We start from the raw sequence: 115,343 nt of genomic DNA, 5'->3' as shown, positions 1-115,343 counted from the left end.
AATGAATCTGGCCGGTCAAGAAGGCAATGACTGCAGTCAGCGCCATGCCGATGAACAGAGCGCCGTTTACATTCAGCACCATCAGTACAATACTGATGATAAGCCCGATAAGCGTTAAAATGACGGCGGGCGAATGAAGATCGCCGAGTGCGACTAAATTAGATTTATCAGCTGTGATAATTCCGGATTGGCGTAAGCCGATAAAAGCGATAAATAAGCCGATGCCGGTCGTAATTCCGTATTTTAAATTGCCCGGAATTGCTTCTATTAGTTGTTTTCTTAAAGGCGTTAACGATAAAATAATAAAGATGACTCCCGCGATAAATACGGCGCTGAAAGCTGTCTGATACGTAATTCCGCTGCCTGCGCCGACGACATGAAAGGCGAGATACGCGTTTAAGCCCATGCCGGGGGCAATGGCGATCGGAAAATTCGCAGCGAGAGCCATCCATAAAGTTCCGACAATGGAAGCGATAATCGTCGCGGTGAACACCTGGTCAAACGGAATTCCCGCATTTGAAAGGATCACCGGATTGACGACAATGATATACACCATTGTAAAGAAGGTGGTCAATCCCGCGGTAATTTCTCTTTTTATTGTCGTTTGATGCTTGTCGAGATGAAACATAAGTACCTCCAATGACGAACATTTTTTCAAAACATCATCTATATTATTCGTTTTATCAACATTTTGCAAGTCTTTATCAAGAAAGGGGATTTGTGATGAACTGGGAAGTTGAAGTGATCAGAAACAAAGAAGATCTGATTCGTGACACGCAGAAGTTTCTGCAAATCAACAGCGTAATGGACGAATCAACAGCCGGTCCCGGAAGGCCGTTTGGAGAAGGCGTCAATGACTGCCTGACTTCACTGTTGGAATTCGGTGAAAAAGAAGGCTTCACCGTAAAAAATCTTGACGGCTATGCGGGCCATATTGAGTGGGGGACGGGTGACGAAATCGTCGGTGTTCTGTGCCACGTCGACGTCGTTCCGCCCGGAGACGGCTGGACGAGCGATCCGTTTTCAGCCGACATCAGGGATGGCCGGATATATGCCAGAGGCGCCATTGATGATAAAGGGCCGACAATGGCGGCGTTTTACGCGCTGAAAATCGTCAAAGACATGCAGCTGCCTTTATCCAAACGCGTGAGAATCATCATCGGAACGGATGAAGAGAGTGATTGGAGATGTGTGGACCACTACTTCAAACACGAAAAAATGCCTGATGTCGGATTTGCCCCTGACGCAGATTTTCCGATCATTAACGCAGAAAAAGGAATTATAGACGCATCACTGCGCATTGCAAAAAGCGCTTCTGACAAAGAAGACGCAAAAAACGGGCTTCTGTCATTCCGTTCAGGACTGCGCTTGAACATGGTGCCGGATGCCGCTGAAGCGGTCATTGAAGGGGACGGTCTTGATGCCGTACACGCCTATTTCAGCAACTGGCTGGAGCAATCAAAAACACAAGGTGAAGCGGTTTCGGAAAATGGAAAACTGACGCTTCGGGTGTACGGGAAATCATGCCACGCAATGGAACCGGATAATGGCGTAAATGCTGGCTTAAAGCTTGCTGAATGCCTTGAGCGAGCGGAACTGGATGAGGCCGGAAAGCACTTTGTCAAAACTGTCAGTGACTATTTTTCTAATGATACACGAGGCAAAAAGCTGAAAATTGATTGCAGGGATGACATCAGCGGAGAGCTTACATTGAATGTCGGCACCTTTACATACAATAAGGGTGAGGAAGGAGAACTCGGCATCAACATTCGTTACCCTGTCACTTCAGACAGCAAAGTCATCCGTGATGCCTTTATGTCTGCTGAAGAATTCCGGCTTGAAGAATTTAAAGACAGCAAACCACACCACGTATCTGCCGATCATCCGCTCGTAAAGACGCTTCAGAACGTATACGAAGGGCAGACGGGAAAGAAAGCGGATCTGATTTCAATCGGCGGAGGAACGTATGCGAGATCCCTTTCGGCTGGCGTCGCATTCGGGCCGCTGTTTCCCGGCAGGCCTGACAGCGCGCATCAAAAGGATGAGTACATTGAGATTGATGACCTTCTCCGGTCAACCGCCTTATACGCTCAAGCCATTTATGAGCTTGCCAAGTGATAACAAAAGGGACGCCGAAAGCGGCATCCCTTTTTATCATTCAAATGACCATAAATCCGTTGATAAATAACGTTCTCCCGTATCGGCCGTCATACAGATGACGATCTGCTCGGAAGGGAGGCGTTTTGCGGTTTCAATGGCAGCGAAGCAGGCGGCGCCTGAAGACGGTCCGACGAGTATTCCTTCTTCTCTGGCAAGACGCCGGGTTGTCGTATACGCATCTTCATCAGAAATTTTCATGATTTCATCGTAAACGTCCTGATTCAATATGTCTGGAATAAACCCGGGGCTTGTCCCGACAAGCTTATGGGCGCCGGGTTTTCCGCCTGATAATACGGGGGAACCCGCCGGCTCGGCGACATGGACGGTCAAATCCGGGAAAAGCTCTTTCAGCGTTTCTCCGGTTCCGGTAATGGTTCCGCCCGTCCCCGCCGTTGCCACAAAAGCACCGAGCGGTTTGTTGAGCTGCAAAACGGCCTGATAGATTTCAATGGCGGTCGTTTTTCGGTGGGCATCGGGGTTTGCGCTGTTATCGAATTGCATCGGGATAAAACTTCCGGGGATCTGTTCGGCAAGTTCTTTCGCTTTTTTAATGCTGCCGGGCATTCTTTCCGCCCCCGGTGTTAACACAACCTCCGCACCGTACGCTTTCAGCAGGTTGATGCGTTCTTTCGTCATCGTGTCAGGCATGACGAGGATTGCCCTGTAGCCGCGCGCCGCCGCGTTCATCGCCAGGCCGATGCCTGTATTGCCGCTTGTCGGTTCAATGATGACAGAGCCGGGTTTTAGATGTCCGCTTTTTTCCGCTTCAATGATCATATTGTAAGCCGCTCTGTCTTTGACACTGCCGCTTGGGTTAAAAGATTCTAATTTTAAATAGACCTGTGCTGCATTTTCTGGCTGAAGGCGATTGAGTTTTACGATCGGTGTGCTGCCGATCAGTTCCGCCGTGCTGTTTACTATTTTCAAGGCCGGCTCATCCTTTCTGTATAAAACGTTCGGTACATAATATCCTATCATAATAAGCGGACAGGGTTCTCCTCTCCGCTTATCCGTTTTATAATAACACCATAACCAAAGAGGGGGAGATCCTCGCATGAAAGTTTCATTGCCGCATTATTTTATCGGCATTCCGCTTCCGGCTGACATTGCTGAACCGATTTGGGAAGCAGCCAGAAAGGAGCCGGCATTAACATTCAAAAAATGGGTGCATCCGCATGACTATCATATTACACTCATTTTTCTCGGAGCCGCGGATGAAGACCGGCTTGCAAAACTATCGGCTCTGCTCGCAGATGCTGCGTCGGCAGTGCAGCCGTTTACCGTACAGTTTCAGCATCTGGACGTTTTCGGCGACCGCAGACAGCCAAGAGTGCTTCACCTTGAGCCAGAACACAATGAACTGCTCTTTGATTTGCGGGAAAAAACAAAACAGGCTGCTTTGAAAGCCGGTTTTCAAGTGGAAAAACGGCCGTATCATCCTCACATGACGATGGCGCGGAAGTGGGCGGGAGACCGGCCGTTTCCGGAAGATGTGCCGTTTGAAAGCGGCAGGGTGCAAAGTGCCGTCAGCCGGTTTTCCTTGTTTCAGACCCACCTTGACAGATCGCCTAAATACGAAGAAATCGCACAGTTTCAATTGACATAAACAAATATTCGGAGTGGGGAAATCACATGGCACAAATCATCAAAATTCATGACTGCATATCAAGATATGAGCTTGATCCATATCACTATATGAACCAGTATATCCGGCTGAAGAAGGAACGCTGGGAGACCCTTCTTGAAGAGTTTGACCGGAAAAAAGAAGAAAAAGCAACAGAAACGGCTGCCGGCGGTGAAACCGATCAAGCGCCGGCCCGAAAAAAATTTTTCTTAAAAAAGAGAAAAGAAGAAAATCCGGCCGATATAAATGAAAAGAGGCACCAATGGTTTGATGAGCCGGAGGAAGATGAGGCGCTGTTCGGGAATCTTCCGTCTCAAAAGTCTGAGCTCGCATCTTTTTTCAAAGCCCAGCTGTATGACTTTCAATTAAAATGGGCGAGCTCCACGCTTTCTCAAAAGTCTGAGCTTTCGCAGGAAGTCAAGCGGGACGGGATGTTAAGAATGCTGGCTCAAAAGCTGCCCGATTCCTATTTTGTGATGTATCATCCGGTTCTTCAAATTCAGCAGGCGTCCGTCGAATTGAGCATCGTCATCATCTCCCCGCTGGAGATTTTCTGCGCTGCTTTTATGGAAGCTGAAGAAGACAGTGTATATATCGGATCAAAACATCGTTTCTGGGAAGAAAGGGGTTCCGGCAGCACCCGCCAAGTATTAAATCCGTCTCTCAGCCTGAATCGGACGGGTTCGGTCGTTTCGCAAATCATGAAAGAAAAGCAGGCCGACATTCCCGTCAGGAAGCTTTTGTTCAGCAGAACGTCTTATATTGATTATCCGGAGCCGCCGTACGGGCTGGATATAGCTGATAAACGGACTGCCGCAGAGTGGCTGGAAAAGCAGCAGAAAAATACGGCGCCGATCAAGCACCACCAGCTGAGGGCGGCGAAGGCTCTTTTGTCTTACGGCTTGAGTCAATCAAGCAGGAGACAGGAATGGCTTGATTAAAACGGACGTTTGCCAGATGTCTCTTCATCTATGAAGCAGGTGAAAACAAACGATGAGTCAATGGTTTTTTATCATTAATCCGGTCTCAGGAGGCGGGCGGGGCCGGCGTGTCTGGAAATCGGTTCAAAAAGAGCTGACCAGGCGCGGGATTAGCCACCGCTCCTTTTTGACCGGGCATCCAGGACATGCGGAAGTGCTGGCGAGACAGATTTCAACGATGCAGGATCATAAGCTGAAGCGGCTGTTTGTTATCGGCGGGGACGGCACGATGCATGAAGTCATTAACGGGCTGAAAGGAATGGATCAGATTGAGCTGACCTTTGTGCCTGCCGGTTCGTACAATGACTTTTCCAAAGGCCTCGGCATTAAGAAGTCGGCGCTCCTCCATGAAATCAAAGGCCTGCACCGCCCGCTCACACGGAAATTTTTTGCGGGAAACATCAACTTTTTTCATGACAAAGCCCAATCTCTTTATTTTATTAACCATCTGTCTGTCGGCTTCGATGCCTCGGTCTTGAAGACTGCCGCGGAGTTTCCGTTTTCGCGCGTTCTTCGGTTTCTGCGTCTCGGTTTTGTGATTTACCCGCTTGCGCATATACGTACGGCCTCGGGGTTTCAGCCGTTCAGATTTGCTTGCACCGCAGACGGCCAAAAGCATGAATTCCGCAATGTCTGGTTTGTCATTGCGGCTAATCATCCTTATTACGGAGGCGGTATGAAAGCGGCGCCTTCTGCAAATCCCCGCGAAAACCATTTTGATATTGTCATTGCAGAAAACCTGTCCTTTTTTCCGCTGTACCGTTTTCTATGGGCGATGAGCTTTGGCCGGCATACCAAAATGGACGGAGTGACGATTTTAAAGGGGAAGGAATTCATTTTTGAAACGGATGGGAAAATTCCGATTCACGCTGACGGCGAGCTTGTCGGAACGACGCCGTTTCGGCTTATGCCAGGCGGAGCGCCGTTAAAAATAAAAACATAATAAACAAATAAAACCCGTCAAATCTATCTCGGCAAAGAGCGGTTCACGACATAAATCTTCAGAATTCACAGGTGTTCTTGCTAGTTTTGCTTGACGAAGTTTGTGCTGTAGCGCTAAAATTTATAAGACGGCTATTGATTAGCATATGAGACTCTCAATAGCTGTCTTTTTTATTCTCAAGAAATTGTTTATGACAGGCTGCTCCGCCGAAAAGAGAAAGGCTGGAGGCCTATTCTAAAATATTTTAAGAAATGATGGGTTGAACATTGATATGAACTGGTTGGGACAATTACTAGGTAGCGATTGGGAGATCTTCCCCGCCGGAGGAGCTACAGGAGATGCATATTATGCGAAACATAACGGCCAACAGCTTTTTTTAAAACGTAATAGCTCACCCTTTTTAGCCGTGTTATCCGCCGAAGGCATTGTTCCGAAGCTGGTTTGGACGAAACGGATGGAAAACGGAGACGTTATTACGGCTCAGCATTGGATGGCGGGCAGAGAGCTGAAGCCGAAGGATATGAGCGGACGCCCGGTGGCTGAGCTGCTTCGCAAAATCCACACATCCAAAGCCTTGCTCGACATGCTGAAAAGATTGGGAAAAGAACCGCTCGATCCGGGCGCCCTTTTGTCGCAGCTGAAGCAGGCCGTCTTTGCCGTGCGGCAATTTTCGCCTCTTATCCAGGAAGGCCTTGCTTATTTGGAAGCGCATGTGGATCAGGTTCAATTCGGTGAAAAAGTCGTCTGCCATTGTGATGTGAATCATAATAACTGGCTTCTGTCTGAAGACAACCAGCTGTATTTAATAGATTGGGACGGCGCCATGATAGCCGATCCGGCCATGGATCTCGGCCCTTTATTGTATCATTACGTCGAAGAGCCAGCGTGGGACAGCTGGCTTGGAATGTACGGCATGAAGCTCACGGAAGGGCTGCGGCTGCGGATGGCATGGTACATGTTATCAGAGACCCTCACCTTCATTGCCTGGCACAAATCAAAAGGAAACGACAAAGCGTATCATGATGCCATGGAAGAGCTTCATGCCCTGATGAAGCGGATTGTCAAGTAGTCAGGAGTACGAATTCATCTGCTCCACCCATTGGGACAAATGGTTTTGGTGCTCCTGAATATGCGTGTCGATGGAATCGGCCGTGATGCCGGACTGGCTGTAGCGGTATACATCCTCGAGCACGTTTTTTATATTTGAATCAAGCCCGGTGTTGGCCATCAGTGATTTGATGACGCGCTCGAGCTGTTCATATTCGGCAACGGTCCCGCAGCAATCCAATTGATGGTCGGCCAATATGTCCTTTAATAACCGGACCTGATGTTCGTGCGGTTTTATGCATCACATGAGTGTTCCGGACCGGGGAGCCTCTTTTTTTATGCAGCCGGGGTCTTTAAAAGGCGCTTGCGGCTCTTTTTGTTTCATGGTATGTTGTTACTCGAAATTATAGATAGAGGTGTCAATCATATGAGAATGCGCCATAAACCTTGGGCGAATGATTTTCTGGCAGAAAACGCTGACATCGCCATCAGTGATCCGGCTCAGTATAAAGGGCGGTGGAACACGGTCTTTGGCAATGACAACCCGATCCATATTGAAGTCGGTACGGGAAAAGGGCAGTTCATTTCAGGAATGGCCAAGCAGAATCCGGATATCAACTATATCGGTATCGAACTGTTTAAAAGCGTCATCGTCACTGCCGTCCAAAAAGTAAAGGACAGCGGAGCTCACAATGTCCGCTTGTTAAATATAGACGCGGAAACACTGAATGATGTATTTGAACGGGGAGAAATCAAACGCGTATATTTAAACTTTTCTGACCCTTGGCCGAAAAACCGTCATGAAAAACGCCGTTTAACGTTTAAAACGTTCTTGAAAAAATACGAAGAAGTAATGGGCGAAACAGGTGAGATTCATTTCAAAACCGATAACCGCGGTCTATTTGAATACTCCCTGAAGAGCTTTTCCGAATACGGCCTGCTCCTGACGGATGTCAGTCTCGATCTGCACAACAGCGATCCGAAGGGCAATATTATGACAGAATACGAAGAAAAATTCTCCGCGCTCGGCCAGCCGATTTACCGGGCGGAAGCCAAATGGAGAACAAAAGACAGACTCTGATGCGGGAGTCTGTTTTTTTATGCCGCCATTTGCTACCATTACATCAGGAGGGATGAAGATGGAGACATTGAATATTGGGAATATTTCATTAACGTGGCTGGACGGCGGTGTGACGCATATGGACGGGGGAGCGATGTTCGGCGTTGTCCCGAAGCCTTTATGGTCGAGAAAATACCCCGTAAATGACAAGAACCAGATTGAATTAAGAACAGATCCGATTCTCATCAGAAAAAACGGCCTGAATATATTGGTTGACGCGGGTATCGGCAGTGGGAAATTCTCCGATAAGCAGAAAAGAAATTACGGCGTAACACAGGAATCCAATCTGAAAAAATCTCTCAGTGAGCTGGGGCTTTCCTGTGAGGATATTCATATTGCGGCGATGACCCATCTTCATTTTGACCATGCATGCGGTCTGACGGAATACAGCGGAGATGAGCTTGTCTCTGTTTTTCCGAATGCCCGTATTATCACTTCTGCGACAGAGTGGCACGAAATGAGAAACCCTAATATCAGATCGAAAAATACATATTGGAGAGAAAATTGGGAGGCGGTACAAGATCAGGTCGAAACCTTTGATAACGGGTATCAGCTGACAGAAGGCATTACGATGCACCACACCGGCGGCCACAGTAACGGACACAGCGTAATTGTCTTAGAAGACGGAGGGGAAACGGCTGTGCATTTTGCCGACCTGATGCCGACAAACGCTCATAAAAATCCGTTATGGGTGCTGGCGTATGATGATTATCCGATGACCTCGATTCCGCAAAAGCAGAAATGGCAGACGTTCGCAGCGGAGAAAGACGCCTGGCTGATTTTCTATCACGACGCGATTTACAGAGCGGTAAAATGGGGCGAAGACGGTGAAGTGGCTGCGTCTGTCAAGCGGGAGAAAAAATAAGCGGGCCAAATGATTTACCTGTATGAATTTCGGGAATAAAAGCAAACCTAAGACAAATTGCTTTGAAAGGAAGAGACAGGTGAATCAATTTCAAGTGACGAAAGATGGAGAAATCAAAACAACCCTGCGCGGCTTAGAATTGCTTTCTACGCCCTTTTTAAATAAAGGGGTGGCCTTTACACAGGAGGAAAGAAAAGAACTCGGACTCGAGGGATTTCTGCCGCCGAAAATATTGACAATCGAAGAGCAGGCGAGACGGGCTTACGAACAGTTCAGTTCGCAGCCTGATGAGCTGAGCAAAAATGTGTACTTGACCGCTCTCCATGACCGGAATGAAACGTTATTTTACAGGCTGCTAAATGATCATTTAGGCGAAATGCTGCCGATTGTATATACGCCGACCGTCGGCACAGCGATCCAGCGTTACAGCCATGAGTACAGAAAACCCCGCGGTCTGTATTTATCAATAGATGATCCTGAGGGAATGCGCACTGCATTTCAGCAGTTCGGAAAAAATGAAAATATTGATTTAATCGTTGCGACGGATGCCGAGGGCATTTTGGGAATCGGTGACTGGGGTGTCGGCGGCATCGCCATTTCTGTCGGAAAACTCGCTGTGTATACGGCAGCGGCGGGAATTGACCCGTCAAGAGTGCTTGCGGTCGTATTAGATGCCGGGACAAATCAAGAAAGTCTTTTAAATGACCCGCTGTATGTCGGAAACCAGCATTCAAGAGTCCGCGGCGAGAAATATGACCGTTTTATTGATGAATATGTCTCGCTTGCGCGGGAAACGTTCCCGAATGCGCTGCTTCATTGGGAGGATTTCGGTACGGCTAACGCCCGCGGCATATTAAAACGGTATAAAGATAAAGTCTGTACGTTTAACGATGACATTCAAGGAACGGGCGCGGTGTCGCTTGCAGCAGTGTTAGCCTGCGCAAAAGCATCAAAAGTGCCTTTAAAAGAACATAAAGTCGTTGTCTTCGGCGCGGGAACGGCCGGCATCGGAATTGCTGAGCAGCTCCGTGAAGCAATGGTGCATGACGGATTAAGCCAAGAAGAATCATACAGCCATTTTTGGTGTATCGACAGAAACGGACTGTTAACGGATGACATGAAGGATTTGCGTGATTTTCAGGTTCCGTACGCCCGGCCTGCTGATGAAGTGAAAGAGTACAGCCGCAGCGGTGAAGGCGGATCAATTGATCTGGCGGAGACGGTGCGCCAGGCGAAGCCGACGATTCTGATCGGCACGTCCACTGTATCAGGCGCATTTACGGAAGAAATCGTCAAAGAAATGGCCTCTCATGTCAAGCGGCCCGCTATTTTGCCGATGTCAAATCCGACCACTTTATCAGAAGCAAAACCAGAAGATTTAATAAAATGGACAGAAGGCCGTGCGCTTGTCACAACGGGGAGTCCGTTCCCTCCTGTTGCGTATAACGGCGTTACCTACCATATCGGACAGGCGAACAACGCGCTCGTATTCCCGGGACTCGGGCTCGGCACGATTGTGACGAAAGCAAGGCTGATTACGGACAATATGTTCGTTGCCTGCGCGAATGCCATTGCCGGTATGGTCGACGTCGGCAAGCCGGGGGCGCCGATGCTCCCGAAAGTGGAGGATCTCAGGACGGTATCAGCAACAGTAGCGGTAGCCGTAGCGAAAGCGGCCATTCAGGACGGTGTAGCGGAAACGGAACCCGAGGATCTGATCCAAACGGTGCAAGACGCGATGTGGCACCCTGTATACAAACGGATTCGGCCGATGTAACCGAATAAAGCCCAAAACGCTGATGGTTTTGGGCTTTATTTTTTGCTTGTCCGAATTATGAGGCGACAGAATCAATGACATCGACAATCTGGCCTGTTTTTGCATTGACCATAACTTCATATTGCTCCAGCTCGCCAAATGCCGAACGTGTCACGCCAGTTTTGTATACCTGGATGGTTTCTCCGTTTACCTGGTAAGGCTCGGGCTCTGTGTATATCCATGATCCATCTATCGGCCCGCGCTGTTTAAAAGCCGCTTTCACGATGCGCAGCGCTTTTTCTGAAGAGATATAAGGTTTCATTGCATACTTTTTCACTGCGATGGCAGCGCATAATCCGACTCCCGCACCTAAGAGAAAATGACGTAATTTCAATATGAAGCACCTCCAATTATGTCGTAGTTTTTATTATACAGAAGATGCCAGACGGTGTTAAGTAAAGCGGCGGTTTTACAGCCCATTCAATTTGAGAACTTGGAAAACGGTTGTTTTTCTAATAAAATAAAAGCACTACATAGAAATGAGGGGAAAATATGAATGAGGAAACGAAAACGCTTTTCCGGACGCTGACGCAGCTTCCCGGCGCACCGGGAAATGAACACCAGGTCCGCTCCTTTATGAAACGGGAGCTTGCGAAATATGCGGATGACATCGTGCAGGACAGACTCGGAAGTGTTTTCGGCGTAAGGCGGGGCGCTGAAGATGCGCCCACCGTTATGGTAGCCGGCCATATGGATGAAGTCGGATTTATGGTGACGCAGATTACGGATAACGGCATGCTGAGATTTCAGACGCTCGGCGGCTGGTGGAGTCAGGTGCTTCTTGCCCAGCGCGTCGAGGTGCAGACGGATAACGGACCTGTCATCGGCGTCATTTCTAGCATCCCGCCCCACATTTTAACGGATGCCCAGCGCGCCAAGCCGATGGAGATCAAAAATATGATGATTGATATCGGTACCGATGATAAAGAGGACGCGGTCAGAATGGGGATCAGACCGGGTCAGCAGGTCGTGCCGGTATGCCCGTTTACTCCTATGGCCAATGAGAAGAAAATATTGTCCAAAGCGTGGGATAACCGCTACGGCTGCGGATTAAGCATTGAATTATTAAAAGAGCTGCACGGAAAAGAGCTGCCGAACAACCTGTACGCCGGAGCCACCGTTCAGGAGGAAGTCGGCTTGAGAGGGGCGCAGACAGCAGCCAACATGATTCAGCCTGATCTCTTCTTCGCACTTGATGCCAGCCCGGCAAATGATATGAGCGGCGATAAGGAGCTGTTTGGCCGTCTCGGCGAGGGAGTGCTGCTCCGCATTCTCGACAGAACGACGGTCATGCACCGCGGGATGAGAGAGTTCGTCCTTGATATGGCGGAAACGCATAATATCCCTTATCAATACTTCGCTTCAGGCGGGGGAACGGATGCCGGAAGGGTCCACATTTCAAACAGCGGGGTTCCGTCTGCCGTCATCGGCATTTGTTCAAGATACATCCATACAAATGCCGCCATCATCCATGTCGACGATTATGCCGCGGCGAAAGAAATGCTCATTAAGCTGGTCATGGCGAGTGACAAACAGACGGTCGAAACGATCAGAGAAAATGTGTAAAAAAATAAGCAGGCCCTCATAAAGGCGGCCTGCTTATTCTGCTTCAAATAAATAAGAGAGTGCTTTCATCGCTTGATTTACGGTTTCCACCGTTATATTCGCTTTTCCGGAAAGCTCTTTCAGAGGATGATGCAGCTCTTTCGGGCGGATAAGAATGAGCGGCTTTCCTTTTGCGATGGCATAAGAAGCATCCATCGCGGTATTCCACTGTTTATATTTCTCGCCAAACAGGGCGATCACAAAATCGGCTTTTTCCATCAGCACCTCTGTACGGAAATTGTTGATATCAGAAGCTCTGGCGTCTTTTAAAACAGAATCAGGCTGCTCGCCCATAATCTCTTCTCCGATATTGTCTGAGCGCTCGTGGTTTTCCATCGGGCCAACAAATGTAATCGGCAGGTGCAGCGCTTTTGCTTTGTTCTTGATCTCGTCCCGCCAATTGCTGTGGATTTCACCGGCTAAGTACACGACAAACTGCATCTTTTGCTCCTCCTTTTATACATATTCAGATTTTCGTACGGCTATAAACAAAATGGTAAACGAAACTTACTTGATAATGCAAATGAAATATGATAATGATATTGCATATAGTTGGTCTTGCTGTAAGCAGTCTGGTATGATCCAATTGGACTCAGCATACAAAAAACTCAAAATCCAAATGGAGGAATCACAATGAAAAAAATTGAAAGCACGGAAGAATTGCAAAAAGCGGTACAGGACGATTGGGCGGTATTTATGTTTTCAGCGGATTGGTGCCCGGACTGCCGCTTTGTGGAGCCGTTTCTCCCTGAGCTGGAAGCGGACTATCCTGAATTCACGTATTACTACGTAGACCGCGATCAGTTTATTGATACATGCGCGGAATGGGAAATCTACGGCATTCCGAGCTTTGTGGTGTTTAACGGAGGAAAAGAAGTGAACCGCTTCGTCAGCAAAGACCGCAAAACGAAAGAGGAAATTGAGCAATTTTTAACCGATTCCCTCGCTAAAGCGTAAAGGAGGCCACAGGCTTTGAAAATGACGTCAAGGAAGCTGTCGGATCTATTAAAACAGCGCCTGCAGCACGAGAACCGATCCTTCTTTTTTGACAGAGAAAAAGACACCCTCCGTGTTGAGGATCAAACGACTAAAAAAGGCATTACATTGGAGCTCCCGCCGATCATCGCCAAGTGGGAGACAAAAAAAGAAGAAGCGATCGACGAGATCGTCTACTATGTGTCAGAAGCGATGGAGGCGATGGGCGGCAGCGGACAGGAGATGACCGGAAAGGAAGCCGGAATCTATCCGGTGATCCGCTCCACATCATTTCCCGATCAAACGGGCGACGGCATTCCGCTCGTGTATGATGACCATACGGCCGAAACCAGAATCTACTACGCGCTTGACCTCGGCAAAACGTACCGCTTAATTGACAGCCGGATGCTTGAGAAAGAAAACTGGACAAAAGAACGGATCAGGGAGACGGCGTCATTCAATCTCCGCTCTCTCCCTTCCGTCGTCAAAAAGGATACGGTTGCGGGCAATTATTTTTATTTTTTCAGGGCGAATGACGGCTATGACGCCAGCCGGATTCTCAATGATTCGATTCTTCATGAATACAAGCAGGCCGCTGAAGGTGAATTAGCGATTTCTGTCCCGCATCAGGATGTATTAATACTTGCTGACATTCGAAATGAATCGGGTTATGATATTTTAGGGCAAATGTCCATGAGCTTCTTTGCAAGCGGCACGGTGCCGATTACGGCCCTTTCATTTCTGTACAATGAAGGCAGACTGGAACCTGTGTTTATCATGGCGAAAAGCCGGCCGAAAAAGGATTAGAAAGGATTTTTCTTATGAACGCTTTTTACAATAAAGAAGGTGTGGGAGATACGCTTCTGATCTCTCTTAAAGATGCAGCACGCGAAGAAATCAGCTATGAAAGAGAAGGCGATGTCGCAAGAATCTTTAACAAAGAAACAAAAGAAACGACGGGCTTTAACATTTTTAACGTGTCTTCTTATTTACAGATTGAAGACAACGGCCCCGTCGCTTTGTCTGAGACATTCGTTCAGGACGTGAATGAAATACTGAACAGAAACGGCGTTTCAGAAACACTGACGGTTGACCTTTCTCCGAAATTTGTTGTCGGTCACGTAGAATCGAAAGAAAAACATCCGAATGCGGATAAACTGAACATCTGCCAAGTGAATGTGGGAGAAGAAACCCTTCAAATCGTTTGCGGCGCTCCGAACGTGGACAAAGGACAGAAAGTCGTCGTCGCTAAAGTCGGCGCGGTGATGCCGAGCGGGCTTGTGATTAAAGACGCTGAACTAAGAGGCGTTCCGTCAAGCGGCATGATCTGCTCCGCGAAAGAACTCGCTTTGCCGGATGCGCCGCAGGAAAAAGGCATTCTTGTTCTTGAAGACAGCCGCGAGGCCGGCGAAGCATTTCAATTCTAACTCCCATAAATAAGCGCACAGAATCGAATGATGTGAGGGAAAGCCGTTAAGCATGTCTGCTTAACGGCTTTCTTCTGTTGGGAGCTTAATCTTTTCTGAGCCGCCCGGCAATGGTATACTAAATATCGTCCCAGACTACTAAAAAGGGAGTTAGAGAGTGATTAAACATGAGTTGGCTGAATAAATTTTTTGACTTATTTTTAGGTGAAAAAGAAGAAGAGCATGAACTTGAACCGAACACGCATGCACAAGTCCCGAAAGAGCATATACCGGATCAGCCAGAAGGCAAATTAACGCGCATGGAAGATCCTAAAATATATTATGAATATCCGAAAGGGAATTTCCGCTTCCCTGTCGTTCCGGACGGCTATAAGCGGACGGAACAAAGACAGCAGGAAAGGCACGAACGCCGCCGCCAGCCTTCACGGGGTTATGCCGCCGCGAAGGAGCATACGGAAAGGAAAGAGCATACATATAAAGAGCCGGATACGGTGAAAAAGCCCTTTAAACCGTCATCCATTCCTTCACCGGTCTACGGCTTTCAATCTCAGCACAGCATTAAAAAAGCGCCTAATCCCCAAAAACAGCGTGAAGAGAGCGTAACATTGCTGTCAGAGGAGCAGTTTGATCCGCCAAAGTCCGGTCAGGAAACGGAAAAAGAGCCCGTATTCACAGCATCCGGCCTAACTAAACAGACAAATACCCGGCCGGAACCGTTAACGAAACAGGAAACGGACGAATACCCGGCCGCCAAACAAGAGCAGCTGCACTCTGAGACTGAAGCGGAAGAGCAGGTGTACAGAGCGTCCGAACCGCCGCAGTCTGAAGACTCGCAGCAAACGGAAAGCGCGGTGCCTGCCGGCTATCCGGAAGAACAAGAGCATGAACAAACCGAGCCATCTATAAAAGAACCTGAGTATGAAGCACCCCTGCCGGCTGAACACACAGAAGACCAAGCGCCGCCGCAGGAGGAGTATCAGCAGCCTGAGCCGGAAAAAGCCCGGCCTTTTGAAACCGCGGAAGAACCGGTGTATACATACTCAGAAGAACAAGAAGAAGTTCAGCCGCAGTCTGAAGACCGGCCTGAATTGCCTGAAGCTGACGTGAAACAGGAAGCAGATCCTCAGCCTGAGTACAATGATGCCCCTCAGCAATCAGAACCGGAGCTTGAGCCTGTAAACATTGAGACGGCCGATGCCCCGGCCCGGCCTGCTGAAGAAAAAACCGATCACACCGCACAGCCTGCGAGAAGAGCGGATCGGCCGAGAGAGCGTAATGTGCCGTTTAACGTCATGATGCTTAAAAGCGATAAACACAAGCAGACGAAGACGCCAGAAGGCGGTGCGGGCTATGTCTTTCCTAATCTGTCGCTTCTGGACGTGCCGCCGGCGCAAAGACAGGACGACCAATCATGGATTGAAGGACAGCGCGAGCTTTTAAACGTTACGCTGAAAAACTTTAATGTGCGCGCCCAAGTCGTTCATGTCACACAAGGCCCATCTGTCACACGATTTGAAGTGCATCCTGAGCCCGGAGTGAAAGTGAACAAAATTACAAATTTAGCAGATGATATAAAACTGAGTTTATCTGCCAAGGATATTCGGATTGAGGCGCCGATCCCCGGTAAAAACACGATCGGCATTGAAGTTCCGAACCGCGTAAGCAAGGTCGTCGATTTACGGCAGATGATCAGAAGCGCCGCTTTCAGGGAGAATCCGTCTCCGCTTACAGCCGCGCTCGGCGTCGATATTTCCGGAAACCCGGTCGTCATTGATTTGAAAAAGATGCCGCACGGATTGATTGCGGGTGCCACGGGATCGGGAAAAAGCGTCTGCATCAATACCATTTTGGTAAGTCTGCTTTATAAGGCGGATCCGAGCGATGTCAAAGTGCTTCTGATTGATCCGAAAATGGTGGAGCTTGCGCCTTATAACCAAATTCCGCATTTGGTCAGCCCCGTCATCACAGACGCCAAAGCCGCGACCGCCGCATTAAAATGGGTTGTGGAAGAGATGGAACGGCGGTATGAACTGTTTGCCCATTCGGGTGTAAGAGATATCGGCCGCTTTAATGAATTAACGGCCGATCATAAGACCGGCGAAAAGCTCCCTTACCTTGTTGTGGTCATTGATGAGCTTGCTGATTTAATGATGGTGGCGCCGAACGATGTGGAAGAAAGCATTGCCAGAATCGCGCAGAAAGCGAGAGCCTGCGGCATTCATCTGCTTGTCGCGACACAGCGTCCGTCTGTCGATGTCATTACCGGAATGATCAAAGCGAACATACCGACGAGGATTGCATTCTCCGTCTCAAGCCAGGTAGATTCCAGAACGATTATCGACATGGCGGGAGCGGAAAAGCTTCTCGGAAAAGGCGACATGCTCTACTGGGAAAACGGCACCGGAAAACCGGTGCGCCTGCAGGGCAACTTTGTGTCCGACAGAGAGATTGACCGCGTCGTCTCCCATGTCAGAAAGCAGCTGCCGCCTTCTTATTTGTTTGAACAGGAAGAACTGATCAGGCAGGGAACCGCCCTCAAGGAAGAGGACGAGCTGTTTCCTGAGGCGTGTCAATTCGTCGTGGAACAAAACAGCGCCAGCACCTCAAGCCTTCAAAGAAGGTTCAGAATCGGCTATAATCGCGCCGCGAGGCTGATTGACATGATGGAGGCTGAAGGCATGATCTCAGAAGCGAAGGGCAGCAAACCCCGCGAAGTGCTGATTACGGCCGCTGACATTTCTCAAGAATAAGAATATCGTTCATTTTTCTCACAAACATGGTATGATAGTGGATGGACCATCAAACTGCATCACTGTCACGCGCTGAAATATCATGCGGCAGGTTTAATCAAAAAGAAAGTTACAGATACTGACGATAACGTAAAAATAAATGGAAGCGCCGCTGTTTGGGCTTTTTGCCCGCGGCGGTCGCAAAATGAAATGAGCGTCATATACTGGGGAACAGATAGACGTTTGTTGGAGGTACGATTATGACTGTTTATCATTTTGTTGGAATAAAAGGGACAGGTATGAGCCCGCTTGCTCAAATCTTGCATGATACAGGATATCAGGTGCAGGGATCGGATATCGAGAAGCAGATTTTTACTCAGGCTGCCCTTGAAAAAAGAAATATCCCGATCTATCAGTTCAGCGCCGATAACATCAAACCCGGCTTAACGGTAATCGCCGGAAACGCATTCCCTGATTCTCATCCGGAAATCGCAAAGGCGCTTGCTGAGGGGATTCCTGTTATCAGATATCATAAATTTTTAGCTGAATACATGAAAAAATATACAAGTGTCGCGGTAACGGGCGCACACGGAAAGACGTCCACAACGGGCCTCTTAGCACACGTGATGCAGCAAGCGAAGCCGACTTCGTTTCTTATCGGGGACGGAACGGGCAAAGGAAATGAAAGCAGCGAATACTTTGTATTTGAAGCCTGCGAGTACCGCCGTCATTTCTTAAGCTATCAGCCTGATTATGCGATCATGACGAATATTGATTTTGACCACCCTGATTATTTCGCCAACATTGACGATGTGTTTGATGCTTTCCAAAACATGGCGCTTCAAGTCAACAAAGGCATCATTGCCTGCGGTGATGACGAGTACCTGCCGAAAATTCACGCCAATGTGCCTGTCGTTTATTACGGCACGGGAGAAGAAAACGATTTTCAAGCGAGAAACATCGTAAAAAATACCGAAGGCACGACATTTGACGTCTTTGTCCGCAATACGTTTTACGATACGTTCTACATCCCGGCATACGGCCATCACAATGTCCTCAATTCATTAGCGGTCATTGCGCTCTGCCACTATGAAGAGATAGACGTGAACATGATTAAGCTCGGACTTGAATCATTCGGCGGCGTCAAACGCAGATTCAATGAAAAAGTGATCGGCAGCCAGGTGCTGATAGACGACTACGCCCACCATCCGACTGAAATTAAAGTCACGATTGAGGCGGCCCGTCAAAAATATCCTGAACGTGAAATCATCGCGGTATTCCAGCCGCATACGTTTACACGGACGCAATCTTTCCTTGATGAATTCGCAGAAAGCTTAAGCGCCGCCGATCGCGTATATCTGTGCGACATTTTCGGCTCAGCCCGCGAGAACGTCGGAAAGCTCACCATCACGGATCTGCAGGAAAAAATCGATAACGCAGAACTCATTGAAGAGAATGACACATCCGTGTTAAAAGCGCATGAAAACGCAGTGCTGATCTTTATGGGCGCCGGAGACATTCAAAAATATATGAGAGCTTATGAAAACGTCATAGCGTAACAAAAAAGCAGTGGGGCTCTCACTGCTTTTTTGCGCGTGCTGTAAAGGGATTTTCCGATAAACGGAGAAATAGTATACAGACAGCCCCTTTCATATATGTTTATCATTTTCATAATTGGGTATATACCATTATATCCTGCAATAAGGAGGTATTAGATGATTATCATTCTTTACTTAAGCGTCGCACTCATTGCCGTAGCATTTCTTATCCTCGTCATTTATCTGTCCAAAACATTAAAGTCTGTGCAGATGACCTTAACAAACGTTGCGTCGACTTTAAACGGCCTTGAAGGGCAGATGAAGGGCATCACCGCAGAGACCGCCGAGCTGTTACATAAGACAAACCGTCTCGCGGAGGATATTCAGGAAAAATCAGAGAAATTAAATACGGTTGTCCATGCTGTGCAGGAAGTGGGAACTTCCGTCCAGCAGTTTAATACATCCATAAAGCAGGCAGCCGGTTCCGTTTCGGCCTCTGTAAGAGAGAACCAGGACAAGATCAGTCAGGTTGTCACCTGGAGCCAGGCGGCTATGGAAATATGGGACAAGTGGAAGCAAAAGAAAAAAACATCGCTTTAATCATAAGAAAAATCCACTAAGGAGGAATCATAATGAGCAAAGATGGAATCAATAGTAAGGATTTTTTAATCGGAACGCTGATCGGTGGAATTATCGGCGCGACAACAGCTTTGTTTCTGGCGCCTAAATCAGGCAAGGAGCTGCGCGACGATCTCGGCAGCCAGGCCTCTGCATTAAAGGATAAGACGGACAGAATGACGGCCGACGCGAAAGAAAAAGGCTCTCAATATGTCAGCATCGCCAAAGACAAAACATCTAACATCACCCAGCTGGTAGCTGATCAGTCAGGCCAGATTGTGAATAAAGTGAAGGATTTAAAAGACCGTTCTAAGAGCACACTAACTGAGAAAGCTGAAGAGACAAGAAGCGAAATGCAGGATACGGCTCAAAGCATCAAGAACGAAGCGGAAGAAGCCGCGGAAACAGCCGGTCAGGCAAATCGCTGATCTTCAATAAGGAGAGATAACCGACATGACTAAGCAGCTGATATCGTCAGAAGAAGAGTTCAAAAATGCCGCTGAGAAAGAAAATACGCTCGTGTTTTTGAAACACAGCACAACCTGCCCGATCAGCCAAGCGGCGTTTCAAGAGTTTGACGCCTTTGCATCGGAGCATACAGAAGTGCCTTCTTATTACCTGCAGGTGCAGGACAGCCGGCCGCTTTCAAACTATATCGCCGAGACCTACGGCGTGAAACATGAAAGCCCGCAAGTATTCGTCATTACAAACGGCGAAGTGAAATGGCACGCGTCTCATTCACAAATTACAAAAAACGCAATAGAACAGCATCTTTCATAATTGCTTGCCGCCGGATAATACCGGCGGTTTTTTTTTGAAAAAAACTATTGATCATTTCAGACATATCATGTAGGATAACATTATACGTTACTTCAATGCATAAAAGCTTAAAAGCGTTTTTGTGATAAAGCAGAATGTGAAAAAATTTATTATTTCATATTCCTATTTTCGCATAACTGTAGTAAGATGCATGTTAACTATTAAAATAAAACATAGCATAGAAGGGATGAAAAAGATGAGCAACAAGGAATTAGAGAACCTAAGACAGCAGGCAGACGCACTAAACTTAGAAATCCTTAAATTAATCAATGAACGCGGAGCCGTTGTAAAAGAAATCGGTAAAGCAAAAGAAGCACAGGGTGTCAACCGATTTGACCCTGTCAGAGAGCGTACAATGCTTAACCGCATTATTGAGAGCAATGACGGCCCATTTGAAAACTCAACAATCCAGCATATTTTCAAAGAAATTTTCAAAGCCGGCCTCGAGCTTCAAGAAGAGGATCACAGCAAAGCGTTGCTCGTCTCCCGGAAGAAAAAAGCAGAAGATACAATCGTTGATATTAAAGGCGAAAAAGTCGGTGACGGCGATCAGAGATTCATCGTCGGACCTTGTGCCGTAGAAAGCTATGAGCAGGTTGCGGAAGTAGCTGCCGCAGCGAAAAAACAAGGCATTAAAATCCTGCGTGGAGGCGCGTTCAAACCCCGCACAAGCCCGTATGATTTCCAAGGTCTCGGCGTAGAAGGCCTGCAAATTCTCAAACGCGTCGCTGATGAATATGACCTCGCGGTGATCAGTGAAATCGTAACGCCTGCCCACATTGAGCAAGCGATTGATTACATTGACGTCATTCAGATCGGCGCACGGAACATGCAAAACTTTGAATTGCTGAAAGCCGCCGGTTCCGTTAAAAAGCCGGTATTGTTAAAACGCGGTCTTGCCGCAACGATTTCAGAATTCATCAATGCAGCTGAATACATCATGTCACAAGGAAACGACCAAATCATTCTTTGTGAGCGCGGAATCAGAACGTACGAAACAGCAACGAGAAATACACTCGACATTTCTGCCGTGCCGATTTTGAAACAGGAAACTCACTTGCCGGTGTTTGTTGACGTAACACATTCAACAGGCCGCCGCGATCTCCTGCTTCCGACGGCAAAAGCGGCGCTTGCGATCGGCGCTGACGGCGTTATGGCTGAAGTTCACCCTGATCCTTCCGTTGCCCTTTCAGACTCTTCGCAGCAGATGGATATTCCTGAATTCGAGAAATGGCTGAACGAATTAAAGCCGATGATGAAAGTAAAAGCATAATACAGTGTTCCGCTCTTTAAGGCCGCCGTGTGCGGCCTTTTTTCGTTTCTTCATTTTATTTAATTATAAAATGAAAGTGAACGTTTTCATCACTGGGAAAAACGTGTATAATTTCATGAGAAGTATTTAAATTTGATGAATAATGAAAAATAATGTACACTACTGACTTACGCTTACAACCATAAACGACAGAATGCGAAAACGTACGACATTTCTTTACATAAAGTGTTTATGCTATAGATAAGGATAAGTGTATCCAGTAAAAGGAGTGGTTTCAGTGAGCAACATTACGATATACGATGTGGCCAGAGAAGCAAATGTCAGCATGGCGACTGTTTCCCGCGTCGTAAACGGCAATCCGAATGTAAAACCGACGACCAGAAAAAAAGTATTGGAAGCCATTGACCGCCTCGGCTACCGCCCGAACGCGGTGGCAAGAGGACTGGCAAGCAAAAAAACGACCACGGTCGGCGTCATCATCCCTGATATCTCAAGTATTTTTTACGCGGAACTTGCGCGGGGAATTGAAGATATCGCGACGATGTACAAATATAATATTATTTTAAGCAATTCAGACCAAAATCTCGAGAAGGAACTGCACCTGTTAAATACGATGCTCGGTAAACAAGTAGACGGTATCGTATTTATGGGCGGCAACATTACGGACGAGCATGTCGAAGAATTTAAGCGCTCTCCCGTTCCGATCGTATTGGCTGCGTCAGTTGAAGAACAGGGCGAGACGCCTTCTGTCGCCATTGATTATGAACAGGCGATTTATGATGCCGTCAAGCTTTTCATTGATAAAGGGCATCGCGATATCGCATTTGTCTCCGGACCGATGGCAGAGCCGATCAACCGTTCGAAAAAACTGCAAGGGTACAAACGGGCGCTTGAAGAAGCGGGTATTGCGTTTAATGAGCAGTTCGTAGCGGAAGGTGATTACACCTATGATTCCGGAATGGAGGCGCTTCAAAGCTTGATGAGCCTTGACCGGAAGCCGACGGCGATCCTTTCTGCGACGGATGAAATGGCGCTCGGCATTATTCATGCGGCCCAGGATCAGGGTATGTCGATTCCTGACGATCTTGACATTATCGGTTTTGACAATACGAGATTGAGCCTGATGGTCCGCCCTCAGCTTTCAACAGTCGTGCAGCCTACGTACGATATCGGCGCCGTGGCGATGAGACTTTTGACAAAACTGATGAACAAAGAGCCGGTTGAAGAGCATATCGTTGAATTGCCTCACCGCATCGAATTAAGACAATCAACCAAGTCATAAGAAAAACGGAAAAGCAAGCTTCACTCTGCCTGAGTGGAATCTTGCTTTTTTACTTGATAAGGAGAAGATATGAAACGTTTTGATTATCTGACACCCGTTGGATTTATGTTAGGCTGTATTATTGTCGCAATCGGAATTCTGTCAGGAACGGGACTGGCGGGAATCAGCTCATTTTTAGATCTGACTTCTTTTTTAATCGTAACAGGCGGCCTTGCCGCAGCGGTGTTTATCAGTTTTCCGCCGCGGGATTTAAAGAAAACCCCATCTGTTTTAAAACAGGTATTCTCCCGTCAGGATGATAATGTGAAGGAGCTTGTCAGAGTATTCGTCAGCCTTGCGGAGCAGGCGCGCAGGCAAGGGCTGCTGTCTCTGGAGGATCAGGCGCGTGAAATCAAAGACCCGTTTTTTAAAAAAGGGTTATTGCTTGCGATAGACGGCTGGGACGAGGAAACGATCCGGCTGGTGATGGATTCAGAGATCGCCGCGATGGAAGAAAGGCACAGAAAAGGCAGACGCGTTTTTGAAAAAGCCGGCGATTTTGCGCCCGCCTGGGGAATGATCGGGACGCTTGTCGGACTCGTGCTCATGCTTAAAAACTTAAATGACCCGCATACACTCGGGCCGAATATGGCTATTGCGCTATTGACGACGCTGTACGGGGCGCTGCTTGCCAATTTGGTGTTTATCCCTATCGCAGCAAAGCTTGAAGAAAAAACCGAAAGTGAAATTTTCATCAAGCAGGTTATCATCGAAGGTGTTGTCGGCATCCAATCGGGAAAAAATCCCCGCAATCTCGAAAGTCAGCTCGTCGTTTTCAGCTCAAGAGAAGACTGGCGTAAAGGACAGCCTGCGAACAAGAAAAAGGGCGCTGTCCATGAAGCTTAGAAAAGAGCGTTTTGAACGAAGGAACAAACCGGGAAATACAGGCGGTTCACCAAGATGGATGGTGACGTTTGCCGACTTGATCACGCTTATTCTTGTGTTCTTTATATTGCTTTTTTCGATGTCGCAAATAGACGCGGAAAAATTTCAATCAGCCGTTACTTCGATTCATACAAACGGCAGCGGGGGTGAACCGGCGTCATCAAGCAAAGCAAACGAAAATAGTGAACAGGATTTGCTGTTGCAGAACGTGAAGACATACATAAAAACGCACCATTTAAGTTCCAAAATGACGGCGAAGCGCGATGAGCGCGGAGTGGTCCTTGTGCTGCAGGAGGCCGTTCTGTTTCAGACTGGAAAAGCGGATGTGCTGAAAAATGCTGAGCCAGTCCTGCATCAGATCGCGGTGCTTTTGAAAACACTTCCGAATGCCATACAGGTTGAAGGCCATACGGACAGCCGCCGGATTTCCACCTATCAATTTCCGTCAAACTGGGAGCTGTCATCTGCAAGAGCGGCGAGTGTGATCCGTTATTTTACCGCAAAAGAAGACTTTTCCGCCAAACGGTTTATTTCTGTCGGTTACGCGGATACGAAACCTGTGAAGGACAACAAAAGCATCGGACATATGAAAGAAAACCGCCGTGTAGAAATTGTCATAAAAAAAACGACCTCCTCGTAAGGTCGTTTTTTTTATTTTGTTTTATACCGCTGCTCAGACCGGATGGCAAAAAGCGCTTTTTCCACGGTTTGGGCATTTTTTTCTGAGATTTCTTCTTTTCGGGGAATCGGAGGATATAATTGGTCAGGATCACTCCAAAAAGCGGGCAAGGTGTAGGGAGAGTGTTTCTGCCATTTTTGAATCCACTTCTGCGGTATGCGCTCCCCGGGGTCAATCCCTTTCATCTCAAGCCATATGCGGCTCCATGCTCTCGGGACGACTCTCCAAATATCGTACCCGCCGCCGCCGACCGCGATCCATCTGCCGCCGCAATATTGATGGGCCAATGAGTGAGCGAGCCGAGGGATCTCTTGATAAATGGAGATGGTATTGGACAGGTGTGTCAATGGATCGTAATAATGGGCATCTGCTCCGTTCTGAGTCAGAATCACATCCGGCTTAAAAAAAGCGGCGATTTCCGAGGCGGCCGTTTTGTAAGCGTGAAGAAAGGAATCATCCTCTGTAAAGGCGTCCAGCGGGATGTTAAAAGAATAGCCGTAGCCTTGGCCGCTTCCTTTTTCCAGTACCTGTCCCGTCCCGGGAAATAAATAACGTCCGGTTTCATGAAAAGACACAGTGCAGACATCAGACCTGTCGTAAAATGTAAATTGAACGCCGTCGCCATGATGGGCGTCAGTATCAATGTATAACACCTTTGCCCCGTAGTTTTTCTGAATGTATTGGATGGCCACAGCGCTGTCATTATAGATACAAAAGCCCGATGCCCTGCCGCGGAAGCCGTGATGAAGGCCGCCCCCTAAATTGCAGGCATGCCTTGCTTGTCCCGTCATGACATAATCGGCCGCTGTTAAGGTGCCGCCCACAAGCAGCGACGCGGCTTCATGCATGCCGGCGAAAACGGGGGTGTCTTCCGTTCCGAGCCCGTAGCTTTCTCCCTCTTTGGCAGGGAGCCGGCCCGCACCCGCAAGTTCCACAGCCTGTATGTAATCCTCCGTATGAACAAGAGCCAGCTCTTCTTTAGAGGCCGTGCGGGGAGCGACGATATCTCCCTCTTCAAACGCGTCCGCCGCCTGAAGCAGATCGTATGTCAAAAGCACGCGCTGCTGATTGAACGGATGTTCCTGATGAAATTGATACGTCTGATAAGAAGGCGAGTAAACAAAAACGCTGTCTCTCATGACTGATCCCTCAAATGTTTCGGCCACAAGACATTGTATCCGGCTTCATGAACGGCACGGATGAAAGGGAGCGGATTCATCGTCTTCACCCGGAAGACGAGTATATTCGAGCCGGCTGAATCATGGGGATAGACGAGAACACTCAGGATTTGCAGCTGAAGATCACGGCACATGCAGCTGAGATCAGCAAGGCTTTGGGTCATATCCGTCACCAGGATTTCCACCTGTGATCCCGGCTGGGCTGCGCCTGTCAGGCTGACAAAAGTCCGAAGTACATCGGTTTTGGTTAAAATGCCTGTCAGCTTATTGTTTACCGTGATCGGCAGACAGCCGATGCCATGCTCATAAAAAGAAGCGGATATTTCTTCCACGAAATCAAGCGGATGGGCGCAGATGACATTCCGTTTCATAATGGTTTCCACTTTGTTTGTCAGAAACGTCCCGCGGTCTTCTTGTTCAAAGCTGCTGCCCGGGCCGGCCTGTTTAATGTCCCTGTCTGTGACGATACCGGTGACGTGCAGGTCTTCGTCGGTGACAGGGAGATGACGGATATGATAGGCCTTCATTTTGCGTACGGCTGTTTCAATGGAGTCGTTTTTTGTGACGGTGATGACATCCCGCTTCATGATTTGTTCTGCAATCATTTTTTTATCCCCTTTGTATGTCAGTCAATACATAAATCGCTGATAAAAACGAAGTCTGTCGAACTGTTCGATTGACTCCTGACTGACGTGCCTGCCGATGCGGGCCATCAGACAATTGGCCGGATGAGAGCTGATTTCCGGTTCATCCGTTGCAAACCAGACAAGACCCCCGGCATTCATCATCTTTTCCATAATCTTTCTGTATTCCCACACGTCTTTTTTCATTCCTTTTAAATCCCAATGCCAGTAATATTCCGTCGTCATGATGATGTAATGTTCCATCTGTTCATCCATCATGCTGACTGTCAGCAAGGTTTTTCCGACAGAACAACCCCTGTAGCCGGGAGCGACCTCGATCGCCCCGAGTTCAAGGAGGTCTTCCATATTTCCGTCAGACCACCGTTCAAGCGGATCGGGATATAAATATGTCACATAGCCGATAATCGTCTGCCCGTCCCTGGCGATAATGATCCGCCCTTCGGGAAGCCCGGCTATCTCGATTAACGCTTTGTGCTGTTCATGAGGAAGGCGAAAGGCTGTCAGGCCTTCATGAAACTCATACTGTGCTAAGTCCTCTGGAGGAACGGGCCCTTCTACTAAAAGAGGGCCGGCTGCTGTCTGAATAGATGTAGAATGGTACGTTTTATGATGTTTCACTGATTCACCGCCTGTCGGTTCTTAATAAAAACACATCTCCTTTAAGCATAACAAATTATAAAGCGTTTTCAATAGTACAGTAATTTATATTTTAAAAATTGAGAAAACTGTGAACTTCTACTATAATTAGTCTATAGATCAGCAAAGGGGGATGTTGCATGAACTTGAAAGCGTTGCCATCAGAAAAGGGGAATTATCATCTGCAAAATTATGAGGAAACATACCGCAGCTTCGATTGGAAAGAAGCAGAGGCGGAGTTTTCCTGGCATCAGACCGGGAAGCTGAATGCCGCATACGAAGCGATTGACCGCCATGCCGAATCATTTCGCAGAAACAAAGTAGCGCTGTATTACAAGGACGCAAACAGAGAAGAAAAATACACATTTAAAGAAATGATGGAGGAATCGAACCGGGCGGGAAATGTGCTGAGACGGTATGGAAACGTGGAAAAAGGAGACCGCGTTTTTATTTTCATGCCGCGTTCGCCGGAGCTGTATTTTATCATGCTCGGCGCTATTAAAATCGGTGCGATTGCCGGTCCTTTATTTGAAGCGTTTATGGAAGGCGCCGTCAAAGACCGTCTGCTGAACAGCCAGGCAAAGGTTGTCGTGACAACACCTGAGCTGGCCGAACGGATTCCGGCAGAGAGTCTCCCCGACCTGCAGCATATTTTCATTGTCGGCGGCAGCGAAGAAACGGGAGATAAAATCATCCATTACGATAAAGCGGCTGAAGGGGAAAGCACGAGACTTGACATTGAATGGATGGACAGAAGAGACGGCTACCTGCTTCATTACACATCAGGTTCTACCGGAACGCCTAAGGGCGTGCTTCACGTTCATGAAGCCATGATTCAGCAATACCAGACCGGCAAGTGGGTGCTTGATCTCAAAGAAGACGATATTTACTGGTGCACTGCGGACCCAGGTTGGGTGACCGGGACGGTGTACGGGATTTTTGCGCCGTGGCTGAACGGAGCGGCGAACGTAATCGTCGGCGGCAGATTCAGTCCGGAAAACTGGTACGGCACAATTGAAAAGCTCGGTGTCAGCGTCTGGTACAGCGCTCCGACCGCTTTCAGAATGCTTATGGGCGCCGGAGATGAAATGGCGTCCAAATTTGACCTTACCTCACTTCGTCACGTCCTGAGTGTCGGAGAGCCTTTAAACCCTGAGGTCATCAAGTGGGGGCATAAAGTATTCGGCAAGCGCATCCATGATACGTGGTGGATGACGGAAACCGGCGGACAGCTTATCTGCAATTATCCTTGCATGGAGATCAAGCCGGGTTCAATGGGGAAACCGATTCCGGGAGTGGAAGCGGCGATCGTTGACAATCAAGGAAATGAACTTCCGCCGTACCGGATGGGGAACCTCGCCATTAAAAAGGGCTGGCCGTCCATGATGGATTCCATTTGGAATAACAAAGAAAAATATGATTCTTATTTCATGCCGGGCGGCTGGTATGTTTCCGGAGATTCAGCTTATATGGATGAAGACGGTTATTTCTGGTTCCAAGGCAGAGTCGATGATGTTATTATGACATCCGGCGAGCGTGTCGGCCCGTTTGAAGTCGAAAGCAAACTTGTTGAACATCCGGCGATTGCCGAAGCCGGTGTCATCGGAAAGCCGGATCCTGTCCGGGGAGAAATCATTAAAGCGTTTATCGCCCTCAGAGAAGGACATGAACCATCCGATCAGCTGAAGGAGGACATTCGCCTCTTTGTAAAACAAGGGCTTGCCGCGCATGCCGCACCGCGTGAAATTGAGTTCAAAGATAAACTGCCGAAAACACGAAGCGGAAAAATCATGCGACGTGTCCTGAAGGCGTGGGAGCTGAACCTGCCGGCAGGCGACCTGTCCACAATGGAAGATTAAAGCCGGCGTTGACATTGCATCTAATTTATGTTAAAAATGAGTAAGCTTCATACGAAAAGGTTTTGATTGAGACAAGTAGGATATCTGATTGTTCCAGAGAGCTGATGGCCGGTGAAAATCAGTACATAAGATATGCCGAATACACTCATGAACCGCTTTTGCGAACAAAGTACTTCAAAGGAAGGCTTTCAGTAGTGAAAGAACGGACACGGTCCGTTATCAGGAAGAGTGATAAGAGCTTTTTTAGGCTTTTATTAGTAGGGTGGTACCGCGATTATATCGTCCCTTCGTTTTAAACGAAGGGGCGTTTTTTATTTCTATAAACAAAGGAGAAGACAAAATGACTAATTTATTAGAAGATTTATCATTCCGCGGCTTAATCCAGCAAATGACGGATGAAGAAGGACTGAATAAACAGCTGAACGAAGAAAAAATCCGTTTATACTCAGGGTTTGACCCGACGGCTGACAGCCTCCACATCGGACACCTTCTGCCGATATTGACACTGCGCCGTTTCCAGCTTGCAGGCCACCATCCGATTGCGCTTGTAGGCGGCGCAACGGGACTGATCGGCGATCCGAGCGGCAAAAAAGCGGAACGTACGTTAAACACTCAGGATATCGTTGTCGAATGGTCGCAAAAAATTAAAAATCAGCTTTCCCGATTTTTAGATTTCGAAGCCGGAGAAAACCCCGCTGTCATAGCGAACAACTTTGATTGGATCGGAAAAATGAGCATCATTGAATTTCTTCGCGACGTCGGAAAAAACTTCGGAATCAACTACATGCTTGCGAAAGATACTGTAAGCTCAAGAATTGAAACCGGGATTTCTTACACGGAATTCAGCTACATGATCCTGCAATCCTACGATTTCCTGAATCTGTACAGAGAAAAGAACTGCAAACTCCAAATCGGCGGCAGTGACCAGTGGGGCAACATCACGGCCGGTCTTGAACTGATCAGAAAATCGGAAGAAGAAGGGGCGAAAGCGTTCGGTCTTACCATTCCGCTCGTCACAAAAGCGGACGGCACGAAATTCGGCAAAACGGAAGGCGGCGCGATTTGGCTTGATAAAGAAAAAACATCGCCGTATGAATTCTACCAATTCTGGATCAATACAGATGACCGCGACGTCGTCAAATATTTAAAATACTTTACTTTCCTGTCAAAAGAGGAAATTGAAGCTTATGCTGAAAAAACGGAGACGGCTCCTGAGAAAAGGGAAGCGCAGAAACGTCTCGCTGAAGAAGTGACTGTTCTTGTACACGGCCGCGAAGCGCTGGAGCAGGCCGTTCATATCTCCCAGGCGCTTTTCAGCGGCAATATTAAAGAGCTTTCCGCTCAAGACGTCAAGGTAGGGTTTAAAGACGTGCCTTCGTTTGAAAAAGACCGCTCTGAAGAGCTGTCTTTAGTAGACGTGCTTGTGGAATCTAAATTGTCGCCTTCAAAACGGCAGGCCCGCGAAGACATTCAAAACGGGGCCGTCTACATTAACGGCGAGCGCCAGACGGACATCAGCCATCTTCTGACAGCAGAAGACCGCATCGAAGATCAATTTACCGTACTGCGCCGCGGAAAGAAAAAATACTTCCTGATCACGTACTGAAAATAAAAAGCAGTCCGGCCGCTTTATGCGGCAGGCTGCTTTTTTAGGTTTTGTGAATACTGCACCGGGAAATGAGTACAGTACATAGTATAAGGCAAAACAGGGAAGGGGCGCTGCGCCGTGAATTTCATGTTCACCATCGCGAAGGAAAGATTGCAGCGGGATCATTGGGAACAGCAGCAAAGCATGAACGCCGAAGTCAAAGCCGAGGAACCTGAGGCGGAAGAAGAAAATCCGCCATCATAAAGGAAAAAGCCTTCATTCTGCGGAATGGAGGCTTTTATTTGTCACCAGATCAGCCTGACGGCGGCCATCAGCACGACTCCCGTGATGACCGTAATTGATAAGCTTTTTGTCCACATCGCGCAAAGCAATGTCGGGATGAGAACGATCATTGCTTTCCAATCAAAGGTCAAAGCGCTATTTGTTTTCACGATCATGCTCTCCGTTACCAGAGCGGTCAAAATGCAGAGCGGAATAAAGGAGAGCCATTTTAAAGCCAATTCAGGCATCTGAATGTTCCGGACAAATATAAACGGAACGATACGCGGCACAAGTGTAACAATCATGCAGCCGAGTATAATCCAGATCATTTGCGTACTGATGCTCATTTGTCCGTCACCACCCCGATGGTTGCCACAATCACGGTTGAGACGATGACTGCGATATGTGACGGCACGATATAGGATAACAAGACCATAAAGATGATCATATAGACGATTAAGGAAAGATTGTGCTTCAGCTTTTCCGACGCAGACGCCTGCAATTGCAGCACCAGCAGCGCCGCAAACATAGCGGGCAAAGCGAAGTCCAGGCCGAGGGCGTAAGGATCAGATATCCATTGTCCGAGAAGCCCGCCCATCACACAAGAAATAACCCAGCACACATAAGCTGTTACATTAAGGCCGTTCATCCACTTATCGTTAAGCCTGCCGTTCTGAGCCGCCTTGTTTACCGCTACCCCGAAAGATTCGTCGGTAAGCAAAGCACCGAAGCCGATATTTTTCACCAAAGAGTATTTCGTGAAATAAGGTGCGATGGTCAGACTGAGCAGAAGGTGCCGCAGATTGACGATAAACGTCGTTAAAATAATGGCGGAAATCGGACTCCCGGAAACAAGGAGCGAGCAAATAATAAATTGGGCGGCGCCGGCATAGACAAACACGGATAACAAACAAATTTCAAGAATACTGAGATGTGAGGCCACGCCGACAATGCCAAAAGCAAAACCGATACTCATATAGCCAAGCAAGGTAGGCACACAATCCCGGACCCCCTGTAAAAATGTATCGTTCATTTCCCGGGAAACGGCGGTTTTTTGCACTTCTGTGTTAATCATTTTTTATACTCCTTCCTTAGAGATTATAATGATAACGACTAATGAAAAAATCAAAGAAAATACGGTTCACATTTATATGAACCGATTTCCGGTGACGACATGAAATAACGAATGGTTTTGTTTCATCAGGCCTTCAACTTTTTCAGCCCCTACTTCTTTTACAAGCTCCGCGAACATAAGGTCGTGCCTCATATATTCCATGGCCACGAGAACAAGAGCGGGATCTTCTGATTTAATGGCCCAGGCATTCGTCTGCGGAGAAAAATTGGCGATTAAGACTTCTTTATTATCGCGTGCCGCTATCGTTAATCTCCCGCCCATGCGTTTTTCCGCCACTTCAGGCGACATATTATGATGTGTCGTATTTCCGAGCTTTACTTCCGGAGGGCCGAACACAATCGAAAAGACGGGCAATTTTTCGGCCGCGCGTTTGTTAGCGGCTTCTTGAATAAAGGGAATCTGCTGTTCCCAGACAGACAGCCACAACTCTTCCTCGGCTTTTTCAATCATATCCTTCAATTCATTGATGACATGATCATTTGTGCTGATGCGGAGGATGACATTCATCTCCTGCTCGCTTTCAAGCGCCAATAATTTCTCCTCAAGATAGCCGAAGGAGCTTTCGAAATCGTGCCGCAGCCGGTCAATTAATTCCTTTCCGGCCAGCGGGGCATATGTAACCGGATCAGACGGCACAATATGGACAGCGCCTTTATCAACTAATTTTCCCAATACTTCATAGATCATTGAGCGGGGGACGCCTGACCTTTTACTGACTTCGTACCCGGTAACAGGCGAGTGTTTTAACAAGCCGATATATGCTTTGCATTCATATTGAGAAAATCCAAATTTTTGTAATTCTTTCAGAACATCCTCCATAAACATCCTCCGTAGTGGTTATTCATGAAACTACTATAATTTAAGCGGTTATATGTTGTCAATGGGACTTGAGTGCTGAATGAAAGGCACAGCTGTTTTGTCGCTTTCCAACTTATTTTAGAGCGAGTTACTTGTATGGCTCTTGTGAAAAACGTTGCCGTAGACCCACACGAATGCTGTTTGATACGATAAATTCAAGAAGTCAAAAGAGGAGGATCATGGTGGAAAACACCTCTAAAATCGCTTTTTTATCAGTTATAAGCAATTCTCTTGTCGTCATGCTCAAAATAGCGGTGGGCATTATAACAGGGTCTGTCGCGATACTTTCCGAAGCCATTCATTCTTTTTTAGATTTGATCGCCGCCTTCATCGCCTTTATTTCCGTCAGGATATCAAAAAAGCCGGCTGATACAGGGCATCCGTACGGACATGGAAAAGTCGAGAATCTCTCCGGAACCATTGAGACGATTCTGATTTTTGCGGCAGGGATTTGGATGATATATGAATGCGTTCAAAAATTGGTGAATCCAGAGCCGGTTCATCTGCCGGTATTGGGAATTATTGTGATGCTTTTAGGGGCTCTCATTAATTTGATCGTCTCGAAATTAGTAAAAAGAGAAGCTGAAAAGGTTAATTCCGTAGCAATGAAATCAAATGCTCTGCACTTACTGACTGACGTATACACATCATTAGGCGTAGCGGCAAGCCTTTTGGTTGTTACATTAACGGAGTGGTATATACTTGATCCCATTATAGGTATGGTGCTTGCGGTGTATATCATATATGAAGCATTTAAGTTAATGAAAGAAGCATTTCCGCCGCTGATTGATACCCGTCTGTCAGAAGAAGAAGAGAAAACAATTTTAAAGATTATCGATACATTTCATCAGGAATTTATTGAAATCCACGATTTTCGTACAAGGCGCTCAGGCCCGCAGGAGTATATTGATTTTCATATGGTCGTGGCGTCTCACGTGACGATTAAAGACGTGCACGACTTGTGTGACCGCATTGAAAGGGATATTACGGATGAATTTAAACAAGCACAGGTGATGATTCATCCTGAGCCGGAGAGCGAAAGGAAGAAATAAATGATCTTGCCTTTGTCACCGGCAAGTTTCTGACAGCGATAATCGTGATCTTTAACTGAGAGCCCCGTGTAAAACGGGGCTTTTTTGATATGTAAATGACTATTTCTCACCAATATGAGAGAGAAGCTTATACAAGTGAAAGGTTCATTTCATAAGTTGTTGTAAAGAAAAAGGGAGGTGAATACAATTGAACGCTATTTCTGTTAAAGAAATTGAACATGGAGTTGCCGTTGCTGAAAGAGAAGGTTTAGGGGAGTATTTACACCAAGAACCGGTTGCCGGAAAATGTACGCGCCGTTCACGCAGCAGAAGACGGACGCACCGTTCACATCGTTCACGCAGCAAAAGACGGACGCACCGTTCACACCGCTCACGCAGCAGAAGACGGACGCGCCGGACACGTCGTACGCATCGCACAAGACGGTCCCATCAAAAGCACCGCTCTTCCCGCAAGCGCTGTTTCAAATGCTGACTATAAAAACTACGATGTGCAATAAATGCGTATAGAACCGGGATCTGCTATAATGGCAATAGAAAGAACTGGAAAAACTCCAGTATCATCATCTGCGGACACTGAACTGACAACATGACGCTGTTTGTTCGTGTCCGTTTTTGATGTCTGAACATGATGCCGAAGGATAAAAAGGAAGGGATGACACCGAATGAAGCTGAATGAGGATTTTTATAAAGAATCTGAAGGAAAAACGGTATATTCGCAGAACATCAGCAGCAAGCAGTTACATATCACGGACAGCGGACATGTCAGCGTGGACTTCATCAGCATAAGCAGGCTCCGGAAGGCTTCGAAAATCGCGATCTTAGGTGACAGCGTCGCCCGGGGGCTGCGTGCGAAATACGGCTTTGGTGACATTCTGAAAGACCGGACAAACGCTGCAATAACCAATCTGTCTGTCAGCGGCGTCAATATGAGCAACAATGGAACCGATAACATTTATCAGCAATCGCTTAAAACGTCGGGCCATGATGTCATTATTGTGCAGGGAACAGATGATGATTGGTGCGGCCATATTCCCATCGGCACAGATGAAAAGGATATCACCACATTTTACGGAGGCTTCTGTCAGGTCATTCAGCAGCTGCGAAGCAGAAATAAAGACTGCAGCATCATTGTGGTGACCCCGACAAGGCAGGTGAAAATCTCAAACGGAAAAATCGTCCGCCGTGATACTGATAAAAATAAACTGGGCCTGAAGCTGGCGGACTATGTAAAAGCCCAAAAAGAAGCCTGCACACTCCTCTCTGTACCGTATGCCGACCTGTTTGATACAGATCTCATTGACCCGTATAATCCTGCTTTCCGCAAAATGTGCATGTCAGAAGGTCTTCATCCGAACGAGACAGGGCATCAAATCATTTTTCAGGAAATCTGCCGAAATTATTATTACTATTACGGATGAAACAGCACGAAAAGGTTATTTTCGGCTTTTTTCTTCTAAAAGCTCAATAATTCTTTGAGATGCGCGTCGTTGCGCTCTCAAAAGCGAGACAATATTTCCGGTAAAGCCGATTAAAATAATAAGCAGCAAAATGATTATCCACATAAGTGAACCTCCCGTCGAGTTTTGAAAAACCCACTCTCTATTTTACTTATTTTGGATGGTGAAGAGAATAGGTCCAGTTTAAATATCCATAAAAAATGCACAGACTGAACTGTCTGTGCATTTTTTATTCGCTTATTTCAGCAGCTTCAATGATTCACGATTCATTTCTGCTCGTTAAAATATGATGGCTTCCGGCTTCTTCACCTTTATAAAATTTGTGCCGGTATTTATTAAATCTTTGCGGATGCTTTAGTAAATCCATCCGGGCGTTCAGCTGCGAATTCATCTGCGTCTGAGATCGCTTGATCGACCTTTACTTTCTCACCGTGCCTGCCGGTCACTTCTTTTTCTGCTTCTGCCGGGCTTGTATCCTCGAATTGGTCTGTCACCAGAACTGCGATTTTTTTGCTCATACGTCATGCCTGTTTGTATATAACAACGGTATCAGGCACAAGAAAAGACGGAGGTCTGCTTAGCTTGCGTGTTTAACCTGAGATAAGGCGAGCCAATTACCATCTGTGTCTTTTTTTATTTTTTTTACACTCACATTTCCCAGGACCGCCCGGATCAACGATCTCATGAATGATAAACGTGACGGGGAGCATAACGGATATGCTCTCTGTTAATGTGTTTGATGGGATGGACGTACACCGCTTCGCTGTCAGTATACGTGTCAGCCACAACATACTTAGGGTCACAGTAATACACTTTCGATTCTTTCCCCATTTATCTCACCTCCCGTACTAAATAGCTGACAAGGAGGATTTTGCACCGGACAAGTACACTGAGAAAAGTCCGTATTTTTTAGGGCCGCAGGTTTGGTTTTTATAATGCATTTATCTGCTGTTTTTATCCTTATAGTATCTACAGGGTTTTCCTGAATTCGCTTCAAATCGGAATGGTTAATTCTTTTTGACCGGGGAAATCTATAAAAAAGAATTCAAAATGATTCTTTTCAGTCAATCGAGATGCATACATCTTGGGGGGATTTCAGAATGCTCGATGAAAAAACAATCGCGATCATTAAAAGCACCGTGCCGGTATTGGAAGAGCATGGTGAAGAAATCACAGGACGATTTTATGACCTGCTGTTTCAGCATCACCCTGAGCTGTTGAATATTTTTAATCAGACGAATCAAAAGAAAAAAACCCAGCGTACAGCCTTATCGAATGCCGTGATTGCAGCCGCCGCCAATATTGACCGCTTGGAAAACATAATTCCCGTCGTTAAACAAATCAGCCATAAACACCGGAGTATCGGAGTTAAGCCCGAGCATTACCCAATCGTTGGAAAGTTTTTGTTAATAGCGATAAAGGATGTGTTACAGGACGCGGCTACTCCTGAGGTCATTCAGGCGTGGGAAAAAGCATACGGCGCAATTGCAGACGCATTTATCGGAATTGAGAAGGACATGTATGAACAAGCGGCAACGCAAAAAGGCGGATGGAAAGACTATAAGCCGTTTAAAATTGATAAAAAGGTAAGAGAAAGCAAAGAGATAACGTCATTTTATCTAAAACCGGAAGACGGACAGCCGCTGCCTGAATTCAAAGCAGGACAGTATATCAGTGTAAAAGTATACATTCCGGACACGGGTTATACGCATATCCGCCAGTACAGCTTATCGGACGTGTCCGGTAAGGATTATTTCCGGATTTCCGTTAAAAAAGAAGGGGTTGTTTCCTCTTATCTGCATGACCAATTACATGAAAAAGATTCAATCGAGATCAGCGCCCCGGCCGGTGACTTCATATTGGACCCTGCCTCAAAGAAGAACCTGGTTCTCATCAGTGCCGGTGTCGGGATTACGCCGATGATCAGCATGTTAAAAACGGTTGTGAAAACCCAGCCGCAGCGAAATGTTCTTTTCATCCATGCGGCAAGGAGCGGAGAGTATCATGCTTTGCGGCATGAAGCTGAGGAAGCTGCGGAACATTCATCCGTTGACACTGTCTTTATTTACAGCGAGCCGTCCGAACAAGACCGTTCAGAAAACATTCGTTTTCGGGAAGGCCGGATTGACAAGCGGCTTTTAGAAGAAGTGATGACAGATAAAGATGCTGATTTTTACCTGTGCGGCTCACCGTCATTCATTAAAGCAATGAAAAAGCTGATTTCTGAATTCAATACACCGCCAGAATCGATCCACTACGAATTATTCGAACCGCAGCTGAGTATGGTGTGATGGAAGAATGAAATACGATAAAAAGCACCCGGATGAACGGGTGCTTTTTATATTCTCCGGGATAAACGGCTGAGTACGGGGGCAGTTTACACAACCAAAAGAAAAACCCCGGAAACATTGTCATCACAACATTTCCGGGGTTTAATCCAATGCTCTTTAAAGAGCGTTTTACTTAACGAGAGTAGAACTCAACGATAAGCGCTTCGTTAATTTCCGGAGCAAGCTCAGAGCGCTCTGGAAGACGAGTGAATGTACCTTCAAGCTTTTCAGCGTCAAAAGTAAGGTACTCAGGAACGAAGTTGTTTACTTCTACAGATTCTTTGATGATAGAAAGGTTTCTTGATTTTTCGCGAACACCGATTGTTTGACCAGGTTTTACTTGGTAAGACGGAATGTCAACGCGGCTTCCGTCAACAAGGATGTGACCGTGGTTAACTAATTGGCGTGCTTGACGGCGAGTGCGCGCAAGACCAAGCTTGTACACAACGTTATCAAGGCGTGCATCTAAAAGAATCATGAAGTTTTCGCCGTGTTTACCAGTCATTTTTGCAGCTTTGTCAAACAATGTGCGGAATTGACGTTCGTTTACACCGTACATGTGACGAAGTTTTTGCTTTTCTTGCAACTGCAAACCGTATTCTGATAGTTTTTTACGCTGTCCCGGACCGTGAGGACCTGGTGCGTAAGGGCGTTTTTCTAATTCTTTACCTGTACCGCTAAGAGAGATTCCTAAACGGCGAGACAGTTTCCAAGATGGACCTGTATAGCGAGCCATAATGTGACTCCTCCTTTGTTTGGTTTTATTTTGTGGAAAATAAAAACCGTCTGTTCGATCCGACCGTGCACATTTTGTTTTCATGTATCCTCGCTCCAGCAGCAGAGAGTTACACGATACACCTTACAGCTAAGGAACAAAATGAAAACACAGAAGCTGAACAAAAAGGCTGCAATATTTCACACAAAGAACATTATATGATTTTTCCCGGCCGCCGTCAACCATTTCTCCATGAAGACTGTCGGTTTATGATATAATGTACAAAAATGAGTAGTACATGTTTAGGTGATAAAAATGAAAAAACAAACAATCGATGAAGTTACGGCCTTTCATCAGAAAATGCTTTCTTTTTTCTTGACGAAATCTGAATCCGTCTCATTATCCGACTCGCTGTTATGGCTGGCCTCAGCTCTTGAATCCTGCTTTACATCTCTTTCATTGACCCTTTCACCGGCTGAATCAACACGTTTCACCATAAAAACAGAAGAGGAACCGAATTATGCTCCGCTGAAAGAGAGTGACGGCCGTTTTATGATCAGGAATCAGACGTCCGGCAGATCCTTTTATCTGCGCTCGGAAAGCGGACTTCCGATCCCGGAATCATTGCCTGAGCTCGTTACTCAATTTATCAATCAATCTGTGAGACAAAGCGGGCTGTTTGACAAAACAAAGCATCAGCGGAAAATTCACAAAATGACAGAAATGTTCCATTCGCTTTTAGATCAGGATGAAGTATTGGAAAAACTGCAGGCGAGTTTGAGGAAGGCTTTCCAGTCTTTCCGTTTTTTACTGTTTATCTCGCAGGATCAGGATACGGACAGACAGCTCCCCGCAAAAGAATTGCATATGGACGGAGAAGATGCCGATCCGTTTGCCCTGAAGGTTTATTTGTCAGGCAGAATGCTCAGGAAAGGCAGGTCATCTGCTTACCTGCCGATTAAAGGCCAGCAGGGGACTTACGGGGTTCTGAAGGCTGAGGGGCTGCAGGATGCCGCGCTTTCGTGCAGTTCTCTGAGTGAAATGATGCTGCTTGCGGGCGCAGCGGGAAAAGCATTTGAAAATGCGCAGCTGTATGAGCAATCGAAAAAAAGCATTGCGAATCTTGAGCTCATCAATGAAACATCGCGTCAGCTGAATCAGCGTCTCAGGCTCACTGATACGATGCGGGAGCTCGCCGCTATTATGATTCAATCGTTTCATGCGGAAGAAGTGGCTTTTTTTCATATTGACCATTTTGAAGCGCAAAATCTGCTTCCCGGGCATACCGCCTTTTTTAAGACAGAACGCGCGGACGCATACATCAGCATTGTGAAAGAAAAGCTGTTCGAAGGAGAAAAAGGTGTGTTTATCGGCAGCGGAAAGACTGTATTCGGCGAAAATGGCTACGGTTCGCTGATGGCGGTGCCGATGATCGAAAATGACACCGTCTTCGGATTCGCGATTTTATTGAAAAAGGATTTATACGCTTTTACGTTTGAAATGTATAAGCTTTTTCAGGCGCTCATTCACCATGCGACATTGGCGGTCACGAACTCCATGCTGCGCGACAGGCTTGAGCATCTTGTTCAGACAGACCAGCTGACGGAGCTGTATTCAAGAACCTATTTGGATGAGAAAATTCAATACAGCATGAAAATTCATAAACGGGGTGTATTCATCCTCGTTGATATCGATAATTTCAAAAACATTAATGATACATACGGTCATCAAACGGGGGATTCGATCCTGATACAGGTGGCCTCCGTTATGAAAAACCATATCCGGGAGCACGATGTCGCTGCGAGATGGGGAGGCGAGGAGCTGGCTGTCTATCTGCCGAATATCAACGTATCATCCGGGGAACGCATCGCCAGAAGGCTGGTCCGCGCCATCCGGGAAAACACCGAACCGCGCGTGACGATTTCCTGCGGTGTTTCCTGCTGGTCAAAGACTGACCCGATGCCGTTGAAAATGCTCGTTCAGCAAGCGGATGAGGCGCTTTATACCGCCAAACGGAACGGTAAAAACCGGCTGATCATCCATCAAAACAGCACGGCGACGTAAAAAAGGAGCCGGCCCGCGGGCCGAACTCCTTTTTTTTATCCTAATCGTTTTTCAAGCGTTTCAACAAACTGTGCTAAATAGGATTCGTCTGTTTCATCAAAACGGTTTTTCACGGGGCTGTCAATGTCCAGCACACCGATCACTTCACCGTTTACGCGGATCGGAAGAACGATTTCTGACTGGGAAGCCGCGTCACAGGCGATATGTCCCGGGAACGCATGCACATCGGCAATCCGCTGCACTGCGCCATTAGAGTAGGCAGTGCCGCATACGCCTTTGCCGAACGGAATGCGCACACAGGCAGGAAGCCCTTGAAACGGTCCGAGCACAAGCTCGCCCTCTTTAGCAAAGTAAAACCCCGCCCAGTTGACTTCATGTAAGGAATGGTATAAAAGCGCTGACGCATTCGCGTAATTTGCGATCGCATCTGTTTCATCTTCTGTCATGGCTTCGAGCTGTTTAAGCAGAAGCTGATAACTTTTTTCTTTATCTCCGGATTGTTTTTCGACATGAAACATGGAAAACCCTCACTTTTTCTATAATATCAAACAAAGTTCCGGCCGTTCTGCCGGCATTTGTCGAGAAGTTCTTACAGGAACGGCGCCCTTCGGCTTGAATTGGTAACATAAAGGGGTGAGCCGTATGAAAGTAAGCACCAAAGACAAAATTATTAACGCCGCTGTCCAGCTGTTTAACCAAAAAGGCTATTCCGGCACGTCCGTCCGTGAAATCGCAAAGTCAGCTGATGTAAATGTTGCGCACATCTCCTACTATTTTAAAGGGAAAGGCGGATTAATGGAACATTTAGTTTCCGAGTTTTACGAAGGCTACACTGAGGCGCTGGAAAACGCCGCCGTCAGTATGAACGGTGAAGACGCACAGGAACGCATCCTGCGGGTGATTTTTGATATTTTATCCTATCAGCACGATCATCGTCAATTAACGCGGTTTGTGTACCGGGAAGTGACGATTGATTCTGTGCTTATCAGGGAAATTATGTCTACTTATTTAATGAAAGAAAAATATATTTTCCAGTTGGTGATCGAAGAAGGGCAGTCACGCGATAGGCGTCTGACGCTGCCCGTGCCGCATTTTATTCTGCAATTGAAATCCCTCTTGATGATGCCGTATCTTCAGCCACAATATATTACGGAGGTGCTCTATATGCAGCCTCATGAACCGTATTTTTATAAAAAGTATTTTGAAGAGGTGAAGATTTGGATCGAAAGCGTGTTTCGCCGGCCTGATGCGGTGCTTATGAAGTAATGATGCTTTTGTACGTTTCATAGAAACTGCCGACATCTTCCGCTTGATGGGCGTCCGACCCGAATATGAGCGGGATTTTTTTTTGCTTCGCCGTCTCCGCCATCCAATCCTCCATGTATACTTCCCCGGCAAACTTCTTTCTGAGCCCGGATGTATTAATATCCAGCTCCATTCCGTGCTTCTTCACAGCGTCAAGGCAGCGGGTCACAAGCTCTCTTATTTGAGGTGACATGCTGTAAGGGAAAAGGCGCGCGAATTTTTTAACGAGTGTGATATGGCCGACCCGTTTTGGCTTAAAGGGGCCGAGCGGTGTTACAATGGAAGAATACACAGTTTCATAGTATTGCTCATATACCGCTTCAATGCTTCCGAAGTGCGCGGCGAGCCGCTGAAACGCGTGCTCATCATAATCGAGGCATATATAAGACGGGCCGGCCTTCAAAAAATGAACAGATAAAATGCCGTCATCCAGTGAGGGGCCGTATGTATTCAGAAACGCCGCGGTTTCCTCCTCATACCCTGAGATAAAATCGGTTTCAAGCCCTGTCAGGATGCTGATTTGTCCCATGTATACCTTTTTTAATTGTGAGACCCGGTCCAAATAGGCCTCCATCTCTCTGAGAGCCATTGCGCTGTCTCGAAGCGGTGTAGGATCTTGAAAAGACGGAGGGAGGGGGGCATGCTCAGTAAATGTGATAGATGTAAAGCCTCTTTCCAGGGCTTTTTCGACATATTGTTTCAGCGCGTCCTTCGAGCCGTGAGGGCAAAAAGGCGTGTGGATATGAGCGTCTCGTTTTTCCATTTTTGTCACTCCATTAAAAAATTGCAGAATCCTGCCGAAATTATGCAAAAAGTTTTTGATTTCTGGTCAAAAAATGTTGGTTACATGGTATCATAATAACAATGAAAACGACAGATTTTCTCAATACATATATTGAAATCTTTCTGAATACATAAAACACCCTGACAGATTATGAGAACAACAAGGGGGCTCATTATGGAGTTAGTCATCGGATTATTGGTTATACTGCTCGCACTCTTTGCGGCGGGCTACTTTTTCAGGAAAAAAATTTATACGGAAATTGACCGGCTGGAGTCATGGAAGATTGAAATTTTAAACCGTTCGATTGTGGAAGAAATGTCCAAGATCAAACATCTGAAAATGACCGGAGAGACGGAAGAGTTCTTTGAAAGATGGCGCGAGGAGTGGGATGAAATTGTCACAGCCCATCTGCCGAAAGTAGAAGAGCTCCTTTATGATGCCGAAGAGAACGCCGACAAATACCGGTTTAAAAAAGCGAATCAGGTGCTTGTCCACATCGACGATCTCCTCACCGCCGCCGAATCAAATATAGAAGGCATCCTGCGTGAGATCAGCGACCTTGTGACGAGCGAGGAAAAAAGCCGCGGAGAGATTGAACAGGTGCGTGAGCGGTATTCAAAAGCGCGGAAGAACCTTCTGGCGTACAGCCATCTCTACGGAGAGCTTTATAACAGCCTGGAGACGGATCTCGACGAAATCTGGAGCGGCATAAAAGAGTTCGAAGAAGAGACGGAAGGCGGCAATTACATCAAAGCGAGAAAAGTGCTGCTTGAACAGGACCGCAGGCTGGATCAGCTTCAAACATACATAGATGACGTTCCGAAACTGCTCGCGGACTGTAAACAGACCGTGCCGAACCAAATTGCCAAGCTGAAAGACGGCTACCGGGAAATGACGGAAAAAGGCTACAAACTGGAACATATTCAAATCGAAAAAGAGCTGGAGACACTCACAAATCAAGTGAAACGGGCAGAACACGCGCTTTTGGAAGAATTGGATGTCGACGAAGCGTCCGCCATTCTTCAGCTGATTGATGAAACAATTCAATCGATGTATGAACAGCTGGAAGGCGAAGTGGAAGCCGGACAGTCCGTCTTAAGCAAAATGCCTGAACTGATCATCGCGTATGAGAAGCTTGAGGAAGAAAAAGACCGCACAAAAACCGAAACAGAGCTCGTCAAGGAAAGCTATCAGCTGACGGCGGGAGAAATCGGCAGACAGCATGCGTTTGAAAAACAGATGGAAACGATCGGCCGGCTCCTTGAGCAGGCGAGAGAAAAACTTGACGGAGAGCATGTCGCTTACTCTCTGCTGATTGAAGAAGTTGAGGCCATCGAAAAGCAGATGGAAGAGGCTCAGAAAGAACATGCCGAATACCGTGAAAATCTGCAAGCGCTCAGAAAAGAAGAACTGCAGGCGCGTGAAACGCTGATGCACCTTCGGAAAACCATTTCTGACACAGCGAGAATGCTGCAAAAAAGCAATGTGCCGGGTATTCCTGAACAGGTCAAGGACAAGCTCGAGACGGCAAATCATCATATAGAAAAAACCGTCAGCCAATTGGAAGAGCTGCCGTTAAACATGGAGGAAGCCGCCAAACATCTGAATGAAGCTGAAAAGATGGTTGCGGAAGTCAGTGAAGAGGCGGAAGAACTGGTGATTCAGGTGAAGCTTATTGAGCGGATCATCCAGTACGGAAACCGTTTCCGAAGCCAGAATCACATTTTATCCGAACAGCTGAAAGAAGCGGAACGGCTGTTTTACGCTTACAGCTACAATGAAGCTTACGAGATGGCGGCGGCTGCGGTTGAAAAAGCGGCTCCCGGCGCCGTGAAAAAAATTAAAGCTGATCAATCTGCTTCATAGCGTACAAGCAAAAACTGCACCCTGATGGAAATCAGAGGTGCAGTTTTTTTGTTTCTCCCGGAATATAAAAAAGCGCCTGCGGCTGATATACGTCAAGCCGCAGACGCTGAATGTTACGATTTCGCTTTATTCAATTCGATTGGCGGGCTGGTAAAAAACGTGATGATACAGCCGATGATCGCTCCGGCAATGCCCGGAAGCACCCAGCCGATTCCAATGCTGTAAAGCGGAAGGTTCGCGTTTAAGAATGAATCTAGTGATCCGAGCGGAATGCCGGCTGCCTTCAAGCCGTCCAAGATGCTGAACAGCCCCGTTCCGATCAGGCAGGCGATATAGACTTCCCGTCTTTCCTTAAAGATTTTATCAATAAAGGAAAGGACAATAATGACAATCGCCAGCGGGTAAATGGCTGATAGAATAGGAACTGAAAATGCAATGATCTCAGCAAGCCCGAAATTTGAAATCGCCAGGCTGAACAGCGTGACAATCGTAACTACCATTTTGTATGATAAAGCGGGAATCAATTTTGAAAAATATTCGCCGCAAGATGTGACAAGCCCGATGCTCGTCGTTAAGCACGCAACGGTGATGGCGGCACCGAGAACAATGTTTCCTAATGAACCGAACAGGTAATCGGATGAAGCTGATAAAATCTTTGCGCCTTCGCCGAGCGGCCCTACAGCGTTTGTGCTTGTCGCTCCCAAATAGGCTAAAGATAAATAAATGAATGTCAAACCTGCCGCTGCAATAAGTCCCGCTTTAATACAAGCGGCCGCAAGCGCTTTTCGCTGGGTGACGCCCCTGCTCTTAACAGCATTGACCACAACAACACCGAAGACGATTGAAGCGAGCGCATCCATTGTTTTATAGCCTTCCAAAAATCCTTTGAACACCGGCGTTCCGGAGTATTCCTGATGTACGGCGCCCAGCCCGCCCATCGGAGTGGCGATGGCTTTAATGACAATGATTAAAATAATACCGAATTTAATGGGAGTCAAAATCTTCCCGACTCTGTCCACGATTTTGGACGGATTAAGAGCTAAATAATACGTAATGGAAAAAAAGATTAAAGTGAAAATAAATAAAGATAATCTTTCCGGAACACCGCTTAAGAACGGAACTGCACCGATTTCATATGAAACGGTTCCGGTTCTCGGAATCGCAAAAAGCGGCCCGATTGATAAATAAAGCACAACGGTGAAAATCGTGCCGAATACCGGATGAGCTTTATCGGCAAGTCCTTTTGCATCTTTTCCCGTTAATGCGATGGCGATAATACCCAATAGCGGCAGACCTACGCCGGTCAGTAAGAAACCGCCCATCGCTTTCCAGACATTATGTCCTGCCGCTTGCCCGAGCTCCGGCGGATATATCATGTTTCCTGCCCCGAAAAAAAGTGCGAAAAGCATGAAACCGATAATCACGGTATCTTTGACAGGTAGTGAGTGTTTCATAAAAGTCCTCCTAAATACTATGTTGAAATATTCTGTCAATTAATTGTCAGATAATATAACAAAACGAACATTACTTATTATATTGCAATGTCCAGAGAAGTCAATACTCGATTTATTGCGAATTTATATTTACTTTTGTTATGGTAGCATAAATATCATACGATGTACCGTTTTCATAAAAGGAGTAAAAAAAAATGATATATTTAGATAACAGCTCAACGACCGAGCCGTATGAAAAGGTTTTGGATGTGTATAAACAGACGAGCAGCCGTTATTTCGGCAATCCTTCGTCTCTGCACCGGCTAGGAACTGAGACGGAGCAGCTCCTTGAAGCGGCCGCTCAGCAAATAAAAAAAACCTTGGGTTTAAAAAATTATGATATTGTATTTACATCAGGAGCGACTGAAGCGAACAACGCTGCGTTAAAGGGAGCCGCCTGGGCCAACATGAATAAAGGAAGACATATCATTGCTTCAGCGATTGAGCACCCTTCTGTGACGGAGACGCTTGATCAGCTGACAGAGCTGATTGGCTTTGAAGTCACATATCTTCCGGTCGATCAAGACGGCTTCGTTTCTTTAAAAGTCGTAAAAGCGGCTATCAGGCCGGACACGATAATCGTCAGCGTCATGCATGTCAATAACGAAGTCGGCTCCATTCAGCCTATAAAGGAAATCGGCGGACTGTTGAAACAGCATGGGAATATTCTGTTTCATGTTGATCATGTACAGGGCATTCATAAAGTCCCCCTGTCTATAGAAGAAGCGGGCATTGATCTGTGTACCATTTCAGGGCATAAATTTCACGGCTTAAAAGGGACCGGGGCGCTCATCGTCAAAAAAGGAACGCGGCTCATTCCCCTTATTACGGGCGGCTCGCAGCAAAAAGGCGTCCGTGCCGGAACAGAACATACAGCGGGTGCCGTCTCCCTTGCAAAAGCGGTCAATCTTTCCGCACGTGACATGAACGAGCGGCTTTCTTCAGTGGAAGCTGCTAAGAATGCGCTTATGGAAAGGCTTTGCAGGACGGACGGGGTCGTCATCAACACTCCTGCTGAAAACAGCGCGCCGCATATCATTAATTTTTCCGTTCCGGGTGTGAAAGCAGAAGTGCTGCTGCACATGCTTGAGGAAAAAGGAATATACGTCTCCACAACCGCGGCATGTTCAGCAAGAGAGCACAAACCGAGCCGTGTCCTCCTGCAAATGAATAAAGGCGAACAGATTGCATCAAGCAGCATCCGAGTCAGCCTGAACTTCAGCCACACGGCTGACATCACAGAGCCGTTTATGGCCGCGCTGGTGCCGGCTGTTCAAAAACTAAAAAAAATGATGAGGTAGCATATGAATTACGATCATATTTTAATCCGTTTTGGTGAAATATCCACAAAAGGAAAAAACAGACGCAGTTTTATAGAAAGATTAAAACAGAATATCCGCCTGGTATTAAAGGATTATAAAAAAGTAAAATACTTTTCCAACCGGGACCGGATGTCAATTACTCTTAATGGAGAAAACCCGGAGGAAATATGTTCCTTATTAAAGAATATATTCGGCATTCAGAGCTTCAGTCTCGCAATTAAATGCGAAAGTAAGCTGGAAGACATTAAAAAAACGGCATTAGCCGCGATGGAAGGCCAATATACACCGGGAAATACTTTTAAGGTCGCGACCAAACGGGCTTACAAGCAGTTTGAGTTAGATACGAACGCAATGAACGCTGAGATCGGCGGCCACATTTTGAAAAACACGGAAGGATTAACCGTCGATGTGAAGAATCCCGATATTCCGCTTCGGATTGAAATCAGGGAGGAAGCGACATTCCTGACCATTCGTGATGAAAAAGGCGCCGGAGGTCTTCCCGTCGGTTCTGCGGGTAAAGCGATGCTGATGCTTTCCGGCGGTTTTGACAGTCCGGTCGCCGGGTTTTACGCGATGAAACGGGGATTATCAGTGGAAGCCGTGCATTTCTTCAGTCCGCCGTATACGAGCGAACGGGCAAAGCAGAAAGTCATAGATCTTGCGGGATGCCTTGCAAGGTTCGGAGGCAGTATGACGCTTCATATCGTGCCGTTTACAAAAACGCAGGAACTCATCCAAAAACAAATTCCGGAAAACTATACGATGACGGCGACGCGGCGTCTCATGCTGCAAATCGCAGACAGAATCAGAGAAGAACGAAAAGCGCTCGCGATCATTACGGGGGAAAGCCTCGGCCAAGTGGCGAGCCAGACGCTTGAAAGCATGTATGCGATCAATGCCGTGACGGCAACACCGATTTTGCGCCCTTTAATCGGAATGGACAAAACAGAAATTATCGAGAAATCAAAAGAAATCGGCACTTATGAAACAAGCATTCAGCCGTTTGAGGACTGCTGCACCATCTTTACGCCGCCAAGTCCGAAAACACGCCCGAAAAAAGAAAAAATCGAGCACTTCGAAAGCTTTGTTGACTTTGAACCGCTGATTGCAGAGGCGGCTGCCGGCATCGAAACGATAACTGTTTACTCAGAACAAGAAGCTCACGATAAATTCGCGGACCTGTTTTAGAACTGTATACAATTACCAAAGTTTTTTTGAATGAGGACATGTGTTTTATCACATTCTATACTCACAAGGAGGTGATACACATGTCACAACAATCAAACAGCGGAAACAGCAACCAGCTTTTAGTGCCAGGAGCTGCTCAAGCTATCGACCAAATGAAGTATGAAATCGCTTCTGAATTCGGTGTAAACCTTGGACCGGAAACAACTTCTCGCGCCAACGGTTCTGTCGGTGGAGAAATCACAAAACGTCTTGTTTCTTTTGCTCAGCAAAGCATGGGCGGAAGCAACCAGCAACAGTTTTAATCACAACTTCACATAATGGCTAAGAGAGCGGGGAATTCCCCGCTCTTTTTTCATGAATAAAGATAGAAGGCGGGAAGCAATTTATGCATATCTTTATTGTAACGTCCTATGTTTATGTATAATGGGGAAAGAAAGTGAGGAGTTGTTCGTGTTAAAACGAGAAGATTTAATCGCCCCAAAGAACTATAACCTTGTGAATGAAATCGAAAAGTTCAGCCGTTCCAAAGAGAAGAACGCGCTTATTTGGGAGGATCAAACAGGCAGCAAGAAAGTCTGGACGTATGAAAAACTGATGGAAGAAACGAATAAAATCGGAGCCCGCCTGAAAGGTTTCGGGTTTGAAAAAGGCGATAAGCTGATTGTCATGGTTCCTAGAGTGCTTGAAGCGTATGCCGTTTATTTAGCGATCTTAAAAGCGGGGATGGTCGTCATTCCTTGCTCGGAGATGCTTCGTGCTAAAGATCTTGAATACCGGATCAAACACGCCGATGTTAAGGGCGTTATCGTTTATCCTTCATTTATAAACGCGTTTGACGAGGTGAACACCGATCAGCTCGTGACATTGTCTATTGGTGAAAATGATGCCGGCTGGAAAAACCTCTTAACCATTGAAGCGGACGGAGACAGTTTTCAAACAGCAGATACAACAAGAGAGGATATGGCATTTTTATCCTATACTTCAGGCACGACCGGCCAGCCTAAAGGCGTTGTACATACACACGGATGGGCCTTTGCCCATTTAAAAACATCCGCCGGCGCATGGCTGGATATTTCTGAAGACGATACGGTCTGGGCCACCGCGGCGCCCGGCTGGCAGAAATGGGTGTGGAGCCCGCTGCTTGCCGTTCTGGGAAGCGGCGCAACAGGCTTCATTTATCACGGCAGGTTCGACGCCAAAACGTATTTAGAACTGCTTGAGCGCCATCAGATTAATGTCTTCTGCTGTACGCCGACTGAATACCGCCTGATGGCAAAGGTGGAGGAATTGGACAAATATGATCTTTCTGCTCTGCACAGCGCAGTTTCTGCGGGTGAGCCGTTAAACCGGGAAGTCATTGACGTATTCCAGAAACATTTCGGCATTAAAGTGAGAGACGGCTACGGCCAAACGGAGAGCACCCTGTTAGTCGGCGTCCTGAAGAATATGGATATTAAGCCGGGCAGCATGGGGAAACCGACACCGGGAAATCAAGTTGAAATTATAAACGATGAAGGCGAAGTATGCGAAACAGGCGAAACGGGTGATATCGCCGTGCACTTGAGCACACCGGCCTTATTCAAGGAATATTATAAAGACCCTGAAAGAACGAAAAAGCAGATTCGCGGAGATTACTTTCTTACCGGCGATCGCGCGAAAAAGGATGAGGACGGCTATTTTTGGTTTGAAAGCCGCAATGATGACATTATCGTCAGCTCCGGATATACAATCGGGCCTTTTGAAGTAGAAGACGCGCTCGTGAAGCATCCGGAAGTGAAAGAATGCGCCGTCGTGGCGAGTCCGGACGAAATCAGAGGTTCAATCGTAAAAGCCTATGTCGTTTTGCAAAACGATGAAAAGCGCAGTGACGGACTTGTCAAAGAACTGCAAAACCACGTAAAAACGATTACGGCGCCTTACAAATATCCGAGAGAAATTGAATTTGTCGAAAGTCTGCCGAAAACGGCGTCTGCAAAAATCAGACGGGTGGAGCTGAGACAGCGCGAAGAACGGCTGAAGGCGGATAAAAAAGCATAATATAAAAAAAGGGTGAGCGGGGATGAAAGCGATTTGGCACGGCGGCACCATTTATACAATGCTTGAGGAGAACCATGTCACTGAAGCCGTTTATACTGAAGGCGGCGTCATCAGACAGACGGGCAGCTTTCAGGAGCTCCGTGAAACATACGGTTCGCCTGATACGGAGGAAATCGATTTACATGGAGCAGTCATGTTTCCCGGGTTTACGGACAGTCATATGCATTTAATCGGACACGGTGAAAAACAGCTTCGCCTTGATTTGTCGCAGCTGACATCAAAAGAAGCAATACTGCAAGCCGTTAAAGAAGCAGAGCGTGAATTGGAAGATGGTGAATGGCTGATCGGCGAAGGCTGGGATGAAAATCTGTTTGAGCGGCCGGTTTACGTAACGAAGCATGACCTTGACCCGCTCTTTCCCGACCGTCCCGTCCTGCTGAAGCGGGTATGCAGGCACGCCGTTGCGGTCAATTCGGCCGCATTGCGAGCTGCTGGGATTACAAACGAAACACCTGATCCAAACGGCGGGATTATCGCCCGGGACAGCGCCGGTCCGACAGGCCTTCTGCTGGATAAAGCCCAAGAGCTTGTGACACAGGCTCTTCCGCCCGTCTCACTTCACTATGTCAAACGCGCTCTTCAAACGGCGGTCACGGACTGCTGGTCAAAAGGCCTGACCGGCGGGCATTCAGAGGATCTGGCATACTACGGAGACGCGTCCGTTCCCGTTGCCGCGTACGAGTCAATAACCGGCAGCGGCCTTTTTCCTTTTCGCGCCCATCTGCTCGTTCATCACGAAGCCGTCGACAGGTGGAGCACTCTGGACAAGTCGACCGGCCCGTATCTGGAATACGGAGCGATGAAAATCTTTGCAGACGGCGCGCTCGGCGGCAGAACAGCCCTATTGAAACAGCCTTATCATGATGATCCGTCTGTTTCCGGCGTTCAGGTGCATGATGACAAAACACTTGCCTCTCTTGTTTCTAAAGCGAGAGAGAAAGGGATGGAAATCGCCGTGCACGCGATTGGCGACCTCGCATTTGAAAAGGTGCTGGATGTTATCGAAAGATATCCGGCAAAGCCCGGACAGCTTGACAGGCTCATTCATGCGCAGGTTTTAGATGACGGTCTGATTGAAAGAGCCGCCCGGCTTCCGATCGGCCTTGATCTTCAGCCGCATTTTGTCGCCAGTGATTTTCCGTGGGTGATTGACCGGCTCGGCGAAGAGCGGATGAAAACGGCTTTTGCCTGGAAAACACTGCTGTCAAAAGGGCTGCTGTGCGCCGGAGGTTCAGATGCCCCGATAGAACCGGCCGATCCGCTTCTGGGCATTCAATCGGCTGTGCTCCGTACTAGCAAGCAGCACCCTGAAGGTCCGGCCTATTATGAAAAAGAGTGTCTGACCGTGTACGAAGCCATTCAGCTTTACACGGAGGGAAGCGCGGCAATCATCCATAAAGAACATAGCCGCGGACGGATAGCCCCCGGCTATGATGCCGACTTTACCATTCTCAGTGGTGATCCGTTTAAAATGGACCCGAAAAGTCTTCATAAACTGGAAGCTGTCAAAACCGTCGTCGGCGGCCGTATTGTATATGAAAAAGAGGACAGGCGTTAATGCCCGTCCTCTTTTTTTATGATAAAAATGAGCGCTTTACTTTTTCCCAGAAAGAGTTGTCTTTCAGTTTCACCGTCTTGATCTTTTTATCGGAAAGTGTAATCTCAACTTTTTTGACATTCCGCGTGCTGAGCGCTTCATTATCAAGTCCGATAATCGGATGCTCATTGCCGTCCTGCACCACTTGCAGTGTCAGCTTCCTGTCCGAGCTTAAAATAAACGGAGATCCGAGTGTTCGATATGTGTTGTTGTTCAAAGAGGCCAGTTCGGATACCTGCATGCAGGAAATCAAAGGATCGACAACCGCGCCTGATACGGATTTATTGTAGGCTGTGCTGCCTGTCGGGGTGGAAATGATCATGCCGTCTCCCCTGAATGTTTCAAAGTGAAGATCATCAATTAACACATCCATCACAAACGTTTTAATAATGCTTGAACGGATGGAAACCTCGTTTAAACAGTGAAAATGATTGCTGCCGTCCACCGTTACGTGAATAAGAGGGTATTTTCTGACCTCAAGCTGTTCCGCGGTCATGCTGTCCGCCATTTTTTCAGGCTCATCGCTGTGAAAATCACAGTACAAATGGGCTTTTCCTTTTTTAGCGATGCCGACATACAGGCAGTCGTCACGGAATCCGGTTTTTCTGACGGCCTGCAGAAATGAGCCGTCGCTGCCGATGCTGGCGATAATCCCCGCATCCTCCGGGTGAGCCGCAACTGTAAAACCGTGCGATTCAGCCAATTGCATAAGAGAGCTGACTTGTTCTTTTGTTTCGTTGTCTTGTTTGTGAAAAAAATAAACATTGCGGCGAAGATCGGTCATATCTCCATTCCCCTTTGCTGTCATATTTACGTTTTTCTCCCATCAGGTATTGTGTTAAAATACCTGTGGCAATAGTGTAACATGTTTCCTGTTTATCCGTTAAGTGAAAGCGCTTCATGAAAAAAATGAATCTTTTTTTACGGGGGAACGTACGAATATTGACAGAAAAGGAGGCAGAACAGAATGAATGCAAAAAGATGGATTGCGCTCGTCATCGCCATCGGCATTTTCGGCGTATCAGTAATCGCAAGTGTGACCGTCGGGGTGCTGAAAAATGTCGGAGATACAGGGGGTGGCTTTGCCTCGCTGACAGATGACTCAGAGGAAGTGACGCTTGATGAGGGCAGCCCCGGCAGTAAAATCGCCGTGCTTGAAGTGGACGGCACGATCGAGGACAGCGGCGAGTCCGCAGGCCTGCTCAGCTCAGGCGGGTATGATCACAGATCGTTCTTAAAACATATTGAGCGTGCGAAAGAAGATAAAAACGTCAAAGGAATTGTCCTGAAAATCAATTCCCCTGGCGGAGGCGTATACGAAAGCGCGGAAATACATAAAAAACTGGAAGAACTAAAGAAAGAAACGAAGAAACCGATATACGTATCCATGGGCTCCATGGCGGCATCGGGAGGCTACTATATCTCAACCGCCGCCGATAAGATCTATGCTTCACCGGAAACGCTCACAGGCTCACTCGGCGTCATTATGGAAAGCGTCAATTACTCTAAGCTTGCCGATGAACTCGGCATCAAATTTGAAACGATTAAAAGCGGCGCGCATAAAGACATCATGTCTCCGACCCGCGACATGACGAAGGAAGAAAGAAAGATCATGCAGACGATGGTCAACGATTCTTATGAAGGATTTGTCAATGTCATTTCAAAAGGGCGGCACATGTCAAAAGCTGATGTGAAAAAAATTGCCGACGGCCGTGTCTATGACGGCAGACAGGCTAAAAAAATCGGCCTTGTTGATGAACTCGGTTTTTACGATGATACGATCAGCGCGATGAAAAAGGATCATAAAAATATGAAAAACGCTTCAGTCATCACATACGAAGAAGGATTCGGATTAGGCTCGCTCTTTTCGATGAGCGCAGCGAAAATGTTTAAAAGCGAAATTGATTTTCTGAATATGAAAGAGCTTATTTCGCAATCCGGTTCGCCGCGGATGATGTATCTCTATGCAAAGTAGGGGGGAAGAAAGAATGGACGCGATTTACGAAGGCTTTCAAGGCAAAGAAGAGGAAGCCGCACAACAGGAGGCGCTCGAGCCGGCATACGCGGGCTTTTGGATCAGATTTTGGGCGTTTCTTCTCGATTGGCTGGTGATCTGGGGACTTAACCATCTCATCGTTTCACCGGTTTTCACGCTGATGAATCTCCCGAAAACAAGCGGAATGTTTACAATCTCAGTCTATTCCGTCACAACCCTGATCGTCTACCTCGCCTATTTTGTGTTCATGACAAAATGGTTTCATCAGACACTCGGCAAAATGGTTTTCGGGTTAAAGGTCACTCCTTTGGCGCCCGGAAAGCCGCTGACATGGGGCACCGTCATTTTCAGAGAAGCGGTGGGGCGTTATATCGATAAAATCTGGATTCTTTACATCGTCATTGCGTTTACGCCCAAAAAGCAGGGAATTCACGATCTGATTGCTGACACCACGGTGATTCACGAAGCGCTGTACCGTAAATAAAAAGCAGTAAACCCGGAGAAACGTCCGGGTTTATTTTTTTTGGATTTGGCGATAATGCAGCTAAGGAAGTGAAGCTTATGGGATATGCCGCAGCAGCTGTTATTCTCATTCTCATTTTGGCCTGGCTGCTCATGAGGATGAAAATCCATCTGACTTTCGAATATCTGCATGATAAAGATAACGACAAAATGACGTTTAAACTCTCGGCCTTATACGGGCTGATCCGTATAAAAAAAACGTGGCCCGTCATTAAAATAAACAGCGAAGATGCGTCAATTGATGTTAAACAGGACACGAAATCCGAAATGAAAGGCCAGCAGAAAAAGAAGAAAAAAATCACATTTGAAGATGTCAAACAGACCATTGACAGAATAGAAATGATTCTGCAACAGGTCGTCAGGATGCGCCAAATCGGTGCTTCGTTTCTTGCGGGAGTCCGTGTGACGAAGTTCGAATGGGTGACGGTTATCGGAATAAAGGACGCTGCCGTTACGGGAATCGCCGCCGGAGGCGTGTGGGCCGTAAAGGGGGGCCTTACGGCGATGCTGTACGACCATCTGCGTTTTATACATAAACCGGTGTGCGAAGTCATTCCGTCTTTTCAAGTGCCTGCTTCCAAGACGCATTTGCAGTGTATATTCTTTTTTCGTTTTGGACATCTTATAGGTGCAGCTTTCAAATTGCTCAAATACGGGCGGAACGGACTTTCTATCATACGAAAGAAACAGCCGGTTCCGGTTGCTTCAAAGAATGATTCATCAGTTTAAGGAGGAGCGCATATGGCAGACCATCCCATTCAAGGTTTAATGAAAACCGCTATGGAAAATTTAAAAGAAATGATTGACGTAAATACAATCATCGGCGATCCGGTTGAAACGCCTGACGGCAGCGTAATCTTAACGGTATCAAAAGTCGGCTTCGGATTTGCGGCGGGCGGAAGCGAGTTTGGAGGAAAGCCGGCTGAAAAAAGAACCGAGGACGATGAAAGAAAAGAGCAGAAGCTCCCGTTCGGCGGCGGAAGCGGCGGCGGAGTATCCATTACGCCGATTGCGTTTCTGATTGTCGGAACAAACGGCGTGCGTATGCTTCATTTAGACGAAAACACCCATCTGATTGATAAATTGTTAGACTCCGCGCCTCAAACGATTGAACGCATCCAGCATATGTTTAAAAAGAATGAAAAAGGCCGGAACCAAAAAAGAACGGATATCGATTTATAAGAGAAAAGTTAACTGCCGCCCGCAGTTAGCTTTTTTTACGATGCGGCATAACCTTTGCAGTTTGCCTGAAACTCGACTATGATAGAGCTATACATAGATAAGGGAGGAATCAGAATGGCTGAAATTACATTTAAAGGCGGAGCCGTGACGCTGATCGGACAAGAAGTGAAACCGGGTGACCAAGCTCCTGACTTTACGGTTTTGACAAACGGATTAGAAGAGAAGACATTAGCAGATATGAAAGGAAAAGTAACGATCATATCTGTTATTCCTTCCATTGACACAGGCGTATGTGATGCACAGACGCGCCGCTTCAACGAAGAAGCAGCAAAACTCGGTGATGTGAACGTTTATACAATCAGTGCCGACCTCCCGTTTGCACAAGCGCGCTGGTGCGGAGCGAACGGAATTGATAAAGTTGAAACATTATCGGATCATAAAGAGATGTCATTTGGTGAAGCATTCGGTGTTTACATCAAAGAACTTCGTCTTTTGGCACGTTCCGTTTTCGTTCTCGACCAAGACGGAAAAGTCGTTTACGCTGAATATGTAAGTGAAGCGACAAACCACCCGAATTATGAAAAGCCTATCGAAGCTGCAAAAGCGTTAATCAAGTAAAGAGTGAGAAAGAGCTCCGGGTGCTGCCGCGGAGCTCTTTTCATGGCAAGGAGGAAACAGTATGCAACACGACCATGTCGGTCAGATTTATGAACTTTTAGATGAAGCCGCCAAAGTGATAGCAGAAGGCCTTCAGCTGTCCTATATTGAGGGGCTTGCGGAAGCGGGAGAGATGTATTTTCTCGAAACGGCCGAACAGCTGCCGCTTCAGGAAAAGCAAACCGGCGAGCTTAAAAGCCTGCTTGCGAAAGCAGACTTCAAAAAATGGGAGCATGAATGGATCCGCAAGGCGTTCCAGCTCGCCATTTTAAAAGGGCTGAAAGATAAATCCCATCCGAACAGACAGATGACGCCTGATACGATCGGCCTTTTCATCAGTTACCTCGTGAATAAATTTACGGGCAGCCAAAAAGGCCTGACATTGCTGGACCCCGCCTGCGGCACCGGAAATCTTCTGCTGACCGCGGCAAACCAGCTTTCTGACAAAGCGGCAAAAAGCTTCGGCATTGATATTGATGATGTCCTTCTGAAGATTGCTTATGCCCAAGCGAATCTGCAGGAAAAAGAAATGGAGCTGTTCTGCCAGGACAGTCTTCAGCCGTTATTTATCGAACAGGCTGATGCGGTCATCTGCGATCTGCCGGTCGGCTACTATCCGAATGACGAAGGCGCTGAAGCGTTTGAGCTGAAAGCAGATGAAGGCCACTCATTTGCCCACCACTTATTTATTGAGCAGAGCGTCAAGCATACAAAACCGGGCGGATACTTATTTTTTATGATCCCGAATCATTTGTTTGACAGCGCCCAAAGCGATAAACTGAAGCAGTTTTTGGCGGAAAAAGTGTATATTAACGCTCTTCTTCAGCTGCCGGCTACTCTGTTTAAAGACGAAGCGCAGGCAAAGAGCATTTTAATTTTGCAGAAAAAAGGCGGAGACGCAAACCCGCCGAAACAAACGCTTTTGGCGAATCTTCCTTCCTTCGCGAACCAGCAGGCGATGCGGGAGATGATGGCAAAATTGGATCAATGGATTCAAAAAGAAAAATAATGGCCGAACAGGCAGCGCGTGACCCAGAATCCGCGCTGCCTTTTTGCTGTTTAAAATGAATGGAAATCAGGGAAATAACACAAATTAAGGAAAGAAAATAAAATTCCGTAAGTCCGTGCCGTCCATTTGGCACAAGAAGAATTTATCAGAAAATAACGACTTCATATTGTAAGCGGTACCAATATGGATGTTGACTTGAAATGCTGAGTTGACAATGTTTAAATGGAAAAGTCAGATATTTTTTGGACTGCAGTTACGGTCTGGGAAAAAAGAACGAAACAAACGAAGAAGAATTTTGATAGGAGCGTCATTTATGTCTAAAATTATTGCAATTAACGCAGGAAGCTCATCTTTAAAATTTCAGTTATTCGAAATGCCTTCAGAAAAGGTGCTAACAAAAGGTTTAGTAGAACGGATCGGTATCGCCGACAGCGTTTTCACTATCTCTGTTAACGGCGAAAAAAATACAGAAGTCACAGATATTCCGGATCACGCGGTTGCGGTGAAGATGCTGCTTCACAAGCTGACTGAATTCGGTATTATAAAGGATTTAAATGAAATTGACGGAATCGGCCACCGTGTTGTGCACGGCGGAGAAAAATTCAGCGATTCTGTTTTGCTTACAGATGAAACAATCAGTGAGATTGAAGAGATTTCAGAACTTGCGCCGCTTCACAACCCGGCAAACATCGTCGGCATTAAAGCCTTTAAAGAAGTGCTTCCGAATGTGCCTGCGGTTGCAGTGTTTGATACGGCGTTCCACCAAACGATGCCTGAGCAATCTTATCTGTACAGCCTTCCGTATGAATACTACGAGAAATACGGCATTCGCAAATACGGTTTCCACGGCACGTCTCATAAATACGTGACAGAGCGCGCAGCTGAGCTTCTCGGCCGTCCGCTTGAAGATTTGCGCCTGATTTCCTGCCACTTGGGTAACGGAGCAAGTATCGCAGCCGTTGAAGGCGGAAAATCCATTGATACGTCAATGGGCTTCACCCCGCTTGCGGGTGTGGCGATGGGAACACGTTCAGGAAACATCGACCCTGCCTTGATTCCGTATATTATGGAAAAAACAGATCAGACGGCGGATGAAGTATTAAATACATTAAATAAGAAGAGCGGACTGCTTGGCATATCCGGCTTCTCAAGCGACCTTCGCGATATTGTAGAAGCTACAAAAGAAGGCAACGAAAGAGCGGAAACGGCTCTTGAAGTGTTCGCAAGCAGAATCCATAAATACATTGGTTCTTACGCGGCGAGAATGAGCGGCGTTGACGCCATTATTTTCACGGCCGGTATCGGTGAAAACAGCGTTGAAGTCAGAGAACGCGTACTTCGCGGCTTAGAATTCATGGGTGTTTATTGGGATCCTGCGCTGAACAACGTGCGCGGCGAGGAAGCGTTTATCAGCTATCCTCACTCTCCTGTCAAAGTCATCATCATTCCGACTGATGAAGAGGTCATGATCGCACGCGACGTTGTCCGCCTTGCACAGTAATAATCGAAAGAAAGCACATCCCAAGGGGTGTGCTTTTTTATTGAATGCCGCACAATCAAACGTTACGATATGTTTATTACATAAATGATGAGGTGAAACAATGAGTGTGCATGAACATAAACAAGAAGCACCGTCAGCGGTTCGCTGCAAGGTGATCACGGTCAGCGACACGAGAACGAAAGAAACCGATAAAAGCGGACGCGTCATGATGGATTTCATCAGGGAAGCTGGATTTGAAACGGTCGCTTATGACATTGTGAAAGATGAAAAAGATGAATTGCAGAAAGCCGTTTTATCCGGCTGTATGGATGAATATACAGATGCGGTGCTGTTAAACGGAGGGACGGGCATTGCCGAAAGGGATGTCACGATTGAAGCGGTCACGCCGCTGTTTTCAAAAGAGCTCCCGGGATTCGGCGAGCTGTTCCGCATGCTGAGCTATACAGAGGACATCGGTTCCGCCGCCATTTTGTCCAGAGCCGCGGCGGGTGTAATCCAAAATACCGCGGTCTTCTGCACACCGGGCTCCTCAGGCGCCGTCAGGCTTGCAATGAGTAAACTGATTATTCCTGAACTGCCTCATGTGCTCCGGGAAATCCGAAAAGATTTATAAACGTATAAAAAGGCTCTGCTCCGCTCAAAAAATTGGGTGGAGTTTTTTTTATAAAAGGCTTGAAAAAACAAAAGTTACTTGTTACAGTGTATACATACAAAATGCATTTTTATTAATTAAAACTAATTTTTATACAAAGGGAGCTTTTAACATGGCAGAACAAAAAAAGGTTGTATTGGCATACTCAGGAGGACTTGATACTTCTGTAGCGATAAAATGGCTGCAAGAGCAGGGGTACGATGTTGTTGCCTGCTGCTTAGACGTAGGTGAAGGAAAGGATTTGGCATTCGTTCAGCAAAAAGCGCTGGAAGTAGGCGCCGTGAACTCCTATGTGATTGATGCGAAAGAAGAATTCGCCCGGGAGTACGCGCTCATTTCTATGCAGGCTCATACAATGTATGAAGGCAAGTATCCGCTCGTATCTGCATTATCCCGTCCATTAATCGCGAAAAAACTCGTCGAAGTGGCGGAAAAAGAAAACGCGGTGGCCGTAGCGCACGGCTGCACGGGAAAAGGCAACGACCAGGTTCGTTTCGAAGTATCCATCAAATCATTAAACCCTGATCTGGAGGTCATCGCTCCGGTCCGTGAGTGGCAGTGGTCACGTGAAGAAGAAATCGAATATGCCGCAAGCCGAGGCATCCCGATTCCGATCAACCTTGACAGCCCATATTCCATCGACCAGAATCTGTGGGGCCGCGCCAATGAATGCGGTATATTAGAAGACCCGTGGGCGGCGCCTCCTGAAGGGGCATATGACCTGACAGCATCTCTTGAAAACACGCCGGACGTTCCTGAAATCATCGAAATCGCATTTGAAGCCGGTGTTCCGGTTTCAATCGACGGCGTATCCTACCCGCTTGCTGATTTAATTCTCAAGCTGAACGAGACTGCAGGAAAGCACGGAATCGGCCGGATTGACCATGTCGAAAACCGCCTGGTCGGCATTAAGTCCCGGGAAGTCTATGAGTGCCCGGGCGCAATGACTTTGATTACGGCTCACAAAGAGCTTGAGGATCTGACGTTGGTGAAAGAAGTGGCTCATTTCAAACCGGCAATTGAACAAAAACTGTCTGAAATCATTTATAACGGTTTATGGTTCTCACCGTTAAAAGACGCACTGCTTGCATTCCTGAAAGAAACCCAAAAACACGTCACCGGCGTTGTGCGCGTCAAGCTGTTTAAAGGCCATGCCATTGTAGAAGGACGTAAGTCGGAATATTCTCTCTATGATGAAAAACTTGCCACATATACAAAAGACGATGCTTTTGACCATCACGCGGCAATCGGCTTTATCGAGCTCTGGGGGCTGCCGACAAAAGTAAACAGCATTGTGAAAAAGAAGGAGCAGATTGAAGCATGAAAAAGCTTTGGGGAGGCCGTTTTCAAAAAACACCGGAAAAGTGGGTCGATGAGTTCGGCGCATCCATCACATTCGACCAAAACTTAGTCAAAGAGGATATTACAGGGTCTCTCGCTCATGCAGCAATGCTGAAAAAATGCGGCATTCTGACGGAAGAAGAAGAAAGCGCCATCCGTCAGGGCCTGCAGACCCTCCTGCAAAAAGCAGAGGAAGGAACGCTTGAATTCTCTGTTGATTATGAAGATATCCATTTGAATATTGAAAAAATGCTGATCGAAGAAATCGGACCGCTCGGCGGCAAGCTCCATACAGGGAGAAGCCGGAATGACCAGGTGGCGACCGACATGCATTTATATTTGAAAGACCATGTCTCGCATATCATCGTGCTGATTGAACAGTTTCAGAAAGCGCTGATCGAAAAAGCGGAGGCCAATGTCGAGACAATTCTGCCGGGGTACACCCATTTGCAGCGGGCCCAGCCGATTTCTTTCGCCCACCATCTGCTCGCCTATTTTTGGATGCTTGAACGGGATAAAGAGCGTTTCCGTGACGCCATGAAGCGGATAAATATATCGCCGCTCGGATGCGGGGCGCTTGCCGGAACTACGTTTCCGATAGACCGTAATTATTCGGCGGAGCTGCTCGGCTTTGATTCCATTTATGAGAACAGTCTTGACGGAGTCAGCGACAGAGATTTTATTCTCGAGTTTTTAAGCAGCAGCAGCATGCTCATGATGCACCTTTCACGTTTCTCAGAAGAAATCATCCTTTGGTGCTCGCAGGAATTCAGATTCATTGAACTGGATGATACGTACGCGACGGGAAGCAGCATGATGCCGCAAAAGAAAAATCCAGACATGGCGGAGCTGATCCGCGGGAAAACCGGTCGCGTATACGGCGATATGATGGGTCTTTTCACGATTATGAAAGGGCTCCCGCTCGCTTACAACAAAGACCTGCAGGAAGATAAAGAAGGCATGTTTGACACGGTGAAGACCGTTGAAGGAAGCCTTCAGATTTTCACGGGCATGATTGAGACAATGACCGTAAACAAAGACATCATGAAACAGGCGACAAAACAAGATTTTTCAAACGCCACCGAACTTGCCGATTATTTAGCCAAAAAAGGCATGCCGTTCAGAGAAGCGCATGAAGTGGTCGGCAAGCTTGTGTACAGCTGCATTGAAAAAGGAATTTATTTAAGTGATATGGCGTTTGCAGAATTCCTTCAAGCCAGCAGTCTCTTTGAAGAAGATATCTATACCGTGCTCGATCCGCATCACGCGGTTGAAAAAAGAATGAGCGCCGGCGGAACGGGTTTTCAGCAGGTAAAACAGGCACTTGTAAAAGCAAAAGCCTGCGCCGGCGTTTAATTTGCTAAAATTACCTTCATATTTTCCCGTCATATCAGACACCCTACATCTATAATGATGGGAGGTAGAAGGAATGCGCAAAGAACAAGACCGTTACATTTATGATGAAAAAGAAAGTGAAGAAACGGCCCGGCTCATCTCAGAGGCATATCAAAGCGGTTATATCGGCCTGGAGGAAGCCTCAGCCCCTTCAGAAAATTAAGCTGTCTGTAAAGACGGCTTTTTTTCGTGCGATTGAAGTGCAAAAAAGTGATATTGCCGCTTGTTTATAGTAAAGTAGAGGGAGAAACGACTTTATTCTATTGAAGCGGCAACGTTGCCTGGGGAGGGTATTCAATGTGCGACATGCTCTAATCACTGCCGGTACGAAGGGATTGGGCCGAAAAGTGACTGAAATGCTGCTGGAAAAAGGCTTTTCGGTCACAGTGAATTACAGACAGGACGAAGAAGCGGTCGCTTGTCTGAAGGCCGATTATCCCCGGTGCCATGACAGATTGCAATTCGTTAAGGGCGATGTAACCCGAAAAGAAGATCTCATGCGGATCGCCGATGCAGCCCTTCAGCGGTTTGGAAGGATTGACATACTGATTAACAATGCCGGGCCGTACATATTTGAGCGCAAAAAGCTTGCCGATTATTCCGATCACGAATGGTATGACATGCTTGAAGGGAATTTAAGCGCCGTTTTTCATCTGTTTAAAGCGGTTATCCCGGTAATGAGACAGCAGCGGTTCGGCCGGATTATTACATACGGCTTTCAAGGAGCTGACCATGCTCCGGGCTGGCTGCACCGTTCCGCTTTCGGAGCGGCTAAAGTCGGATTGGCTTCGCTAACCAAAACCATTGCGATTGAAGAAGCCGAATCAGGCATTACGGCCAACATGGTCTGCCCGGGTGATATTGTAGGAGATATGAAAGAAGCGTCTATAGAAGAAGCAAGACGGAAGATCGGCAAAGAAAACACGCCGATCGGCAGGTCCGGAACCGGAGAGGACATTGCGAGAATCATCGCCTTTTTATGTGAAGAAGATTCCGATCTTGTAACCGGAACGGTCATAGAAGCAACAGGCGGGCTGAATGTGATTAACAGGCATCAATCCCTGTAAGTTTTTTCGTTTGTCGAAAAGGGAACTTGATAAATATTAACTTTTTATGAGGTGAAAACGATGAAAGTGACTTATCACGGACATTCTGTCATTCATGTGGAAACGAAAACCCATAACATTATTTTCGATCCGTTTATTACCGGAAACAGCCTGACAAATCTGAAGCCGGAAGAAGTGAAAGCGGATGTCATCCTGCTTACTCACGGACACAATGACCATGTCGGAGATACAGAGCAGATCGCCAAACAAAACGATGCGCTCGTTATTGCGCCGAATGAGCTGGCCGTTTATCTCGGCTTTAAAGGTTTAAACGTCCACCCGATGCATATCGGCGGGGCGCGCCAATTTGATTTCGGCAAAGTGAAACTGACACAGGCATTCCACGGATCGGCAGTCACTGATGAAGAAAACAAAACCATCACATACACAGGGATGCCGGCAGGGATTTTATTGACGATTGACGGCAAAACGATTTTCCACGCCGGGGACACGGCGCTGTTCTCAGATATGAAACTGATCGGGGAACTGAATCACATTGACCTGGCGTTTCTGCCGATCGGTGATAACTTCACCATGGGCCCTGAAGATGCGAAACTCGCGGCTGAATGGCTGAGGGCGAAACAAGTCGTTCCCGTTCATTACAATACATTCCCTGTCATTGAACAGGACCCTGACGCTTTCGCCGAAAGTCTGCCCGGTGGCGTCGGCAAAGTCATGGCGGTCGGCGAGACCATTGAGCTTGCCTGACATAATGTCAAAGACCTTCTGAATCACGCATTCAGAAGGTCTTTTTGCGGTGCCGTCTTTTTTCGGGCGTCTCATTGCGAATGAATCCCCCGTGCCCTTATAATAAAAGCAGAAGACTGTCCTTAGAGGTGAAACGCTTGGCAACAAAGCATGAACAAATCCTATCATACATAGATTCGCTTCCTGTCGGTGAAAAAATTTCGGTCAGACGAATTGCGAAAGAAATGAAAGTCAGTGAAGGAACGGCTTACAGAGCCATTAAGGAAGCCGAAAATAAAGGGTTTGTTTCCACTATTGAACGTGTGGGAACGATCCGAATTGAGCAGAAGAAAAAAGAAAATATTGAAAAGCTGACATACGCCGAAGTCGTCAATGTGATAGACGGCCAGGTGCTCGGCGGAAAAGCCGGTCTGCATAAAACGTTGAACAAGTTTGTGATCGGCGCGATGGAGCTTGACGCGATGATGCGTTATACAGCGGCGGGGAACCTGTTAATCGTCGGGAACAGAATCAACGCTCACCGCCAGGCGCTTGAAGCGGGTGCGGCTGTTTTGGTAACCGGAGGGTTTAATACCGATGACAGCATTATCGAGCTGGCCGATATGCTTGAGCTTCCGATTCTCTCCACGAGCTATGATACCTTCACGGTAGCCGCAATGATCAACCGGGCGATTTATGATCAGCTCATAAAAAAAGAAATTGTGCTCGTGGAGGACATTTTGACGCCCGCAGATCGGACAGTGACGCTGTCTCCTAAGGATAAGCTGGAGAAATGGTACGAAAAAAACTATGAAACCGGACACGGACGCTTTCCGGTCATCGATCAGCAGATGAAAATCCACGGAATCCTCACATCGAAAGATATCGCCGGGCATGACCGATCAGTTCCGATTGAAAAAGTAATGACCAAAAACCCTGTCACGGTGATCGGGAAAACGTCTGTCGCCTCAGCGGCTCAAATGATGGTTTGGGAAGGAATCGAAGTGCTTCCGGTGACAGACGGGCACCACAGACTGATCGGGATGATCAGCCGCCAGGATGTCTTAAAAGCGCTTCAAATGGTTCAAAAGCAGCCTCAGGTCGGGGAGAAGCTTGATGATATCGTTTCAAGGGGATTTAAAGAAGAGGAAGATGATAAAACGCCGGCCGTTTATCAATATGAAGTCACGCCGCAGATGACCAATCAGCTCGGGACGATTTCTTACGGGGTGTTTACAACGATTTTAACCCAGGCCGCCAGCCGATTTTTACGTTCCCGCAAACGCGGCGAGCTGGTCATTGAAAGCATTACGATTTTCTTCTTAAAACCCGTTCAGATGGAATCGGTCATTGAAGTGAAACCGCGCATTTTAGAAGCGGGCCGGAAATTCGGGAAAATGGAAGTGGAAGTGTCAAGCCAAAGCGGCATCGTTTCAAAAGCGATGCTGATGGTGCAGCTGATGGAGAGAAGCTAAGGGACGCATCTCGGTCCCTTGACATTCATTATGCGTGGTCCCTCTCCGCTTCCTTTGCATGGATGGGTTCATAATGCTTATAGGCTTTATACCCGGCCCATGCGCTGCCTGCTCCGATTAAAATGAAAACGCCGCCGATGACAAGGGTGAGGACGGAGTGAAACAGAATCATTTGATTTACTCCGTACAAAAGCACCAGCGCGCCTAACGCCATACTTGATTTAGCCGAAAAGAATTCCTTCTCCAGCGCCCGTTTCGTCTGGATGCCTTTTACTTTGTAATACACGTAAAAGCAGGCAGAAAGCCCGATGAGAAAAACAAAAACCAGCATAAATGAAATCCTCCATTATATGAGTTTGCAAAACTGTTTATACCGTTCCTAAAAGATTTTCCTTTTCCGCGGATAAAGAGTATGATTAAATGAATAAAAACAAAAAGGAGAAAACGATGAAATCCGAACTGATCAGAACCATATCATTATATGACACCATTATCTTACATAGACATGTGAGGCCTGACCCAGACGCTTACGGATCACAGTGCGGCCTTACGGAAATCCTGCGGGAAACGTATCCCGAAAAAAATATTTTTGCCGTCGGACAGCCTGAGCCGTCCTTGTCTTTCTTATATTCCCTCGATGAGGTGGATGACGAAACCTATAAAGATGCTCTTGTCATCGTGTGCGATACCGCAAACCAAGAACGGATCGACGATCAGCGCTATCATTCCGGCGCAAAGCTCATGAAAATAGACCACCATCCAAATGAAGATCCATATGGCGATCTGTTATGGGTCGATACGAATGCAAGCTCCGTAAGCGAAATGATCTATGAGCTGTACCTGGAAGGAAAAGAGCACGGCTGGAAGCTGAATACGAAAGCGGCTAAGCTGATCTACGCGGGTATCGTCAGTGATACGGGACGCTTTTTATTCCCGAACACCACAAAAAAGACATTCAAATACGCGGGAGAGCTCATTGAGTTCCCTTTTTCACCGTCAGAGCTTTTCAATCAATTGTATGAAACAAAATTAAATGTGGTGAAGCTGAATGGCTTTATTTATCAAAATGTGTCATTGTCTGACAACGGCGTCGCTTCCGTTTTCATTAAAAAAGACATTTTGGAGACATACGGAACCACCGCTTCAGAAGCATCGCAGCTTGTCGGAACACTCGGAAATATTTCGGGTATTCGCGCTTGGGTATTCTTCATAGAAGAAGACGATCAAATCAGAGTCCGGTTCCGTTCAAAAGGTCCGGTCATCAATGGAATTGCCCGGAAATACAATGGCGGCGGACATCCGCTGGCGGCCGGCGCATCCATCTACAGCTGGGATGAAACCGGTCCGATTCTTGCTGATCTTGAAGAGGTATGTAACGAACACAAGTAGAGGGGAGACCCTCTTTCTTAGTGTTCATCTGTCACGGGGATGAACCAGCAGCCGAATTCAGTCAGGTCTTCGTAGACGCGGAGATTACAGATTTGGAGTTCTTTTTTTATGAGGGAAGCGAGTGTGTCTGTTTCTGCATATGCGGAATAGCCTTTTCTGATTCGGTCTGCATGATCTTTTGCCAAGCGGCGTTCACTAAAAACCTCCATTTTCCCTTCCTCCCTTCAGAATCATTGAAAATGTCTCATTTACAGTTTATAAAAAAGCGGAGAAAAAAGCGACAGATCTATGGAAAATTTTTAAAAATGACATAATTACGTCGCAAAAGAAATATGAATTTCGACAGACAATCTCGTATAAATCGTCAGTTCCTTTACTTCAGCTTTATATTCCTTCTCATTTATGGTGTACACCTTGTTTTCAATCGTCCGTTTTAAAAGTTCCTTTGTTTTATACACACTTTCAATATCCTTTGTGATGACTTCCGAAATATTATCTTTCACCTGTTCTTCAAATTTCATCTTATCGGGCTGGGCGATTCTGTATTTTTCTCCATTGATCAGCTTCACATCGACGCTTTGGATAAGCAGTCTTTGCTTATTATCCTCATTTAATTTATGAAGATCCTTCTGATAGATGGAGATCTGGTTTTTCAAATCCCGTGCGTGCTCCCGCTGTTTTTGAATTAACGTCACCTGTTCTTCCTGAAACGTTCCGTATGTAAACAGAAAGAACAGCCAGCTGACGATGGCTCCGCACATCATTCCCGCAAAAAAACGCTGCCATCCCGGTTTTTTATAATACTCGGGAATTCTCATGAGGAAATATTCTCCTGTGCCAGCCATGAAACAATCAGCCACCCGGTCTGTGCGCCGCCCATTGCTGAAATAATTAAAAGAAGCTGTTTGAAAATGTCGCGTGTGTTGCCTTCAAGCAGCCCCCGCTCAAAACTGTATACCGCGTCAAACGTTCCTCCGATGGCCGCGACAAGCGCCCAGATCTTCAGCCTGTTCGCCAATTTTGTAATCGCTGTAAGCGGAGGCTCGCCTGATAAATAAGCTCCGACGCCGCCGATGAGCGCTCCGCCGAGCAAAACACCGAGGGCGATAAAATAACTGCTGATAAAATTCGCCATAAAGCCGGCTTCCTGATCCATATATACACCACCTCACTTTTCTATCATATTGAGCGAAACGGACAAGTATGATGATGAGTCAAAAAAGAACATTTGTTTCTTAAGAAAACCCGTCTTATAATGTAGAAAGGCAAATTGAACGTATACGGGAAAGGAGTGGCGGCATTGTCTTTTGTTCACCTTCAAGTACGTAGCGGCTACAGCCTGTTAAACAGCGCCGCTTCTGTAAAAGAGATTGTTACACAAGCGAAGGAGCTCGGATATTCTTCATTGGCGCTCACGGACGAAAATGTGATGTACGGCGCCATTGAGTTTTATAAAGCATGCAAGTCACACGGAATAAAGCCGATTATCGGTCTGACGGCTTCAATATACACGGACGAAACTGAGCTTGAAGCACGCCCGCTTGTTCTTTTGGCGGAGACAAACACCGGATATCAGAACCTGCTGAAAATCTCAAGTGCGCTGCAATCCATAGCAAAGGGCGGCATGAAGCGAAAATGGATGAAGAGCTATCATGAAGGGCTGATCGCCATTACGCCCGGTGAAAACGGGTACATTGAAAGCCTGCTTCAAGCAGGAGAGTTTGAAGAAGCGGTTCGGGTTGCCGAAGGATTCCGGGAATTGTTCGGAGAAGGCCGTTTTTATTTAGGGTACCAGCCGTTTAAAGGACATGAGACATTATCAGAAGAAATTCTCCGCCTGTCAGCCGAGACGGAAATCGCTGTCTGCGCGGCGGGGGATGTCCGTTATATCAAGAAAGAAGATCAAGATGCGTACCGCTGTCTGTGCGCCATTAAAGCCGGGGAGAAATGGGAGGATCAGAGCGGGGACCTGCCGGACTTATACTTGAGGCCGCCTGAAGAAATGGAAAATATTTATATGAAGAATCCGGAAGCGGTCAAAGCAGCCGCACGTGTCGCTCAGCAATGCCAAGTCGATGTCAGCCTCGGACAGACACAGCTTCCGTCTTTCCCGGCGCCGGACGGCAAATCAGCTGATGACTATTTGGCGGAAGTCTGTCATGAGGGGCTTCGTCTCCGTTTCGGCACTCCTGATGAGCGTGCTGTCCGCCGTCTTGAATATGAGCTGGATGTCATCAGGCGCATGAAATTCAGTGATTACTTTCTCATCGTATGGGACTTTATGAAGTACGCGCATGAAAAGGGCATTGTGACAGGTCCGGGAAGGGGGTCTGCGGCAGGCTCGCTTGTCGCTTACTCCCTTTTCATTACAGACGTGGACCCGCTTAAACATTCTTTGTTATTCGAGAGGTTTCTTAATCCCGAGCGGATCAGCATGCCCGATATTGATATCGATTTCCCTGATACGAGAAGGGATGAGGTCATTCAGTATGTGCAAAATAAGTATGGGAGCATGCACGTCGCCCAGATTATCACCTTCGGAACATTGGCCGCAAAGGCGGCGTTAAGGGATACCGGCAGAGTGTTCGGAATCAGCCCGAAAGAAGCCGACCAGCTTGCCCGCCTGATTCCGTCTAAGCCGGGAATGACGCTTGAGGAGGCGAGACGGCAGTCCGCTCAGCTGAACAGGCGGCTGTCTGAATCCGCCGTTCTTCATAAAGTGTTTCAGATCGCAAGGAAAATCGAAGGTCTTCCGAGGCATACGTCTACACACGCGGCCGGCGTTGTTCTCAGCAAAGAGCCGCTTTCTGAAGTTGTCCCTCTGCAGGAAGGGCATGACGGCGTGTATTTAACGCAGTATGCGATGGATCACTTGGAAGATCTCGGCCTTTTGAAAATGGACTTTTTAGGTTTGCGCAACCTGACGCTTATCGAATCCATTAAGACGATGATTGAAAAAGAGACAAATACGAAAATTGATTTTTCCGAGATTTCTTATCAGGATGAAAAAACGTTCTCGCTATTATCAAATGGCGATACGACGGGGATTTTTCAGCTGGAATCATCAGGAATGAGGAATGTGCTGAAGCGTCTGAAGCCGTCAAGGCTTGAAGACATTGTCGCGGTAAACGCGCTTTACAGGCCGGGGCCGATGGAAAATATTCCGCTATTTATCGACCGGAAGCACGGGCGGGCGCGTGTGGAAGTCCCGCACGAGGATGTAAGAAATATTCTCAGTGACACGTACGGCGTCATCGTCTATCAAGAGCAGATTATGATGATCGCCTCGCGCATGGCAGGTTTTTCATTAGGTGAAGCGGATCTGCTCAGACGGGCTGTCAGCAAAAAGCAAAAGGACATTTTGGACAGAGAGCGAAGCCATTTTGTTGAAGGGTGCTTAAAAAAGGAGTATTCTGTAGTCACTGCAAACGAGGTCTACGATCTGATTGTCAAATTCGCTAACTACGGATTCAACAGAAGCCATGCTGTCGCATACAGCATGATCGGCTATCAGCTCGCCTATTTAAAAGCTCACTATCCTTTATATTTTATGTGCGGGCTTTTGACGAGCGTCATCGGCAATGAGGACAAAATATCGCAATATCTGCACGAAGCAAAGGGGAGCGGGCTCCAAGTCCTTCCGCCGTCTGTCAATAAGAGCGGTTTTCCGTTTGCACCTGAAAACGGCGCCGTCAGATACAGTTTGCGGGCCATAAAAAACGTAGGCGTCTCGGCAGTGAAAGATATTTATAAAGCAAGAACACATAAACCGTTCGAGGATCTTTTCGATTTCTGCTTTCGCGTTCCTGCCAAAAGCGTTAATCGGAAAACAATCGAAGCCCTTATATTTTCTGGCGCCATGGACGAATTCAATCAAAATCGCGCCGCCTTGCTGGCCTCCGTTGATGTGGCTTTAGAGCACGCTGAGCTTTTTCGTGCAGACGATGACCAAATGGGATTGTTTTTGGAAGAATCGTTCTCCATTAAGCCAAAATATGTAGAGGCAGAGGAATTTCCGCTCGTGGACAAGCTTCGGTTTGAAAAAGAAGCTCTCGGTGTTTATTTCTCAAGCCATCCTTTGTCAGCTTTCAGGAATCTCTTGAAAAAACGGGGGGCGCAAGCGATCGCAACAGCGCTGCAGATGCCGAAAGGACAGCTGTCAATCGGCGCTTTGCTCGCAGGCATCAAAACGATTCGGACAAAGACAGGTCAGTATATGGCGTTTCTCACATTAAGCGACGAAACGGGAGAAATGGAAGCCGTCGTGTTTCCTGACCAATATAGAAGGCTGTCTCCGCTGTTAAAAGAAGGCGCGCTTTTATTCGCGTCCGGAAAAATGGAAGAGCGGCAGGAGAAGATACAATTTATTATGTCATCCGCCTCTCTCCTTGAGCAGACGGAGGCAGACAGAGCGCCGTCTGTTTACATCAAAATCGAAGGCAGCCGGCACAATCAGGAGTTTCTGGAAAAGATGAAGCGTATTTTACTGGAGCATAAAGGGGAAACCGGCGTTTATCTTTATTACGAAAAGGACAAGCAGACCATCAGGCTGCCCGATACTTTTCATATTCAGGCCGACCATCAGGCGTTATACCGTTTAAAAGAGCTGCTGGGCCGCGAAAACGTCGTGTTAAAATAGTGGTAACAACAATAGTTTTGTTATACAATTGAAACAATTGTGCTATCTTATTTAAAGATTCTGAAATTTTTCACCTCCAGAGATTGTACCAGTCTATGCGGCAGAATATGTAACAAAGTACTTAAAAGGAGTGTTTAGAATGTCATTAAGAGAAGAAGCATTACATTTACACAAAGTAAACCAAGGAAAACTCGAATCAAAAGCAAAGGTAGAAGTCAGAAATGCAGACGATTTAAGCCTTGCCTACTCTCCGGGGGTAGCTGAGCCTTGTAAAGAAATTTATAACGATAAAAATAAAGTATATGATTATACAATGAAGGGGAACATGGTAGCAGTCGTAACAGACGGATCAGCCGTTCTCGGTCTCGGAAATATCGGACCTGAAGCATCTCTTCCTGTTATGGAAGGGAAAGCGGTGCTTTTCAAAAGCTTCGCGGGTGTGGATGCATTCCCGATCGCGCTTGACACAAACGATGTGGACAAAATCATTGACACGGTGAAGCTGCTTGAACCGACATTCGGCGGTGTCAACCTTGAGGATATTGCGGCGCCGAACTGCTTTATCATTGAAGAACGCCTGAAAAAAGAAACTAACATTCCTGTGTTCCACGATGATCAGCACGGCACAGCCATCGTAACCGTTGCCGGACTTGTAAACGCGCTGAAATTATCAGGAAAATCCATGTCATCCATTAAAGTCGTTGCAAACGGAGCGGGAGCGGCAGGCATCGCGATCATCAAGCTTCTTTACCATTTCGGCGTACGCGATATCGTAATGTGCGACTCTAAAGGAGCCATTTACGAAGGGCGTCCGGCCGGCATGAACGCGGTGAAAAACGAAGTGGCGAAGTTTACAAACCAAGACCGCAAAGACGGTTCGCTGAAGGATGTCATCCAAGATGCAGACGTCTTTATCGGCGTTTCAGTCGAAGGCGCTCTAACGAAAGAAATGGTGGAAAGCATGGCGAAAGATCCGATTATTTTCGCAATGGCCAACCCGAATCCGGAAATCATGCCTGAAGACGCGCGCGCAGCCGGCGCAAGCGTAATCGGAACAGGCCGTTCTGATTTCCCGAACCAGGTAAACAATGTACTGGCATTCCCAGGCATTTTCCGCGGAGCGCTTGACGTTCGCGCGACTCACATCAACGAAGAAATGAAAATTGCTGCGGTTGAAGCGATCGCTTCCCTCGTTTCAGAGGATGAATTAAGCGCGGATTATGTCATCCCGGCTCCATTTGACAAACGCGTGGCTCCTGCCGTTGCGAAAGCTGTTGCGAAAGCAGCGATGGAAACGGGTGTCGCCAGAATTACGGTCGACCCTGAGGAAGTGGCTGAAAAAACAAGACAGCTGACGGTCATCGGCGAATAATAACACAAAAATGAAATGGCAGCGCGTTGGGAAAAACAACGCGCTGCTGTTCAATATACGGACTGCTGGCATTTTTTTAAGGGCAGGTCTTAAAAAAAATTCAGCAGAATCCTTATTTCTTTTGAAAACGCTGACAGATAAGGCTGAGCAACGCTTTTTGCGGTCCGGAATCCTCCTGTTTCCGTCTGTTTTACAGCAAAAAATGTCGAATGGAGGATGACACCGTTTGACAAAAAAAGTACAATAGTTTCGGTAAAGTTATTATTAAGTCTATCTAATCGGAAGACATGCAGTGAAGAGAACCCTTCACAAAAGGGAGGTAATCATTTGTTAAAGGATATATTCACAAAAAAGAAAAAATATGCTTCCGTGCCGTCTGAGCAGGCAAAACATGATGTTCCGGAAGGCATTATGACAAAGTGCCCGAAATGTAAAAAAATCATGCTCACAAAAGAGTTAGATAAAAACCTGCGCGTCTGCATGAACTGCGGGCACCATTTCCCGATGAATGCAAAGCAGCGCATTGAAAGCCTCCTGGATGAAGATTCATTCGAAGAATTCAACCAGGGAATGATATCTGAAAACCCGCTCGGTTTCCCGGGATATTTAGAAAAAGTCGAAAAAGACCGCGAGAAAACATCGCTGAATGAAGCGGTTGTTACCGGAAAAGGAACCATCAGCGGATTCCCTGCCGTGATCGCGATCATGGATTCGACATTCCGTATGGGCAGCATGGGATCGGTTGTCGGCGAAAAAATCACGCTGGCAATTGAAAAAGCAAAAGAGGAAAAAGTCCCATTCATCATCTTTACCGCTTCCGGCGGCGCACGTATGCAGGAAGGGGTCTTAAGCCTTATGCAGATGGCAAAGACAAGCTCTGCGCTGAAACTGTTCAGTGAGGAGCAGGGCCTGATTATTTCGGTCATGACCCACCCGACGACAGGCGGCGTATCGGCGAGTTTCGCGTCTCTCGGTGATTATAATTTCGCTGAACCGGGCGCCTTGATCGGATTTGCCGGAAGACGTATTATTGAACAGACGATCGGGGAAAAACTGCCGGAAGATTTCCAGACGGCAGAATTTTTATTAAAGCACGGCCAGCTTGATGCGGTGATTCACCGAAACGACATGAAAGACAAACTCGCATTTCTGCTGGACATGCACCAAACAGGAGGTGAGCATGAGTGGCTGCAAGATTAGAATTTGAAAAACCGGTAATTGAACTCCAGACGAAAATCGCCGAACTGAAAAAATTCACCCAGGATTCGGAGATGGATTTAAGCGCTGAAATCGCAAGGCTTGAAGACCGGCTCAGCAAGCTCCAGGATGAGATTTATAAAAACCTGAAACCGTGGGACAGAGTGCAGATCGCACGCCTTCCCGACCGGCCGACGACGCTTGATTACATTCAATACCTGTTTACTGACTTTTTTGAGTGCCACGGAGACAGAACGTACGGAGACGATGCGGCGATTGTCGGCGGAGTTGCCAAATATCACGGCATGCCGGTCACCGTTATCGGTCATCAGCGCGGAAAAGACACGAAAGAAAACCTTGTCCGCAATTTCGGGATGCCTCATCCGGAGGGCTACCGTAAAGCGCTCCGCCTCATGAAGCAGGCGGATAAGTTTAACCGCCCGATTATCTGCTTCATCGACACGAAGGGAGCGTATCCGGGCAAAGCGGCGGAAGAACGGGGACAAAGTGAAGCCATCGCCAAGAACCTGTTCGAAATGGCCGGCCTGACAGTGCCTGTCGTTTGTATCGTCATCGGGGAAGGCGGCAGCGGAGGCGCGCTTGCATTAGGTGTCGGCAACCGCATGCTGATGCTTGAGAACTCGACGTATTCCGTTATTTCTCCTGAAGGAGCCGCGTCCATTTTGTGGAAAGATTCCAGCCTTGCCAAAAAAGCGGCTGAAACCATGAAGATTACTGCGCCCGATTTATTAGAATTAGGAATTATAGATGATATGATTAAAGAAGTGAAGGGCGGAGCTCACCATGATATCAAGCAGCAGGCGGGCTACATTGACGGCATTCTTAAAGAAACATTAAAATCTCTTCTTCAATTGAACGCCGAAGAATTGATCTCACAGCGCTACGAAAAATATAAAGCAATCGGAAAAGTTTCGGTTGAGGATCAATATATCGGGGTAAACTGAATAGACGTGAAGCCTATGGCTCACGTTTATTTTTTGTGTTTTTTGTGATATTCCTTAAATTTTATTTAAAAACAATTTATTTAATTGTATAATAGGTAAGGTTTCATGGGAGCTCAGGCGTCCCTTTTCATTGTTTTAGGGCAATGATCATGATATGTTTAACATATATATGTTGCTGAGGTGAATAGGAAAATGAAGCGTATAGGAGTATTAACGAGCGGCGGGGATTCCCCGGGGATGAACGCAGCGGTGCGCGCGGTTGTGCGGAAAGCTATCTACCACGATGTAGAAGTATACGGAATTTATAACGGTTATTCAGGATTAATCAGCGGAAAAATAGAGAAACTGGAGCTGGGTTCGGTCGGCGACATCATCCATCGCGGAGGAACAAAGCTGTACACGGCCAGATGTCCTGAATTCAAAACAGTTGAAGGCCGTGAAAAAGGAATCGAAAATTTAAAGAAACTCGGCATCGAAGGTCTTGTCGTTATCGGCGGAGACGGTTCATACATGGGTGCGAAAAAATTAACGGAACACGGGTTTCCATGTGTAGGTGTACCGGGTACGATAGATAATGACATCCCGGGAACTGATTTTACGATCGGATTTGATACGGCGTTAAACACCGTAATTGATGCGATTGATAAAATCCGTGACACCGCTACGTCGCATGAGCGTACATACGTTATTGAAGTTATGGGGCGCCATGCAGGCGACATTGCTTTATGGGCAGGGCTTGCAGGCGGAGCGGAATCAATTTTAATTCCTGAAGCGGATTACGATATGGAGGAAATTATCGGCCGTTTGAAGAGAGGGCATGACCGCGGCAAAAAACACAGTATCATCATCGTTGCAGAAGGGGTAGGCAGCGGGGTTGAATTCGGAAAACGCATCGAAGAAGAGACGAACCTTGAAACACGGGTATCCGTTTTAGGGCACATCCAGCGCGGCGGATCTCCAAGCGCTTCTGACCGGGTTCTTGCAAGCCGCCTCGGCGCTTACGCGGTTGAGCTTCTGCTTGAAGGAAAAGGCGGACGCTGCGTAGGTATACAAAACAACAAGCTTGTAGACCATGATATTATAGAAATTTTAGAGACAAAACATACTGTTGAACCAAACATGTATCAGCTTTCAAAAGAACTGTCTATTTAAGACGGTAGAAGCTGAAGATTTCAGAAGGAAGTGAACGAGTTGAAAAAAACAAAAATCGTTTGTACAATCGGTCCGGCCAGTGAAAGTGTAGAAATGCTGACAAAGTTGATGGAAGCGGGTATGAACGTTGCTCGTCTGAATTTTTCACACGGTGATTTCGAAGAGCACGGCGCAAGAATCAAAAACATCAGAGAAGCAAGCAAAAAGCTCGGCAAAAACGTGGGAATTCTTCTTGATACGAAAGGCCCGGAAATCCGCACGCACGATATGGAAAACGGCGAGCTTGAGCTTCAGGCGGGAAATGAAATTATCGTTTCTACGAAACAGGTGCTGGGAACACTTGAAAAGTTCTCTGTTTCTTATGAAGGCCTGGCAGACGACGTGTCAGCAGGATCTATCATCCTGTTGGATGACGGTTTAATCGGATTGGAAGTGCTTGAATCAAATCCGGAAAAACACGAAATCAAAACAAAAATCTTAAACAGCGGCACGCTGAAAAATAAAAAAGGCGTAAACGTTCCGGGTGTCAGCGTCAACCTTCCGGGAATTACTGAAAAAGACGCCAAAGATATCGTATTCGGTATTGAGCAAGGCGTAGATTTCATCGCTGCGTCATTTGTGCGCCGTTCTACGGATGTCCTGGAAATCCGCGAACTGCTTGAAGAGCACAACGCGTCTGACATTCAAATCATCCCTAAAATCGAGAACCAGGAAGGCGTGGACAACCTGGATGCGATCCTGGAAGTTTCTGACGGCTTAATGGTAGCGCGCGGAGACCTCGGCGTTGAGATTCCGGCTGAAGAAGTGCCGCTCGTGCAAAAAGAAATGATCAAAAAATGCAACGCGCTCGGCAAACCGGTTATCACTGCGACACAAATGCTTGACAGCATGCAGCGCAACCCTCGTCCGACACGCGCTGAAGCAAGTGACGTTGCCAACGCCATTTTCGACGGCACAGATGCTATCATGCTTTCCGGTGAAACAGCTGCGGGACAATATCCTGTTGAGGCGGTTCAAACAATGTTTAACATCGCCACACGCACGGAAGAATCTCTGAACTACAAAGAAATTCTGTCTAAACGCAGAGATCAGGTCGGCATGACGATTACCGATGCGATCGGCCAATCAGTTGCGCATACGGCGATCAACCTGAATGCAGCAGCTATCGTTACGCCTACAGAAAGCGGCCATACGGCGCGTATGATCGCGAAATACCGTCCTCAGGCTCCGATTGTAGCCGTTACGGTGAACGAGTCTGTATCACGCAAACTCGGTCTTGTATTCGGTGTATTCCCAGCAAGCGGACAAAACGCAAATTCAACAGATGAAATGCTTGAAGATGCGGTACAAAAATCACTTGACAGCGGCATCGTGAAACGCGGTGATCTGATTGTCATTACAGCCGGTTCTGTCGGTGAATCAGGCACGACGAATCTGATGAAAGTCCACACTGTCGGCAGCATTGTCGCAAAAGGGCAGGGCATCGGACGCAAATCCGCTTTCGGTCCTGTCGTAGTTGCAAAAAATGCGAAAGAAGCTGAACAAAAAATGACAGACGGCGCGGTATTGGTTGTCTCAAGCACTGACCGCGACATGATCGCTTCACTTGAAAAAGCATCCGCGCTCATCACTGAAGAAGGCGGTCTGACAAGCCATGCTGCCGTGGTCGGTTTAAGCTTGGGCATTCCGGTTATCGTAGGCCTGGAGAACGCAACTTCAGTTTTAACAGAAGGACAGGTTATCACAGTTGACGCTGCCCGCGGCGCTGTGTATGAAGGCCGCGCAAGCGTTCTTTAAACAGCTTTAAAAAAGAGAGGGGATTTGCCCTTCTCTTTTGTCTTTAGGCTGATTTTCCTATTCCCATGCGGGCGGTGACACGCTTTTTAGAAGGGCAGGAGGGCAGAAAAATGAGAGTTTTATTCTTACTGTTTATCGTGTGTCCGGCGATTGAAATCGGCTTGTTTCTGCTGGCGGGAAAATGGCTCGGCGTTTTTCCGACCGTCCTTCTCATCATTTTGACAGGTGTGTTAGGCGCCTTGGTGGCAAAAAGACAGGGAACTGATGTGTATCATCGGGTGATGCGCGATCTGCAGCACGGCAAAATGCCGGGGGAAGCGCTTCTGGACGGGATATGCGTCTTTATCGGAGGCCTGCTTTTGATGCTTCCGGGTTTTTTGTCCGATATTGCAGGGGCCTGTCTTCTGATTCCGTTCACTCGGAACCGCATGAAGCCGCTTTTGTTCAAATGGCTGAGAGGAATGTCAAAAAACAAGCGGATCATTATCAAATAAAAACGGCAGCCTTTTTACAGGGCTGCTGTTTTTATTTGGACTGAACAGTAATATAGGCCCATATTTCTTTTAAAGCGCCCGTTGTGATAAATGCCTGAATGAAAACAAGCAGTGCAGGCCCCGCAGCCAGTCCTAAAATTCCGAACAGCTTAAAGCCGGCAAACAGGGCGATTAAGGTCGCAAGCGGATCAAGACCGATCGACTTGCTTAGAATTTTCGGCTCCGTCAGCTGGCGCTGAATGAGAACCACAATATATAAAATACCGAGGCCGATCGCTTGAGGAAGCTGTCCGGCAATGGCCAAATACATAATCCAAGGAACAAATACCGATCCGGCGCCGAGATACGGGAGAAGATCCACCAGTCCGATAAAAAAGGCAATGGTTGCCGCATGCTCAATCCCTAAAAGAAAAAGTCCGATAAAGACAATGATCATCGTAAAAAGGATGAGCACGGCCTGCGCCTTAATGAAACCTGCCATCGCTTTTTTCAGCTCTCCCGATACGGCCTTGGCGTTTGCCGAAACCCGTTCCGGAAGAATGGAATAAAGCAGCGCTTTCAGCTTGTGCCAGTCCTTTGTCATAAAAAAGGTGGCCAGCATTGCGAAAACGAAGACGGCTGCTGTATTGGGAAGGAAGGCAATCCATTTCGGCACCAGTTCCAAAAGATGTGAAAGCATCAGCCCCGCATTTTTAGCGGCTGTATCACCGAGCGTCTGGATATGCGTCACGATTGATGCCTGCTGATTGGTTTCCAGCCCGTTAAATAAGACGGTCAGCTCGTGGTACAATGGCTGAATGCGGGAAGTGAACAGCTCTTCGCAATATGTCATAAAGGCGCTGATATGGGGAGGGAGCGTTTTAGCCAGATAAGCGGTTCCCGAAATGATTTCCGCAACCAGAAAGGTCGCCGCGCCAAGAAGGATCAGCAAAAAGAAGACCAGGACAATGACTGTATTGACTGACCGGGGCAGACCCGTCAGTTTGTCCAGCCAGTCAACAACCGGTATGATCGCCGATGACAGAATAAGGGCGATCAGAAACGGATAAGTTAACGGGAATGAGGCGTAACCGGCCGCTAAAGCGCCGCCGGCCGCAGCGAGTACAAACAGCGCGCGGAAAAAAACAGTTGCATAGTGCGGATTCACATCGATCCTCCTCTCGGTCGGCACGTCCTATTACATTAGTTTATTCGTCAAAAAAAAGGATATGAATACAGTTATGATAAAGGATGGTGCTTTCAGGATGTTTACACAGGCGAATTTATTTTTACTATTATTGCTGGCCATCGCATTGATAGCCAAAAATCAGTCATTGCTTTTTGCCGTCGGCTTTCTTATCGTGATAAAAGCTGTCGGTCTTGACCAGAAACTGTTTCCGGTTATTCAGTCAAAAGGAATCAACTGGGGGGTTACTGTCATTACAATCGCCGTTTTAGTGCCGATTGCTACGGGTGATATCGGTTTTAAACAGCTCGGAGAAGCGATGAAATCGTATTACGCGTGGATCGCGCTCGGTGCCGGGATCGCCGTTGCCTTAATCGCCAAAAACGGTCTCACCCTATTGGAAAACGATCCTCATATTACAACGGCGCTGGTCATCGGCACGATACTTGCCGTCGCGCTTTTCGGAGGCGTCGCCGTCGGTCCGTTAATCGGCGCCGGAATCGCCTACTTGGCCATGCAAATCGTTAAAATATTCACTTCGTAAAGTAAAAAAGCGGCTGAAAGCTGCTTTTTTTTTGCGGAAAAAGATGAAAAAACCGCGTAAAATCAAGAAAATGTGCGAGAAAGAAAAAAAAATTATAGGTAAACATTTAACAAATGTCTGATTATTGTTTATAATAAGAATAGGCTTAAACTTAAATAAGCTTATAAGAATTTGTTATGTTCCTCTATAAGCATATCGGTTATGTAACCGCAACCAGTGAAATGTAAGCATTTTCTTAAAGGGGAAAGGGATTGTTTGCATGACTCATTTTAAGTAAGCCGTATGTTTTATATACTCTTTAAAGGGGAATTTTGATTGAAAAGGAGAGGTTGAATATGACAGCAACACGCGGTCTTGAAGGGGTTGTAGCAACAACATCATCTGTAAGCTCTATTATCGACGATACCCTTACATATGTAGGGTACGATATTGACGACTTGACAGAGAATGCAAGTTTTGAAGAAATCATTTATTTGCTGTGGCATCTGCGCCTGCCGAATAAAACGGAACTTGCTGAATTGAAAAAACAGCTTGCGAAAGAAGCTGCCGTTCCACAAGAAATCATTGAGCACTTCAAATCCTATCCCCTCAATAACGTACATCCAATGGCGGCGCTTCGGACAGCGATTTCATTACTCGGTCTGACTGACAGTGAAGCCGATGTCATGAATCCGGAAGCGAACTACAGAAAAGCCATCCGCCTGCAGGCGAAGGTGCCGGGCATTGTCGCCGCTTTCTCAAGAATCCGTAAAGGGCTTGATCCCGTTGAACCGAAGGAAGAGTACGGAATCGCGGAGAATTTCCTATACACTTTAAACGGTGAAGAGCCTTCTCCGATCGAAGTGGAAGCGTTTAACAAAGCGCTCATTCTTCATGCGGATCATGAGCTGAATGCATCAACATTTACGGCGAGAGTATGCGTCGCCACCTTATCCGATATTTACTCAGGCATCACAGCCGCCATCGGCGCTTTAAAAGGGCCGCTTCACGGGGGAGCCAATGAAGCCGTCATGAAAATGCTGACAGAAATCGGCGAAGTGGAAAATGCCGAGCCTTATATCCGCAGCAAAATGGAGAAAAAGGAAAAAGTAATGGGCTTTGGGCACCGCGTGTATAAGCATGGGGACCCGCGCGCCAAACATTTAAAAGAAATGAGCAAACGCCTGACGAATCTGACGGGTGAAAGCAAATGGTACGACATGTCAATCCGTGTCGAAGAAATCGTGACGTCGGAGAAAAAACTTCCGCCTAACGTTGATTTCTATTCCGCATCTGTCTACCACAGTCTCGGCATTGATCACGATCTGTTCACGCCGATCTTTGCGGTCAGCAGAATGTCAGGATGGATCGCGCACATTCTTGAGCAATACGATAACAACCGCCTCATCCGCCCGCGCGCTGAATACACGGGTCCGGATAAGCAGACTTTTGTTCCGATTGATGAAAGAGCCTGATCAAACGGGAGGCTGGTGATTTTCATGTCGTTAGCCTCTTGTTAATCAAGCCCGGGTTGGTTTACAATTTTGATAGAATCTTGAGAAAAATCATTTTATTTTTTATACAAGAAAAATAAAATGTTTTCTAAATATGAATTACATACTGGGAGGTAATATTGTGTCACAAGGTGAAAAAATTACAGTCTCTAATGGAGTATTAAACGTACCAAATAATCCGATCATCCCGTTTATTGAAGGCGACGGCACAGGCCCTGATATTTGGAATGCCGCTTCTAAAGTTTTGGAAGCCGCTGTTGAAAAAGCATATAAAGGCGAGAAAAAAATCACGTGGAAAGAAGTTTATGCCGGTGAAAAGGCTTATAATAAAACAGGTGAATGGCTCCCTGCCCAAACGCTGGAAGACATCAGAGAGTACTTCATCGCGATCAAAGGGCCTCTGACGACACCTGTCGGCGGCGGTATCCGTTCTTTGAACGTAGCGCTGAGACAGGAGCTTGATTTGTTTACGTGTCTGCGCCCTGTCAGATATTTCACAGGAGTGCCTTCTCCGGTCAAACGCCCTGAAGATACAGATATGGTCATTTTCCGCGAAAATACAGAAGATATTTACGCCGGAATTGAGTATGCGAAAGGTTCTGAAGAAGTTGAAAAGCTGATCAGCTTCCTGCAAAATGAAATGGGCGTTAACAAAATCCGTTTCCCTGAAACATCAGGAATCGGAATCAAGCCTGTTTCTGAAGAAGGAACAAGCCGCTTAGTCAGAGCCGCCATTGAGTATGCGATCGAAAACGGCCGTAAATCTGTTACACTTGTCCACAAAGGAAACATCATGAAGTTCACTGAAGGGGCATTTAAAAACTGGGGCTACGAGCTTGCTGAAAGAGAATACGGAGATAAAGTATTCACTTGGGCTGAATATGACCGCATTGTCGAAAAAGACGGGAAAGAAGCAGCTGATAAAGCGCAGAGCGAAGCGGAAGCAGCAGGGAAAATCATCGTCAAAGACAGCATCGCTGATATTTTCCTTCAGCAGATCTTAACCCGCCCGAGCGAATTCGACGTCGTGGCGACAATGAACTTAAACGGAGACTATATCTCTGATGCGCTTGCCGCTCAGGTAGGCGGAATCGGAATCGCGCCGGGAGCGAACATCAACTATGAAACAGGGCATGCGATTTTCGAAGCGACTCACGGAACGGCTCCTAAATATGCCGGCCTTGACAAGGTCAACCCGTCATCCGTCATCCTTTCAGGAGTGCTTCTTCTTGAACACCTGAACTGGAATGAGGCTGCTGACTTGATCATTAAATCTATGGAAAAAACGATTGCTTCAAAAGTAGTAACGTACGATTTTGCTAGATTAATGGACGGTGCAACCGAAGTGAAATGTTCAGAGTTCGGTGAAGAGCTCATCAAAAACATGGACTGAACCTAAAGCAGACTTCTAATGAAGCCAAAAAAAGGAGAAGAGAATCATGGGAAAAACACGCAGTAAAGTTTCTGTTATCGGAGCAGGATTTACGGGAGCGACAACAGCCTTTCTTACAGCTCAAAAAGAGCTTGCGGATGTTGTGCTCGTTGATATTCCGCAATTAGAAAACCCGACAAAAGGAAAAGCGCTTGACATGCTCGAAGCAAGTCCGGTTCAAGGATTTGACGCGAAAATCACAGGTACGTCCAACTACGAGGACACAGCCGGTTCTGATATCGTCGTTATCACTGCCGGAATTGCCAGAAAACCAGGCATGAGCCGTGATGATCTCGTATCTACAAACGAAAAAATCATGAGAAGCGTCACACGTGAAATCGTGAAATATTCTCCTGACTGCATCATCGTTGTATTAACAAACCCTGTTGATGCGATGACATATGCGGTGTACAAAGAATCAGGCTTCCCGAAAGAGCGCGTCATCGGCCAATCCGGAGTGCTTGACACTGCGCGATTCAGAACGTTCGTCGCTGAAGAATTAAACCTGTCAGTAAAAGATGTGACCGGCTTTGTTCTTGGCGGACACGGTGACGACATGGTTCCGCTCGTCCGTTATTCCTATGCGGGCGGCATTCCGCTTGAAACGCTTATCCCGAAAGACCGTCTTGATGCGATTGTAGAACGCACAAGAAAAGGCGGCGGGGAAATCGTCAACCTTCTCGGAAACGGAAGCGCCTACTACGCGCCTGCTGCATCACTGACTGAAATGGTAGAAGCCATTTTGAAAGATCAGCGCCGCGTGCTTCCGACCATCGCTTACTTAGAAGGCGAATACGGTCATGAAGGCATTTACTTAGGCGTACCGACGATTATCGGAGGAAACGGCCTAGAGCAAATCATCGAGCTTGAACTGACAGACTATGAAAAAGCGCAGCTGAGTAAATCAGTTGAATCTGTCAAAAACGTGATGAAAGTATTGTCATAAGAAAAAAGGGAAGGCTTCCGAATCAGAAGCCTTCCTCTTTTTACAATTAATGAAAGCGTTTTCTTTTTCCCTGAACGATCCTTTCTCTGAAAATGATCAAAAAGGCGAATTGTCTGAACGGGCAGTATTGGATAAAATGAAATCATAAAGTGATATGCAACACATAAAATAGAGAAAATTGGATGTCGGGGAAAATAGACAGCGGAGGGCGCAGCATGAACAAAAAAATTTTAGTTGTAGATGATGAACAATCTATCGTTACTCTTTTACAGTATAATCTGGAAAGGTCCGGCTATGATGTCATTACCGCATCAGACGGAGAAGAGGCTCTGGAACAGGCAGAGAAAGAAAATCCGGATTTAATCGTATTGGATGTCATGCTGCCGAAAGTGGACGGAATCGACGTCTGTAAACAGCTCAGACAGCAGAAAATGATGGTTCCGATCTTGATGCTGACAGCAAAAGATGAGGAGTTTGATAAGGTGCTGGGACTTGAGCTCGGAGCGGATGATTACATGACAAAGCCATTCAGTCCGCGGGAAGTCACTGCGCGGGTAAAAGCCATTTTAAGAAGGGCTGACATTTCTTCACTGTCACAAGGCAGAGAAGAGGAAAAGGACGGGAAGATCCTCATCGGCGAGCTGAAAATTCTTCCGGAGCATTACGAAGCGTACTTCAAGTCAGAACAGCTGGAATTGACGCCTAAAGAATTTGAACTGCTTCTGTATTTAGGAAAACACAAGGGAAGAGTGCTGACGAGGGATCTTCTGCTGAGCGCGGTCTGGAACTATGATTTTGCCGGGGATACCCGGATTGTCGACGTTCATATCAGCCATTTGCGCGACAAAATCGAATCAAATACCAAAAAACCCATTTATATTAAAACAATCAGAGGTTTGGGGTATAAACTGGAGGAGCCAAAAATGAATGAATAAAGTCCGTGTGCGTCTGTTCGCTTTACTCGTTGTATGTATCATATTGGTTTTCAGTGTTCTCGGCCTTTTTCTACAGCAGCTTATTTCTTCATCTGCTAAAGAAAGAACGGCGGATCAGCTAAAAAAGGAAGCGGTATACATAGCGGGCCTTCTTGACACCGGCCGAATCGGCAATAAAAGCAATGACACGGTGATTCACGACGCCGGCCGCACCCTCGGTATAAACGTCTCCGTGCTTAATGAGAAGGGTGACACCGTATATCATTCCGGCAGTCATGCCGATGATTCAGCCGTAAAGGAGTTCATGTCTCACAATAAAAATGAGGCGGCCATACAGGCGGGAAGCAAAGTGATCCGTGGGACTGCCGTGAAAAATGACACCGGGCAAACGGCGGGATATGTAGTCGTTTCTTCGGAGATCAACGGCGGTTCAAGCATCACCGGAGAAATGTGGGGCATGCTGGCGGCAAGTCTTTGTACCGCTTTTATCATTATCGTTTTCTTTTATACAAACATGACGTCCCGTTACAAAAAATCAATCGACGCCGCGACAAAAGTGGCGACGGAGCTGTCCAAAGGGAATTATGACGCCCGCTCCTACAGCGGTTACGCAAGGCGGTCGGACCGTCTCGGGCGTGCGATGAACAGTCTGGCGGTCGATCTGATGGAAATGACGAGAACGCAGGATATGCAGCGCGACCGTCTGTTAACCGTCATTGAAAATATCGGTTCCGGTTTGATTTTAATAGACGGAAGAGGCTTTATTAATCTCGTGAACCGGTCGTACACGAAGCAGTTTCATACAAAGCCTGAACGTCTGCTTCGCCGCCTTTATCATGATGCGTTTGAGCATGAGGAAATCATTCGGCTTGTCGAAGATATATTTATGACGGAGACGAAAAAATGCCAGCTGCTCAGACTGCCCATCAACATTGAACGGCGGTACTTTGAAGTTGACGGCGTTCCGATCATGGGTCCTGATGATGAATGGAAGGGCATCGTTCTCGTCTTTCACGATATGACGGAAATTAAAAAATTGGAGCAGATAAGAAAGGACTTCGTCGCCAATGTCTCCCATGAACTGAAAACGCCGATCACCTCCATTAAAGGCTTTACGGAAACGCTGTTAGACGGGGCAATGAAAGACGATAAGGCGCTTTCAGACTTTCTTTCTATCATTCTGAAAGAAAGTGAACGGCTCCAATCGCTCGTGCAGGATTTATTGGATTTATCCAAAATGGAACAGCAAAACTTTACGATGCGTGTAGAATCCTTTGACGCCGCAAAAATTCTGCATGAAATTGAAGCGCTTTTGCAGCATAAGGCTGCGGAAAAAGGCATCAGCTTTCAGCTCGACCTCCCGGAAGAGCCGATTTTTGTGACGGGTGATGCGCACAGGCTGAAGCAGGTATTTCTGAATTTGGCGAACAATGCTTTAACCTATACCCCTGAAAAAGGGACGGTGGGAATTTCGGTAAACGTGAAAGAAACCGTTGTCGATATCAAAGTGTCCGATACGGGAATCGGCATTCAGAAGGAAGAGATTCCGCGGATATTTGAGAGATTCTACCGTGTGGATAAAGACAGAAGCCGCAACTCTGGCGGAACGGGGCTCGGCCTCGCCATCGTGAAGCACTTAATAGAAGCCCATGAAGGCCATATCGAGGTCACAAGCGAGCCGGGACAGGGGACTGTGTTTACCGTGACGCTGAAGCGGCCGCCGGAAGCGTGATCAGCTTTACAAAGGATTAACATTTTCTTCATGACCTGTTAAACCTATCTTGTTAGGATGTAACAGAACCCCTTCATCCAAGGAGCCAATTTTGACGGCGGGAACGTGTTTCCTTGTTCCCGTCCTTTTTTGCGTTTTCTCGGGGTTCGCTCATTTTCCTTTCAAATTGAACTTTGTTAAAATAAGAGAAGCTGTGAGATTAAAACCAGAGGAATCACGAGCTTTTGCTCTTAGGAGGATATTGAATGACGGAACGAAAAAAATTAGTGCTTGTCGACGGAAACAGTCTGGCGTACCGGGCGTTTTTTGCATTGCCGCTTTTAAGCAATGAAAAAGGCATTCATACAAATGCCGTATACGGCTTTGCTATGATTTTAATGAAAATGCTGGAGGATGAAAAACCGACCCACATGCTGGTGGCTTTTGACGCGGGAAAAACGACTTTCCGCCACAGCACGTTTAAAGAATATAAAGGCGGAAGACAAAAAACGCCGCCGGAGCTTTCAGAACAGATGCCGTTCATCCGCGAGCTCCTTGATGCATACAACATCAGCCGCTATGAGCTTCCTGAATACGAAGCGGATGATATTATCGGCACGCTTGCCGTATCTGCTGAAAAAGACGGCTTCGAAGTAAAGGTATTTTCCGGAGACAAAGACTTAACGCAGCTTGCCACCGGAAAAACGACCGTTGCCATTACGAGAAAAGGCATTACCGACGTGGAAGATTACACGCCGGAGCACGTCGAAGAAAAGTATGGTCTGACACCTCTGCAAATTATTGATATGAAGGGATTAATGGGGGATTCATCCGATAACATACCGGGCGTTCCCGGCGTGGGAGAAAAAACCGCGATTAAGCTCTTAAAGCAGTTCCATTCCGTTGAGAAACTGCTTGATTCAATTGATGAAGTCAGCGGAAAAAAATTAAAAGAAAAGCTCGGGGAATATAAAGAACAAGCCTTGATGAGCAAAGAGCTGGCGACGATTATGACAAATGCGCCGATTGAAGTCAAGCTCGAAGATTTAGATTATCAAGGGTTTGACCGTGAACAAGTTGTCGCCATATTTAAAGACCTCGGTTTTAACACGCTTCTTGAACGGCTCGGTGAAGAAAGCGGAGAAACTGCGGAAGAAGACTTTGAGGACATCGATGTTGAAACGGTTGAAGAAATCACCGAAGACATGCTCGTTTCGCCGTCCGCTTTAGTCGTCGAACAAATCGGTGATAACTATCATGAAGAACCGATTCTCGGCTTTTCCATCGTGAATGAAACAGGCCTTTATTATATTCCGAAAGAAACAGCCATTCAGTCCGAAGCGTTTAAATCCTGGGCTGAAGATGAGTCGAAGAAAAAGTGGGTGTTTGACAGTAAACGCTCCGTCGTCGCTCTGCGCTGGCAGGGAATTGAGCTGAAGGGAACGGAATTTGACGCGCTTCTCGCGGCCTACATTATTAACCCGGGCAATTCGTACGACGATGTCGCGAGCGTTGCGAAAGAATACGGGCTGAATATCGTTTCCAAAGACGAAGCGGTTTACGGAAAGGGCGCAAAGCACGCCGTTCCGGCTGAAAAAGAGCTTGCCGACCATCTCGCGCGAAAAGCGGCTGCCGTTAACAGCCTCCGGGATAAGCTGCTGCACGCGCTCAAAGAAAATAATCAGCTTGAACTGTATGAAGATCTCGAACTCCCGCTTGCGCTGATTCTCGGAGAAATGGAATCTATGGGCGTTAAAGTGGATGTTGAAAGACTGAAGCGAATGGGTGAAGAGCTCCGCGCGAAACTGAAAGAATATGAAGAAAAAATCCATGACATCGCCGGTGAACCGTTTAACATCAATTCACCAAAACAGCTCGGCGTCATTTTGTTTGACAAGCTCGGCCTGCCGGTAGTGAAGAAAACAAAAACAGGCTATTCCACTTCAGCCGATGTGCTGGAGAAGCTTGCCGACAAACATGATATCGTCGCTTATATTCTGCAATACAGACAAATCGGCAAACTTCAATCGACCTATATAGAAGGGCTGCTGAAAGTCACGCGCAAGGATTCTCATAAGGTGCATACACGATTCAATCAGGCATTGACTCAAACCGGGCGCCTCAGCTCAACGGATCCGAACCTGCAAAACATTCCGATCCGGCTGGAGGAAGGGCGCAAAATCCGTCAGGCTTTCGTTCCGTCAGAACCGGACTGGCTTATTTTTGCCGCCGACTACTCACAAATTGAATTGAGGGTGCTTGCGCACATTTCTAAAGATGAAAATCTGATTGAGGCGTTTACGAATGACATGGATATTCATACAAAAACCGCAATGGATGTGTTTCATGTCAGTGAAGATGAAGTGACACAAGCGATGCGCCGCCAGGCAAAGGCTGTCAATTTCGGCATCGTTTACGGCATCAGTGATTACGGTCTGTCGCAAAACCTCGGCATTACCCGGAAAGAAGCGGGCGCTTTTATTGACCGCTACCTGGAGAGCTTCCCGGGTGTCAAGGCGTATATGGAAGAATCGGTGCAGGAAGCGAAGCAAAAAGGATATGTTACGACACTCATGCAGCGCCGCCGTTATATCCCTGAGCTGACCAGCCGCAACTTCAACCTGCGGAGCTTTGCGGAACGCACGGCCATGAATACGCCGATTCAGGGCAGCGCCGCCGATATTATTAAAAAAGCCATGATTGATATGGCAGCTGAGCTGAAAGAGAAAAATCTGAAGGCAAGACTGCTGCTGCAGGTGCACGATGAATTGATTTTTGAAGCGCCTAAGGAAGAAATTAAAATATTAGAGAAGCTGGTTCCTGAAGTGATGGAACATGCTTTGGATTTAGACGTGCCGTTAAAGGCGGATTATGCTTCAGGCCCGTCTTGGTACGATGCAAAATAAACAGAAAAAAAGGAAGTGATGATTGTGCCGGAACTACCAGAAGTTGAAACGGTCCGGCGCACTCTGACCGGTCTTGTGAAAGGGAAAACGATTGAATCGGCCGACATCAGATGGCCGAATATCATCAAAAAACCCGCCGAGCCGGAGGAATTCGCGCGGCAGATTGCAGGAGAAACAATCCGATCCATCGGGAGAAGGGGAAAGTTTTTGCTTTTCCATCTGGATCATTATGTCATGGTCTCCCATCTCCGGATGGAGGGGAAATACGGTCTTCACCAGGCCGATGAGCCTGACGATAAACATGTGCACGTCGTATTTAACATGACGGACGGAACACAGCTCCGCTACCGGGACGTCCGGAAATTCGGCACGATGCATTTATTTGCGCCGGGAGAGGAACTGACTGCATTACCGCTTTCACAGCTCGGGCCTGAGCCTGACGATGAAGCATTTACCGCCGCCTATTTAAAAGAGCGGCTCGCCAAAACGAACCGCGCGGTGAAAACCGCTCTGCTCGATCAAAAAGCGGTCGTCGGCCTCGGCAACATTTATGTCGATGAAGCTTTATTCCGGGCGGGGATTCATCCTGAGACAAAAGCGAACAGTCTGTCAGACGGGCAGATAAAAAAGCTCCATACAGAAATTAAAGACACCCTTCAGGAAGCGATTGACGCGGGCGGGAGCACCGTCCGGTCTTATATCAATTCCCAAGGAGAGATCGGAATGTTTCAGCTCAGACATTACGTATACGGCAAAAAAGATGAGCCGTGCAAGACGTGCGGCACGATGATTTCTAAAATCGTGGTCGGCGGAAGAGGTACGCATTTCTGCGCCCGATGCCAAAAAAAATCATAAACTGAAGCTGTTCAAGCGGACGCCGGAAGAATGACTTTTTTCTAACACAGTTGATGACCTTTCTCCATATATATATTGTGATTCACCCAATAGGCATTTGTCACAATTGCCGATCAAGAGAAAGGGAGAAACGGATATGGAGATTGTTTCTTTGCTGCTTTTGGCTTTTGCTGTCAGCTTGGACAGTTTTTCAGTCGGGTTTACGTACGGATTGAGAAAAATGAAAATCCCGTTCAAAGCGATTGCCGTGATCGCTTGCTGTTCAGCCTCTGTGATGTTTATATCCATGCTGATCGGCCATTTTCTGACAAAGATTTTTCCCGTATCCGTCACGGAGAAACTGGGCGGGCTGATCTTAATCGGAATCGGGGCATGGGTCATCTATCAATTTTTTAAACCGGCTAAAGAGCCGGATTACTTATTGCATGAAAAAACGTTACTTAATCTTGAAGTGAAATCGCTCGGCATCGTGATTCACATTTTGAAAAAGCCGACCAGCGCTGATATTGATCAATCCGGAACCATTAACGGAGTCGAGGCGCTTTTGCTCGGTATCGCCTTATCAATCGACGCGTTTGGCGCCGGCATGGGAGCAGCCATTCTCGGCTTTTCTCCGGTTATGATGAGCGTGACCGTCGGGGTGATGAGCTCGCTGTTTGTTTCACTCGGCATAAACGCGGGGCATTTCTTTTCAAGATGGAATTGGATAGATAAAATGACATTTTTGCCGGGAGTCCTGCTGATTATCATCGGGATTTGGAAAATGTAGAAGGAGTGGGCTTTTTGAGCTTGGTCATCGGTTTAACGGGAGGCATCGCCAGCGGCAAAAGCACAGTAGCGCGCATGCTGATCGACAAAAAGATTACAGTCATTGATGCGGATGTCATCGCAAAACAGGCGGTGGAAAAAGGAAAGCCGGCTTACGGACAGATCGTTGAAGCGTTCGGAAAAGAAATCCTGCTGGAAAACGGCGGGATTGACAGAAAAAAACTCGGTGCCATCGTTTTTACGGACGAACAGAAGCGTCTGACGCTGAATCAGATCGTTCATCCGGCGGTGCGTGCGGAAATGATGAAACAGCGGGATGAGGCTGTTGCGCGAAAAGAGCAGTTCGTCGTTTTAGATATACCGCTTTTGTATGAGAGCGGGCTTGACTATCTTGTCGGCAAAGTGCTCGTCGTCACCGTACCGGCAGACATACAGCTCAAACGGCTGATGGAGCGGAATTCTCTTACAGAAGAAGAAGCGATGAGCCGGATAACGTCGCAGATGCCTTTAGCGGACAAAACAAAAAAAGCTGACGCCGTCATTGATAACAGCGGCAGTCTTGAACATACAAAGCATCAGCTGGAGGAAATATTGAGCAGCTGGGCATAAACAAACACCGTTCGGGAAGCCGAACGGTGTTTTTCTGGATTAAAAATCAAAATTGTCAGGGTCCGGACCGACACGGAGATTTTCGTTCAGATCATCAATCCGTTTCATATCTTCAGCTGACAGTTCGAAATCAAAGACATTTGCATTTTCTTCAATACGGTGTTTTTTAGTTGATTTCGGAATGGTAATGACACCGTTTTGCAAATCCCAGCGCAAAATCACTTGAGCCGCTGATTTGCCGTACTTCTGAGCGATCTCCTGTAAGACGGGATGATCAAGCAGCTGGCCTTGCATCAATGGCGACCACGCTTCAAGCTGAATGCCTTGTTCGGCGCAGAATGCCTGCAGTTCTTTCTGTGTCAGGCGCGGGTGGTATTCCACCTGGTTGATCATCGGCTTAATATCCGTTTCTTTCATAAGATGTTTCAGATGGTGAATTTGGAAATTGCTGACCCCGATCGCTTTAATGCGTCCATTGCGGTAGAGGGTTTCGAGCGCCCGCCACGCATCAATGTACTTTCCTTCGACAGGCCAATGGATCAAATATAAATCTAAATAGTCTAAACCGAGTTTCTCTAAGCTCATGTCAAACGCTTTTAACGTTTCTTCATATCCTAAATCGGCATTCCATACTTTTGACGTGACAAAAATGTCTTCACGTTTTAATCCCGCTTCTTGCAATCCTTGGCGGATGCCTTCACCGACACCCTCTTCATTACCGTAAATCGCGGCGGTATCAACACTGCGATAGCCGTGCACCAATGCCGTTTTCACCGCATTGACGAGTTCTGCGCCTTCCTCCACTTTGAACACCCCGATGCCAAACCAAGGCATTTTTACTCCGTTATGCAATGTTGCTTTTGCTTGTAAATGTGTTGTCATGTATATGTTCCTCCAATTATTTGTTTGTTGAAAAGATCAAAATGCCTGAAGAAAAACTCACCTCCTTTCAGGGATGATGTGATCCCGCTTTTCAAGCTTCCTGCTCCATCCGGTTAACACGACCGCGCTGAGCACCATGAGCGCCCCGATCCAAGCGGTATGAATGATCCCGATTGAGTCTGTAATGACTCCGCCGGCAAACGAGCCGATCGCGATTCCGGCATTAAATGCCGCGATGTTTAATGCTGATGCTGTATCAACGGCGCTTGGGGCAAAACGTTCACTGAGCATCACAATATATACCTGCAGTCCCGGCACATTCATAAACGCCAACAGCCCCATTAAAATAATGGTGATCAGCCCGGCTGTTTTAAACGGCGCGGTAAAAGTCAAGACAAACAGCACAGCTGCCTGGACAATGAACATGTAAAGCAATGCTTTCAGCGGATTTCGATTTGATAATCGGCCGCCAATCATATTTCCGATGGCGATTGCAATTCCGTAAACAAGCAGGACGGCTGCGACGGTTTCTTTCTGAAAGCCGGTTACTTCCTGAAGAAGCGGGGATAAATACGTAAACACGACAAACGTTCCGCCGTAGCCTAACGCCGTAATCATAAATAAAAGCAATAACCGTCCGTTCGTGACGAGTTTTACCTGCTCGGAAAACGCGGTCTTCGTCCCTTTACGCAAATTTGACGGAACGAGAAGCGCATTTGTAAGGAAGGCAATGATTCCTACCGTGACAATGACGGCAAACGCAATCCTCCAGCCGAATTGCTGGCCGAGATAGGTGCCGAACGGAACGCCGGTCACCGTAGCCACCGTCAGCCCCGTAAACATAATGGAAATCGCGCTTGCTCTTTTATGTTCCGGTACGATACTGGCGGCGATTGTTGCCCCGATTGACATGAAAATGCCGTGGGAAAACGCCGTAATGACCCGCGCTGTCAATAAGATTCCGATTGAAGACGCGCTCGCCGCGAGTATATTTCCGGCGATAAAAATCAACATGACCCAGAGCAGCAGCGTTTTCCGCGACATGCCGGATGTGAGAGAAGTTAAAACCGGCGCGCCGAATGTCACGCCGAGAGCATACATGGAAACGGTAAGGCCCGCCGTTGTCACGGGTATATGCAGATCCTGAGATATAAGCGGCAGCAATCCGACGCTGATAAATTCGGTTGTGCCGATCGCAAAAGCGCTGACGGCTAATGCCAGCAGCGCTGGTAAATAGCTTTGGCGATGTGAAGACATCTGTTTTCCTCCTTGGTCGATAATGTATGGTTGAAATGATGCCGGGTAAACGATATAAGTATAAGAGTACATCCCTTTTCATCCGGCAAATGTCATTATGATTGATAGAAGCGTCATTGAAAAGAACGTACTTTTAAGTGCCATAGGCACTTTTTAGTTCCTATAGATGAGGAGGAATTACCGTTGCTGAAGAAAAAATACAATATATCCGTAGAGGCGACGCTTGAAGTGATCGGCGGAAAATGGAAGTGTGTGATCCTCTGCCACCTCATGCGCGGGAAAAAGCGGACAAGTGAATTGAAGCGGCTTATGCCGGAGATTACCCAGAAGATGCTGACACAGCAATTGCGGGAACTGGAAGCAGACGGCGTCATCAACCGGATCGTGTACAATCAGGTGCCGCCGAAAGTCGAATACGAGCTGAGTGAATACGGGCACAGTCTGGAAAGAATTTTAAACGCGCTGTGCGACTGGGGCGCGATGCATATTTCTAAACGGTACGGCGAGGTGTCTTCCGTTTTAGAGGACAGCATTTTAAATGACAAATTTAAAGATCCGGAACAAATATAAGAAAAAAGCAGGCAGGATGAGACGCTGATCCTGCTTTTTTTATGGAAAAAAGATCATTTTATATGCAAAAAAACCGATTGAACAACATATTGATCGGTATAAGGGTGGATTTTTATCAAGTTGTACTGGCGGATTTCTTTTAATGTGTTATGCTATATATAATTAAAAATTAATTAGAGTGGCATATTAAAAAGGGGTGACCTGAGCATGAAGGTAAAAGTAGCAATCAACGGGTTTGGAAGAATCGGAAGAATGGTGTTCAGAAAAGCAATGGAAGATGATCAAATTCAAATAACAGCCATTAATGCAAGCTATCCCCCGGAAACGCTTGCTCATTTGATAAAGTATGACACAATCCACGGCAGATACGATCAAGAAGTCGAGGCCGCCGAAGACAGTCTGATCGTCAACGGTAAACATATTATGCTGTTCAATCGGCGGGATCCGAGAGAGCTTCCGTGGAAAGAGTGCGGAATAGACATCGTCGTAGAGGCAACGGGAAAATTTAATTCAAAAGAAAAAGCCATGAGCCATATTGAAGCAGGGGCGAAGAAGGTCATTTTAACCGCTCCGGGCAAAAATGAAGACGTTACCATTGTCATGGGAGTCAATGAAGAGCAATTCAATCCGGATGAACATGTCATTATTTCAAATGCATCCTGCACGACAAACTGTCTCGCGCCGGTTGTCAAAGTGCTCGATCAGGAATTCGGAATTGAAAGCGGCCTGATGACGACTGTTCACGCTTATACGAATGACCAAAAAAATATCGACAACCCGCATAAAGATCTGAGGCGGGCGAGAGCGTGCGGAGAATCCATCATTCCGACTTCTACAGGCGCCGCAAAAGCGCTGTCGCTCGTGCTCCCTCATCTGAAAGGAAAACTTCACGGCCTTGCTTTACGGGTTCCCGTTCCCAATGTGTCATTAGTGGACCTCGTCTGCGATCTGAAAACAGATGTGTCGGCCGAGCAAGTGAATGCCGCTTTCCAAAGAGCCGCAAAGACGTCAATGTACGGAATTCTTGATTATTCGGATGAGCCGCTCGTGTCTTCGGATTATAATACGAATTCACATTCCGCGATCATTGACGGACTGACAACAATGGTGATGGAAGACCGAAAAGTAAAGGTGCTCGCCTGGTATGACAATGAATGGGGATATTCCTGCCGGGTCGTTGATCTTATCCGTCACGTGGCCGCGCGAATGAAACACCCGTCAGCTGTGTAGAATAAAGATCATGGACATTTGTTAGAAAAAACCCTTAACGGCATATTCGCAAAAAACACTTCTTGCAAAATAAACTTAAACACAGTATACTATCTTTCGTGAACTTCTTGCTCGTGACTGCTTCGGAATTACTTAAAGGGTTAGGACCTCTCCGGACTAACTTTCCCCCGTGGTAAATAGCCGGGTCAGTTCTCGGAAATTCACTTTTTTAATTCTTGTTAAGGGGGGTCCATGATTATGGAAACAATGGGGCGTCACGTCATCTCCGAGCTGTGGGGATGCGATTTTGATAAGCTCAATGACATGGATTTTATTGAAAAAACGTTTGTAAATGCTGCTTTGAAATCAGGAGCTGAGGTGCGCGAGGTCGCATTTCACAAATTTGCACCGCAAGGCGTAAGCGGAGTCGTTATTATTTCTGAGTCACATTTAACGATTCACAGTTTTCCTGAACACGGATATGCAAGCATTGATGTTTATACTTGTGGAGACCTGGATCCTAATGTGGCTGCTGATTACATTGCGGACGCATTACATGCAGATACAAGAGAAAACATTGAAATACCGAGAGGAATGGGGCCTGTACAGATTAAACAGGCACAAGCGAAAGTACTGTAATTTTCAAAACGCACACACAAGGGAGCTAAGCTGAAAAAGCCATTACGCGCTTTGAGGCTGATGCTCCTTTTCTAATGTAAAAAAACAGCATTGCTTTTTCTTTAAGCATTTTTTTTGTAAAATAGAGAAAGATAAGGCCGGTCTATCGGCTCTCCCAACACAATAGGCTCATCCTAGAAACGTTGGCGGGCATTTACCGGAAGCTTGCGAACCGCATTACAGCAACGAAACAGATGGGAGCTGATCCAATTTGAAATGTCCTTCATGCCAGCATAACGGTTCCCGCGTACTTGATTCACGGCCTGCGGACGAAGGGAAATCAATCCGCAGAAGGCGGGAATGCGAAGCCTGCCATTACCGCTTCACTACATTTGAGAAGTTTGAAGAGATGCCTCTGATCGTCGTGAAAAAAGAAGGCGTCCGGGAAGAATTCAGCCGTGAAAAAATGCTGCGCGGGTTAATTAAAGCTTGTGAAAAAAGACCCGTTCCTTTAAAAACACTGGAAGACATGTGCTTTGACATTGAAAAAGAGCTGCGAAACCAAGGCGTATCTGAAGTCAAAAGCGAACTCGTCGGAGAAATGGTGATGGACCGCCTGGCGAAAATCGATGAGGTGTCTTATGTCCGCTTTGCCTCCGTCTACCGGCAGTTTAAGGATATAAACGTGTTTATCGATGAATTGAAAGATTTAATAAAGAAAGAACGCTAAAGAGCTAAGAGATTGTGTCTGGCTCTTTTCTCATGAGCAAAATTGGCATTTGATAGATTGCGGAAACGGTGTAAAATGAGAGTAGAAACATATCGGAAGGTTTGAGAATCATGGCTGACTATTGGAATGACGTATTGCCTGTAGATCCTTATACGGTCAAAAGCCGTTCGCTTCTTCAGGATGTCGACAGACAGGTTTTGACACATCTGTACCAGCCGCTGATCGGTTCTTTTGCATTCTCCCTGTATATGACCTTATGGGGGGAGCTTGAGCAGAACCGTTTGTGGGGATCGGAATCCACGCACAGACAGCTGATGGGTATGATGCAGTCAAATTTAAAAAAGATTCATCATGAACAGGGAAAGCTTGAAGGAATCGGTCTGCTGAAAGTGTATATCCGCGAGTCCGAGCAAAAGGAGCGGATGTTTATTTATGAGCTGCTGCCCCCGCTCAGACCGAATGAATTTTTTGAAGACGGCATGCTGAACGTCTTTCTTTATAACAGAGTCGGTAAAACGAAATACCAGCAGCTGAGACAATTTTACACGCATCCTTCCGTCGGCGAAGGCGCAAGGGAAATTACGCGGCCGTTTAATCACGCCTTTGCCTCTTTCCAGCCGAGTGAGTGGAAGATGACGCCGGATATGGAAGAAGCGATGAACCTCCCCGAGGATTATGAGACGGCGTCTGTCGGACAAGCGCCTTCCTATACGGTGACGGAGGAAGTGTTTGATTTTGAGCTGTTTTTAGCGGGATTATCAGAAACGATGATACCGCGCAAATCAATCACACAGGACGTGCGGGAGAGTATTAAAAAGCTTTCGTATTTATACGGAATAGATCCTATCTCCATGCAGCACGTCGTTATGACGGCAATTAATGAACAGGATACGATAACGGCCGAAGCGCTGAGGAAAGCGGCCAGCGACTGGTACCAAATTGAAAGAAGCGGGAAGCTCCCGGAATTGATTGATAAAACACAGCCTGTCCGTCTGAGAGAAAACAAGGCGGAAAAGGAAGATTCATTGAATACAGAACTCATTGCACAGCTTGAGACCATTTCGCCGAGAAAGCTGCTCCAGGACATTGCGGACGGGACCGAGCCGTCAAAAGCCGACCTGCAGATCATAGCGGATATTATGTTCGAACAGAAACTTGAGCCCGGTGTCACCAATGTGCTGATTTATTATGTCATGCTGAAAACGGATATGAAGCTGTCCAAAAACTATATCCAAAAAATCGCCGCCCACTGGGCCAGAAAGAAAGTCAAAACGGTGCGGGAAGCTATGAAGCTCGCAATAGAAGAGCATAGGCAATATCTTGATTGGGCGGACGGCAAAACAAACGGCGCGGCACGCGGCAAAAAAACCGTCCGGGAAGAAAAACGCCCTGATTGGATGAAAGAAGAAGAAAACGGGAATAAGCCTGAACAGCCGGCTCTTTCCGCACAGGATCTTGAAGAACAGAAGAAAAAAATGATGGAAGAAATGAAAAAACTGAAAAAATACTCTGCCTATTGAGACAGAGAAGCGGGGTGATATGAAATGGAACCGATCAGCCGATCCTTAGAAGGCGTAACGAAGAGACCTGACTTTCAAAAACGCCTGGAACGAATGCAGCAGCAGGTCATGGCCGACAAAGACGTCCAGGCTTTTTTGAAGGAACAGAATGATGTAATCAATCAAAGTATGATTGACAGAGGGTTAAATAAACTGTACGAATACGTTCAGCAAAGCAAGCAGTGCGCCTTCTGTTCAAAAGACAACGAGACGAACAGTCTGCTTGAAGGCTATCATCCGAAGCTTGTGATCAACGGGCGTTCGATTGATATTGAATATTACGAATGTCCGGAAAAGAGAAAGCTCGACCGCCAGAAAAGACAAAAATCCCTGATGAAGAGCATGTATATCCAGAAAGATCTGCTCGGCGCGACCTTTCAGCAGATCGACATTACCGATCCGAGCAGACTCGGCATTTTCCAGCATGTGACTGATTTTCTGAAGAGCTATAATGAGACGGGCAAAGGCAAAGGGCTGTACCTGTACGGAAAATTCGGCATCGGAAAGACATTTATTTTAGCCGCCATTGCCAATGAGCTTGCGGAAAAAGAGTATTCCTCAATGATCGTATATGTTCCCGAATTTGTCAGAGAGCTGAAAAACTCGCTCCAGGATCAGTCGCTGGAGGAGAAACTGAATATGGTAAAAACGACGCCCGTACTGATGCTTGATGACATCGGAGCGGAATCAATGACAAGCTGGGTCAGGGATGAGGTCATCGGCACCGTGCTTCAGCACAGAATGAGCCAGCAGCTTCCTACTTTCTTCTCGTCTAATTTTTCACCTGACGAGCTGAAGCATCATTTTACCTATTCACAGCGGGGAGAAAAAGAAGAAGTCAAAGCGGCAAGATTGATGGAGCGGATTTTATATTTGGCTTCGCCTGTCCGTCTTGACGGGGAAAACCGCCGCCGTTCATAGTGCCGGCGACCAATGGGAAGGATTTGAGGGAATGAGGAATAAGAAGGCTGTCACATGGGCTGCGGCTGCGGCGGGAGCGGGCCTTTTGCTGTGGGCAAACCGCAAATATCTGAATCTGTCGCCTAAGGAGATCCGTCTTTGGGTGTTATCGTTCGGTGTTTTTGCGCCGCTTGTGTTTATCGGAATTTCCATCGTAAGGCCTTTTGTGCTGTTTCCCGTATCAATCGTTTCCGTCGCCGGAGGATTGGCGTTCGGACCGTTTTTCGGCACCGTGTATACGCTGGCAGGCTCAATGGGCGCTGCTGCCGTGTCTTTTTTTGCGGCGGGCCTGTTTGCCTTTAAAGAAAAAAGCCGTCACGGAAAAATGGAAATCATTCAAAAACAGATGAAAACCAATGGCTTCTTTTATATTTTTATCCTTCGCATTCTGCCTGTTAACTTTGATGTGATCAGCTATGCCGCGGGCCTTTCGAAAGTCAGGCCGATGACATATCTTTTGGCGACCGCGGCGGGCATCATTCCGGGAACGATTGTCCTGAATGTGCTCGGTGCGAGCTTTATGTCCGGCAATGTGCTGACCATGTTCGGAGTGATCTGTCTTTACATCGTGTTTTTATCGCTTCCCCTCATATTTAAAAAGAAGATGCGCCATTTGTTCGGCGGTGAAAGCTAACCTTTACGTCTATTTTAAAAAGATCCCCCATATACTTGTAACAGATGCCGTAAGGGGGGACAAATATGCTTGAAGTGATCTTTGAAGATGACCACGATACCGCTGCTTTTTTACATCTCATTCAGCAATCGGACGACCGGAGACATTTTATTGTCCGTGAAGGCATAAAAAAAGTCGGAATCGAAAGGTCTGAATCGGCTTTTTCCGTTCAGCGTTTTATTGAGCCGATATTTGTCAGGTTTTTTTTAGAATGTAAAGAAGACGAGCATATGCTTTCGCTCATAGAGGACGCATACTGCTTCACCGATCAGGATGAACAGCAGCAAATCCTTCAGCTTGCACACAGCATTATGGAAGGAGAGCTTGATGATCATCCGTTTGAGCCGAAGAAAGAGCCGCGCACACAGTTTATTTCAGATGCGCTCCGGACAATTTCACTTGATGCGGGTGTTTTTTCCGTGCGTTCGTTTCAGACGTTCCGGCTCGGCAAGTATTATGAGCGGCTCAGGGAATATGCGGAGGCTGCGATAGATGAATACCGGATGGAACAGGAATATCAAAACTTTATCCAGTCTCTGAGAGATTACGTGACATCCAATCCGCCGCGGATGAAGAAAGTCCGCATCGTACATGACCGGGCTTTTACGCTGTGGGAGCTGCGCTATGTGTCAGAACGGGAACAGAAAAAATACATAGACAGGCGGTTTGTGCGGGAGCACCCGATGTATATCGATTCCCATCTGCTTGCGCCGCTGATCTCCATTGCGCCTGAGACCGTGGAACTGTATACGGACAAACCGGAGCATATGATGTCAAGAACGATTCAAAACGTGTTTCAGGAGAGGGTGCGCCTCTTCCCGTTAGGCGCGTTTGTGTCGGAGAAGACGGAAGGATAGCCGCACAGACGGCCTTGCGGCAGCAGCGGGGCTGTCTGTGCGAAATCAGACGGAAAACCGAGTTGCATTTTTCTCACAGACATTTTATAATACATAACAGATTAATGATTGCTACACGTATTGATAAGGACATGAAGCATTGATACCGGCTTTATAAGAGAGGAGAGCCCAGGCTGAAAGCTTTCCAGCTATGGATCATTGTCTTTACCGCCTTTGAACTTCAGCTGTGAACGCAGGAATAAGCGCCAGTAATAGCTGACGGGAACTCCCGTTACAGAGTTTAGAGCCGCAGGTGCCGAAAAAATCGGCCGCGCGGAAAAAAGGGTGGAACCACGATTCCGTTTATTTAACCTCGTCCCTTTCATAGGGGGCGGGGTTTTTGATTTGTATAAAAAAAGGAGTGACGAAGATGTCAGATATGATCAACATCACATTTCCGGACGGAGCGGTAAAGGAATTTCCGAAAGGATCAACAACAGAAGATATCGCGGCATCCATCAGTCCGGGATTAAAGAAAAAGTCTTTAGCCGGTAAACTGAACGGACAGGAAATTGATTTAAGAACGCCGATTCAAGAGGACGGTGCCGTAGAAATCATTACAGAAGGCACAGAAGAAGGCCTGAACATCATGCGGCACAGCACGGCGCATTTATTGGCTCAGGCGATTAAGCGCATTTATAAAGATGTGAAATTCGGAGTCGGTCCCGTCATTGAAAACGGATTTTATTATGACGTTGAAATGGAGCAGGCGCTGACGCCGGATGACCTTCCGAAGATTGAAAAAGAAATGAAACGCATTGTCGGTGAAAATCTGCCGATCATCCGAAAAGAAGTGAGCCGTGATGAAGCAAAATCCATGTTTGCGGAAATCGGCGATAATCTGAAGCTTGAACTGCTGGATGCCATCCCTGAAGACGAAACGGTCTCCATTTATGAGCAGGGCGAGTTTTTTGACCTCTGCCGCGGCGTGCACGTGCCGTCTACAGGAAAAATTAAAGAATTTAAACTGCTCAGCCTTGCAGGCGCGTACTGGCGCGGAGACAGTAAAAACCAAATGCTTCAGCGCATTTACGGTACGGCCTTCTTTAAAAAGGATGACTTGAAAGAGCATTTGCGCATGCTTGAAGAAGCGAAAGAGCGCGACCACCGAAAACTGGGCAAAGAATTAAAATTGTTCGCCAACTCTCAAAAAGTCGGACAAGGCCTGCCGCTCTGGCTGCCGAAAGGCGCGACGATCCGCCGCGTGATCGAGCGCTACATTGTGGATAAAGAGCTGAGCCTCGGCTATGAGCATGTCTATACGCCTGTTCTCGGAAGCAAAGACCTGTACGAAACATCAGGACACTGGGAACATTATCAGGACGGCATGTTCCCGCCGATGGAAATGGACAATGAAACGCTTGTCCTTCGTCCGATGAACTGTCCTCACCATATGATGATTTACAAACAGGACATTCACAGCTACCGCGAGCTTCCGATCCGCATTGCCGAGCTCGGAACGATGCACCGCTATGAAATGTCAGGAGCGCTTTCAGGTCTTCAGCGCGTACGCGGCATGACGTTAAATGACGCACACATTTTCGTCCGCCCTGATCAGATTAAAGAAGAATTCATCCGCACGGTCCGTTTGATTCAAGACGTATACGAAGATTTCGGCCTGAGTGATTACACTTTCCGCCTGTCTTACCGCGATCCTGAAGATACGGAAAAATATTTTGATGATGATGACATGTGGAACAAAGCGCAATCCATGCTGAAGGCGGCAATGGATGAAATCGGCCATGATTACTATGAAGCGGAAGGCGAAGCGGCGTTTTACGGCCCTAAGCTTGACGTGCAGGTAAAAACGGCGATCGGCAAAGAAGAGACATTGTCAACCGTACAGCTTGACTTCCTTCTTCCGGAACGCTTTGATCTCACTTACGTCGGGGAAGACGGCAAACAGCACCGTCCCGTCGTTATTCACCGCGGCGTCGTTTCAACGATGGAACGCTTCGTTGCTTTCTTAATCGAAGAGCACAAAGGCGCTCTTCCGACATGGCTTGCGCCGGTGCAATTCCAAGTCATTCCGGTATCACCGTCTGTGCATCTTGACTACGCGAAAAAAGTGCAGGAGCGCCTGCAGCGTGAAGGCCTGCGTGTCGAGCTTGACAGCCGGGACGAGAAAATCGGCTATAAAATCCGTGAAGCCCAAATGCAAAAAATCCCGTACATGCTTGTGGTCGGTGACCAAGAAGCGGAAAACGGCGCGGTAAACGTCCGGAAATACGGCGAGCAGAAATCCGAAACCGTTTCACTGGACGATTTTGTGAAAAAGGCTGTAGCCGAAGCGAAAAAATAATCCGGAAACATAAAAAAACCCCATTCTGAATGAGTGGGGTTTTTTTCGGTATGTGATTATCTTTGTTTTTGTTTCTCTATAATCGCAAACAGCTCGTGAAGATCGCTGATCACGTAATCAGGCGTAATGTCCGTTTCATTTTTCTTATTCGTCCGGTTTACCCAGACAGTCGTGATGCCTGCCCGTTTCGCTCCCAATATATCAGTATTGAGGTTGTCTCCGACCATAATGGCGTCTTCTTTTTTCAGGTGCAGAAGACTGAGGCAATGTTCAAAGATGGAGGCGTCGGGTTTCCCTTTTCCGAAAGCGCCAGAGATGACAATTTCATTAAAATAAGGCGCAAGCTCAGGAACGCCGGCAAGTTTTTCTTTCTGCAGGCTGGGGTCGCCGTTTGTCAGCAGAAGCAATTCATAAACGCCTTTCAGCTTTTCAAGCACCGCAAACGTCTCATCATACACATACGGGCGCTGTCTGCGTTCCGCCGCGAAAAACTCCGCTAAATATTCGCCGTAAGCCGCATCGTCTATGCCGACACTTTTTAACCCGTTCGTCCAGGCGTTTCGTCTGTATTCCGGCGCAATCTGATTCAGCTTTTTAAATCCTTCGCTGACCGGCTCAGAAAAATTCGCCCATAATCCTTCAAACGGATTAATGCCGATCATGACCGTATAAGGATAGGTTTCGTATGACATATACAATTCCCGTGCCGCTTTACGAACCGCTTCTTCAAATGTGTGCGGGTCAAGGCCATATTTTTTTTCAGCTTGTAAACATGTTTCTCTGAATGTTGTTCTGACGCTTTTTTCATCCCATAACAGTGTATCGTCCAAATCAAAAAATACGGCTTTCATGATCTTCTCCTCTTTGTTATATTCTGAAACTCTCTGCCGCAAGGCTCCCGTTTATTCTACAATAGATACATAGACTGTGAAAGATTTGTTTTCTGATGATTTGAAAAAAACAGGCAGATTTGTGTCCGATTCTGTCTCTTGCTTTAAAACATGATAAAATAAAATTTGAAAGAACAGGTGAAAAAGTATGCTGCATTTGATCATTATGATGCTGGAAAGAGTCGGAATTATCGTCATATTGGGATTCGTTCTGGCTCATACCAGATTGTTCAGACAGGCGCTCCAGCAGCCTGAGAGCTATAAAGGAAAAGCGGTGCTGATTTCAATTTTCTCGCTGTTCAGTATCATCAGTAACTATACGGGGATAGAAATTCAGCGGAATATGATCATGAATAATGACTGGGTGTTTCAAATTAATCCGTCCGGTTCAATTGCCAATACACGGATTATGGGGGTTGAAATCGGCGGACTCTTAGGCGGTCCGTATGTGGGGATCGGAGTCGGCATATTGGCCGGCCTGCATCGTTTATCACTCGGCGGCGCGACCGCAGTCAGCTGTGCCGTCTCGTCCGTATTAGCGGGCGTTTTGTCCGGCTGGATCGGGCGGTATTTCAGAAAACGCTATGCAATGCCGACACCGCGGGTGGCCGCGCTTGTCGGGCTTGGGATGGAATCTTTGCAAATGCTGCTCATCCTTTTGATGGCCAAGCCGTTTTCTGACGCTTGGACGCTTGTGAGCATCATCGGCATCCCGATGATATTGGTAAACGGGTCAGGGACTTTTATTTTTCTTTCCATCATTCAGTCAATTATCCGAAAAGAAGAGCGGGCAAGAGCGCTTGAAACTCACAGGGTGCTGATGATTGCCGACCAGACACTTCCGTTTTTCCGCCAAGGGCTGAATGAAAGCTCATGCAAAAGCGTTGCTGCCATCATTCACAGGCAGACAGGGACGGATGCGGTATCACTTACGGATAATGAAAAGATTTTAGCGCATGTCGGGGCGGGTGCCGACCATCATATTCCGTCTAAAAGCCTGATCACCGGATTGTCAAAACGGGTCATCAAAACGGGACATATTATGAAAGCGACATCAAAGGAAGAAATTGAATGCACGCACGATCCCTGTCCGCTGCATGCGGCTATCGTATTGCCGCTGACGTCAAACGGCAAAACGATCGGCACGTTAAAAATGTATTTTAAAAGCCCGTCGGGTTTAAGCCGGGTTGAAGAAGAGCTCGCGGAAGGACTTGCCATGCTGTTTTCCACCCAGCTTGAACTCGGTGAGGCGGAACTGCAGAGCAAATTACTGAAAGATGCAGAAATAAAGGCGCTTCAAGCACAGGTCAATCCGCATTTTCTGTTTAATGCGATCAATACGATTTCTGCACTTTGCCGCACGGATGTGGAAAAAACCCGAAAGCTTCTGCTGCAGCTCAGCGTCTATTTCCGTTCCAATCTGCAGGGAGCGAGGCAGCTGCTCATCCCGCTTTCTAAAGAACTGAACCATCTGCAGGCATATTTATCACTGGAGCAGGCTCGTTTTCCCGGGAAATATAAAATCAGTCTTGAGATCGAAAACGGTTTGGAGGACATCGAAATCCCTCCTTTTGTGCTGCAGATCCTTGTGGAAAACGCGCTCCGCCATGCGTTTTCAAGAAAGCAGGACAGCTGTGCCGTCAATGTCAGCGTGGTATCCGCAGGTCCGTCGGTTTTAATGCGGGTTGGGGATAACGGGCGGGGAATTGATCCGGAATTGCTGTCTGTGCTCGGAAACCGTCCGCTGCCGTCTAAAGAAGGAACGGGAACCGCGCTTTACAATTTAAATCAGCGGCTGATCGGACTGTTCGGTCCCAAAGCCGCTCTGCGATTGGAAAGTGAGGCCGGTAAAGGTACAGACGTATCATTTGAGCTGCCTTTGAAACTGATGACAAAAGGAGAAGAACATGCTGAAGGTGTTAATCGTTGATGATGAAATGCTGGCAAGAGATGAATTGGCTTATTTGCTGAAACGGACGAATGAAGTAAGTGATATAAATGAAGCGGAAAATATTGAATCCGCTTTTGACAGCATGATGGATCAAAAACCGGATCTGCTGTTTTTAGATGTTGATTTGTCAGGAGAAAATGGATTTGACATTGCCAAACGGCTGAAAAACATGAAAAATCCGCCGGCAGTCGTTTTTGCGACGGCGTATGACCAATTTGCTTTAAAAGCCTTTGAAGTCGATGCGCTCGATTATTTAACAAAGCCTTTCGATGAAGAAAGAGTCCGCCAGACGATCAGAAAGTTTAAAAGGGTTAAACAGGACAGGGCAGAAGCCGTCTCAGAACAGCCGTCCGCAGCCGGAGCGCATAAGCTGGCGGTATCAGCCGGCGAATCTATCGTTATTTTAGATACGAAGGACATTATTTTTGCCGGCATGGAGGACGGACACGTTTCCGTCAAAACTTTCGCCGCGTCTTATTCCGTTCACGAAACCTTGGCGGTCATTGAGAAAAAACTGCCTGAGACGGGCTTCTTGCGAGTGCACCGCGCGTTCATCGTGAATACGGAGCATATTACGGAGATTCATCCGTGGTTTAATTCGACCTACAATCTTATTTTAAAAGACGGCTCTAAAATTCCCGTCAGCCGTACATACGCAAAAGACTTAAAAAAGCTGCTTCATATTTTATGAGGCGGCTTTCTGCATTTCAACAGCCGTTTTTTGCATTTCAGAATGAATATTCTGCCGTTTGTCATGAAAGCGCTTTATAAATCGGTGTCTCTTTTATAATGGACCTAACAAAGAGAAAGAGGTGAAGAAAATGAGTGCGAAAAAAGTGTACGGATTTCTGACACAAGCATTTATTTTTGCCGTAATTATGCTCATATCTAATGGGATTGCAGCGATTGTCCCCATTCCTATACCCGCTTCTGTAGTAGGTTTGGTGTTATTATTTGTCCTCTTATGTCTGAAAGTGATTAAGCTTGAACAAGTAGAAACGCTGGGAACATCATTAACGTCACTGATCGGATTTTTATTTGTCCCGTCGGGCATCTCCGTGATGAATTCACTTGGCGTCATGCAGCAGTACGGCGTGCAGATCGCACTCGTCATCTTACTCGCCACCATCATTCTGTTAGGGGCGACGGGTCTTTTTTCTCAGCTGATTCTGTCTGTCAGCCAAAAACGTCAGAAGGAAACTTCGGCTGATAAACAAACGGTGCGCCGTTCCAATCAAGAAAATGAACTTGTGCAGCATTAGGAGGGAAAACAGATGAGTCCATATTTCGGTATTGTCGTTTCACTTGCAGCATTCGGCATCGGCACGTATTTATTTAAAAAAACGAAAGGCTTTTTCCTCTTCACCCCGCTGTTTGTCGCGATGGTGCTCGGCATCCTTTTTCTGAAGCTCGGCGGTTTTTCATATGAAGATTATAAAAGCGGCGGAGACATTATTAAGTTCTTCCTGGAGCCCGCGACGATCGCTTTTGCCATTCCTTTATACAAACAGCGTGACAAGCTGAAAAAATACTGGTGGCAGATCATGTCTTCAATTATTGTCGGCTCTGTCTGCTCAGTCACGATAGTATATTTGATCGCAAAAGGCATTCAGCTTGACGCGGCCGTTATGAAAAGCATGCTTCCTCAGGCGGCGACAACGGCAATTGCCCTTCCGCTGTCAAAAGGGATCGGCGGCATCACCGACATCACCGCTTTCGCCGTCATTTTCAACGCCGTGATCGTCTATGCCCTGGGCGCTCTGTTCTTAAAAATGTTTAAAGTGAAGCACCCGATCTCTAAAGGACTGGCTCTCGGCACATCAGGTCACGCACTTGGTGTTGCGGTCGGTATTGAGATGGGAGAGGTAGAAGCGGCAATGGCAAGTATCGCGGTTGTCGTCGTAGGAGTGGTGACGGTGCTGGTCATTCCGGTATTCGTTCAGCTCATCGGTGGATAAGCCCCGGGTCATAGACCCGGTTTTTTTATTGTCCGGCACATCAAAGGTTGCAAAGAACAAAATTTCACATTTTTCCTTGCGCTTACCCCGGCACCGTGTTAAAATGAAAAAGTTGATCCGGATAAGTCATTCTTGACTAATGTTCCGGTATTGTGTAGAATAGTTACTGAATTGAATATAAATCACAAGCAGAGGCACCCGCTTCTCACCTGATTGACACATTCATGTAGTTGGCAGGTTGACCGTACATTTTTATTTATGCAGATGTTCGTAGTGTGGGTGTGTTATCATGCCCGCACTTTTTGTTTGCCTGCAGAATGCAGTCAAAAAGCGTTGTGAATCAATTCGAAGAAACTATGGAGGTGGCTCATTATTAGCAAAGATCAATTGGTTAATGAGGGTATCCGTGCACGTGAAGTCCGTTTAATCGGGCAAAATGGCGATCAGCTCGGCATCAAGTCCCGTCAGGAAGCACTTGAAATCGCCGGCCGCGCAAATCTTGACCTTGTGTTAGTTGCAGCAAATGCAAAACCGCCTGTCTGCCGTATCATGGACTACGGAAAGTTCCGATTCGAGCAGCAGAAAAAGGAAAAAGAAGCACGTAAGAATCAAAAAATCATTAACTTAAAAGAAGTTCGGTTAAGTCCGACGATCGATGAGCATGACTTTAACACGAAATTGCGCAATGCGATTAAATTCCTTGAAAAAGGCGATAAAGTGAAAGCTTCTATCCGCTTTAAAGGGCGCGCAATCACTCATAAAGAAATCGGCCAGCGCGTATTGGACCGTTTCTCTGAAGCATGTGCGGAAGTTGCGACAGTCGAAACAAAACCAAAAATGGACGGCCGCAGCATGTTCTTAATGCTCGCGCCGAAAAACGAAAAGCAATAAGGAGGAAATCCCATGCCAAAAATGAAAACTCACCGCGGATCTGCTAAACGTTTTAAAAAGACAGGTTCTGGGAAGTTAAAACGTTCTCATGCATATACAAGTCACTTATTCGCCAACAAATCCCAAAAGCAAAAGCGTAAGCTTCGCAAGGGTGCTATTGTAAGCGCAGGAGACTTCAAACGCATTAAACAACAGCTTGCCAACATCAAGTAATCGGACAAGGAACAATTAGGAGGGAAATCTAATGCCAAGAGTAAAAGGCGGAACTGTTACACGTAAGCGTCGTAAAAAGGTTCTTAAATTAGCAAAAGGTTATTTCGGTTCAAAACATACATTATACAAAGTAGCAAACCAGCAGGTCATGAAATCTGGAAACTATGCATTCCGTGACCGTCGTCAGAAAAAACGTGATTTCCGTAAGCTTTGGATCACTCGTATCAACGCTGCTGCACGTATGAACGGTCTTTCTTACAGCCGTTTAATGCACGGTCTTAAGCTTTCAGGTATCGAAGTAAACCGTAAAATGCTTGCTGATCTTGCTGTAAACGATCTTACTGCTTTCAATCAGCTTGCTGATGCTGCTAAAGCTCAGTTAGACAAGTAAGTTGAAAAAGCCGCTCTCTTTCCGGGGAGCGGTTTTTTACGTAAAGGGTGACAATCAATGGCTTTCTTCATTTATGCGGTATTGATAAACGGATACGGCTTTTGGATTATGGGCGCTGATAAAAGAAGAGCAAAAGCGCGCAGGTGGAGAATCTCAGAGAAGCGGATATGGCTCACAGCCGCTATGTTCGGCTCGCTCGGCGTATGGATCGGCATGCGCGCCTTCAGGCATAAGACGAAGCACAAATCTTTTTTATACGGGGTGCCGATGCTTTTTCTCGCCGAAGCCGCCCTTGTGCTGATCTATTTGATGTATAAAAAATAAAAAGCAGGAGAGCTCAGCGCTCGCCTGCTTTTTTTGCTTTTTTGATGGGCTGGTCCCAATCAATCTTGCAATTGGGGTACCGCTCCAATACCTTTCTCTCGACTTCTTCATAATCATCTGCAGAAAAGCTGCTCAGCTTTTCCGGAGTCTCGGTCCACACGAATATCGTATGAATAAACAGCGGATGATCTTTGGAGGGGATATGCTTCTCTCCTTCAAAGAGCACTCCTTTATAAGTAAGCTGGAGATTTTTACGCGTGTTTTTCTGTTCATCAATAAAATAAAAATTTTCTTTTGACTGCGCCAGTCTGAGCTTTCTTTTCGGATTTGCGTAGAATTTGACCGCCATGTAAATAAAATAAATAAGAAGTGCAAGCAAGACAATCCTGAATACTGTAATGGCCATATGTGTGAAGGCACCTCCTCACCTTTGTCATGATCTGATGTAATACGAAAAACAAAACAAAAGGTTTCATTTTTTTAAAAAGAAATATATAAAACATTTACCCGTTTTTCAGGCGAATTAATCGTATGCTTCAGCATTGGTTCTGTATAATAAGAAGGGTAGTAAAAAAAGGAGGTTTATTGATGACAAAATTAGATGAAACGCTCACCATGCTGAAAGCGTTAACGGACGCAAAAGGGATACCGGGAAATGAGAGAGAAGTAAGACAAGTGATGAAATCATACATAGAACCATTTGCCGATGAAGTCACAACAGACCGGCTGGGAAGCCTAATCGCTAAAAAAACCGGCAAAGAAAACGGTCCGAAAATCATGATTTCAGGGCATTTAGACGAAGTCGGTTTTATGGTGACGCAAATCACTGATAAAGGTTTCCTCCGTTTTCAAACCGTCGGCGGCTGGTGGTCTCAGGTAATGCTGGCCCAGCGTGTCACCGTCGTTACAAAAAAAGGGGACATCACTGGGATCATCGGTTCGAAGCCGCCTCATATTTTACCGCCTGACGCCAGAAAAAAAGCCGCTGATATTAAAGAGATGTTCATCGATATCGGCGCATCCAGCCGTGAAGAAGCGATGGAATGGGGCGTTCTTCCGGGGGACCAGGTTGTGCCGTATTTTGAATTTACAGTGATGAACAATGAAAAACATTTATTGGCGAAAGCATGGGACAACCGCATCGGCTGTGCGATAGCCATTGATGTATTAAAAAATCTGAAAAACAGCGATCATCCGAATGAAGTATACGGTGTGGGAACGGTTCAGGAAGAAGTCGGGCTTCGCGGAGCTAAAACAGCGGCGCATACCATCCAGCCTGATATCGCATTCGGTGTGGATGTCGGAATTGCCGGAGATACACCGGGAATTTCTGAAAAAGAGGCGCAAAGCAAAATCGGTGAAGGGCCGCAAATAATTCTGTATGACGCGTCAATGGTATCTCACAAAGGCCTGCGCGATCTTGTCGTGAATACGGCGGAAGAAGCTGGTATCCCGTATCAATTCGATTCCATTGCCGGAGGAGGGACGGATTCAGGTTCCATTCATTTAACCGCGAATGGAGTGCCGGCGCTGTCCATTACAATCGCAACGCGCTACATCCACACTCATGCCGCTATTTTGCATCGGGATGATTACGAGAATACGGTAAAACTGATCACAGAAGTGATTAAAAAATTGGACCGGGAAACGGTTGACCGTATTACATATCAATAAAGATACGGAAGAATCTGCTTTTTTAAGCAGATTCTTTTTTTTGTCTGTACAAATATGAGCCCTGCGGCTACAATAAGAAAGACACAGAAAAATCTGACAACGTATTTTGTAAGCGCTTAAAAAGGGAGGGGTTATGAAATGAAAAACAGATTCAAACGCTTGATCCGCTTTTCGTGCGCAGCCGTTACAGCCGGGCTGCTGCTGATGTCTTCATCTCCGGCATCTGCCGCGTTTTGGGGGGCATCAAATGAATTGCTTCACGATCCGACGATGGCGAAAGAAGGAAACACGTGGTACGCTTTCGGAACCGGTTTGGAAGGTGAGCGGGGGCTTCGTGTCTTAAAGGAGGGCAGCGGCGGCGTATGGACCGTTCAAAAATCAATCTTTACTTCCCCGCTGTCATGGTGGAGCAATTACGTGCCGAATTACGGGCTGAATCAATGGGCTCCCGATGTTCAATATTATAATGGAAAGTATTGGCTGTATTATGCCGTTTCTTCATTCGGCAAAAATACCTCCGCAATCGGTCTCGCTTCATCAACAAGTCTCAGCTCAGGAAACTGGAAGGATGAAGGGCTCGTCATCCGTTCGACAAGCGCAAATGATTACAATGCGATTGATCCGGAGCTGACAATTGATAAGGACGGAAACCCTTGGCTTGCTTTCGGTTCTTTCTGGAGCGGCATCAAGCTGACAAGGCTTGATAAAAACACAATGAAACCGACGGGATCACTTTACTCCATCGCTGCCAGGCCGAATAACGGCGGAGCTTTGGAAGCGCCGGCCATCACCTATCAGAACGGCTACTATTATTTAATGGTGTCATTTGATAAATGCTGTTCAGGCGTGAATAGTACGTACAAAATCGCTTATGGAAGATCCAAAAGCATCACCGGCCCATATCTTGATAAAAGCGGGAAAAGCATGTCAGAAGGCGGAGGCACAATTCTTGATTCCGGCAATGACCGCTGGAAAGGCCCGGGCGGTCAAGACATTGTGAACGGGAATATTTTAGTGCGCCATGCGTATGATGCCGAAGACAGCGGGATTCCGAAGATGCTCATCAATGATATCAACTGGAGTTCAGGCTGGCCTTCCTATTAATTGAGCAGCCGGGCATATGGTCCGGCTTTTTACTTGCAATAAAAGATTGACAGTTTGATTCCTCCTTAACTATAATGAAGTTGTTCGTACAAATAAAAGTATAGAAGTTTTATATTTTATATTCGTACGTATATTTTTAAATGCGAGCGCCTTATTTTGATGGGAAGGGGAAATGAATGTGCTTCAGAACAAGGAATATGAATTTTGGTTTATAACGGGAAGCCAGCACTTATATGGAGAGGAAACACTTCAGCTTGTCGATAAACATGCAAAAGGGATATGTGACGGTCTCAGCGGGGTGTCATCAAGATATAAGATCAGGCATAAACCGGTTGTCACGTCATCTGAAACAATCAGAGAGGTTTTGCGGGAAGCACAGTATCAAGAAAACTGCGCCGGGGTCGTGACGTGGATGCATACATTTTCTCCCGCGAAAATGTGGATTGAAGGTCTTTCCGCCTTTCAAAAGCCGATGCTTCATCTGCATACCCAATATCACCGCGATATCCCGTGGGAAACGATTGATATGGATTTTATGAACAGCAACCAATCCGCTCACGGAGACCGGGAATACGGATATATCCAGTCAAGAATGGGGCAGACGAGAAAAATCATTGCGGGCTATTGGGATGATGAGGAAGTCAAACGCGACATTTCACAATGGATGAACACTGCTGCCGCTTGGAATGAAAGCAGGCATATTAAAGTAGCCCGGTTCGGCGACAATATGCGGAATGTAGCCGTTACTGACGGAGACAAAGTCGGCGCTCACATTCAATTCGGCTGGCAGGTAGACGGATACGGAATCGGCGATCTTACCGAAGTGATGAACAGCGTCACTGATGCTGAAATGGAAGCGCTTTATGAAGAATACGACAAGTTGTATGTCATCAGCGACGAAACGAAACAGGATGAAGCAAAAGTTTCTTCTATTAAAGAACAGGCGAAAATCGAACTCGGATTAACAGCCTTTCTTGAGCGGGGCGGATATACGGCGTTTACGACTTCCTTTGAGGTGCTGCACGGAATGAAGCAGCTTCCGGGGCTTGCCGTTCAGCGTCTTATGGAAAAAGGGTACGGATTTGCGGGCGAAGGCGATTGGAAAACGGCTGCCCTGGTGCGGATGATGAAAATAATGGCGGACGGACAACAAACCTCCTTCATGGAAGATTATACGTACCATTTTGAACCGGGCCGTGCGATGATTCTCGGATCACATATGCTTGAAGTATGCCCGACAGTCGCTCTCGATCAGCCGAAAATCGAAGTACACCCTCTCTCAATCGGAGGCAAAGAAGACCCTGCCCGGCTGGTCTTTAACGGAATCGGCGGTTCAGCCATCATCGCCAGCATCATTGATATCGGAGGGCGGTTCCGTCTCGTTCTGAATGAAGCGGAAGGCAGGGAAATTGATCACGACATGCCGAATCTCCCTGTGGCGCGGTTGCTGTGGAAGCCTGAGCCATCGCTGAAAACAGCTGCGGAAGCATGGATTTTGGCGGGAGGCGCTCATCATACCTGCATGTCTTTCCGGCTTACGGCTGAACAGATGCTTGATTGGGCCGAGATGGCGGGCATTGAAAGCATCTTTATTTCCCGCAATACTGAAATACGCGAGCTGAAAAAAGAGCTGAAATGGAATGACGTATTATACCGGTTGGGAGGGATTTGATATGGCGTATACGATTGGTGTCGATTTCGGCACATTGTCAGGCCGCGCGGTGCTCGTCAATGTCCGGACAGGGGAGGAAATCGCATCCGCTGTAAAAGAATACACTCATGCCGTCATCGACCGTACGCTGCCGAAGACGGGAGAAAAACTTCCTCGGGACTGGGCGCTTCAGCATCCAGCCGATTATATCGAAGTTCTGAAAACGGCGATTCCGAGTCTGCTTCAGCAGACGGGCACTGACCCGAAAGACGTGATCGGCTTAGGAATTGATTTTACCGCCTGCACCATCTTGCCGGTAGACGGATCGGGACAGCCGCTCTGCATGCTGCCGGAATTTGAACGGGAGCCTCACAGTTATGTGAAGCTGTGGAAGCATCATGCGGCTCAAAAATATGCGGACCGTTTAAACCGTATAGCCGAGGACACAAATGAAACATTTCTCAAAAGATACGGCGGAAAAATTTCTTCTGAATGGATGATCCCGAAAATCATGCAAATCGCGGAAGAAGCGCCGCATATATACGAGGCGGCAGACCGGATTGTGGAAGCGGCAGACTGGATCGTCTATCAATTGTGCGGTTCATTGAAGCGAAGCAACTGTACGGCCGGTTACAAAGCAATCTGGAATGACGAGACGGGGTATCCGCCGGATCATTTTTTCGAAAGGCTCAATCCTTTAATGAAAACGATTACAAAGGATAAATTAAGCGGAACCATTTATTCAGTCGGGGAAAAGGCAGGCGGGCTGACCGAAAAAATGGCGGAGCTGACCGGGCTTCTGCCGGGGACGGCCGTTGCCGTAGCCAATGTCGACGCACACGTGTCAGTGCCGGCGGTCGGCATTACAAAACCG

116 protein-coding genes, 2 pseudogenes and 2 other annotated features (2 of these 120 only partly in view) are annotated in these 115,343 nt (G+C 47.0%); of the genes and pseudogenes, 90 read left to right on the top strand and 28 right to left on the bottom strand.

What is annotated here, in order from left to right:
• Positions 1-628: the 5' portion of an NCS2 family permease gene (locus ACW5MY_RS13750; protein ID WP_013353231.1), read on the bottom strand. It extends 677 nt beyond the left edge of the window; only the first 628 of its 1,305 coding nucleotides appear in the window; its start codon is at positions 626-628; the stop codon falls past the left edge of the window.
• Positions 629-723: 95 nt separating this feature from the next.
• Here ACW5MY_RS13750 and pepV point away from each other — a divergent pair, with 95 nt between their 5' ends.
• Positions 724-2,118, top strand: coding sequence for a dipeptidase PepV (pepV, locus tag ACW5MY_RS13745; protein ID WP_289393837.1), 1,395 nt, complete (start codon positions 724-726; stop codon positions 2,116-2,118).
• Positions 2,119-2,154: 36 nt separating this feature from the next.
• Here pepV and cysK read toward each other — a convergent pair whose 3' ends face one another.
• On the bottom strand, positions 2,155-3,138 hold the full coding sequence (gene cysK, locus ACW5MY_RS13740) for a cysteine synthase A (protein WP_088613288.1): 984 nt from the start codon (positions 3,136-3,138) through the stop codon (positions 2,155-2,157).
• A 76-nt stretch (positions 3,139-3,214) separates the two neighbouring features.
• Here cysK and thpR point away from each other — a divergent pair, with 76 nt between their 5' ends.
• The 4 genes from thpR (at position 3,215) to ACW5MY_RS13720 (ending at position 6,776) form a co-directional block, all read left to right on the top strand.
• Positions 3,215-3,766 carry an RNA 2',3'-cyclic phosphodiesterase gene (gene thpR, locus ACW5MY_RS13735; protein ID WP_289393836.1) on the top strand — a complete coding sequence of 184 codons (552 nt, stop codon included), beginning with the start codon at positions 3,215-3,217 and terminating at the stop codon, positions 3,764-3,766.
• Between the two features lie 26 nt (positions 3,767-3,792).
• Positions 3,793-4,725 (top strand): hypothetical protein, encoded by a 933-nt coding sequence (locus ACW5MY_RS13730; protein ID WP_013353227.1) that lies wholly within the window; start codon positions 3,793-3,795, stop codon positions 4,723-4,725.
• 52 nt (positions 4,726-4,777) lie between these two features.
• Positions 4,778-5,707: a YegS/Rv2252/BmrU family lipid kinase gene (locus tag ACW5MY_RS13725; protein ID WP_462061618.1), complete on the top strand. Its 930-nt coding sequence runs from the start codon at positions 4,778-4,780 to the stop codon at positions 5,705-5,707.
• A 271-nt stretch (positions 5,708-5,978) separates the two neighbouring features.
• Positions 5,979-6,776 carry a phosphotransferase family protein gene (locus tag ACW5MY_RS13720; protein WP_013353225.1) on the top strand — a complete coding sequence of 266 codons (798 nt, stop codon included), beginning with the start codon at positions 5,979-5,981 and terminating at the stop codon, positions 6,774-6,776.
• Here the strand turns inward: ACW5MY_RS13720 and ACW5MY_RS13715 are convergent, their stop codons facing one another.
• Entirely contained in the window at positions 6,777-7,052 is a 276-nt protein-coding gene (locus ACW5MY_RS13715) for a YtzH-like family protein (RefSeq protein ID WP_289394466.1), read from the bottom strand.
• A 129-nt stretch (positions 7,053-7,181) separates the two neighbouring features.
• On the opposite strand from ACW5MY_RS13715, the gene trmB reads away from it, so the two are divergent.
• The 3 genes from trmB to ACW5MY_RS13700 all read left to right on the top strand — a co-directional run bounded on the left by trmB (position 7,182) and on the right by ACW5MY_RS13700 (position 10,516).
• On the top strand, positions 7,182-7,835 hold the full coding sequence (gene trmB, locus ACW5MY_RS13710) for a tRNA (guanosine(46)-N7)-methyltransferase TrmB (RefSeq protein ID WP_013353223.1): 654 nt from the start codon (positions 7,182-7,184) through the stop codon (positions 7,833-7,835).
• A 58-nt stretch (positions 7,836-7,893) separates the two neighbouring features.
• Positions 7,894-8,739: a YtnP family quorum-quenching lactonase gene (locus ACW5MY_RS13705; RefSeq protein WP_014470833.1), complete on the top strand. Its 846-nt coding sequence runs from the start codon at positions 7,894-7,896 to the stop codon at positions 8,737-8,739.
• Between the two features lie 79 nt (positions 8,740-8,818).
• The gene (locus ACW5MY_RS13700; RefSeq protein WP_014470832.1) at positions 8,819-10,516 is read left to right on the top strand and encodes an NAD-dependent malic enzyme; all 1,698 of its coding nucleotides are present in this window, start codon (positions 8,819-8,821) and stop codon (positions 10,514-10,516) included.
• 55 nt (positions 10,517-10,571) lie between these two features.
• Here the strand turns inward: ACW5MY_RS13700 and ACW5MY_RS13695 are convergent, their stop codons facing one another.
• On the bottom strand, positions 10,572-10,889 hold the full coding sequence (locus tag ACW5MY_RS13695; RefSeq protein WP_003152366.1) for a PepSY domain-containing protein: 318 nt from the start codon (positions 10,887-10,889) through the stop codon (positions 10,572-10,574).
• 158 nt (positions 10,890-11,047) lie between these two features.
• Between ACW5MY_RS13695 and ACW5MY_RS13690 the strand changes: the two genes are divergently transcribed.
• Positions 11,048-12,121, top strand: coding sequence for a M42 family metallopeptidase (locus ACW5MY_RS13690; protein ID WP_013353221.1), 1,074 nt, complete (start codon positions 11,048-11,050; stop codon positions 12,119-12,121).
• Positions 12,122-12,154: 33 nt separating this feature from the next.
• Here ACW5MY_RS13690 and ACW5MY_RS13685 read toward each other — a convergent pair whose 3' ends face one another.
• On the bottom strand, positions 12,155-12,601 hold the full coding sequence (locus tag ACW5MY_RS13685) for a YtoQ family protein (protein ID WP_013353220.1): 447 nt from the start codon (positions 12,599-12,601) through the stop codon (positions 12,155-12,157).
• A 192-nt stretch (positions 12,602-12,793) separates the two neighbouring features.
• Between ACW5MY_RS13685 and ACW5MY_RS13680 the strand changes: the two genes are divergently transcribed.
• From ACW5MY_RS13680 to motS, 12 genes are all read left to right on the top strand, one after another.
• Positions 12,794-13,117 carry a thioredoxin family protein gene (locus tag ACW5MY_RS13680; protein WP_013353219.1) on the top strand — a complete coding sequence of 108 codons (324 nt, stop codon included), beginning with the start codon at positions 12,794-12,796 and terminating at the stop codon, positions 13,115-13,117.
• Positions 13,118-13,132: 15 nt separating this feature from the next.
• Positions 13,133-13,942: a DUF1444 domain-containing protein gene (locus ACW5MY_RS13675; RefSeq protein ID WP_013353218.1), complete on the top strand. Its 810-nt coding sequence runs from the start codon at positions 13,133-13,135 to the stop codon at positions 13,940-13,942.
• Between the two features lie 14 nt (positions 13,943-13,956).
• Positions 13,957-14,562, top strand: a complete 606-nt coding sequence (gene ytpR / locus ACW5MY_RS13670) for a YtpR family tRNA-binding protein (protein WP_013353217.1) — start codon at positions 13,957-13,959, stop codon at positions 14,560-14,562.
• A gap of 167 nt (positions 14,563-14,729) precedes the next feature.
• Positions 14,730-17,312: a DNA translocase FtsK gene (locus ACW5MY_RS13665; RefSeq protein WP_013353216.1), complete on the top strand. Its 2,583-nt coding sequence runs from the start codon at positions 14,730-14,732 to the stop codon at positions 17,310-17,312.
• 239 nt (positions 17,313-17,551) lie between these two features.
• Positions 17,552-18,850, top strand: coding sequence for a UDP-N-acetylmuramate--L-alanine ligase (gene murC / locus ACW5MY_RS13660; protein WP_289393833.1), 1,299 nt, complete (start codon positions 17,552-17,554; stop codon positions 18,848-18,850).
• Positions 18,851-19,006: 156 nt separating this feature from the next.
• Positions 19,007-19,429 (top strand): DUF948 domain-containing protein, encoded by a 423-nt coding sequence (locus tag ACW5MY_RS13655; RefSeq protein WP_013353214.1) that lies wholly within the window; start codon positions 19,007-19,009, stop codon positions 19,427-19,429.
• A gap of 32 nt (positions 19,430-19,461) precedes the next feature.
• A complete protein-coding gene (locus ACW5MY_RS13650) occupies positions 19,462-19,875 on the top strand; it encodes a YtxH domain-containing protein (RefSeq protein ID WP_289393832.1) in 414 nt (137 codons plus the stop codon).
• 25 nt (positions 19,876-19,900) lie between these two features.
• Positions 19,901-20,227, top strand: coding sequence for a bacillithiol system redox-active protein YtxJ (gene ytxJ / locus ACW5MY_RS13645; RefSeq protein ID WP_013353212.1), 327 nt, complete (start codon positions 19,901-19,903; stop codon positions 20,225-20,227).
• A gap of 235 nt (positions 20,228-20,462) precedes the next feature.
• The gene (locus ACW5MY_RS13640) at positions 20,463-21,539 is read left to right on the top strand and encodes a bifunctional 3-deoxy-7-phosphoheptulonate synthase/chorismate mutase (protein WP_289393831.1); all 1,077 of its coding nucleotides are present in this window, start codon (positions 20,463-20,465) and stop codon (positions 21,537-21,539) included.
• A 277-nt stretch (positions 21,540-21,816) separates the two neighbouring features.
• A complete protein-coding gene (gene ccpA / locus ACW5MY_RS13635) occupies positions 21,817-22,821 on the top strand; it encodes a catabolite control protein A (RefSeq protein ID WP_289393829.1) in 1,005 nt (334 codons plus the stop codon).
• Between the two features lie 69 nt (positions 22,822-22,890).
• Complete coding sequence (gene motP / locus ACW5MY_RS13630) at positions 22,891-23,706, top strand: flagellar motor protein MotP (protein WP_065982089.1); 816 nt, start codon at positions 22,891-22,893, stop codon at positions 23,704-23,706.
• The gene (gene motS / locus ACW5MY_RS13625; protein ID WP_289393827.1) at positions 23,696-24,385 is read left to right on the top strand and encodes a flagellar motor protein MotS; all 690 of its coding nucleotides are present in this window, start codon (positions 23,696-23,698) and stop codon (positions 24,383-24,385) included. Before motP ends, motS begins: the two co-directional genes overlap by 11 nt.
• An 11-nt stretch (positions 24,386-24,396) precedes the next feature.
• Here the strand turns inward: motS and ACW5MY_RS13620 are convergent, their stop codons facing one another.
• The 3 genes from ACW5MY_RS13620 to ACW5MY_RS13610 are packed head-to-tail and all read right to left on the bottom strand — an operon-like array spanning position 24,397 to position 26,864.
• Entirely contained in the window at positions 24,397-25,563 is a 1,167-nt protein-coding gene (locus ACW5MY_RS13620) for an acetoin utilization protein AcuC (RefSeq protein WP_014470828.1), read from the bottom strand.
• On the bottom strand, positions 25,560-26,207 hold the full coding sequence (locus ACW5MY_RS13615) for an acetoin utilization AcuB family protein (protein WP_289393824.1): 648 nt from the start codon (positions 26,205-26,207) through the stop codon (positions 25,560-25,562). The genes ACW5MY_RS13620 and ACW5MY_RS13615 overlap by 4 nt, the downstream gene beginning before the upstream one ends.
• A gap of 24 nt (positions 26,208-26,231) precedes the next feature.
• The gene (locus ACW5MY_RS13610) at positions 26,232-26,864 is read right to left on the bottom strand and encodes a GNAT family N-acetyltransferase (RefSeq protein WP_013353205.1); all 633 of its coding nucleotides are present in this window, start codon (positions 26,862-26,864) and stop codon (positions 26,232-26,234) included.
• A 158-nt stretch (positions 26,865-27,022) separates the two neighbouring features.
• Between ACW5MY_RS13610 and acsA the strand changes: the two genes are divergently transcribed.
• The 3 genes from acsA (at position 27,023) to sr7p (ending at position 30,593) form a co-directional block, all read left to right on the top strand.
• Positions 27,023-28,741 (top strand): acetate--CoA ligase, encoded by a 1,719-nt coding sequence (gene acsA, locus ACW5MY_RS13605; RefSeq protein ID WP_289393822.1) that lies wholly within the window; start codon positions 27,023-27,025, stop codon positions 28,739-28,741.
• Positions 28,742-28,794: 53 nt separating this feature from the next.
• Positions 28,795-29,031, top strand: a binding site (T-box leader).
• Between the two features lie 50 nt (positions 29,032-29,081).
• The gene (tyrS, locus tag ACW5MY_RS13600) at positions 29,082-30,347 is read left to right on the top strand and encodes a tyrosine--tRNA ligase (protein ID WP_013353203.1); all 1,266 of its coding nucleotides are present in this window, start codon (positions 29,082-29,084) and stop codon (positions 30,345-30,347) included.
• 120 nt (positions 30,348-30,467) lie between these two features.
• The gene (gene sr7p, locus ACW5MY_RS13595) at positions 30,468-30,593 is read left to right on the top strand and encodes a small protein SR7P (RefSeq protein WP_014470826.1); all 126 of its coding nucleotides are present in this window, start codon (positions 30,468-30,470) and stop codon (positions 30,591-30,593) included.
• Between the two features lie 41 nt (positions 30,594-30,634).
• On the opposite strand, the gene ACW5MY_RS13590 is transcribed toward sr7p, so the two are convergent.
• The 3 genes from ACW5MY_RS13590 to ACW5MY_RS13580 all read right to left on the bottom strand — a co-directional run bounded on the left by ACW5MY_RS13590 (position 30,635) and on the right by ACW5MY_RS13580 (position 32,565).
• Positions 30,635-30,958: an AzlD domain-containing protein gene (locus ACW5MY_RS13590; RefSeq protein ID WP_013353201.1), complete on the bottom strand. Its 324-nt coding sequence runs from the start codon at positions 30,956-30,958 to the stop codon at positions 30,635-30,637.
• Positions 30,955-31,686, bottom strand: a complete 732-nt coding sequence (locus ACW5MY_RS13585) for an AzlC family ABC transporter permease (RefSeq protein WP_013353200.1) — start codon at positions 31,684-31,686, stop codon at positions 30,955-30,957. Before ACW5MY_RS13585 ends, ACW5MY_RS13590 begins: the two co-directional genes overlap by 4 nt.
• Positions 31,687-31,758: 72 nt before the next feature.
• Entirely contained in the window at positions 31,759-32,565 is an 807-nt protein-coding gene (locus ACW5MY_RS13580; protein WP_013353199.1) for a TrmB family transcriptional regulator, read from the bottom strand.
• A gap of 218 nt (positions 32,566-32,783) precedes the next feature.
• On the opposite strand from ACW5MY_RS13580, the gene ACW5MY_RS13575 reads away from it, so the two are divergent.
• The 4 genes and pseudogenes from ACW5MY_RS13575 to ACW5MY_RS13560 all read left to right on the top strand — a co-directional run bounded on the left by ACW5MY_RS13575 (position 32,784) and on the right by ACW5MY_RS13560 (position 35,074).
• A complete protein-coding gene (locus ACW5MY_RS13575) occupies positions 32,784-33,656 on the top strand; it encodes a cation diffusion facilitator family transporter (protein WP_013353198.1) in 873 nt (290 codons plus the stop codon).
• Positions 33,657-33,843: 187 nt separating this feature from the next.
• Positions 33,844-33,918, top strand: a pseudogene (locus tag ACW5MY_RS13570) (hypothetical protein); the annotation flags it as partial.
• Between the two features lie 13 nt (positions 33,919-33,931).
• Entirely contained in the window at positions 33,932-34,153 is a 222-nt protein-coding gene (locus tag ACW5MY_RS13565) for a hypothetical protein (protein ID WP_014470825.1), read from the top strand.
• 165 nt (positions 34,154-34,318) lie between these two features.
• On the top strand, positions 34,319-35,074 hold the full coding sequence (locus ACW5MY_RS13560; RefSeq protein ID WP_013353197.1) for an SGNH/GDSL hydrolase family protein: 756 nt from the start codon (positions 34,319-34,321) through the stop codon (positions 35,072-35,074).
• A 15-nt stretch (positions 35,075-35,089) separates the two neighbouring features.
• Here ACW5MY_RS13560 and ACW5MY_RS13555 read toward each other — a convergent pair whose 3' ends face one another.
• The 3 genes and pseudogenes from ACW5MY_RS13555 to ACW5MY_RS13545 all read right to left on the bottom strand — a co-directional run bounded on the left by ACW5MY_RS13555 (position 35,090) and on the right by ACW5MY_RS13545 (position 35,944).
• On the bottom strand, positions 35,090-35,218 hold the full coding sequence (locus ACW5MY_RS13555) for a hypothetical protein (protein ID WP_014470824.1): 129 nt from the start codon (positions 35,216-35,218) through the stop codon (positions 35,090-35,092).
• A gap of 284 nt (positions 35,219-35,502) precedes the next feature.
• Positions 35,503-35,631 (bottom strand): annotated as a pseudogene (locus ACW5MY_RS13550) (cysteine protease); the annotation flags it as partial.
• A 163-nt stretch (positions 35,632-35,794) separates the two neighbouring features.
• Positions 35,795-35,944, bottom strand: coding sequence for a hypothetical protein (locus ACW5MY_RS13545; protein ID WP_014470823.1), 150 nt, complete (start codon positions 35,942-35,944; stop codon positions 35,795-35,797).
• Between the two features lie 269 nt (positions 35,945-36,213).
• On the opposite strand from ACW5MY_RS13545, the gene hmpA reads away from it, so the two are divergent.
• Complete coding sequence (gene hmpA / locus ACW5MY_RS13540; RefSeq protein WP_014470822.1) at positions 36,214-37,404, top strand: NO-inducible flavohemoprotein; 1,191 nt, start codon at positions 36,214-36,216, stop codon at positions 37,402-37,404.
• Positions 37,405-37,576: 172 nt separating this feature from the next.
• Here the strand turns inward: hmpA and rpsD are convergent, their stop codons facing one another.
• A complete protein-coding gene (gene rpsD / locus ACW5MY_RS13535; RefSeq protein ID WP_003152406.1) occupies positions 37,577-38,179 on the bottom strand; it encodes a 30S ribosomal protein S4 in 603 nt (200 codons plus the stop codon).
• A 294-nt stretch (positions 38,180-38,473) separates the two neighbouring features.
• Between rpsD and ACW5MY_RS13530 the strand changes: the two genes are divergently transcribed.
• Positions 38,474-40,222, top strand: a complete 1,749-nt coding sequence (locus tag ACW5MY_RS13530; RefSeq protein WP_013353194.1) for a sensor domain-containing diguanylate cyclase — start codon at positions 38,474-38,476, stop codon at positions 40,220-40,222.
• Between the two features lie 35 nt (positions 40,223-40,257).
• Here the strand turns inward: ACW5MY_RS13530 and ACW5MY_RS13525 are convergent, their stop codons facing one another.
• The gene (locus ACW5MY_RS13525; protein ID WP_013353193.1) at positions 40,258-40,740 is read right to left on the bottom strand and encodes a GAF domain-containing protein; all 483 of its coding nucleotides are present in this window, start codon (positions 40,738-40,740) and stop codon (positions 40,258-40,260) included.
• 124 nt (positions 40,741-40,864) lie between these two features.
• On the opposite strand from ACW5MY_RS13525, the gene refZ reads away from it, so the two are divergent.
• Complete coding sequence (gene refZ / locus ACW5MY_RS13520) at positions 40,865-41,488, top strand: forespore capture DNA-binding protein RefZ (protein WP_013353192.1); 624 nt, start codon at positions 40,865-40,867, stop codon at positions 41,486-41,488.
• Here the strand turns inward: refZ and hisJ are convergent.
• On the bottom strand, positions 41,478-42,290 hold the full coding sequence (gene hisJ / locus ACW5MY_RS13515; RefSeq protein WP_013353191.1) for a histidinol-phosphatase HisJ: 813 nt from the start codon (positions 42,288-42,290) through the stop codon (positions 41,478-41,480). The two genes, refZ and hisJ, sit on opposite strands and share 11 nt — an antisense overlap.
• Before the next feature lie 195 nt (positions 42,291-42,485).
• Between hisJ and ezrA the strand changes: the two genes are divergently transcribed.
• The gene (gene ezrA / locus ACW5MY_RS13510; RefSeq protein WP_013353190.1) at positions 42,486-44,177 is read left to right on the top strand and encodes a septation ring formation regulator EzrA; all 1,692 of its coding nucleotides are present in this window, start codon (positions 42,486-42,488) and stop codon (positions 44,175-44,177) included.
• A gap of 113 nt (positions 44,178-44,290) precedes the next feature.
• Here the strand turns inward: ezrA and brnQ are convergent, their stop codons facing one another.
• Positions 44,291-45,631, bottom strand: a complete 1,341-nt coding sequence (gene brnQ, locus ACW5MY_RS13505) for a branched-chain amino acid transport system II carrier protein (RefSeq protein WP_013353189.1) — start codon at positions 45,629-45,631, stop codon at positions 44,291-44,293.
• Between the two features lie 194 nt (positions 45,632-45,825).
• Here brnQ and ACW5MY_RS13500 point away from each other — a divergent pair, with 194 nt between their 5' ends.
• From ACW5MY_RS13500 to ACW5MY_RS13480, 5 genes are all read left to right on the top strand, one after another.
• Entirely contained in the window at positions 45,826-46,971 is a 1,146-nt protein-coding gene (locus tag ACW5MY_RS13500; RefSeq protein WP_289393819.1) for a cysteine desulfurase family protein, read from the top strand.
• 3 nt (positions 46,972-46,974) lie between these two features.
• Positions 46,975-48,180 (top strand): tRNA uracil 4-sulfurtransferase ThiI, encoded by a 1,206-nt coding sequence (thiI, locus tag ACW5MY_RS13495; RefSeq protein WP_013353187.1) that lies wholly within the window; start codon positions 46,975-46,977, stop codon positions 48,178-48,180.
• A gap of 80 nt (positions 48,181-48,260) precedes the next feature.
• Positions 48,261-48,482, top strand: coding sequence for an alpha/beta-type small acid-soluble spore protein (locus tag ACW5MY_RS13490; RefSeq protein ID WP_013353186.1), 222 nt, complete (start codon positions 48,261-48,263; stop codon positions 48,480-48,482).
• Positions 48,483-48,630: 148 nt separating this feature from the next.
• Positions 48,631-50,217, top strand: a complete 1,587-nt coding sequence (mbcS, locus tag ACW5MY_RS13485) for an acyl-CoA synthetase MbcS (RefSeq protein WP_014470820.1) — start codon at positions 48,631-48,633, stop codon at positions 50,215-50,217.
• A 22-nt stretch (positions 50,218-50,239) separates the two neighbouring features.
• Positions 50,240-51,835 (top strand): amidohydrolase, encoded by a 1,596-nt coding sequence (locus tag ACW5MY_RS13480; protein ID WP_013353184.1) that lies wholly within the window; start codon positions 50,240-50,242, stop codon positions 51,833-51,835.
• A 16-nt stretch (positions 51,836-51,851) separates the two neighbouring features.
• On the opposite strand, the gene ACW5MY_RS13475 is transcribed toward ACW5MY_RS13480, so the two are convergent.
• Positions 51,852-52,658, bottom strand: a complete 807-nt coding sequence (locus ACW5MY_RS13475) for an NAD kinase (protein WP_014470819.1) — start codon at positions 52,656-52,658, stop codon at positions 51,852-51,854.
• Positions 52,659-52,841: 183 nt separating this feature from the next.
• On the opposite strand from ACW5MY_RS13475, the gene sppA reads away from it, so the two are divergent.
• The 14 genes from sppA to ACW5MY_RS13405 all read left to right on the top strand — a co-directional run bounded on the left by sppA (position 52,842) and on the right by ACW5MY_RS13405 (position 65,397).
• Positions 52,842-53,849, top strand: a complete 1,008-nt coding sequence (gene sppA / locus ACW5MY_RS13470) for a signal peptide peptidase SppA (protein ID WP_013353182.1) — start codon at positions 52,842-52,844, stop codon at positions 53,847-53,849.
• Between the two features lie 13 nt (positions 53,850-53,862).
• Positions 53,863-54,354, top strand: coding sequence for an RDD family protein (locus ACW5MY_RS13465; RefSeq protein WP_013353181.1), 492 nt, complete (start codon positions 53,863-53,865; stop codon positions 54,352-54,354).
• Positions 54,355-54,431: 77 nt separating this feature from the next.
• A complete protein-coding gene (locus tag ACW5MY_RS13460; protein ID WP_013353180.1) occupies positions 54,432-55,121 on the top strand; it encodes a DUF2953 domain-containing protein in 690 nt (229 codons plus the stop codon).
• Between the two features lie 12 nt (positions 55,122-55,133).
• On the top strand, positions 55,134-55,574 hold the full coding sequence (gene ytfJ / locus ACW5MY_RS13455; protein ID WP_013353179.1) for a GerW family sporulation protein: 441 nt from the start codon (positions 55,134-55,136) through the stop codon (positions 55,572-55,574).
• Positions 55,575-55,688: 114 nt separating this feature from the next.
• Positions 55,689-56,192: a thiol peroxidase gene (tpx, locus tag ACW5MY_RS13450; protein ID WP_007408050.1), complete on the top strand. Its 504-nt coding sequence runs from the start codon at positions 55,689-55,691 to the stop codon at positions 56,190-56,192.
• Between the two features lie 61 nt (positions 56,193-56,253).
• Positions 56,254-57,240: a class I SAM-dependent methyltransferase gene (locus tag ACW5MY_RS13445; RefSeq protein ID WP_013353178.1), complete on the top strand. Its 987-nt coding sequence runs from the start codon at positions 56,254-56,256 to the stop codon at positions 57,238-57,240.
• A gap of 313 nt (positions 57,241-57,553) precedes the next feature.
• Positions 57,554-58,741 carry an acetate kinase gene (locus ACW5MY_RS13440; RefSeq protein WP_013353177.1) on the top strand — a complete coding sequence of 396 codons (1,188 nt, stop codon included), beginning with the start codon at positions 57,554-57,556 and terminating at the stop codon, positions 58,739-58,741.
• Positions 58,742-58,841: 100 nt separating this feature from the next.
• Positions 58,842-59,354 (top strand): MogA/MoaB family molybdenum cofactor biosynthesis protein, encoded by a 513-nt coding sequence (locus ACW5MY_RS13435; RefSeq protein ID WP_013353176.1) that lies wholly within the window; start codon positions 58,842-58,844, stop codon positions 59,352-59,354.
• A gap of 151 nt (positions 59,355-59,505) precedes the next feature.
• A complete protein-coding gene (locus tag ACW5MY_RS13430; protein ID WP_013353175.1) occupies positions 59,506-60,717 on the top strand; it encodes an argininosuccinate synthase in 1,212 nt (403 codons plus the stop codon).
• The gene (gene argH / locus ACW5MY_RS13425; protein WP_013353174.1) at positions 60,714-62,090 is read left to right on the top strand and encodes an argininosuccinate lyase; all 1,377 of its coding nucleotides are present in this window, start codon (positions 60,714-60,716) and stop codon (positions 62,088-62,090) included. Before ACW5MY_RS13430 ends, argH begins: the two co-directional genes overlap by 4 nt.
• A gap of 73 nt (positions 62,091-62,163) precedes the next feature.
• Positions 62,164-62,292, top strand: coding sequence for a hypothetical protein (locus ACW5MY_RS13420; protein WP_013353173.1), 129 nt, complete (start codon positions 62,164-62,166; stop codon positions 62,290-62,292).
• A gap of 136 nt (positions 62,293-62,428) precedes the next feature.
• On the top strand, positions 62,429-63,196 hold the full coding sequence (locus ACW5MY_RS13415; RefSeq protein WP_013353172.1) for an SDR family oxidoreductase: 768 nt from the start codon (positions 62,429-62,431) through the stop codon (positions 63,194-63,196).
• A 60-nt stretch (positions 63,197-63,256) separates the two neighbouring features.
• Positions 63,257-63,943 carry a metal-dependent hydrolase gene (locus tag ACW5MY_RS13410; protein ID WP_013353171.1) on the top strand — a complete coding sequence of 229 codons (687 nt, stop codon included), beginning with the start codon at positions 63,257-63,259 and terminating at the stop codon, positions 63,941-63,943.
• Positions 63,944-64,080: 137 nt separating this feature from the next.
• Positions 64,081-65,397 (top strand): CBS domain-containing protein, encoded by a 1,317-nt coding sequence (locus tag ACW5MY_RS13405; protein ID WP_013353170.1) that lies wholly within the window; start codon positions 64,081-64,083, stop codon positions 65,395-65,397.
• Between the two features lie 28 nt (positions 65,398-65,425).
• Here ACW5MY_RS13405 and ACW5MY_RS13400 read toward each other — a convergent pair whose 3' ends face one another.
• On the bottom strand, positions 65,426-65,728 hold the full coding sequence (locus ACW5MY_RS13400; RefSeq protein ID WP_013353169.1) for a YtpI family protein: 303 nt from the start codon (positions 65,726-65,728) through the stop codon (positions 65,426-65,428).
• Positions 65,729-65,844: 116 nt separating this feature from the next.
• Here ACW5MY_RS13400 and ACW5MY_RS13395 point away from each other — a divergent pair, with 116 nt between their 5' ends.
• Positions 65,845-66,786: a DHH family phosphoesterase gene (locus tag ACW5MY_RS13395; RefSeq protein ID WP_013353168.1), complete on the top strand. Its 942-nt coding sequence runs from the start codon at positions 65,845-65,847 to the stop codon at positions 66,784-66,786.
• Positions 66,787-66,803: 17 nt separating this feature from the next.
• Here the strand turns inward: ACW5MY_RS13395 and ACW5MY_RS13390 are convergent, their stop codons facing one another.
• The 3 genes from ACW5MY_RS13390 to ytrH form a co-directional block, all read right to left on the bottom strand.
• A complete protein-coding gene (locus tag ACW5MY_RS13390; RefSeq protein ID WP_013353167.1) occupies positions 66,804-66,995 on the bottom strand; it encodes a hypothetical protein in 192 nt (63 codons plus the stop codon).
• 105 nt (positions 66,996-67,100) lie between these two features.
• On the bottom strand, positions 67,101-67,604 hold the full coding sequence (gene ytrI / locus ACW5MY_RS13385; protein ID WP_013353166.1) for a sporulation membrane protein YtrI: 504 nt from the start codon (positions 67,602-67,604) through the stop codon (positions 67,101-67,103).
• A complete protein-coding gene (gene ytrH, locus ACW5MY_RS13380; RefSeq protein ID WP_013353165.1) occupies positions 67,601-67,942 on the bottom strand; it encodes a sporulation membrane protein YtrH in 342 nt (113 codons plus the stop codon). The genes ytrI and ytrH overlap by 4 nt, the downstream gene beginning before the upstream one ends.
• A 144-nt stretch (positions 67,943-68,086) precedes the next feature.
• On the opposite strand from ytrH, the gene dnaE reads away from it, so the two are divergent.
• From dnaE to ACW5MY_RS13345, 7 genes are all read left to right on the top strand, one after another.
• Positions 68,087-71,425 (top strand): DNA polymerase III subunit alpha, encoded by a 3,339-nt coding sequence (gene dnaE, locus ACW5MY_RS13375; protein WP_462061617.1) that lies wholly within the window; start codon positions 68,087-68,089, stop codon positions 71,423-71,425.
• 139 nt (positions 71,426-71,564) lie between these two features.
• A complete protein-coding gene (gene ystJ, locus ACW5MY_RS13370; RefSeq protein ID WP_013353163.1) occupies positions 71,565-72,797 on the top strand; it encodes an NADP-dependent malic enzyme in 1,233 nt (410 codons plus the stop codon).
• Positions 72,798-73,124: 327 nt separating this feature from the next.
• Complete coding sequence (gene accD, locus ACW5MY_RS13365; RefSeq protein ID WP_013353162.1) at positions 73,125-73,997, top strand: acetyl-CoA carboxylase, carboxyltransferase subunit beta; 873 nt, start codon at positions 73,125-73,127, stop codon at positions 73,995-73,997.
• On the top strand, positions 73,982-74,959 hold the full coding sequence (accA, locus tag ACW5MY_RS13360; protein ID WP_007408067.1) for an acetyl-CoA carboxylase carboxyl transferase subunit alpha: 978 nt from the start codon (positions 73,982-73,984) through the stop codon (positions 74,957-74,959). Before accD ends, accA begins: the two co-directional genes overlap by 16 nt.
• Before the next feature lie 192 nt (positions 74,960-75,151).
• Positions 75,152-76,111 carry a 6-phosphofructokinase gene (pfkA, locus tag ACW5MY_RS13355; protein WP_013353161.1) on the top strand — a complete coding sequence of 320 codons (960 nt, stop codon included), beginning with the start codon at positions 75,152-75,154 and terminating at the stop codon, positions 76,109-76,111.
• 39 nt (positions 76,112-76,150) lie between these two features.
• Entirely contained in the window at positions 76,151-77,908 is a 1,758-nt protein-coding gene (gene pyk, locus ACW5MY_RS13350; RefSeq protein WP_013353160.1) for a pyruvate kinase, read from the top strand.
• A gap of 110 nt (positions 77,909-78,018) precedes the next feature.
• Positions 78,019-78,402: an FxsA family protein gene (locus ACW5MY_RS13345; RefSeq protein ID WP_013353159.1), complete on the top strand. Its 384-nt coding sequence runs from the start codon at positions 78,019-78,021 to the stop codon at positions 78,400-78,402.
• Between the two features lie 31 nt (positions 78,403-78,433).
• Here the strand turns inward: ACW5MY_RS13345 and ytvI are convergent, their stop codons facing one another.
• Complete coding sequence (ytvI, locus tag ACW5MY_RS13340) at positions 78,434-79,549, bottom strand: sporulation integral membrane protein YtvI (RefSeq protein ID WP_013353158.1); 1,116 nt, start codon at positions 79,547-79,549, stop codon at positions 78,434-78,436.
• Between the two features lie 97 nt (positions 79,550-79,646).
• Between ytvI and ACW5MY_RS13335 the strand changes: the two genes are divergently transcribed.
• The 10 genes from ACW5MY_RS13335 (at position 79,647) to coaE (ending at position 91,766) form a co-directional block, all read left to right on the top strand.
• On the top strand, positions 79,647-80,111 hold the full coding sequence (locus ACW5MY_RS13335) for a DUF441 domain-containing protein (RefSeq protein WP_007408072.1): 465 nt from the start codon (positions 79,647-79,649) through the stop codon (positions 80,109-80,111).
• Positions 80,112-80,446: 335 nt separating this feature from the next.
• The gene (gene citZ, locus ACW5MY_RS13330) at positions 80,447-81,565 is read left to right on the top strand and encodes a citrate synthase (protein ID WP_013353157.1); all 1,119 of its coding nucleotides are present in this window, start codon (positions 80,447-80,449) and stop codon (positions 81,563-81,565) included.
• Between the two features lie 160 nt (positions 81,566-81,725).
• Positions 81,726-82,997 carry an NADP-dependent isocitrate dehydrogenase gene (icd, locus tag ACW5MY_RS13325; RefSeq protein ID WP_013353156.1) on the top strand — a complete coding sequence of 424 codons (1,272 nt, stop codon included), beginning with the start codon at positions 81,726-81,728 and terminating at the stop codon, positions 82,995-82,997.
• Between the two features lie 46 nt (positions 82,998-83,043).
• On the top strand, positions 83,044-83,982 hold the full coding sequence (gene mdh / locus ACW5MY_RS13320; RefSeq protein WP_003152455.1) for a malate dehydrogenase: 939 nt from the start codon (positions 83,044-83,046) through the stop codon (positions 83,980-83,982).
• 215 nt (positions 83,983-84,197) lie between these two features.
• Complete coding sequence (locus ACW5MY_RS13315; RefSeq protein ID WP_013353155.1) at positions 84,198-84,917, top strand: response regulator transcription factor; 720 nt, start codon at positions 84,198-84,200, stop codon at positions 84,915-84,917.
• Complete coding sequence (gene pnpS / locus ACW5MY_RS13310; protein WP_014470813.1) at positions 84,910-86,649, top strand: two-component system histidine kinase PnpS; 1,740 nt, start codon at positions 84,910-84,912, stop codon at positions 86,647-86,649. The genes ACW5MY_RS13315 and pnpS overlap by 8 nt, the downstream gene beginning before the upstream one ends.
• 245 nt (positions 86,650-86,894) lie before the next feature.
• Positions 86,895-89,534, top strand: a complete 2,640-nt coding sequence (polA, locus tag ACW5MY_RS13305; protein ID WP_013353153.1) for a DNA polymerase I — start codon at positions 86,895-86,897, stop codon at positions 89,532-89,534.
• 24 nt (positions 89,535-89,558) lie between these two features.
• Positions 89,559-90,389, top strand: a complete 831-nt coding sequence (mutM, locus tag ACW5MY_RS13300) for a DNA-formamidopyrimidine glycosylase (protein WP_014470812.1) — start codon at positions 89,559-89,561, stop codon at positions 90,387-90,389.
• Between the two features lie 136 nt (positions 90,390-90,525).
• Positions 90,526-91,158, top strand: a complete 633-nt coding sequence (gene ytaF / locus ACW5MY_RS13295) for a sporulation membrane protein YtaF (RefSeq protein ID WP_013353151.1) — start codon at positions 90,526-90,528, stop codon at positions 91,156-91,158.
• Positions 91,159-91,172: 14 nt separating this feature from the next.
• A complete protein-coding gene (coaE, locus tag ACW5MY_RS13290) occupies positions 91,173-91,766 on the top strand; it encodes a dephospho-CoA kinase (RefSeq protein WP_013353150.1) in 594 nt (197 codons plus the stop codon).
• A gap of 39 nt (positions 91,767-91,805) precedes the next feature.
• Here coaE and ACW5MY_RS13285 read toward each other — a convergent pair whose 3' ends face one another.
• Complete coding sequence (locus ACW5MY_RS13285) at positions 91,806-92,648, bottom strand: aldo/keto reductase (protein ID WP_013353149.1); 843 nt, start codon at positions 92,646-92,648, stop codon at positions 91,806-91,808.
• Between the two features lie 57 nt (positions 92,649-92,705).
• The gene (locus ACW5MY_RS13280) at positions 92,706-93,905 is read right to left on the bottom strand and encodes an MFS transporter (RefSeq protein ID WP_013353148.1); all 1,200 of its coding nucleotides are present in this window, start codon (positions 93,903-93,905) and stop codon (positions 92,706-92,708) included.
• 183 nt (positions 93,906-94,088) lie between these two features.
• Here ACW5MY_RS13280 and ACW5MY_RS13275 point away from each other — a divergent pair, with 183 nt between their 5' ends.
• The 9 genes from ACW5MY_RS13275 to thrS all read left to right on the top strand — a co-directional run bounded on the left by ACW5MY_RS13275 (position 94,089) and on the right by thrS (position 103,422).
• A complete protein-coding gene (locus tag ACW5MY_RS13275) occupies positions 94,089-94,475 on the top strand; it encodes a winged helix-turn-helix transcriptional regulator (protein ID WP_013353147.1) in 387 nt (128 codons plus the stop codon).
• 207 nt (positions 94,476-94,682) lie between these two features.
• Entirely contained in the window at positions 94,683-95,705 is a 1,023-nt protein-coding gene (locus ACW5MY_RS13270) for a glyceraldehyde-3-phosphate dehydrogenase (RefSeq protein ID WP_013353146.1), read from the top strand.
• A 237-nt stretch (positions 95,706-95,942) separates the two neighbouring features.
• Positions 95,943-96,323 (top strand): adenosylmethionine decarboxylase, encoded by a 381-nt coding sequence (gene speD, locus ACW5MY_RS13265; RefSeq protein ID WP_003152471.1) that lies wholly within the window; start codon positions 95,943-95,945, stop codon positions 96,321-96,323.
• Between the two features lie 250 nt (positions 96,324-96,573).
• Complete coding sequence (nrdR, locus tag ACW5MY_RS13260; RefSeq protein ID WP_003152473.1) at positions 96,574-97,032, top strand: transcriptional regulator NrdR; 459 nt, start codon at positions 96,574-96,576, stop codon at positions 97,030-97,032.
• A 110-nt stretch (positions 97,033-97,142) separates the two neighbouring features.
• Positions 97,143-98,552, top strand: a complete 1,410-nt coding sequence (gene dnaB, locus ACW5MY_RS13255) for a replicative helicase loading/DNA remodeling protein DnaB (RefSeq protein WP_013353145.1) — start codon at positions 97,143-97,145, stop codon at positions 98,550-98,552.
• A gap of 24 nt (positions 98,553-98,576) precedes the next feature.
• Positions 98,577-99,512, top strand: a complete 936-nt coding sequence (dnaI, locus tag ACW5MY_RS13250) for a primosomal protein DnaI (RefSeq protein ID WP_013353144.1) — start codon at positions 98,577-98,579, stop codon at positions 99,510-99,512.
• A 31-nt stretch (positions 99,513-99,543) separates the two neighbouring features.
• Entirely contained in the window at positions 99,544-100,185 is a 642-nt protein-coding gene (locus ACW5MY_RS13245) for a TVP38/TMEM64 family protein (protein ID WP_014470811.1), read from the top strand.
• A 65-nt stretch (positions 100,186-100,250) separates the two neighbouring features.
• Positions 100,251-101,081, top strand: coding sequence for a putative sporulation protein YtxC (ytxC, locus tag ACW5MY_RS13240; RefSeq protein WP_013353142.1), 831 nt, complete (start codon positions 100,251-100,253; stop codon positions 101,079-101,081).
• Positions 101,082-101,490: 409 nt separating this feature from the next.
• On the top strand, positions 101,491-103,422 hold the full coding sequence (gene thrS / locus ACW5MY_RS13235) for a threonine--tRNA ligase (RefSeq protein ID WP_013353141.1): 1,932 nt from the start codon (positions 101,491-101,493) through the stop codon (positions 103,420-103,422).
• A gap of 56 nt (positions 103,423-103,478) precedes the next feature.
• Here the strand turns inward: thrS and ACW5MY_RS13230 are convergent, their stop codons facing one another.
• Positions 103,479-104,273, bottom strand: a complete 795-nt coding sequence (locus tag ACW5MY_RS13230) for an HAD family hydrolase (RefSeq protein ID WP_013353140.1) — start codon at positions 104,271-104,273, stop codon at positions 103,479-103,481.
• 187 nt (positions 104,274-104,460) lie between these two features.
• Between ACW5MY_RS13230 and ACW5MY_RS13225 the strand changes: the two genes are divergently transcribed.
• The 8 genes from ACW5MY_RS13225 to ACW5MY_RS13190 all read left to right on the top strand — a co-directional run bounded on the left by ACW5MY_RS13225 (position 104,461) and on the right by ACW5MY_RS13190 (position 110,040).
• Positions 104,461-106,242, top strand: coding sequence for a sensor histidine kinase (locus tag ACW5MY_RS13225; protein WP_013353139.1), 1,782 nt, complete (start codon positions 104,461-104,463; stop codon positions 106,240-106,242).
• Positions 106,220-106,954 (top strand): LytR/AlgR family response regulator transcription factor, encoded by a 735-nt coding sequence (locus ACW5MY_RS13220; protein ID WP_013353138.1) that lies wholly within the window; start codon positions 106,220-106,222, stop codon positions 106,952-106,954. The genes ACW5MY_RS13225 and ACW5MY_RS13220 overlap by 23 nt, the downstream gene beginning before the upstream one ends.
• Before the next feature lie 130 nt (positions 106,955-107,084).
• Positions 107,085-107,525, top strand: coding sequence for an antiholin-like murein hydrolase modulator LrgA (lrgA, locus tag ACW5MY_RS13215; RefSeq protein ID WP_013353137.1), 441 nt, complete (start codon positions 107,085-107,087; stop codon positions 107,523-107,525).
• 12 nt (positions 107,526-107,537) lie between these two features.
• Positions 107,538-108,221: an antiholin-like protein LrgB gene (gene lrgB, locus ACW5MY_RS13210; protein ID WP_013353136.1), complete on the top strand. Its 684-nt coding sequence runs from the start codon at positions 107,538-107,540 to the stop codon at positions 108,219-108,221.
• Between the two features lie 180 nt (positions 108,222-108,401).
• Positions 108,402-108,532, top strand: a sequence feature (ribosomal protein L20 leader region).
• A gap of 58 nt (positions 108,533-108,590) precedes the next feature.
• On the top strand, positions 108,591-109,112 hold the full coding sequence (infC, locus tag ACW5MY_RS13205) for a translation initiation factor IF-3 (RefSeq protein ID WP_010886591.1): 522 nt from the start codon (positions 108,591-108,593) through the stop codon (positions 109,110-109,112).
• A 12-nt stretch (positions 109,113-109,124) separates the two neighbouring features.
• Entirely contained in the window at positions 109,125-109,325 is a 201-nt protein-coding gene (gene rpmI / locus ACW5MY_RS13200; protein WP_003152493.1) for a 50S ribosomal protein L35, read from the top strand.
• Positions 109,326-109,356: 31 nt separating this feature from the next.
• Positions 109,357-109,716, top strand: coding sequence for a 50S ribosomal protein L20 (gene rplT / locus ACW5MY_RS13195; RefSeq protein ID WP_003152495.1), 360 nt, complete (start codon positions 109,357-109,359; stop codon positions 109,714-109,716).
• Positions 109,717-109,773: 57 nt separating this feature from the next.
• Positions 109,774-110,040: a DUF1294 domain-containing protein gene (locus ACW5MY_RS13190; protein WP_013353135.1), complete on the top strand. Its 267-nt coding sequence runs from the start codon at positions 109,774-109,776 to the stop codon at positions 110,038-110,040.
• Positions 110,041-110,053: 13 nt separating this feature from the next.
• On the opposite strand, the gene ACW5MY_RS13185 is transcribed toward ACW5MY_RS13190, so the two are convergent.
• A complete protein-coding gene (locus ACW5MY_RS13185) occupies positions 110,054-110,446 on the bottom strand; it encodes a hypothetical protein (protein ID WP_013353134.1) in 393 nt (130 codons plus the stop codon).
• Positions 110,447-110,628: 182 nt separating this feature from the next.
• Between ACW5MY_RS13185 and ACW5MY_RS13180 the strand changes: the two genes are divergently transcribed.
• From ACW5MY_RS13180 to araB, 4 genes are all read left to right on the top strand, one after another.
• On the top strand, positions 110,629-111,714 hold the full coding sequence (locus ACW5MY_RS13180; RefSeq protein WP_013353133.1) for a M42 family metallopeptidase: 1,086 nt from the start codon (positions 110,629-110,631) through the stop codon (positions 111,712-111,714).
• Between the two features lie 138 nt (positions 111,715-111,852).
• Entirely contained in the window at positions 111,853-112,818 is a 966-nt protein-coding gene (locus ACW5MY_RS13175; RefSeq protein ID WP_013353132.1) for a glycoside hydrolase family 43 protein, read from the top strand.
• A gap of 178 nt (positions 112,819-112,996) precedes the next feature.
• Positions 112,997-114,490 (top strand): L-arabinose isomerase, encoded by a 1,494-nt coding sequence (gene araA, locus ACW5MY_RS13170; protein WP_014470808.1) that lies wholly within the window; start codon positions 112,997-112,999, stop codon positions 114,488-114,490.
• A 1-nt stretch (position 114,491) separates the two neighbouring features.
• On the top strand, positions 114,492-115,343 hold the 5' portion of the coding sequence (gene araB, locus ACW5MY_RS13165) for a ribulokinase (protein ID WP_013353130.1). 834 nt of this gene lie beyond the right edge of the window; only the first 852 of its 1,686 coding nucleotides appear in the window; the start codon lies at positions 114,492-114,494; the stop codon falls past the right edge of the window.

The sequence above is a fragment of the Bacillus sp. Bwzl_19 genome, assembly GCF_054900515.1.
Note: the sequence above shows the minus strand (reverse complement) of the source record. Positions and strands in the feature narration are given on the sequence as shown.

Bases quoted from the DNA above. Each gene is read 5' to 3' on its own strand.
- thpR (WP_289393836.1), top strand. From the start codon at position 3,215: ATGAAAGTTTCATTGCCGCATTATTTTATCGGCATTCCGCTTCCGGCT.
- sppA (WP_013353182.1), top strand. From the start codon at position 52,842: ATGAATGCAAAAAGATGGATTGCGCTCGTCATCGCCATCGGCATTTTC.
- ACW5MY_RS13490 (WP_013353186.1), top strand. From the start codon at position 48,261: ATGTCACAACAATCAAACAGCGGAAACAGCAACCAGCTTTTAGTGCCA.
- ytfJ (WP_013353179.1), top strand. From the start codon at position 55,134: ATGGCAGACCATCCCATTCAAGGTTTAATGAAAACCGCTATGGAAAAT.
- tpx (WP_007408050.1), top strand. From the start codon at position 55,689: ATGGCTGAAATTACATTTAAAGGCGGAGCCGTGACGCTGATCGGACAA.
- ACW5MY_RS13190 (WP_013353135.1), top strand. From the start codon at position 109,774: ATGGCTTTCTTCATTTATGCGGTATTGATAAACGGATACGGCTTTTGG.
- ACW5MY_RS13705 (WP_014470833.1), top strand. From the start codon at position 7,894: ATGGAGACATTGAATATTGGGAATATTTCATTAACGTGGCTGGACGGC.
- ACW5MY_RS13445 (WP_013353178.1), top strand. From the start codon at position 56,254: ATGCAACACGACCATGTCGGTCAGATTTATGAACTTTTAGATGAAGCC.
- acsA (WP_289393822.1), top strand. From the start codon at position 27,023: ATGAACTTGAAAGCGTTGCCATCAGAAAAGGGGAATTATCATCTGCAA.
- motS (WP_289393827.1), top strand. From the start codon at position 23,696: ATGAAGCTTAGAAAAGAGCGTTTTGAACGAAGGAACAAACCGGGAAAT.
- murC (WP_289393833.1), top strand. From the start codon at position 17,552: ATGACTGTTTATCATTTTGTTGGAATAAAAGGGACAGGTATGAGCCCG.
- ACW5MY_RS13560 (WP_013353197.1), top strand. From the start codon at position 34,319: ATGAAGCTGAATGAGGATTTTTATAAAGAATCTGAAGGAAAAACGGTA.
- ACW5MY_RS13545 (WP_014470823.1), bottom strand. From the start codon at position 35,944: ATGGGGAAAGAATCGAAAGTGTATTACTGTGACCCTAAGTATGTTGTG.
- ACW5MY_RS13640 (WP_289393831.1), top strand. From the start codon at position 20,463: ATGAGCAACAAGGAATTAGAGAACCTAAGACAGCAGGCAGACGCACTA.
- ACW5MY_RS13230 (WP_013353140.1), bottom strand. From the start codon at position 104,273: ATGAAAGCCGTATTTTTTGATTTGGACGATACACTGTTATGGGATGAA.
- ACW5MY_RS13335 (WP_007408072.1), top strand. From the start codon at position 79,647: ATGTTTACACAGGCGAATTTATTTTTACTATTATTGCTGGCCATCGCA.
- ACW5MY_RS13620 (WP_014470828.1), bottom strand. From the start codon at position 25,563: ATGAGAGACAGCGTTTTTGTTTACTCGCCTTCTTATCAGACGTATCAA.
- ACW5MY_RS13525 (WP_013353193.1), bottom strand. From the start codon at position 40,740: ATGTTTCATGTCGAAAAACAATCCGGAGATAAAGAAAAAAGTTATCAG.
- ACW5MY_RS13285 (WP_013353149.1), bottom strand. From the start codon at position 92,648: ATGACAACACATTTACAAGCAAAAGCAACATTGCATAACGGAGTAAAA.
- ACW5MY_RS13185 (WP_013353134.1), bottom strand. From the start codon at position 110,446: ATGGCCATTACAGTATTCAGGATTGTCTTGCTTGCACTTCTTATTTAT.
- pnpS (WP_014470813.1), top strand. From the start codon at position 84,910: ATGAATAAAGTCCGTGTGCGTCTGTTCGCTTTACTCGTTGTATGTATC.
- ACW5MY_RS13555 (WP_014470824.1), bottom strand. From the start codon at position 35,218: ATGTGGATAATCATTTTGCTGCTTATTATTTTAATCGGCTTTACCGGA.
- ACW5MY_RS13465 (WP_013353181.1), top strand. From the start codon at position 53,863: ATGGACGCGATTTACGAAGGCTTTCAAGGCAAAGAAGAGGAAGCCGCA.
- argH (WP_013353174.1), top strand. From the start codon at position 60,714: ATGAAAAAGCTTTGGGGAGGCCGTTTTCAAAAAACACCGGAAAAGTGG.
- ACW5MY_RS13420 (WP_013353173.1), top strand. From the start codon at position 62,164: ATGCGCAAAGAACAAGACCGTTACATTTATGATGAAAAAGAAAGTGAA.
- ACW5MY_RS13690 (WP_013353221.1), top strand. From the start codon at position 11,048: ATGAATGAGGAAACGAAAACGCTTTTCCGGACGCTGACGCAGCTTCCC.
- ACW5MY_RS13580 (WP_013353199.1), bottom strand. From the start codon at position 32,565: ATGGAGGATGTTCTGAAAGAATTACAAAAATTTGGATTTTCTCAATAT.
- citZ (WP_013353157.1), top strand. From the start codon at position 80,447: ATGACAGCAACACGCGGTCTTGAAGGGGTTGTAGCAACAACATCATCT.
- ACW5MY_RS13530 (WP_013353194.1), top strand. From the start codon at position 38,474: ATGAAAAAACAAACAATCGATGAAGTTACGGCCTTTCATCAGAAAATG.
- ACW5MY_RS13720 (WP_013353225.1), top strand. From the start codon at position 5,979: ATGAACTGGTTGGGACAATTACTAGGTAGCGATTGGGAGATCTTCCCC.
- mdh (WP_003152455.1), top strand. From the start codon at position 83,044: ATGGGAAAAACACGCAGTAAAGTTTCTGTTATCGGAGCAGGATTTACG.
- ACW5MY_RS13430 (WP_013353175.1), top strand. From the start codon at position 59,506: ATGGCAGAACAAAAAAAGGTTGTATTGGCATACTCAGGAGGACTTGAT.
- thrS (WP_013353141.1), top strand. From the start codon at position 101,491: ATGTCAGATATGATCAACATCACATTTCCGGACGGAGCGGTAAAGGAA.
- ACW5MY_RS13585 (WP_013353200.1), bottom strand. From the start codon at position 31,686: ATGATTAACACAGAAGTGCAAAAAACCGCCGTTTCCCGGGAAATGAAC.
- ACW5MY_RS13480 (WP_013353184.1), top strand. From the start codon at position 50,240: ATGAAAGCGATTTGGCACGGCGGCACCATTTATACAATGCTTGAGGAG.
- ACW5MY_RS13475 (WP_014470819.1), bottom strand. From the start codon at position 52,658: ATGACCGATCTTCGCCGCAATGTTTATTTTTTTCACAAACAAGACAAC.
- ytaF (WP_013353151.1), top strand. From the start codon at position 90,526: ATGGAGATTGTTTCTTTGCTGCTTTTGGCTTTTGCTGTCAGCTTGGAC.
- ACW5MY_RS13650 (WP_289393832.1), top strand. From the start codon at position 19,462: ATGAGCAAAGATGGAATCAATAGTAAGGATTTTTTAATCGGAACGCTG.
- ACW5MY_RS13590 (WP_013353201.1), bottom strand. From the start codon at position 30,958: ATGAGCATCAGTACGCAAATGATCTGGATTATACTCGGCTGCATGATT.
- trmB (WP_013353223.1), top strand. From the start codon at position 7,182: ATGAGAATGCGCCATAAACCTTGGGCGAATGATTTTCTGGCAGAAAAC.
- ACW5MY_RS13390 (WP_013353167.1), bottom strand. From the start codon at position 66,995: ATGGAGGTTTTTAGTGAACGCCGCTTGGCAAAAGATCATGCAGACCGA.
- lrgB (WP_013353136.1), top strand. From the start codon at position 107,538: ATGAGTCCATATTTCGGTATTGTCGTTTCACTTGCAGCATTCGGCATC.
- ACW5MY_RS13315 (WP_013353155.1), top strand. From the start codon at position 84,198: ATGAACAAAAAAATTTTAGTTGTAGATGATGAACAATCTATCGTTACT.
- ACW5MY_RS13730 (WP_013353227.1), top strand. From the start codon at position 3,793: ATGGCACAAATCATCAAAATTCATGACTGCATATCAAGATATGAGCTT.
- ACW5MY_RS13655 (WP_013353214.1), top strand. From the start codon at position 19,007: ATGATTATCATTCTTTACTTAAGCGTCGCACTCATTGCCGTAGCATTT.
- lrgA (WP_013353137.1), top strand. From the start codon at position 107,085: ATGAGTGCGAAAAAAGTGTACGGATTTCTGACACAAGCATTTATTTTT.
- dnaI (WP_013353144.1), top strand. From the start codon at position 98,577: ATGGAACCGATCAGCCGATCCTTAGAAGGCGTAACGAAGAGACCTGAC.
- refZ (WP_013353192.1), top strand. From the start codon at position 40,865: ATGAAAGTAAGCACCAAAGACAAAATTATTAACGCCGCTGTCCAGCTG.
- ACW5MY_RS13615 (WP_289393824.1), bottom strand. From the start codon at position 26,207: ATGATTGCAGAACAAATCATGAAGCGGGATGTCATCACCGTCACAAAA.
- ytxC (WP_013353142.1), top strand. From the start codon at position 100,251: ATGCTTGAAGTGATCTTTGAAGATGACCACGATACCGCTGCTTTTTTA.
- ACW5MY_RS13460 (WP_013353180.1), top strand. From the start codon at position 54,432: ATGGGATATGCCGCAGCAGCTGTTATTCTCATTCTCATTTTGGCCTGG.
- ACW5MY_RS13440 (WP_013353177.1), top strand. From the start codon at position 57,554: ATGTCTAAAATTATTGCAATTAACGCAGGAAGCTCATCTTTAAAATTT.
- pfkA (WP_013353161.1), top strand. From the start codon at position 75,152: ATGAAGCGTATAGGAGTATTAACGAGCGGCGGGGATTCCCCGGGGATG.
- ACW5MY_RS13225 (WP_013353139.1), top strand. From the start codon at position 104,461: ATGCTGCATTTGATCATTATGATGCTGGAAAGAGTCGGAATTATCGTC.
- ACW5MY_RS13270 (WP_013353146.1), top strand. From the start codon at position 94,683: ATGAAGGTAAAAGTAGCAATCAACGGGTTTGGAAGAATCGGAAGAATG.
- pepV (WP_289393837.1), top strand. From the start codon at position 724: ATGAACTGGGAAGTTGAAGTGATCAGAAACAAAGAAGATCTGATTCGT.
- ACW5MY_RS13435 (WP_013353176.1), top strand. From the start codon at position 58,842: ATGAGTGTGCATGAACATAAACAAGAAGCACCGTCAGCGGTTCGCTGC.
- ACW5MY_RS13180 (WP_013353133.1), top strand. From the start codon at position 110,629: ATGACAAAATTAGATGAAACGCTCACCATGCTGAAAGCGTTAACGGAC.
- rplT (WP_003152495.1), top strand. From the start codon at position 109,357: ATGCCAAGAGTAAAAGGCGGAACTGTTACACGTAAGCGTCGTAAAAAG.
- ACW5MY_RS13500 (WP_289393819.1), top strand. From the start codon at position 45,826: ATGATATATTTAGATAACAGCTCAACGACCGAGCCGTATGAAAAGGTT.
- rpmI (WP_003152493.1), top strand. From the start codon at position 109,125: ATGCCAAAAATGAAAACTCACCGCGGATCTGCTAAACGTTTTAAAAAG.
- ACW5MY_RS13280 (WP_013353148.1), bottom strand. From the start codon at position 93,905: ATGTCTTCACATCGCCAAAGCTATTTACCAGCGCTGCTGGCATTAGCC.
- ACW5MY_RS13685 (WP_013353220.1), bottom strand. From the start codon at position 12,601: ATGCAGTTTGTCGTGTACTTAGCCGGTGAAATCCACAGCAATTGGCGG.
- ACW5MY_RS13245 (WP_014470811.1), top strand. From the start codon at position 99,544: ATGAGGAATAAGAAGGCTGTCACATGGGCTGCGGCTGCGGCGGGAGCG.
- hisJ (WP_013353191.1), bottom strand. From the start codon at position 42,290: ATGGAAAAACGAGACGCTCATATCCACACGCCTTTTTGCCCTCACGGC.
- ACW5MY_RS13575 (WP_013353198.1), top strand. From the start codon at position 32,784: ATGGTGGAAAACACCTCTAAAATCGCTTTTTTATCAGTTATAAGCAAT.
- ytxJ (WP_013353212.1), top strand. From the start codon at position 19,901: ATGACTAAGCAGCTGATATCGTCAGAAGAAGAGTTCAAAAATGCCGCT.
- ACW5MY_RS13345 (WP_013353159.1), top strand. From the start codon at position 78,019: ATGAGAGTTTTATTCTTACTGTTTATCGTGTGTCCGGCGATTGAAATC.
- ytpR (WP_013353217.1), top strand. From the start codon at position 13,957: ATGAACGCTTTTTACAATAAAGAAGGTGTGGGAGATACGCTTCTGATC.
- ACW5MY_RS13400 (WP_013353169.1), bottom strand. From the start codon at position 65,728: ATGCTGGTTTTTGTTTTTCTCATCGGGCTTTCTGCCTGCTTTTACGTG.
- ACW5MY_RS13395 (WP_013353168.1), top strand. From the start codon at position 65,845: ATGAAATCCGAACTGATCAGAACCATATCATTATATGACACCATTATC.
- ACW5MY_RS13665 (WP_013353216.1), top strand. From the start codon at position 14,730: ATGAGTTGGCTGAATAAATTTTTTGACTTATTTTTAGGTGAAAAAGAA.
- cysK (WP_088613288.1), bottom strand. From the start codon at position 3,138: ATGATAGGATATTATGTACCGAACGTTTTATACAGAAAGGATGAGCCG.
- rpsD (WP_003152406.1), bottom strand. From the start codon at position 38,179: ATGGCTCGCTATACAGGTCCATCTTGGAAACTGTCTCGCCGTTTAGGA.
- motP (WP_065982089.1), top strand. From the start codon at position 22,891: ATGAAACGTTTTGATTATCTGACACCCGTTGGATTTATGTTAGGCTGT.
- ytrH (WP_013353165.1), bottom strand. From the start codon at position 67,942: ATGGATCAGGAAGCCGGCTTTATGGCGAATTTTATCAGCAGTTATTTT.
- tyrS (WP_013353203.1), top strand. From the start codon at position 29,082: ATGACTAATTTATTAGAAGATTTATCATTCCGCGGCTTAATCCAGCAA.
- ystJ (WP_013353163.1), top strand. From the start codon at position 71,565: ATGTCATTAAGAGAAGAAGCATTACATTTACACAAAGTAAACCAAGGA.
- ACW5MY_RS13410 (WP_013353171.1), top strand. From the start codon at position 63,257: ATGAAAGTGACTTATCACGGACATTCTGTCATTCATGTGGAAACGAAA.
- hmpA (WP_014470822.1), top strand. From the start codon at position 36,214: ATGCTCGATGAAAAAACAATCGCGATCATTAAAAGCACCGTGCCGGTA.
- ACW5MY_RS13680 (WP_013353219.1), top strand. From the start codon at position 12,794: ATGAAAAAAATTGAAAGCACGGAAGAATTGCAAAAAGCGGTACAGGAC.
- thiI (WP_013353187.1), top strand. From the start codon at position 46,975: ATGAATTACGATCATATTTTAATCCGTTTTGGTGAAATATCCACAAAA.
- brnQ (WP_013353189.1), bottom strand. From the start codon at position 45,631: ATGAAACACTCACTACCTGTCAAAGATACCGTGATTATCGGTTTCATG.
- ytrI (WP_013353166.1), bottom strand. From the start codon at position 67,604: ATGAGAATTCCCGAGTATTATAAAAAACCGGGATGGCAGCGTTTTTTT.
- speD (WP_003152471.1), top strand. From the start codon at position 95,943: ATGGAAACAATGGGGCGTCACGTCATCTCCGAGCTGTGGGGATGCGAT.
- ezrA (WP_013353190.1), top strand. From the start codon at position 42,486: ATGGAGTTAGTCATCGGATTATTGGTTATACTGCTCGCACTCTTTGCG.
- dnaB (WP_013353145.1), top strand. From the start codon at position 97,143: ATGGCTGACTATTGGAATGACGTATTGCCTGTAGATCCTTATACGGTC.
- ACW5MY_RS13220 (WP_013353138.1), top strand. From the start codon at position 106,220: ATGCTGAAGGTGTTAATCGTTGATGATGAAATGCTGGCAAGAGATGAA.
- ACW5MY_RS13725 (WP_462061618.1), top strand. From the start codon at position 4,778: ATGAGTCAATGGTTTTTTATCATTAATCCGGTCTCAGGAGGCGGGCGG.
- polA (WP_013353153.1), top strand. From the start codon at position 86,895: ATGACGGAACGAAAAAAATTAGTGCTTGTCGACGGAAACAGTCTGGCG.
- ACW5MY_RS13175 (WP_013353132.1), top strand. From the start codon at position 111,853: ATGAAAAACAGATTCAAACGCTTGATCCGCTTTTCGTGCGCAGCCGTT.